122 protein-coding genes and 2 tRNA genes (2 of these 124 only partly in view) are annotated in these 115,343 nt (G+C 31.4%); 65 read left to right on the top strand and 59 right to left on the bottom strand.

The features are described from left to right. Positions 1-694: the 5' portion of an SAM-dependent methyltransferase gene (locus HA149_RS03565; RefSeq protein WP_209113089.1), read on the bottom strand. It extends 497 nt beyond the left edge of the window; 694 of the gene's 1,191 nt are visible here — the first part of the coding sequence; its start codon is at positions 692-694; its stop codon lies beyond the left edge, outside the window. 31 nt (positions 695-725) lie between these two features. Here HA149_RS03565 and HA149_RS03560 point away from each other — a divergent pair, with 31 nt between their 5' ends. Continuing rightward, complete coding sequence (locus HA149_RS03560; RefSeq protein WP_209113087.1) at positions 726-1,523, top strand: TPM domain-containing protein; 798 nt, start codon at positions 726-728, stop codon at positions 1,521-1,523. 21 nt (positions 1,524-1,544) lie between these two features. Here HA149_RS03560 and HA149_RS03555 read toward each other — a convergent pair whose 3' ends face one another. Further along, a complete protein-coding gene (locus tag HA149_RS03555; protein ID WP_245154662.1) occupies positions 1,545-2,321 on the bottom strand; it encodes a TIGR04168 family protein in 777 nt (258 codons plus the stop codon). Between the two features lie 163 nt (positions 2,322-2,484). On the opposite strand from HA149_RS03555, the gene nadA reads away from it, so the two are divergent. After that, positions 2,485-3,399 carry a quinolinate synthase NadA gene (nadA, locus tag HA149_RS03550; protein WP_209113085.1) on the top strand — a complete coding sequence of 305 codons (915 nt, stop codon included), beginning with the start codon at positions 2,485-2,487 and terminating at the stop codon, positions 3,397-3,399. Here the strand turns inward: nadA and HA149_RS03545 are convergent. The 3 genes from HA149_RS03545 to HA149_RS03535 all read right to left on the bottom strand — a co-directional run bounded on the left by HA149_RS03545 (position 3,396) and on the right by HA149_RS03535 (position 6,549). Continuing rightward, positions 3,396-4,730 (bottom strand): S41 family peptidase, encoded by a 1,335-nt coding sequence (locus HA149_RS03545; RefSeq protein WP_209113083.1) that lies wholly within the window; start codon positions 4,728-4,730, stop codon positions 3,396-3,398. The genes nadA and HA149_RS03545 overlap by 4 nt on opposite strands. A 63-nt stretch (positions 4,731-4,793) precedes the next feature. Further along, positions 4,794-6,011 carry a (E)-4-hydroxy-3-methylbut-2-enyl-diphosphate synthase gene (gene ispG / locus HA149_RS03540; RefSeq protein ID WP_209113081.1) on the bottom strand — a complete coding sequence of 406 codons (1,218 nt, stop codon included), beginning with the start codon at positions 6,009-6,011 and terminating at the stop codon, positions 4,794-4,796. Positions 6,012-6,045: 34 nt separating this feature from the next. Further along, on the bottom strand, positions 6,046-6,549 hold the full coding sequence (locus HA149_RS03535) for a uracil-DNA glycosylase (RefSeq protein WP_209113079.1): 504 nt from the start codon (positions 6,547-6,549) through the stop codon (positions 6,046-6,048). A 161-nt stretch (positions 6,550-6,710) separates the two neighbouring features. Here HA149_RS03535 and HA149_RS03530 point away from each other — a divergent pair, with 161 nt between their 5' ends. The 5 genes from HA149_RS03530 to HA149_RS03510 are packed head-to-tail and all read left to right on the top strand — an operon-like array spanning position 6,711 to position 11,751. Continuing rightward, positions 6,711-7,889 carry a pyridoxal phosphate-dependent aminotransferase gene (locus tag HA149_RS03530; RefSeq protein WP_209113077.1) on the top strand — a complete coding sequence of 393 codons (1,179 nt, stop codon included), beginning with the start codon at positions 6,711-6,713 and terminating at the stop codon, positions 7,887-7,889. 27 nt (positions 7,890-7,916) lie between these two features. Further along, positions 7,917-8,810: a putative selenate ABC transporter substrate-binding protein gene (locus tag HA149_RS03525; protein WP_209113075.1), complete on the top strand. Its 894-nt coding sequence runs from the start codon at positions 7,917-7,919 to the stop codon at positions 8,808-8,810. Further along, a complete protein-coding gene (locus tag HA149_RS03520) occupies positions 8,807-9,550 on the top strand; it encodes an ATP-binding cassette domain-containing protein (RefSeq protein WP_209113073.1) in 744 nt (247 codons plus the stop codon). The genes HA149_RS03525 and HA149_RS03520 overlap by 4 nt, the downstream gene beginning before the upstream one ends. Before the next feature lie 4 nt (positions 9,551-9,554). Further along, positions 9,555-11,057, top strand: a complete 1,503-nt coding sequence (locus HA149_RS03515) for a PhnE/PtxC family ABC transporter permease (protein ID WP_245154661.1) — start codon at positions 9,555-9,557, stop codon at positions 11,055-11,057. A 49-nt stretch (positions 11,058-11,106) separates the two neighbouring features. Continuing rightward, on the top strand, positions 11,107-11,751 hold the full coding sequence (locus tag HA149_RS03510; RefSeq protein ID WP_209113071.1) for a GDSL-type esterase/lipase family protein: 645 nt from the start codon (positions 11,107-11,109) through the stop codon (positions 11,749-11,751). Positions 11,752-11,772: 21 nt separating this feature from the next. On the opposite strand, the gene HA149_RS03505 is transcribed toward HA149_RS03510, so the two are convergent. From HA149_RS03505 to HA149_RS03495, 3 genes are read right to left on the bottom strand one after another with little or no spacing between them, the layout of a single operon-like run. Next, positions 11,773-12,510 (bottom strand): TIGR00297 family protein, encoded by a 738-nt coding sequence (locus tag HA149_RS03505; RefSeq protein WP_209113069.1) that lies wholly within the window; start codon positions 12,508-12,510, stop codon positions 11,773-11,775. Positions 12,511-12,516: 6 nt separating this feature from the next. Continuing rightward, positions 12,517-13,290 carry a 16S rRNA (uracil(1498)-N(3))-methyltransferase gene (locus HA149_RS03500; RefSeq protein WP_209113067.1) on the bottom strand — a complete coding sequence of 258 codons (774 nt, stop codon included), beginning with the start codon at positions 13,288-13,290 and terminating at the stop codon, positions 12,517-12,519. 9 nt (positions 13,291-13,299) lie between these two features. Next, entirely contained in the window at positions 13,300-13,743 is a 444-nt protein-coding gene (locus HA149_RS03495) for a DUF3531 family protein (protein WP_209113065.1), read from the bottom strand. Between the two features lie 83 nt (positions 13,744-13,826). Here HA149_RS03495 and HA149_RS03490 point away from each other — a divergent pair, with 83 nt between their 5' ends. Both HA149_RS03490 and hslO read left to right on the top strand, forming a co-directional pair. Next, on the top strand, positions 13,827-14,474 hold the full coding sequence (locus HA149_RS03490; protein ID WP_209113063.1) for an ABC transporter ATP-binding protein: 648 nt from the start codon (positions 13,827-13,829) through the stop codon (positions 14,472-14,474). Continuing rightward, positions 14,464-15,372 carry an Hsp33 family molecular chaperone HslO gene (hslO, locus tag HA149_RS03485; protein ID WP_209113930.1) on the top strand — a complete coding sequence of 303 codons (909 nt, stop codon included), beginning with the start codon at positions 14,464-14,466 and terminating at the stop codon, positions 15,370-15,372. Before HA149_RS03490 ends, hslO begins: the two co-directional genes overlap by 11 nt. Here hslO and HA149_RS03480 read toward each other — a convergent pair. Genes HA149_RS03480 through HA149_RS03470 form a run of 3 tightly spaced genes read right to left on the bottom strand, consistent with a single transcriptional unit; the run spans position 15,367 to position 18,457 of the window. After that, on the bottom strand, positions 15,367-16,041 hold the full coding sequence (locus HA149_RS03480) for a CPP1-like family protein (protein ID WP_209113061.1): 675 nt from the start codon (positions 16,039-16,041) through the stop codon (positions 15,367-15,369). The two genes, hslO and HA149_RS03480, sit on opposite strands and share 6 nt — an antisense overlap. A 51-nt stretch (positions 16,042-16,092) precedes the next feature. Continuing rightward, positions 16,093-17,730: a peptide chain release factor 3 gene (locus HA149_RS03475; protein ID WP_209113059.1), complete on the bottom strand. Its 1,638-nt coding sequence runs from the start codon at positions 17,728-17,730 to the stop codon at positions 16,093-16,095. A 31-nt stretch (positions 17,731-17,761) separates the two neighbouring features. After that, positions 17,762-18,457 carry a class I SAM-dependent methyltransferase gene (locus tag HA149_RS03470; RefSeq protein WP_209113057.1) on the bottom strand — a complete coding sequence of 232 codons (696 nt, stop codon included), beginning with the start codon at positions 18,455-18,457 and terminating at the stop codon, positions 17,762-17,764. A gap of 136 nt (positions 18,458-18,593) precedes the next feature. Between HA149_RS03470 and nrdJ the strand changes: the two genes are divergently transcribed. Both nrdJ and HA149_RS03460 read left to right on the top strand, forming a co-directional pair. Then, complete coding sequence (gene nrdJ, locus HA149_RS03465; RefSeq protein ID WP_209113055.1) at positions 18,594-20,927, top strand: ribonucleoside-triphosphate reductase, adenosylcobalamin-dependent; 2,334 nt, start codon at positions 18,594-18,596, stop codon at positions 20,925-20,927. A gap of 86 nt (positions 20,928-21,013) precedes the next feature. Beyond that, positions 21,014-21,280: an RNA recognition motif-containing protein gene (locus HA149_RS03460; protein ID WP_209113053.1), complete on the top strand. Its 267-nt coding sequence runs from the start codon at positions 21,014-21,016 to the stop codon at positions 21,278-21,280. On the opposite strand, the gene HA149_RS03455 is transcribed toward HA149_RS03460, so the two are convergent. Beyond that, the gene (locus HA149_RS03455) at positions 21,277-21,471 is read right to left on the bottom strand and encodes a hypothetical protein (protein WP_209113051.1); all 195 of its coding nucleotides are present in this window, start codon (positions 21,469-21,471) and stop codon (positions 21,277-21,279) included. The two genes, HA149_RS03460 and HA149_RS03455, sit on opposite strands and share 4 nt — an antisense overlap. A gap of 306 nt (positions 21,472-21,777) precedes the next feature. Between HA149_RS03455 and HA149_RS03450 the strand changes: the two genes are divergently transcribed. From HA149_RS03450 to HA149_RS03405, 10 genes are all read left to right on the top strand, one after another. Further along, entirely contained in the window at positions 21,778-21,879 is a 102-nt protein-coding gene (locus HA149_RS03450; RefSeq protein ID WP_209113049.1) for a DUF4278 domain-containing protein, read from the top strand. Positions 21,880-22,005: 126 nt separating this feature from the next. Then, a complete protein-coding gene (locus HA149_RS03445; RefSeq protein WP_011818161.1) occupies positions 22,006-22,155 on the top strand; it encodes a hypothetical protein in 150 nt (49 codons plus the stop codon). Between the two features lie 377 nt (positions 22,156-22,532). Then, positions 22,533-22,619, top strand: a tRNA-Ser gene (locus HA149_RS03440). Between the two features lie 299 nt (positions 22,620-22,918). After that, positions 22,919-23,173 (top strand): hypothetical protein, encoded by a 255-nt coding sequence (locus HA149_RS03435; RefSeq protein WP_209113047.1) that lies wholly within the window; start codon positions 22,919-22,921, stop codon positions 23,171-23,173. Then, positions 23,170-23,382: a hypothetical protein gene (locus HA149_RS03430; protein WP_209113045.1), complete on the top strand. Its 213-nt coding sequence runs from the start codon at positions 23,170-23,172 to the stop codon at positions 23,380-23,382. Before HA149_RS03435 ends, HA149_RS03430 begins: the two co-directional genes overlap by 4 nt. Positions 23,383-23,782: 400 nt before the next feature. Further along, a complete protein-coding gene (locus HA149_RS03425; protein ID WP_209113043.1) occupies positions 23,783-24,025 on the top strand; it encodes a hypothetical protein in 243 nt (80 codons plus the stop codon). Further along, positions 24,025-24,744, top strand: coding sequence for an SHOCT domain-containing protein (locus HA149_RS03420; RefSeq protein ID WP_209113041.1), 720 nt, complete (start codon positions 24,025-24,027; stop codon positions 24,742-24,744). Before HA149_RS03425 ends, HA149_RS03420 begins: the two co-directional genes overlap by 1 nt. A 283-nt stretch (positions 24,745-25,027) precedes the next feature. Continuing rightward, positions 25,028-25,228, top strand: coding sequence for a hypothetical protein (locus HA149_RS03415; protein ID WP_209113039.1), 201 nt, complete (start codon positions 25,028-25,030; stop codon positions 25,226-25,228). Positions 25,229-25,283: 55 nt separating this feature from the next. Then, on the top strand, positions 25,284-25,868 hold the full coding sequence (locus HA149_RS03410) for a hypothetical protein (protein WP_209113037.1): 585 nt from the start codon (positions 25,284-25,286) through the stop codon (positions 25,866-25,868). 7 nt (positions 25,869-25,875) lie between these two features. After that, positions 25,876-26,205, top strand: a complete 330-nt coding sequence (locus tag HA149_RS03405; protein WP_209113035.1) for a hypothetical protein — start codon at positions 25,876-25,878, stop codon at positions 26,203-26,205. Between the two features lie 27 nt (positions 26,206-26,232). Here the strand turns inward: HA149_RS03405 and HA149_RS03400 are convergent, their stop codons facing one another. After that, the gene (locus HA149_RS03400; RefSeq protein WP_079293639.1) at positions 26,233-26,667 is read right to left on the bottom strand and encodes a Tic20 family protein; all 435 of its coding nucleotides are present in this window, start codon (positions 26,665-26,667) and stop codon (positions 26,233-26,235) included. Positions 26,668-26,800: 133 nt separating this feature from the next. Between HA149_RS03400 and gloA the strand changes: the two genes are divergently transcribed. From gloA to HA149_RS03385, 3 genes are all read left to right on the top strand, one after another. Then, positions 26,801-27,190 carry a lactoylglutathione lyase gene (gene gloA, locus HA149_RS03395; protein ID WP_209113033.1) on the top strand — a complete coding sequence of 130 codons (390 nt, stop codon included), beginning with the start codon at positions 26,801-26,803 and terminating at the stop codon, positions 27,188-27,190. Between the two features lie 266 nt (positions 27,191-27,456). Next, positions 27,457-27,954 (top strand): VHS domain-containing protein, encoded by a 498-nt coding sequence (locus HA149_RS03390; protein WP_209113031.1) that lies wholly within the window; start codon positions 27,457-27,459, stop codon positions 27,952-27,954. A 2-nt stretch (positions 27,955-27,956) separates the two neighbouring features. Beyond that, a complete protein-coding gene (locus HA149_RS03385; RefSeq protein WP_209113029.1) occupies positions 27,957-28,349 on the top strand; it encodes an LEM domain-containing protein in 393 nt (130 codons plus the stop codon). Between the two features lie 2 nt (positions 28,350-28,351). Here the strand turns inward: HA149_RS03385 and HA149_RS03380 are convergent, their stop codons facing one another. Then, entirely contained in the window at positions 28,352-28,825 is a 474-nt protein-coding gene (locus tag HA149_RS03380) for a pentapeptide repeat-containing protein (protein ID WP_209113027.1), read from the bottom strand. A gap of 106 nt (positions 28,826-28,931) precedes the next feature. On the opposite strand from HA149_RS03380, the gene HA149_RS03375 reads away from it, so the two are divergent. Beyond that, positions 28,932-30,572, top strand: coding sequence for a GMC oxidoreductase (locus tag HA149_RS03375; RefSeq protein ID WP_209113025.1), 1,641 nt, complete (start codon positions 28,932-28,934; stop codon positions 30,570-30,572). On the opposite strand, the gene HA149_RS03370 is transcribed toward HA149_RS03375, so the two are convergent. Then, positions 30,559-30,816, bottom strand: a complete 258-nt coding sequence (locus tag HA149_RS03370; protein WP_209113023.1) for a DUF2811 domain-containing protein — start codon at positions 30,814-30,816, stop codon at positions 30,559-30,561. The genes HA149_RS03375 and HA149_RS03370 overlap by 14 nt on opposite strands. A 388-nt stretch (positions 30,817-31,204) precedes the next feature. Further along, positions 31,205-32,329, bottom strand: coding sequence for a sirohydrochlorin chelatase (locus HA149_RS03365; protein WP_245154660.1), 1,125 nt, complete (start codon positions 32,327-32,329; stop codon positions 31,205-31,207). Between the two features lie 41 nt (positions 32,330-32,370). Between HA149_RS03365 and HA149_RS03360 the strand changes: the two genes are divergently transcribed. Then, a complete protein-coding gene (locus tag HA149_RS03360) occupies positions 32,371-33,648 on the top strand; it encodes an FAD-binding protein (protein ID WP_209113019.1) in 1,278 nt (425 codons plus the stop codon). A 30-nt stretch (positions 33,649-33,678) separates the two neighbouring features. Further along, entirely contained in the window at positions 33,679-35,244 is a 1,566-nt protein-coding gene (locus HA149_RS03355) for a SulP family inorganic anion transporter (RefSeq protein ID WP_209113017.1), read from the top strand. Between the two features lie 5 nt (positions 35,245-35,249). Here HA149_RS03355 and HA149_RS03350 read toward each other — a convergent pair whose 3' ends face one another. From HA149_RS03350 to HA149_RS03335, 4 genes are all read right to left on the bottom strand, one after another. After that, on the bottom strand, positions 35,250-36,140 hold the full coding sequence (locus HA149_RS03350) for a homoserine O-succinyltransferase (RefSeq protein WP_209113015.1): 891 nt from the start codon (positions 36,138-36,140) through the stop codon (positions 35,250-35,252). Between the two features lie 13 nt (positions 36,141-36,153). Next, positions 36,154-37,482 carry an O-acetylhomoserine aminocarboxypropyltransferase/cysteine synthase family protein gene (locus tag HA149_RS03345; RefSeq protein WP_209113012.1) on the bottom strand — a complete coding sequence of 443 codons (1,329 nt, stop codon included), beginning with the start codon at positions 37,480-37,482 and terminating at the stop codon, positions 36,154-36,156. Positions 37,483-37,553: 71 nt separating this feature from the next. Next, on the bottom strand, positions 37,554-38,213 hold the full coding sequence (locus HA149_RS03340) for a hypothetical protein (RefSeq protein ID WP_209113010.1): 660 nt from the start codon (positions 38,211-38,213) through the stop codon (positions 37,554-37,556). Between the two features lie 93 nt (positions 38,214-38,306). Next, positions 38,307-39,815 carry a hypothetical protein gene (locus HA149_RS03335; RefSeq protein ID WP_209113008.1) on the bottom strand — a complete coding sequence of 503 codons (1,509 nt, stop codon included), beginning with the start codon at positions 39,813-39,815 and terminating at the stop codon, positions 38,307-38,309. Between the two features lie 166 nt (positions 39,816-39,981). On the opposite strand from HA149_RS03335, the gene stpA reads away from it, so the two are divergent. Both stpA and arsS read left to right on the top strand, forming a co-directional pair. Continuing rightward, positions 39,982-41,202: a glucosylglycerol 3-phosphatase gene (stpA, locus tag HA149_RS03330; protein ID WP_209113005.1), complete on the top strand. Its 1,221-nt coding sequence runs from the start codon at positions 39,982-39,984 to the stop codon at positions 41,200-41,202. Between the two features lie 40 nt (positions 41,203-41,242). Continuing rightward, on the top strand, positions 41,243-42,175 hold the full coding sequence (gene arsS / locus HA149_RS03325) for an arsenosugar biosynthesis radical SAM (seleno)protein ArsS (protein WP_209113003.1): 933 nt from the start codon (positions 41,243-41,245) through the stop codon (positions 42,173-42,175). Between the two features lie 6 nt (positions 42,176-42,181). On the opposite strand, the gene HA149_RS03320 is transcribed toward arsS, so the two are convergent. Next, complete coding sequence (locus HA149_RS03320; protein WP_209113001.1) at positions 42,182-42,634, bottom strand: Fur family transcriptional regulator; 453 nt, start codon at positions 42,632-42,634, stop codon at positions 42,182-42,184. 116 nt (positions 42,635-42,750) lie between these two features. Between HA149_RS03320 and HA149_RS03315 the strand changes: the two genes are divergently transcribed. Both HA149_RS03315 and HA149_RS03310 read left to right on the top strand, forming a co-directional pair. Then, entirely contained in the window at positions 42,751-43,320 is a 570-nt protein-coding gene (locus HA149_RS03315; RefSeq protein WP_209112999.1) for a hydrolase, read from the top strand. A gap of 78 nt (positions 43,321-43,398) precedes the next feature. After that, positions 43,399-44,430 carry a mechanosensitive ion channel family protein gene (locus HA149_RS03310; protein ID WP_209112997.1) on the top strand — a complete coding sequence of 344 codons (1,032 nt, stop codon included), beginning with the start codon at positions 43,399-43,401 and terminating at the stop codon, positions 44,428-44,430. Here the strand turns inward: HA149_RS03310 and HA149_RS03305 are convergent. After that, positions 44,401-45,402 carry an SDR family NAD(P)-dependent oxidoreductase gene (locus tag HA149_RS03305; protein WP_209112995.1) on the bottom strand — a complete coding sequence of 334 codons (1,002 nt, stop codon included), beginning with the start codon at positions 45,400-45,402 and terminating at the stop codon, positions 44,401-44,403. The genes HA149_RS03310 and HA149_RS03305 overlap by 30 nt on opposite strands. A gap of 224 nt (positions 45,403-45,626) precedes the next feature. Between HA149_RS03305 and crtL the strand changes: the two genes are divergently transcribed. Both crtL and HA149_RS03295 read left to right on the top strand, forming a co-directional pair. Further along, the gene (gene crtL / locus HA149_RS03300) at positions 45,627-46,910 is read left to right on the top strand and encodes a lycopene beta cyclase (RefSeq protein ID WP_209112993.1); all 1,284 of its coding nucleotides are present in this window, start codon (positions 45,627-45,629) and stop codon (positions 46,908-46,910) included. Positions 46,911-46,917: 7 nt separating this feature from the next. After that, a complete protein-coding gene (locus tag HA149_RS03295) occupies positions 46,918-47,625 on the top strand; it encodes an SDR family NAD(P)-dependent oxidoreductase (RefSeq protein WP_209112991.1) in 708 nt (235 codons plus the stop codon). On the opposite strand, the gene HA149_RS03290 is transcribed toward HA149_RS03295, so the two are convergent. Further along, a complete protein-coding gene (locus HA149_RS03290; RefSeq protein WP_209112989.1) occupies positions 47,622-48,164 on the bottom strand; it encodes a GIY-YIG nuclease family protein in 543 nt (180 codons plus the stop codon). The genes HA149_RS03295 and HA149_RS03290 overlap by 4 nt on opposite strands. Before the next feature lie 74 nt (positions 48,165-48,238). On the opposite strand from HA149_RS03290, the gene HA149_RS03285 reads away from it, so the two are divergent. After that, positions 48,239-48,898: a glutathione S-transferase gene (locus HA149_RS03285; RefSeq protein WP_209112987.1), complete on the top strand. Its 660-nt coding sequence runs from the start codon at positions 48,239-48,241 to the stop codon at positions 48,896-48,898. On the opposite strand, the gene HA149_RS03280 is transcribed toward HA149_RS03285, so the two are convergent. The 3 genes from HA149_RS03280 to HA149_RS03270 form a co-directional block, all read right to left on the bottom strand. Next, positions 48,895-49,152 (bottom strand): hypothetical protein, encoded by a 258-nt coding sequence (locus HA149_RS03280; RefSeq protein WP_209112985.1) that lies wholly within the window; start codon positions 49,150-49,152, stop codon positions 48,895-48,897. The genes HA149_RS03285 and HA149_RS03280 overlap by 4 nt on opposite strands. Positions 49,153-49,188: 36 nt before the next feature. Then, positions 49,189-50,577, bottom strand: a complete 1,389-nt coding sequence (locus HA149_RS03275) for a sodium:solute symporter (protein ID WP_209112982.1) — start codon at positions 50,575-50,577, stop codon at positions 49,189-49,191. 93 nt (positions 50,578-50,670) lie between these two features. Beyond that, positions 50,671-51,729 carry a chlorophyll a/b binding light-harvesting protein gene (locus HA149_RS03270; protein WP_025943718.1) on the bottom strand — a complete coding sequence of 353 codons (1,059 nt, stop codon included), beginning with the start codon at positions 51,727-51,729 and terminating at the stop codon, positions 50,671-50,673. A 330-nt stretch (positions 51,730-52,059) separates the two neighbouring features. Between HA149_RS03270 and HA149_RS03265 the strand changes: the two genes are divergently transcribed. Next, positions 52,060-52,236, top strand: a complete 177-nt coding sequence (locus HA149_RS03265) for a hypothetical protein (protein WP_167315821.1) — start codon at positions 52,060-52,062, stop codon at positions 52,234-52,236. Positions 52,237-52,278: 42 nt separating this feature from the next. Here the strand turns inward: HA149_RS03265 and HA149_RS03260 are convergent, their stop codons facing one another. The 4 genes from HA149_RS03260 to hisS all read right to left on the bottom strand — a co-directional run bounded on the left by HA149_RS03260 (position 52,279) and on the right by hisS (position 54,521). Continuing rightward, the gene (locus HA149_RS03260) at positions 52,279-52,512 is read right to left on the bottom strand and encodes a hypothetical protein (RefSeq protein WP_209112980.1); all 234 of its coding nucleotides are present in this window, start codon (positions 52,510-52,512) and stop codon (positions 52,279-52,281) included. 136 nt (positions 52,513-52,648) lie between these two features. Next, complete coding sequence (locus HA149_RS03255) at positions 52,649-52,948, bottom strand: TIGR02450 family Trp-rich protein (protein ID WP_209112978.1); 300 nt, start codon at positions 52,946-52,948, stop codon at positions 52,649-52,651. A gap of 2 nt (positions 52,949-52,950) precedes the next feature. Next, positions 52,951-53,151 (bottom strand): glycoprotein, encoded by a 201-nt coding sequence (locus HA149_RS03250; RefSeq protein ID WP_245154659.1) that lies wholly within the window; start codon positions 53,149-53,151, stop codon positions 52,951-52,953. Between the two features lie 89 nt (positions 53,152-53,240). After that, on the bottom strand, positions 53,241-54,521 hold the full coding sequence (hisS, locus tag HA149_RS03245) for a histidine--tRNA ligase (protein WP_209112976.1): 1,281 nt from the start codon (positions 54,519-54,521) through the stop codon (positions 53,241-53,243). 98 nt (positions 54,522-54,619) lie between these two features. Between hisS and HA149_RS03240 the strand changes: the two genes are divergently transcribed. Beyond that, positions 54,620-55,042 carry a hypothetical protein gene (locus tag HA149_RS03240; protein WP_209112974.1) on the top strand — a complete coding sequence of 141 codons (423 nt, stop codon included), beginning with the start codon at positions 54,620-54,622 and terminating at the stop codon, positions 55,040-55,042. 30 nt (positions 55,043-55,072) lie between these two features. On the opposite strand, the gene HA149_RS03235 is transcribed toward HA149_RS03240, so the two are convergent. Continuing rightward, the gene (locus tag HA149_RS03235) at positions 55,073-55,852 is read right to left on the bottom strand and encodes a 3'-5' exonuclease (RefSeq protein ID WP_209112972.1); all 780 of its coding nucleotides are present in this window, start codon (positions 55,850-55,852) and stop codon (positions 55,073-55,075) included. 116 nt (positions 55,853-55,968) lie between these two features. Between HA149_RS03235 and HA149_RS03230 the strand changes: the two genes are divergently transcribed. Further along, positions 55,969-56,691 carry a DUF1350 family protein gene (locus HA149_RS03230; RefSeq protein WP_209112970.1) on the top strand — a complete coding sequence of 241 codons (723 nt, stop codon included), beginning with the start codon at positions 55,969-55,971 and terminating at the stop codon, positions 56,689-56,691. On the opposite strand, the gene acs is transcribed toward HA149_RS03230, so the two are convergent. From acs to HA149_RS03200, 6 genes are all read right to left on the bottom strand, one after another. Next, positions 56,688-58,670: an acetate--CoA ligase gene (gene acs / locus HA149_RS03225; protein ID WP_209112968.1), complete on the bottom strand. Its 1,983-nt coding sequence runs from the start codon at positions 58,668-58,670 to the stop codon at positions 56,688-56,690. The two genes, HA149_RS03230 and acs, sit on opposite strands and share 4 nt — an antisense overlap. 94 nt (positions 58,671-58,764) lie before the next feature. Continuing rightward, complete coding sequence (sds, locus tag HA149_RS03220; RefSeq protein WP_209112965.1) at positions 58,765-59,736, bottom strand: solanesyl diphosphate synthase; 972 nt, start codon at positions 59,734-59,736, stop codon at positions 58,765-58,767. Between the two features lie 27 nt (positions 59,737-59,763). Beyond that, entirely contained in the window at positions 59,764-60,558 is a 795-nt protein-coding gene (gene murI / locus HA149_RS03215) for a glutamate racemase (RefSeq protein ID WP_209112963.1), read from the bottom strand. Beyond that, positions 60,555-61,640: an N-acetylmuramoyl-L-alanine amidase gene (locus HA149_RS03210; protein ID WP_209112960.1), complete on the bottom strand. Its 1,086-nt coding sequence runs from the start codon at positions 61,638-61,640 to the stop codon at positions 60,555-60,557. Before HA149_RS03210 ends, murI begins: the two co-directional genes overlap by 4 nt. Beyond that, the gene (locus HA149_RS03205; protein WP_209112958.1) at positions 61,640-62,467 is read right to left on the bottom strand and encodes a carbon-nitrogen hydrolase family protein; all 828 of its coding nucleotides are present in this window, start codon (positions 62,465-62,467) and stop codon (positions 61,640-61,642) included. The genes HA149_RS03210 and HA149_RS03205 overlap by 1 nt, the downstream gene beginning before the upstream one ends. Before the next feature lie 30 nt (positions 62,468-62,497). Next, positions 62,498-63,226 carry a 2-phosphosulfolactate phosphatase family protein gene (locus HA149_RS03200; RefSeq protein WP_209113926.1) on the bottom strand — a complete coding sequence of 243 codons (729 nt, stop codon included), beginning with the start codon at positions 63,224-63,226 and terminating at the stop codon, positions 62,498-62,500. Between the two features lie 129 nt (positions 63,227-63,355). Here HA149_RS03200 and aroA point away from each other — a divergent pair, with 129 nt between their 5' ends. Genes aroA through glmU form a run of 3 tightly spaced genes read left to right on the top strand, consistent with a single transcriptional unit; the run spans position 63,356 to position 66,965 of the window. Beyond that, positions 63,356-64,672, top strand: a complete 1,317-nt coding sequence (gene aroA / locus HA149_RS03195; protein WP_209113924.1) for a 3-phosphoshikimate 1-carboxyvinyltransferase — start codon at positions 63,356-63,358, stop codon at positions 64,670-64,672. 12 nt (positions 64,673-64,684) lie between these two features. Further along, positions 64,685-65,590, top strand: a complete 906-nt coding sequence (locus HA149_RS03190) for a tRNA (5-methylaminomethyl-2-thiouridine)(34)-methyltransferase MnmD (RefSeq protein WP_209112956.1) — start codon at positions 64,685-64,687, stop codon at positions 65,588-65,590. Between the two features lie 25 nt (positions 65,591-65,615). Next, the gene (gene glmU, locus HA149_RS03185) at positions 65,616-66,965 is read left to right on the top strand and encodes a bifunctional UDP-N-acetylglucosamine diphosphorylase/glucosamine-1-phosphate N-acetyltransferase GlmU (protein WP_209112954.1); all 1,350 of its coding nucleotides are present in this window, start codon (positions 65,616-65,618) and stop codon (positions 66,963-66,965) included. 1 nt (position 66,966) lies between these two features. Here glmU and HA149_RS03180 read toward each other — a convergent pair whose 3' ends face one another. From HA149_RS03180 to menD, 4 genes are read right to left on the bottom strand one after another with little or no spacing between them, the layout of a single operon-like run. Continuing rightward, entirely contained in the window at positions 66,967-68,340 is a 1,374-nt protein-coding gene (locus HA149_RS03180) for a UDP-N-acetylmuramoyl-tripeptide--D-alanyl-D-alanine ligase (protein ID WP_209112952.1), read from the bottom strand. 7 nt (positions 68,341-68,347) lie between these two features. Continuing rightward, a complete protein-coding gene (gene glgA / locus HA149_RS03175) occupies positions 68,348-69,805 on the bottom strand; it encodes a glycogen synthase GlgA (RefSeq protein ID WP_209112950.1) in 1,458 nt (485 codons plus the stop codon). Between the two features lie 35 nt (positions 69,806-69,840). Continuing rightward, the gene (menB, locus tag HA149_RS03170) at positions 69,841-70,698 is read right to left on the bottom strand and encodes a 1,4-dihydroxy-2-naphthoyl-CoA synthase (protein ID WP_209112948.1); all 858 of its coding nucleotides are present in this window, start codon (positions 70,696-70,698) and stop codon (positions 69,841-69,843) included. Positions 70,699-70,733: 35 nt separating this feature from the next. Beyond that, complete coding sequence (gene menD / locus HA149_RS03165) at positions 70,734-72,497, bottom strand: 2-succinyl-5-enolpyruvyl-6-hydroxy-3-cyclohexene-1-carboxylic-acid synthase (RefSeq protein ID WP_209112946.1); 1,764 nt, start codon at positions 72,495-72,497, stop codon at positions 70,734-70,736. A gap of 49 nt (positions 72,498-72,546) precedes the next feature. Between menD and lepB the strand changes: the two genes are divergently transcribed. Together lepB and HA149_RS03155 are read left to right on the top strand one after the other, a co-directional pair. Beyond that, positions 72,547-73,131, top strand: a complete 585-nt coding sequence (lepB, locus tag HA149_RS03160) for a signal peptidase I (protein WP_209112944.1) — start codon at positions 72,547-72,549, stop codon at positions 73,129-73,131. Positions 73,132-73,176: 45 nt separating this feature from the next. Beyond that, positions 73,177-73,512: a DUF760 domain-containing protein gene (locus HA149_RS03155; RefSeq protein WP_012007422.1), complete on the top strand. Its 336-nt coding sequence runs from the start codon at positions 73,177-73,179 to the stop codon at positions 73,510-73,512. 6 nt (positions 73,513-73,518) lie between these two features. Here HA149_RS03155 and HA149_RS03150 read toward each other — a convergent pair whose 3' ends face one another. Genes HA149_RS03150 through HA149_RS03130 form a run of 5 tightly spaced genes read right to left on the bottom strand, consistent with a single transcriptional unit; the run spans position 73,519 to position 78,597 of the window. Then, positions 73,519-74,691, bottom strand: a complete 1,173-nt coding sequence (locus HA149_RS03150; RefSeq protein ID WP_209112941.1) for a DUF4336 domain-containing protein — start codon at positions 74,689-74,691, stop codon at positions 73,519-73,521. Further along, entirely contained in the window at positions 74,688-75,560 is an 873-nt protein-coding gene (locus HA149_RS03145; protein WP_209112939.1) for a metal ABC transporter permease, read from the bottom strand. Before HA149_RS03145 ends, HA149_RS03150 begins: the two co-directional genes overlap by 4 nt. 12 nt (positions 75,561-75,572) lie before the next feature. After that, positions 75,573-76,337, bottom strand: a complete 765-nt coding sequence (locus HA149_RS03140; protein WP_209112937.1) for a metal ABC transporter ATP-binding protein — start codon at positions 76,335-76,337, stop codon at positions 75,573-75,575. A 3-nt stretch (positions 76,338-76,340) separates the two neighbouring features. Next, positions 76,341-77,240 (bottom strand): metal ABC transporter substrate-binding protein, encoded by a 900-nt coding sequence (locus HA149_RS03135; RefSeq protein WP_209112935.1) that lies wholly within the window; start codon positions 77,238-77,240, stop codon positions 76,341-76,343. 22 nt (positions 77,241-77,262) lie between these two features. Beyond that, on the bottom strand, positions 77,263-78,597 hold the full coding sequence (locus HA149_RS03130; RefSeq protein ID WP_209112933.1) for a YcjF family protein: 1,335 nt from the start codon (positions 78,595-78,597) through the stop codon (positions 77,263-77,265). A gap of 165 nt (positions 78,598-78,762) precedes the next feature. On the opposite strand from HA149_RS03130, the gene HA149_RS03125 reads away from it, so the two are divergent. From HA149_RS03125 to HA149_RS03095, 7 genes are all read left to right on the top strand, one after another. Further along, positions 78,763-79,185, top strand: a complete 423-nt coding sequence (locus HA149_RS03125) for a hypothetical protein (protein ID WP_209112931.1) — start codon at positions 78,763-78,765, stop codon at positions 79,183-79,185. Further along, complete coding sequence (gene trpS / locus HA149_RS03120) at positions 79,175-80,191, top strand: tryptophan--tRNA ligase (protein ID WP_209112929.1); 1,017 nt, start codon at positions 79,175-79,177, stop codon at positions 80,189-80,191. The genes HA149_RS03125 and trpS overlap by 11 nt, the downstream gene beginning before the upstream one ends. A 3-nt stretch (positions 80,192-80,194) precedes the next feature. Then, complete coding sequence (gene thrS / locus HA149_RS03115) at positions 80,195-82,111, top strand: threonine--tRNA ligase (protein WP_209112927.1); 1,917 nt, start codon at positions 80,195-80,197, stop codon at positions 82,109-82,111. Between the two features lie 10 nt (positions 82,112-82,121). Continuing rightward, on the top strand, positions 82,122-83,159 hold the full coding sequence (locus tag HA149_RS03110) for a glucokinase (protein ID WP_209112925.1): 1,038 nt from the start codon (positions 82,122-82,124) through the stop codon (positions 83,157-83,159). Positions 83,160-83,162: 3 nt separating this feature from the next. Next, on the top strand, positions 83,163-84,110 hold the full coding sequence (gene thrB, locus HA149_RS03105) for a homoserine kinase (protein ID WP_209112923.1): 948 nt from the start codon (positions 83,163-83,165) through the stop codon (positions 84,108-84,110). 79 nt (positions 84,111-84,189) lie between these two features. Next, positions 84,190-85,731 carry an NAD(P)H-quinone oxidoreductase subunit 4 gene (locus HA149_RS03100; RefSeq protein ID WP_209112921.1) on the top strand — a complete coding sequence of 514 codons (1,542 nt, stop codon included), beginning with the start codon at positions 84,190-84,192 and terminating at the stop codon, positions 85,729-85,731. Positions 85,732-85,744: 13 nt separating this feature from the next. Next, entirely contained in the window at positions 85,745-87,832 is a 2,088-nt protein-coding gene (locus tag HA149_RS03095; RefSeq protein ID WP_209112918.1) for a M3 family metallopeptidase, read from the top strand. Here the strand turns inward: HA149_RS03095 and HA149_RS03090 are convergent. The 4 genes from HA149_RS03090 to HA149_RS03075 all read right to left on the bottom strand — a co-directional run bounded on the left by HA149_RS03090 (position 87,825) and on the right by HA149_RS03075 (position 94,070). Then, complete coding sequence (locus HA149_RS03090; RefSeq protein ID WP_209112916.1) at positions 87,825-88,418, bottom strand: esterase/lipase family protein; 594 nt, start codon at positions 88,416-88,418, stop codon at positions 87,825-87,827. The genes HA149_RS03095 and HA149_RS03090 overlap by 8 nt on opposite strands. 4 nt (positions 88,419-88,422) lie before the next feature. Then, complete coding sequence (locus HA149_RS03085; protein WP_209112914.1) at positions 88,423-88,785, bottom strand: dihydroneopterin aldolase; 363 nt, start codon at positions 88,783-88,785, stop codon at positions 88,423-88,425. A gap of 11 nt (positions 88,786-88,796) precedes the next feature. Continuing rightward, positions 88,797-90,107: a glutamate-5-semialdehyde dehydrogenase gene (locus HA149_RS03080; protein ID WP_209112912.1), complete on the bottom strand. Its 1,311-nt coding sequence runs from the start codon at positions 90,105-90,107 to the stop codon at positions 88,797-88,799. Between the two features lie 66 nt (positions 90,108-90,173). Next, on the bottom strand, positions 90,174-94,070 hold the full coding sequence (locus HA149_RS03075; protein ID WP_209113922.1) for a translocation/assembly module TamB domain-containing protein: 3,897 nt from the start codon (positions 94,068-94,070) through the stop codon (positions 90,174-90,176). 115 nt (positions 94,071-94,185) lie between these two features. On the opposite strand from HA149_RS03075, the gene HA149_RS03070 reads away from it, so the two are divergent. The 9 genes from HA149_RS03070 to HA149_RS03030 all read left to right on the top strand — a co-directional run bounded on the left by HA149_RS03070 (position 94,186) and on the right by HA149_RS03030 (position 104,479). Beyond that, positions 94,186-94,629, top strand: coding sequence for a DUF2518 family protein (locus HA149_RS03070; RefSeq protein WP_209112910.1), 444 nt, complete (start codon positions 94,186-94,188; stop codon positions 94,627-94,629). Positions 94,630-94,640: 11 nt separating this feature from the next. Further along, entirely contained in the window at positions 94,641-95,048 is a 408-nt protein-coding gene (locus tag HA149_RS03065) for a DUF4332 domain-containing protein (protein ID WP_209112908.1), read from the top strand. A gap of 52 nt (positions 95,049-95,100) precedes the next feature. Next, on the top strand, positions 95,101-95,367 hold the full coding sequence (locus HA149_RS03060; RefSeq protein WP_209112906.1) for a hypothetical protein: 267 nt from the start codon (positions 95,101-95,103) through the stop codon (positions 95,365-95,367). A gap of 7 nt (positions 95,368-95,374) precedes the next feature. Then, positions 95,375-96,955, top strand: coding sequence for a CocE/NonD family hydrolase (locus tag HA149_RS03055; protein ID WP_209112903.1), 1,581 nt, complete (start codon positions 95,375-95,377; stop codon positions 96,953-96,955). A gap of 52 nt (positions 96,956-97,007) precedes the next feature. Then, the gene (gene glgB, locus HA149_RS03050) at positions 97,008-99,272 is read left to right on the top strand and encodes a 1,4-alpha-glucan branching protein GlgB (RefSeq protein WP_209112901.1); all 2,265 of its coding nucleotides are present in this window, start codon (positions 97,008-97,010) and stop codon (positions 99,270-99,272) included. A 120-nt stretch (positions 99,273-99,392) separates the two neighbouring features. Then, on the top strand, positions 99,393-100,433 hold the full coding sequence (gene hemE, locus HA149_RS03045; protein ID WP_209112899.1) for a uroporphyrinogen decarboxylase: 1,041 nt from the start codon (positions 99,393-99,395) through the stop codon (positions 100,431-100,433). An 8-nt stretch (positions 100,434-100,441) separates the two neighbouring features. Next, entirely contained in the window at positions 100,442-101,425 is a 984-nt protein-coding gene (locus tag HA149_RS03040; RefSeq protein ID WP_209112897.1) for an NAD-dependent epimerase/dehydratase family protein, read from the top strand. 59 nt (positions 101,426-101,484) lie between these two features. Continuing rightward, a complete protein-coding gene (gene petE / locus HA149_RS03035; RefSeq protein ID WP_209112894.1) occupies positions 101,485-101,835 on the top strand; it encodes a plastocyanin in 351 nt (116 codons plus the stop codon). A 61-nt stretch (positions 101,836-101,896) separates the two neighbouring features. Further along, complete coding sequence (locus HA149_RS03030) at positions 101,897-104,479, top strand: ATP-dependent Clp protease ATP-binding subunit (RefSeq protein ID WP_209112892.1); 2,583 nt, start codon at positions 101,897-101,899, stop codon at positions 104,477-104,479. A gap of 49 nt (positions 104,480-104,528) precedes the next feature. Here HA149_RS03030 and HA149_RS03025 read toward each other — a convergent pair whose 3' ends face one another. Continuing rightward, entirely contained in the window at positions 104,529-104,999 is a 471-nt protein-coding gene (locus tag HA149_RS03025) for a 6-carboxytetrahydropterin synthase (protein WP_209112890.1), read from the bottom strand. Positions 105,000-105,062: 63 nt separating this feature from the next. On the opposite strand from HA149_RS03025, the gene hisIE reads away from it, so the two are divergent. From hisIE to HA149_RS03005, 4 genes are all read left to right on the top strand, one after another. Then, positions 105,063-105,728: a bifunctional phosphoribosyl-AMP cyclohydrolase/phosphoribosyl-ATP diphosphatase HisIE gene (gene hisIE / locus HA149_RS03020; RefSeq protein ID WP_209112888.1), complete on the top strand. Its 666-nt coding sequence runs from the start codon at positions 105,063-105,065 to the stop codon at positions 105,726-105,728. 154 nt (positions 105,729-105,882) lie between these two features. Next, positions 105,883-106,806, top strand: coding sequence for a sigma-70 family RNA polymerase sigma factor (locus HA149_RS03015; RefSeq protein ID WP_209112886.1), 924 nt, complete (start codon positions 105,883-105,885; stop codon positions 106,804-106,806). Positions 106,807-106,841: 35 nt separating this feature from the next. Next, positions 106,842-107,210, top strand: a complete 369-nt coding sequence (locus tag HA149_RS03010) for a YkvA family protein (protein ID WP_209112884.1) — start codon at positions 106,842-106,844, stop codon at positions 107,208-107,210. Beyond that, entirely contained in the window at positions 107,211-107,531 is a 321-nt protein-coding gene (locus HA149_RS03005; protein ID WP_209112882.1) for a hypothetical protein, read from the top strand. It abuts the gene before it with no gap. 231 nt (positions 107,532-107,762) lie between these two features. On the opposite strand, the gene HA149_RS03000 is transcribed toward HA149_RS03005, so the two are convergent. Further along, a complete protein-coding gene (locus HA149_RS03000) occupies positions 107,763-108,032 on the bottom strand; it encodes a YciI family protein (protein WP_209112880.1) in 270 nt (89 codons plus the stop codon). Positions 108,033-108,130: 98 nt separating this feature from the next. Between HA149_RS03000 and HA149_RS02995 the strand changes: the two genes are divergently transcribed. After that, positions 108,131-108,487, top strand: a complete 357-nt coding sequence (locus HA149_RS02995; protein ID WP_209112878.1) for an AbrB family transcriptional regulator — start codon at positions 108,131-108,133, stop codon at positions 108,485-108,487. Between the two features lie 77 nt (positions 108,488-108,564). Here the strand turns inward: HA149_RS02995 and trpA are convergent, their stop codons facing one another. From trpA to pyrC, 5 genes are all read right to left on the bottom strand, one after another. Then, positions 108,565-109,407, bottom strand: coding sequence for a tryptophan synthase subunit alpha (gene trpA, locus HA149_RS02990; protein WP_209112876.1), 843 nt, complete (start codon positions 109,405-109,407; stop codon positions 108,565-108,567). Positions 109,408-109,435: 28 nt separating this feature from the next. Next, positions 109,436-109,756, bottom strand: a complete 321-nt coding sequence (locus HA149_RS02985; protein WP_209112874.1) for a DUF3007 family protein — start codon at positions 109,754-109,756, stop codon at positions 109,436-109,438. A gap of 4 nt (positions 109,757-109,760) precedes the next feature. Next, positions 109,761-109,994 (bottom strand): NAD(P)H-quinone oxidoreductase subunit L, encoded by a 234-nt coding sequence (ndhL, locus tag HA149_RS02980; protein WP_209112872.1) that lies wholly within the window; start codon positions 109,992-109,994, stop codon positions 109,761-109,763. Between the two features lie 70 nt (positions 109,995-110,064). Beyond that, positions 110,065-110,150 (bottom strand) — tRNA-Leu (locus tag HA149_RS02975). Between the two features lie 100 nt (positions 110,151-110,250). Then, a complete protein-coding gene (pyrC, locus tag HA149_RS02970) occupies positions 110,251-111,300 on the bottom strand; it encodes a dihydroorotase (protein WP_209112871.1) in 1,050 nt (349 codons plus the stop codon). Between the two features lie 118 nt (positions 111,301-111,418). On the opposite strand from pyrC, the gene HA149_RS02965 reads away from it, so the two are divergent. Continuing rightward, a complete protein-coding gene (locus HA149_RS02965; RefSeq protein WP_209112869.1) occupies positions 111,419-112,498 on the top strand; it encodes a calcium/sodium antiporter in 1,080 nt (359 codons plus the stop codon). Positions 112,499-112,500: 2 nt separating this feature from the next. Here the strand turns inward: HA149_RS02965 and gorA are convergent, their stop codons facing one another. Beyond that, positions 112,501-113,865, bottom strand: a complete 1,365-nt coding sequence (gene gorA, locus HA149_RS02960; RefSeq protein ID WP_209112867.1) for a glutathione-disulfide reductase — start codon at positions 113,863-113,865, stop codon at positions 112,501-112,503. Positions 113,866-113,916: 51 nt separating this feature from the next. Between gorA and HA149_RS02955 the strand changes: the two genes are divergently transcribed. Next, positions 113,917-115,146: a glutathione S-transferase gene (locus HA149_RS02955; RefSeq protein ID WP_209112865.1), complete on the top strand. Its 1,230-nt coding sequence runs from the start codon at positions 113,917-113,919 to the stop codon at positions 115,144-115,146. Positions 115,147-115,154: 8 nt separating this feature from the next. Here HA149_RS02955 and dnaA read toward each other — a convergent pair whose 3' ends face one another. Continuing rightward, positions 115,155-115,343: the final stretch of a chromosomal replication initiator protein DnaA gene (gene dnaA, locus HA149_RS02950; RefSeq protein ID WP_209112863.1), read on the bottom strand. 1,206 nt of this gene lie beyond the right edge of the window; 189 of the gene's 1,395 nt are visible here — the last part of the coding sequence; the start codon falls outside the window, past its right edge; the stop codon is at positions 115,155-115,157.

Raw genomic sequence — 115,343 nt, 5'->3', positions numbered from 1 at the left:
CATCTTCAGGCGGAATAGTGATTCCCAACTCACGTTTAGCAAGTTCAATACTTTTTTTCAATTCACTTGTAATTGGCATTTCATCAAAAAATAATTTATGAGATTTTTTGTCTACAGAAACTGCTTGTCGATGTAATTTTCCTTTTGAGAAGGTTATTCTCTCTACTGGCAAAGCATCTAAAACCTCATTTGCAAGAACTATTCCATTTATATTATTTTCCTCTACTTCTTCCAAACCTTTCCATGAAATATCAATACCTAAGTTTAAAAATTCCTCCAATTTATTTTTTTGTTTTTTTACCATCCCTTGATTAGGTTCAATAATTACAAAAGAAACTCCTTCCAAAAAATTCTTGTTATTTTCTAAAAAATATTTAATTAATCCGCTCATAAAGGTTCCATCTCCAGCTCCAAATTCAACTACAGCTAATTTTTGATTAGATAAAAAACTACTTTTGAACTGAATTAGCCAATCTTCTATTTGTTTACCAGCCAAAAAAGCAAAATCATCAGATAAAGAAGGTGATGTGACGAAATCCCCTCGAAAGCCTAACTCAGCTTTACCACTTCCGTAATAACCATTAATTGGATCATTTAAAGCAAAATTCATAAAGTTATAAAAACTTATAGTCCCACCCATTTTTATTATTTTTTTTACTATCCAATCTGTATTATTCGCGGGTAAGCTATTCATCGGCGAAAATATAAAGAGACAAAACTTATTTATGCCTTCAAAGATTAACTATTTATTGGGAATATTTCTATCTATATTAGTTTTAATTTCACATAAACCCGTTTTCGCTATAAATAATCCAAATCTCTTACCAGAAGAAAAAACACCTGTAATTGATTTAGCTAAAACATTAAGCCCTAATCAGAAAAAATCTTTAGAGGACAAGCTCAACAATCTAGAAATTGAAAGTGGGTGGAAAATTAAATATTTATCTCAGTTTGAGAGTTCTCCTGGTAGTGCAATAAAGGACTATTGGGATTTAGATGATACAAGTTTGTTGATAGTTGCAGATCCTAGAGGAGGAAATTTACTGAACTTTAATGTCGGAGAGGCTTATTTTAATTTTATGCCAAGGTTATTTTGGGTTGAACTTCAAACAAGATTTGGCAATCAATATTATGTGAAAGATCATGGTGAGGATGGCGCAGTATTAGATGCAATTAATTCCGTAAAGATTTGCCTTGAGAGAGGAGGGTGTCAAGTTGTCCCTGGCCTACCCAAAGAGCAATATATATGGACTTTATGTACATCTATTCTTGGAGGTTTAGTAGCAGGTTTCGCTTCTGCCCCAAGAAAAGAAGGTCAAGTCATATCAATTGGATTTTTAGCTCTTCTCTCTCCTTTATGGGGAATGTTATTTGGAATTTTTGGTTTGGCCCCTATAATATCCAGAACAAATGATTTATTACCACTATTTAAAAATGGTTTAGCATTTACAGCCGCAGGAATTGCGGGTTATATCTTGTCTCAAACATTATTTTCAAGATATGAAAAGCCCAAAAATACTTAAAATATGATCAAAAATATCTAATCATAAAAAAAATTTATCTTCTTCACAAATTTCACCAGACTCTGAATACCATCGATGGGAAACATGACTTAATCCTTTTTTTTCAAACTCAATCCAGGAAAAGTTAATTAGTAATTTCCCATCTTCATCAGTTTTATATCGTGGCACCACAGCAGTGTTGAAATAAATTGTTCCTTTGGTATCCATTTTAAACATCTCTCTTAAACCAAGATTTCTTTTAAGCCGATTGTGCATATGACCAAAAATCACAAGATCAACTTTTCTTCTCTTTTGTATTTGAGAAATAGCCACAGACAAATCTCTATCTCCCCAATCTAATGAGGGTAATTTCCAGTCTTTCCCGCAAATGCTTTTAGGTTCTGAGCCTAAACCCGAGGGGCCAGCATGAGACATAATTATTAAAGGTATATCTTCTACAGTCCTTTCCGAACATTTGATAATTTTATTTATTGAATCTTGTTCGGTGATAGGTCCATAAACACCTTTAACTTCTTTCGAAAGATAATAACCGCCGCCAGAACTACATGGTCTAGCAGACAATAAATTTATTTGATTATTAAAAACTTTCAAATCCCATGCACAATATTTTTCGCCAAGAACACGAATCTGCTTTGAGAGAGTTTCGCCTGTAGAATCTTTCCCTCTATCATGATTTCCTAAAATCACAAAAGTAGGAATTTTGATCTCATTGATTTGTTTAATTATTTTGACACTCCCATCAGAAATATCACCAACAAATAAAACAATATTTGGTTTGATAATCGATAAAACTTTCAAGTCTAATTCAGACCATTGACCATGACAGTCACCAACAATAGCAATTTTTAAATTTGTCAGAATTTTTTCTGTTTAAAGGCATATAATCTATTTAGAGATATTCTAAATCCTGACCAGTATAACTTCTACTGCAAAACAGAAATCAGTTCAAAACGAAAAGGATTTGATTTCTGAAATAAAGGACCGTTGCAAAAAAGCTAATGCAATTATTCTTGCGCACTATTATCAAGCTCCAGAGATTCAGGAAATTGCAGATTTTATTGGCGATTCATTAGATCTATCTAGGAAAGCCGCGAATAATGATGCAGATATAATAATTTTTTGCGGTGTGCACTTTATGGCCGAAACCGCAAAAATACTTAGCCCTAATAAAATAGTCCTATTACCAGATATTGACGCAGGATGCTCATTAGCAGACGATTGTCCCTCAGATAAATTTCAAAAGTTCAGGGAAGAAAATCCAGATCACTATGTTGTAAGTTATATCAACTGTACTGCAGAAGTAAAAGCTCAAAGTGATCTGATATGTACAAGCAGTAATGCAGTCTCATTAATTAAAAAGATACCTGAAGATAAAAAGATCATATTTGCACCAGATCAGAACCTTGGGAGATGGGTAGAGAAAAATTCAGGAAGAGATCTTAAATTATGGCCTGGCAGCTGTATTGTTCATGAATCATTTAGTGAAGAAGCACTACTAAAACTAAAATACCAAAATCCAGGATCAAAAGTAATTGCTCATCCTGAATGTAGTCAAAATTTACTACTTCTCTCGGACTTTATTGGATCAACAAGTAAACTCCTTGATTTCGTAAGTAAAGATCCATCTAAAACTTACATGGTATTAACTGAACCCGGAATAATCCACCAAATGAAGAAGAAAGAGCCTAACAAAATTTTTATTGAAGTCCCCGACATAGAAGGTTGTAAATGTAACGAGTGTCCATATATGAAATTAAATACCTTAGAAAAAATTCTTAATTGTTTGAAAAATAATTCCCCATCTATCGAACTTGACCCAGAAATAATAAGAAGAGCCTATGTACCGATAAAGAGAATGCTGGATATGAGTAATTAATTTAATGCAAATACTTTATTTTCCTTATTAATTTTTAGGAATGCATTAAGGTTTTTAGTGTTTGGATTAAATTCACTTATCTGATTATTTCTTTTAATTGTATTTACTAGCTCTTTTTCACCAGCTCTATATTGTTTATCTTTTCTAGTTCCAATTTCTCTTTGAAGAATAGGATTTATATTCATTTTTACTTCTATGTCTGGAATAATTCCAGATTTGTTTATATCAGTGCCGTTCGGAGTTAAATACTTAGCGACTGTAACAGTTAGACCTGAACCATCAACTAATGTTCTCATAGATTGAACTAAACCTTTACCAAACGTTTTCTTCCCAACTAATTTTCCTCTTTTGTTATCTTTTATTGCACCTGAGACTATTTCACTAGCACTAGCAGAACCCTCATTAACTAAGACAACTAAGGGTTTTTGTGTAAGAGCTTGACCGTTTCCTTTTTTTGTTTCTTTTAAACCATCTTTACTTACTGTACTTACTATTACTCCTTTGTTGATGAAATGCCTTGAGATATCAATGCTTGATTCTAATAAACCTCCTGGATTACTTCTCAAATCAAGAACATATCCTGCGACTTTTTTTGTTTCTAAATCCTTAATAGCATCTCTAGTCTCTTTTGATGCATTTGCATTAAATTGTTTAATCCTTACATAGCCAATTAATAAGCCGTTTTTGGTTTGATTGACTTTACTTGATACAGATTTTATTTCAATTTTTTCTCTTGATAAAATTTTAAAAAAGGATTTAGAACCTCTAAGAATTTCAAGCTTTACTTTAGTACCTCTTTGTCCTCTTATTAATTTCACAGCCTCCTCAATATTCATACCTTCAGTAGAAATATCATCTATAGACAATATTTTATCTCTAGCTTTAATTCCAGCATCAAATGCAGGGGTGCCCTCTATAGGAGAAATGATTATTAAATCATCAGATTCTTTATCTTTAACTATTTGGATACCAACTCCAGTTAATTCACCAGAGGTATCTATTCTCATTTGATTAAATTCCTTAGGTTCTAAAAATCTTGTATAAGAATCATCTAAATTAGAAAGCATATCTCTAATCGCATCATATGCTTCATTGCTATCTGAATATGTTTTTGATAAAACTTCTTTTCTTAGGTTAATCCAATTGGACTTTTGAAATTTACCGCTTGAATCAAGAAAATCTCTATATACAATTTGCCAAACATGATCAATTACCTCTTTATAACTATTATTTAAAACTGTAGCTTCTGCAAAATTATTTAAAAATAGCCCAGAAAAGGATGTCGCAAACAGAATTATAAATTTTTTTTTAAGCAATTTTCTTATCTTCAAAGAATTCTATATTTTTTTATTATAAAAAGAATTTATTTATAATTTCAAAAATTTGACAAATCCTTAAGGATCAATCCACTTGCCATCATCCTTAATAAGTTGGATTAAAGCATTAACCCCCTCATCTTCAGGTACTCTTTTTATCTCTTCTTTCCTTCTATATAAAGCAATAGTTCCTTTGCCTTTACCAACATAACCATAATCAGCGTCTGCCATTTCTCCTGGTCCATTTACTATACATCCCATTATTGCTATATCTAAACCAGTTAAATGTGAAGTGGCGTTCCTAACTTTATCTACAACTTCTTCTAAATTGAAAAGTGTTCTACCACAACTAGGGCAACTGATATATTCAACCATTGTTTTTCTTAGTCCTAAAGATTGCAAAATTGAATAGCAAACTGGTATTTCTTTTTCTGGAGCTTCTGTTAAAGAAACCCTGATGGTATCCCCTAATCCCTCTGCTAAAAGCGTTCCAATCCCAGCAGTACTTTTAATCCTTCCATAATCACCATCTCCAGCTTCAGTCACTCCTAAATGTAAGGGATAGTTATATCCTTCAGAGTCAAGCCTATCTGCAATCATTCTGTAAGCTGCCATCATAACTGGAGCCCTTGAAGCTTTCATAGAAATAATTATGTTATGAAAATCAAGCTCATCACAAATTTTGACGAACTCCATCGCAGATTCCGTCATTCCTAATGGAGTATCTCCATAAGTAAAAAGCATCCTCTCAGATAGAGATCCATGATTAACTCCAATTCTTAGAGCTTTGTTTTCAGCCTTTAAAACTTCAACTAAAGGGGTAAATCTTTTAAGTATTGTTTGTTTAATAGTTTCAAATTCCTCATCTGTATATTCAGTTCTTGTAGGGTCTGATTTTTCAAACACAAACAATCCAGGATTAATTCTTACTTTATCAACATGTTTTGCAACCTCCATTGCAATTTTCATACCATTATGGTGAACATCAGCTACCAAAGGGGTATTGATACTATTTTCTAATAATTTTGCTTTAATATCTCCTACTGCTTTTGCGTGCGCTAAGGAAGGGACAGTTAATCTTACTATTTCACAACCTACATCATGAAGTCTTTTGATAGCTAAGTAAGCATTTTCGACATCCATAGTATCTTCATTTATCATCGATTGAACTCTTACTGGATAATCACTTCCAATAGCTACATCACCAACCATTACTGTTCTAGTTATCCTTCTCTCAATATGAGTTGAATATCTTTTGGAGAGACTATTAACCTCTTTTGATTGAGTTAATGACATTAAAATTCTTGATATTCAAAAAGGGTTCATTAAATTATAAGGCATATAGTTTACTACTTACATTCTCTAAGTCTTTCAGAGTTAAATGGTAAGGTTTATTGATTTCTTTTGAAGGAAATCTCAACAAATAAGATGGATGAAAAATTACCATAATTTCTCTCCCATCTTTTTTAATCCATTGACCTCTTAAATTACTTATAGGATCTTTAATTTCTAAAATAGCTCTCATAGCAGTTGAACCAGTAAGTAATATAAATTTTGGATCAACTAGCTTTATTTGCTGTAATAACCAAGGTTTATGAATATTAATTTCTCTAGCAGTGGGTTTTCTATTATTTGGTGGACGACATTTAATTACATTGCAAAAATAAACATCCTCCTTATAGTCAATCCCAGCTTTAATCAATAATTCGTTTAATAACTTACCGGATTTACCTACATATGGTTTTCCTTCTAAGTCTTCCTGTACTCCAGGTGCCTCACCAATTATTAACAAATCTGCAAATACACTTCCTCGCCCAATAACTAACCTTTTCACCGAAAATAAAACTTTATATATTTTTATCTTAAGAACTCAAAATAGGAAAATAAAATAGATTAAGAAAATGAACGAAATTAAACCATTATGTGATACTTTTACTTATTGTTAATTTATGCATTTGTCATTATTAAAAGTCATATTTGAAAAGTTATAACTCAATGAGTCAAGTTAATTTATCGGAAAGGGCACTTTCAATTGAGCCTTCTCTTACATTGCAGATAAGTGCTAAAGCAAATCAATTATCTGCAGAAGGAGTAGATATTTGCAATTTAAGTGCAGGAGAACCTGACTTTAATGCCCCAAAAGAAGTTATAGAAGCTACAAGTAAAGCTATATTTGATGGATTTACAAAGTACGGGCCCGCAGCAGGCAATTTAGACCTCAGAAAAGCAATTGCAAATAAACTTCAAATTCAAAACAATTTAAATTATGAATTTGAAAATGTAATGGTCACAAATGGTGCTAAGCAAGCAATATATAATCTTTTCCAAGTTTTGTTAAATACTGGTGATGAAGTTATTATTCCTTCTCCATACTGGTTAAGTTATCCCCAAATGGTTAGGTTGGCTGGTGGAAAGCCAATCTTTACAAATTCTTCAGCTGAAGATGGATTTAAAATAAATATAAAAGACTTAAAGTCTAAAATCTCCTCTAAAACTAAATTTATAATTATCAATTCTCCTAATAACCCTACTGGAAGAGTTATGTCAAAGGAAGAATTGTTGCAAATTGCCGATTTAGCCAGAGAAAATCCAAAGATCAATATTCTTTCTGATGAGATTTACGAGCTAATCCTTAAAAAAGAATTTAAACACTACAGTATATCTTCATTAGCAAATGACTTAAAAGATAGGATTTTTATAATAAATGGATTTGCGAAAGGATGGGCTATGACTGGCTGGAGGATAGGTTATTTAGTAGGTCCCAAAGATGTAATCAAAGCATCCTCAGCATTACAAAGTCAAAGCACAAGCAATGTTTGCTCTTTTGTTCAAAAAGGTGCTTTAGAGGCTTTAAAAATTAATAATGAATTTTTCTCAATGATAAATAGCCATTATGATCAAAGAAGAAGTCTTCTCTATGAGGGCCTTAAGAATATAAATGGTATTTATATTGAAGAGCCTAATGGAGCATTTTACGCATTTCCAAAATTACCTAACTCCTCAATTACTTCTGTTGATTTCTGCAACAAAGCTCTTCAAGATTATGGATTAGTTGTTGTTCCTGGAAAAGCTTTTGGGGCTGACGAATGTATAAGAATCTCTTGTGCCGCTTCAGAGGTTAAAATAAAAGATGGCATAGGAAGGCTTGTGAAAGCAATTTCAAAATATTATTGATTAAAAAATTATTGATTAAAAACAATTATGTTCAATTTAAAAAAAATCCTACTAAGTTCATCTTTATTATTTTCTATTTTTTCATCACCTGTATTTTCAAATCCCAAAGTTTTAAAAGTTGGAGCAATACCTGATCAAAACCAAGATGTTTTGGATAAAAGATTTAATTTATTTTCAAAAGAATTATCCAAACAACTTGATGTAGAAGTTAAATACATTCCTGTTATTAATTATGTTGCAGCAGTAACTGGATTTAGAACTAAAGATCTAGATTTAGTTTGGTTTGGCGCGTTATCAGGAGTGCAAGCAAGATTACAAACTCCTAATTCAATTGTCATAGCTCAAAGAGATATTGATAAGGAATTTAAAAGTGTTTTTATAGTAAACAAAAATTTAGAACTTAACTCAATTTCAAACATTAAAGGACTTAAAAATCTAAAGAATTTAAGATTTACTTTTGGCTCTGAAAACTCAACTTCTGGAAGATTAATGCCAGAATATTTTTTAAATCAAGCGGGAGTAGAAATTAAACACTTTAAAGGGAAAAAAGCAGGTTTTAGTGGGAGTCATGATACCACTATAGCTTTAGTTAATAGTGGGGCATTTGATGCTGGAGCTTTAAATAAACAAGTTTGGGAAAACAATCGTAAAAATAATCCCAAAAGAACAAGTAATTTAGAATTATTCTGGATCACCCCAGAATATGTTGACTATCATTGGGTAGCTCAAGGGGATCTTGAAAATAGATTCGGGGAAGGGTTTACAAACGAACTTAAATCAGTAATTCTAAATTTAGATATAAAGCAAAAATCACATAAAAAGATATTAGATATGTTTAATGCAAAAAGATTTATAAATGCAGAAGCAAAACAATATAAAAATATAGAGGATATCGGGAGGAAATTAAATAAAATTAGATGAATAATAATACTCTCTTAGAATTAAAAAATATATCTTATAAAAACAAAAATAATCTGATTCTAAATAAAATAAATTTAAAAATAAATTCTGGGGAAAAAATTGCACTTTTAGGTAAAAGTGGTTCAGGGAAAACTACACTTATATCAGTACTTAATGGCACTATCAAGCCAACTCAAGGTGAGGTTAAATTATTCAATAAAAGTTTCGAGAAATTAGATAGAAAGCAGAAAAGTAAAATAACAACTATTTGGCAGGATTTAAGATTAATAGAAGATCTCTCTGCAGAACAAAATGTTAATTGTGGAATACTAGCGGAACACAATTTTTATTTCGCTTTTAAAAATTTACTAAATATAAGTTCTTTTAAGAAGGCGCATAAATGTATGCAATTATGTAGACTTCATAACTCTATTTACGACAAAAAAATCAGAAAACTATCTGGGGGGCAAAGACAAAGGGTGGCTATAGCTAGATCATTAATTCAAGGATCAAATATATTACTTGCAGATGAGCCTTTTAATAATTTAGATCCAAAATTGATAACAACAATTAAAAACTTGCTGCTAGAAAATGAAGATAAAAATAATACAAAAAAATCCCCAAAGACGGCATTAGTTGCATTACATAGATTAGATTTGCTGAACGATTTCGATAAAGTTATTGGAATAAGGGATGGTAAAATTTTTTTCAATATAAAAAGAAATAATTTAAAGAAGCTTCATTTAGACAAAATATATTAGTTAGTTGAATAAATTAAAATTAAACTATACCTCATTATCTTTTCTTCCAATTTTGGTTTGGATACCTCTAGGGTATCAACTAATAAATAATATTCATTTTGGAGGATTTAAATTATTTCAAGAATTCTTAATTTCTGCATTTAATCCCAAGATCGATAATGAAATTATTATTACCGTAATTAATCGATTAAATGAAACTATCTTAATTGGTTTTTTTAGTTGGATAGTAAGTATTATTTTTGGAGCAATTTTTGGAATATTATCCTCAAATATTTTTTATAAAATCTTTAATATTCCAAATTTTTTTTACCGCATAATAAGGTTTTTTCTAACAATAATTAGATCTATTCATGAAGTAGTTTGGGGAATACTATTAATGCAAATATATGGAATAAATTTTTCAATAGGAATAATAGCTATATGTATACCTTATATTGCTGTAAATTCAAAAGTTTTTGCTGAACAATTAGAAACTATTGACTACAAAAGTTTTGAATCTATAAATCAAATAAATGCACCTAAATTTTCTTCTTTACTAACTATAGTATGGAATCCAATAATAAACACATTTAAAAACTTTGGTTTATATCGATTAGAGTGTGCAATAAGAAGTACGGTGATTTTGGGACTTTTTGGAATTGGAGGAATAGGTACCAGTATTTTTTTATCTTTCCAAACTTTGAATTTTAGAGAGTTATGGACTTATTTATGGTCCTTAGCAATTTTGATAATTCTTTGTGGATTAATATTCAAAAAAATAAAATTTAACACTACAAATAAAATCCTATCTATTTTTTTTATTGCAGTTTTTCTCATAACAATTTTATTTTCTTTTTCATATTTTCTTTATTTTATTTTTAATAATAATTTTGAAAATTTTAATTCCGTTAGTTCTCTGTTTAAATCAAGCTCAGATTTAGGATTATTTGATTTCTTAAAACTTATATTAGAAACAATAATTTTAAGTCTTTTATCAACAGGAATCGCAATTAGTTTACCTCCATTATTAATAGGAATTTTTAACAACAATACTTCTAAAATCTTTATAAAAATTTTTGCATTTTTATTACGTTTAATACCTACACCTGTAATACTTCTAACTCTATTAACTTTTAATAATCCTTCTTTATCTTTAGCAGCTTTAACATTAGGTCTTCACAACTCTGGCATTACAAGCAAATTACTTTTTAAAAATCTAGATAGCCAAGACAGGAGAAATTACATTGCAATGAAATCTCTAGGAATCTCAAAAAAGACCAGTTGGCTTTTAGGTTTATTTTCTCAACAAGCAAAAAGTTACTTAGCATATTGCGCTTATAGATCTGACATCATTATTAGAGAAACTGCAATTGTTGGGGTCATTGGAAGTGTTGGTCTAGGTTGGCAATTGCAAGAATCACTAAGTTCCTTCGCATGGAAAGAAGTTACCTTAGTTTTGATAGCTTATAGCTCCATCGCAATAGTTGGCGAATTAATAAATGGTAAAATCAAAAATAGTTTAACTTGATTTGTAAGAATAATTTTTAAATCAAGTAATTATTTTTTTTCCGGTTATAGTGATTAGTTTACCAAAACAGCTAGTTGTAATTGGAGATAGCTCAGTTTATGGATGGGGAGATAATGAAGGTGGTGGATGGTGTGAGAGGCTTAGAAAAGATTGGTGCAATAACCACAATGGGCCAGTTATTTATCAACTTGGCGTTAGGGGAGATGGGATAGAAAAAGTTTCATCTAGATGGGAAAAAGAATGGTCATCTAGAGGAGAAACGAGAAGAAATAAACCTAAAGCAATCCTGCTAAATGTTGGTCTTAACGACACTGCAGCAATTGGTCAGAAAAACGGAAGACATCAATTAGATATAGATGGATTTGAATATGGATTAGAGAGACTAATTAATGAAATGAACTCTCAAACAAATGTCTTTGTTATTGGTCTGACACCTGTTGAAGAAAGAAAAATGCCCTTCGCAGGATGTCTATGGTACTCAAATGATTTTTGTAATTCTTATGAAAGGAGAATGGAGGAAGTATGCCTCAATCAGAATGTCCCATTTCTTCCTACTTTTAGAGAAATGTACTCTGATAAAAGGAGTAAAAATTGGATTACACATGATGGAATTCATCTAAATTCCAAAGGTCATTTCTGGCTTTATCAAAGACTGAAGAGCTGGGAGATTCTTACAAAATGGAAGGAATCCTAGGTCTTCCCAAATATTTTTAATTTAAAAATATGAATATAAAAAAAGAGCAAAGATAGCATAAACAGAAGCAATACTTGTCTGAATAGCATTTACCAATTCATTACTTAATTTATATTTATTTTGAAATTTAGCACCAATAATACTCTCAGAAAGTGTGGCTAAAAATCCCGAAACTGTAACAACAATGAAATGATATTTAGTAGAAATAATTGATAGACGAAGCATTACAAAAGCCATAAATATTGATCCCAAAACACTAGCTAATGTTCCTTCTAAACTTACTCCTCCTTCAGTTCCTCTCTCAACCTTTTTAAGTGAAGTTATTAAATATGTGTCTTTACCAAATCTTTTTCCAATTTCGCTGCCAAAAGTATCCGCTAACTTCGCAGCAAAGCTTGCAGCAAATCCTAATTTAAACATCACTACGTTGGCAGCATTAAATTTGATCATAATGGCGAAAAATAATCCTGTAGCTGCAGAGCCCCATACATTTTCAGGACCTCTTCTCCCACCTCTTTTTTCAGCTATTCCTTGTTCTTTTTTAAATTTAAAACCTATTTTGGTAACAAGAGATCCAAGTAATAAATAAATTACAACTGACATCCATCCCTGCCAAGACAAGCATCCCCACATAATTGTTCCTAAAATTCCTGCACTTATCCAACCACCTTTTGTCATCAAAGGAATCTTGCAAAATATATAAATCAAAATAAAATTAATGCAAAAACCTATAAAAAATTGATTTCTTATTAAATCCATATTTATCTAATTCCTTAATTTCAAATCAATTCTCCACTGATTTAGAATTGATGATGCGTTAATACTAGCTGTAGAAGTTCTTAAGATAGTTTCAGAGAGTTTAACAAAGGTATATTTGTTTTTATTAAAAAAATCAATTTCATTGGAGGACCACCCTCCTTCAGGGCCAATTACATTCCAGAAAATACCTCCTTTTTTATTTTCAAATTCTTGCTCATTTCTTAACCATTGATTTAAATCAAAATGTGTATTTTCTCTAGTAATTGAAATTGAAACTCTTTCTTGATTATCTCTACTTTTTAGCCATTCAATAATCTCCATACCATTTAAAATATATGGTTTCCATAATCTCTCACTTTGCTCAACTGCTTCTTTGATAATTGAATTCCATCTCAAAAGTTTTCTAGAAAAATTATAATTTTTGTTTACCTGTCTTTCTGAAAATAATGGTTGTATAAAATCAATTCCTATTTCAGTACACATTTTTAAAATATCCTCAAAACCACTTTTTGGTATAACAACAGCTATTCCTAATAAGTAAATTTCTTGTTCTTGAAATAAGTAAGGTTTTTTTAAATGACTTATTTCTAAACAATCATTTTTAACTTTTATAGCTTTCCATAATGAACCCTCTCCATTAGCTATAAATATTTCTTTACCATTTTTTATCCTCATTACTTTGTTTATATAATGCGCCTCGTCGCAAGTCAGTTTTATATTATTGTTCTGGATATTTTCAATTCTTTCATTGGAAATAATTAATCTTGTTAAGTCTTCCATCTAAAACACTTAATCTTTGAAAACTAAATCTTCATGTTCTTCAATAGCCCAATCATTATTTTCACCACCAATAATTAATTCTTCTATTTTTACATAATTATTTGATATCTGATTCAAAGAATTTATTAATATATCTATTGAAATGGAGTCTGAAGTTCCAAAATCAACCCAACATCTTCCCCACAGGTTTTGGTATTCCATAATTCCTAAATTATGCATTAAGGCAGGAAGAGATTCGTTTTTTTGTTCATTATTATAGGTCATCCAACTTAAATCGGAACCCTCTTCATGAGTTTGCAAATTTTCAGAATTAAATCCACCTAACCTTCCTAAAACGTACCAACTATCAAAAACACCATCTAAATAATTTTTTTCATCTTGAGTTGGTGATTCTGAAAACCTTATCCATATCCAACAATTAAAAGGATCAACTTCTCTAAAAATAATATTCATATTGACTAATAGCTTTTGAGATCTATAGCTATTATAAGTAAGTTATTACTAGATTAAAATTCATACCTAAAACTTAATTAATAATGCTTGATTTAAAAGAAATATCTTATCAACCTCAAACTGGAGAAAGAAAAATAATAGACAATCTAAATTTAAAAGTTCATGAAAATGAAATTATTTTAATTTGCGGAAATAGTGGTTCTGGAAAAACGACACTACTCGAAATAATAAGCGGATTAACAACTCCACAAAAAGGAAAAATTACTTGGAAGAATAAAATTTTATCTTCTAGACAAAGAAGATGGTTTTGTGGAGTAGTATTCCAATTTCCTGAAAGATACTTTGTAGGAACAACCATTGGGAAAGAATTAAAAATAGGCCATAAATCTTTAAAAGAAAAAAATATAGAAATAATTTTAAATAAAGTTGGTTTGAAAAGAATTAACCTTACCCAACCACCAGAACAACTAAGTGGCGGACAACAAAGGCGATTAGCTGTAGCAGTTCAACTACTTAGAAACCCCTCAATTCTTTTACTTGATGAACCAACTGCTGGATTAGACTATTCAATGAGAAATGAGGTAAAAAATTTAATTCTTGATCTAAAAAATAAAAATACAATTATTATTGTTACTCATGAACCTGCATTATTTGAGGGAATTCCTTCTAGGATATTATTCTTGGAAAAAGGGAAAATCAAAAATTTTATAAAAGAAAATGATGAAGGATAGGATAGTTCGGGCTACTGCAGCAAATGGAGGAATAAGATTAGTTGCGGTCTTAACAACAGAATCTTCTTTAGAGGCAAAAAAAAGACACGATCTTTCTTATTTAACCACCTGTATCTTAGGAAGAGCATTTAGTGCTTCACTGCTTTTAGCAAGCTCGATGAAGATAATGCATGGGAGAGTTACTCTAAGAGTTAGATCTGACGGACCTTTAAAGGGATTACTAGTTGATGCAGGTAGAGACGGAAAAGTTAGGGGTTATGTAGGGAATCCTAATTTAGAATTGGACCTAGTCAAAATAGACAATAATAAATATTCCTTTGATTTTACAAAAGCATTAGGTACAGGCTATTTAAATGTAATTAGAGATAGTGGATTTGGAGAACCCTTTACAAGCACTGTTGAATTAGTAAATGGAAATATTGCAGAAGACTTAGCTTCATATTTATATCATTCAGAGCAAACTCCCTCTGCTGTATTTATTGGAGAAAAAATTCAAAATAAAAGTGTTATTTGTAGTGGTGGACTATTAGCTCAAGTTTTACCTAAAAAAGACACTGACCCTCTACTCGTCTCACTACTTGAAGAAAGATGTAAAGAAATTAACTCTTTTAGCGAAGACCTATTTAAGTCAAAACATAATCTTCTTTCGTTAATAAGAAATATTTTTCCCGATATTGACGATAAATCAATCTCTGAAAAAGCTCGTTCCCAAGAAGTTAGTTTTAAATGCAAGTGTTCCAAACAAAGAAGTTTAAATGCAATGAAAATGCTTGATAAGAGCGAGTTGGAAGACATTCTTGAGAAAGATGGCAAAGCAGAATTGGTTTGCGAATTTTGTAAGAATAAATATTTTATAGATTATGAAGAAATTAAATCGATGATAGAAAATCAATCATAAAAAAATTACGCCTATCCATAAAATAACCATGGCTGGAATAGATTGAATTTTTTGTATAGATAAAGAATTGTTTGATACTTCCTGAATAAAAGAATTAGTTTCAAGTAATCCCCCGAATATTAATCCTATCGAAAGAAAAGTAACACTCCATCCTAGAGAACCTATAAATCTTTTACCTGATTTAATTTGAGTATAGGTAAGTATTAGTGTTGAGATAGAAAGCAAAAGTCTATTATTTGAGTCTGGACTAATAAATAAAAAAATTAAAAATAATAGGCCAACTGATATTTTTATTGAAAGATTATCAAATGATGGGGGCGTTATTTTCGGCAGACTATACTGACTTGAGTTGTTAGAGTTATTATTTAAATTTTTTATCTTAGATAGCAGTGGAAAATTGTTATTGGTAAATTGATTAATTTGTTTTTCTTTTTTTGAAGCACTCACAGCTTCATAGCTTACATTCCCAGATTGCCTAGCTTTCAAACTACCCATCAGTAATTGATCGAAGGAGGATTCTATTTTCGCTTTCAAAATTAAATCTTCACCAGCCTCTTTAACTTTAAGGTCTCTGGCCCTTTGAATATCCTCAAAAGAAGCACCTTTTTCTACACCTAAAATTTCATAAGGTGATTTTTCATTATTGTTTTTATTACTGTTTGAATCCAAAATTTTTTACCAATAATAACAGATTAACTAATTTTGTAATCCATTAAGGATTTATAAAACAATTGGTTCGACTCCACTAACAACAGGAGCAACTTTGTTTAAAGTTAATTGATTATTATCTTCAACAAATTGATTTAGATTCCACTCATTTTTAAAAAGAATAACTGGCCTATTCCAACAATCTTTAACTATTTTACAATTGAATATTCTCCCTAGTTTTTCAATGGCTGGCCATCCATCAGAAATCCATCTAGCCAATTGATATGGCATTGCTTCAAGGTTTGCATCTACACCATATTCACTTTTTAATCTGTGAGTTACTACCTCCAACTGCAATTGACCAACAGCTGCGAGTATAGGGTCTCTTTTGCTCTCATCAAAGTCGTAAAGAATCTGAACAGCACCTTCTTCGCGCAGTTCATTAACACCCTTTCTAAAGTTTTTAAATGCTGAGGGATTTGGATTTCTTAGCCAGCTGAATATTTCAGGACTAAAGGATGGTATGCCCTCATATTCCAAATGAGCACCAGTATAAAGAGTATCTCCAATAGAAAACATTCCTGGATTATTCAAACCAATAACATCTCCAGGATAGGCATCATCAACTACTTCTCTATCTTGCCCAAATATTTTTTGTGGTCTTGATAATCTGATTGTTTTCCCAGTTCTGGAATGTTTAACTGACATATCTTTTTCAAATTTGCCACTACAGACTCTTATAAAAGCAACCCTATCTCTGTGCTTTGGATCCATATTTGCCTGAAGCTTAAAAACAAACCCACTAAATTCATCGCTTGCAGGTTCAATATCCCCTTTATTACTATTTCTCGAAGTTGGTTTTTGTGCCATTTTCAAAAAACTATCTAAAAATGGTCTTACACCAAAATTAGTCATGGCAGATCCAAAGAAAACTGGGGTTAAAGAGCCATTAAAAACTTTTTCTTTTTCAAATTTTGATCCTGCCTCATCAAGAACCTCCAATTCTTCAAGTGAGTTTTCAAGTAAATCTCTCTCTACATATTTTGATAGCTCTTTATCTTCAAGACTTAATCTTTTCTCATTCGATTGTTTCCCTCTCAAAGCTTTATCAAATAAAATCACCTCTCTCGAAAATCTATCAATAACCCCTCTAAATTCCTCACCACTCCCAATTGGCCAGTTAATAGGTAAAGTATTTAATCCAAGTTCTGATTCAATTTCATCAAGTAAAGAAAATGGCTCTCTTCCTGGTCTATCCATTTTATTTATGAAAGTAAATATTGGTATTTTTCGCATCTTGCAAACTTCAAACAATTTTCTAGTTTGAGGTTCTAGTCCTTTAGCCGCATCTTCCAACATAACTGCATTATCAGCAGCAGCTAATGTTCTATAAGTATCTTCGGAGAAATCTTGGTGTCCCGGTGTATCTAATAGGTTGATTACTGATCTTTCATATTCAAATTGCAATACAGTTGATGTAATAGAAATACCTCTTTGTTTCTCAAGTTCCATCCAGTCTGAGGTAGCTTTTCTCTGATTACCCCTAGCTTTTACTGCTCCTGCCTGTTGAATGGCTCCTCCATACAAAAGAAGTTTCTCGGTAAGAGTCGTTTTCCCCGCATCTGGATGCGAAATAATAGCAAAATTTCTTCTTTTATTTACCGCATCCAGTATTTCTTTATTATTTAGATTTTTAGTACCTAAGCTCATTTATATAATATAAGGGCCTTTCACTTAGTTCTTAAACATTACCATAGACTACTAAATAATTATCACCTTCTTCAAACACATCTAAAGAGGATAGATCATTCTCTAAAATGAAATTTTTTAACTCTTTAAAAGTATAAGAAGCTTTTAAAGATGCATAATAATCATTAGTTAAAGTCTCATTATATTTAGTTGAACATTGTGCTTTGAGTTCTAAAGCAGACTTTTCATCTAATGGCCTTTTTAAGTCCTTATGAAAATTTACAGTTATATTACTAGACAAACTTCTTATGGTGTTGAAGAAATCTTCAAGATTGGTAATGTGATGAATCAAACTGTTGCTTACAAGTAAACTAATTTTTTTTTTAAGTAAAAAATTATTTGATTTAATGTCTTTGATATCAGAACAAATGTAGCGTAAATTTTTAAATTTTTTTTGATTAGTAGAAATACTTTTATTATATTCTGCTCTTAAAATCATCTCTTTAGAACCATCTATTCCAACTACTTCAGTATTAGGCCATTTTATTGCTAACTTCTCAGAAATATTTCCTGGGCCGCATCCTAAATCAACTATTAGATCTTTTTCACCTAAAGAAATATTTTTTCTCAAAAGATAATAATATATTTGATTAATTAGATTAACTTCCCCTTCTGAAAAATCAGCTTCATCATAAGAAATGACCTGCTCTTTTTCTACCATTAATTCAGGTTCAGGGATTCTTTCCATAATCCTTTCTTAAAAAAAAAATTTCATATTAAACATAATTTTACACAAACCGTTAAATAGTGGTAAGAATGGTTGCAGACGCCACAGGTAGAGTTATTCTTCCAGTACGGGTTATTTACATACGTTTTTTTTTATCGTGACTGTTGCACCAAATAAAGCTTCTTCGGAGAGCAATTCCAATAATCTTAAAAAAGATGATTTTCCAAAGACTGCGCCAGCTGCTTATCCTGTTTTTTTCAGATCTTACAGTAGAAAAACTTTATCTGGCAAAAGGGAAAACTGGAGCGAAGTTGGCGAAAGGAATTTATCGGGATTAAAAGAACTAGGCAAACTTTCTGAGGAAGAATTGATCCTAATGAAAGAGATGCAAAGTAATCAAAAAGCCCAACCTTCAGGGAGATGGTTATGGATAGGAGGAACCCCCTGGATTAATAAGAACCAAAATTTCTCGGGAGCATACAACTGTACTTCAACAAACCTAATTGATTGGGAAGCCTTCGCATTAATGATGGACTTAGCAATGATGGGATGTGGAACAGGAGCAATAATTGAACCTCATTTTATAAACAAACTACCTACGGTTTTAAACAAAATAAATATTAAATCAGTCAGTGAAGTTGGTATAACTCCTAAAGATCAAAGAGAAGAAAAATCATCATTAGAAATCAAAGGAAAAGATCTTCACATCAAAGTTGGAGATAGCAGAAGAGGCTGGGTAGATAGCTACAAATATCTTCTTGAGGCATCAAGTAATGAAAATCTTGAAAGAGAAATTGATGTTTTTATAAATTTGGAAGATATTAGACCTGCTGGAGAATCATTAAAAGGTTTTGGTGGGATGGCAAATCCCATCAAATTGAAAGATCTCTACTCCAGAGTCGCATTACTTCTTGGAAAGGCAATAGGTAGGAAATTAAGTACAGTAGAGTGTTGTTTATTAATTGATGAAGCGGCAGTAACTATAGTTGCTGGGAATATAAGAAGAAGTGCAGGAATGAGACAATTTGCCTCAGATGATAAGGAGGCGGCATCTGCAAAAGAAAATCTATGGAGTCAAGATGCAAATGGTAATTGGAGAATAGATCCTGAAAAAGATGCCCTCAGGATGGCTAATCATACCAGGGTTTACCATACAAAACCCACATACCAAACTGTTTTAGATGCCGTAACAAAACAATTCCATTCAGGTGAAGGGGCTATTCAATTTGCTCCAGAAGCAATCGCAAGATCAAATGCTGATATTCTCAAAGACAATGAATTAAAAAAGGAATTTATTGAAATCTATTCAGAACAAGGTAAGGATGAAGCGAGAAATTGGATAAATAGTAGTTATGGACCATTTTCTGAAGAAGAGTTAGATCACAGGATGAGCAGATATGGACTTAACCCCTGTGGGGAGATATTGGGAAATGATTTTCACTGCAATTTAGCTGAAGTTCATTTGAATCAGATTGATCCCGGAAATTTTGAAGATCAGAAAAAGGCTTTCAAAGCTGCAGCTCTTTCTGTGGCATGCTTACTCAATCATGAATTTGAAGTTGAGCGTTACAGGAAAAGTAGAGAATATGACCCTATTGTAGGGGTAAGTTTCACTGGATTGTTTGATTTCTGCGTTCACGCATTTGGAACACCATGGTTGAAGTGGTGGGAATCAGGAAGGCCCAATAGCAAAGAAGGGAAGGCCTTCAAAGAAAAGGAAGCTAAATTCTTAGATTCTTGGAGAAAAATAGTAAAAGAAACTGTATGGGAATATTGTGATAAGCATAATCTAAGGAGACCAAATAGATGCACAACAGTTCAGCCAGCAGGGACTAAAAGTCTTCTTACTGGAGCAGCTCCAGGATGGCATCCTCCAAAGGCTCAAAGATTCATAAGAAGAATAACTTTCAGAAAAAATGATCCAATTGCTTTAGCTTGCATGGATTATGGTTACTCAGTTGTTCCATCTCAATCTGATAAAGATGAAAATGGTTGCTTGCTCGATAATCCATTTGATCCAAGATGTACAGAATGGTTAGTTGAAATCCCTACAGAAGTTAGTTGGGCAAATATAGACGGTGCAGACCAAATAGATATCAATAATTTCTCAGCATTAGCTCAATTTGATTTTTACATGCAAGTGCAGAAATTTTACACAGAGCACAATACCTCTGCAACCGTAGAATTTAGAGAAAATGAAATCGAGGATTTAGCTAAGGCTATTCATAATGCAATTGAAAATAATGAGGGATATATTTCAGCGGCATTGCTAGCTCGATTTAGTGCTAACGCTACTTTCCCGAGATTACCCTTTGAACCAATAAGTAAAGAGGAATATTTAGCATTGCAAAATAAAGTAATAGAAAGGAAAGTTAATAACGATTTCTTTGATGCTCTTAATAAATATGATGTTGGAGAACTATCTGAAGCAGGACCAGCAGGTTGTGATTCAGATAAATGCTTACTTCCTTTGGCTAAACCAAAAGATTAATTTTTGATTTATTTGTAAAAAAAAATATAAATTAGTTTTTAAATATTTAATTTATGCTACCTCTTAAATAGGGACATAAATTATTTATGACATTAAGCCTAAATATTGGGAGCTTATTTAATGATTCCTCTAGTCATGCATTAGTGGATGAGCTAAGAAAAAGAACATCAGAAGAGGATATATTAGATTTTGAGGAAAAATTTAACTCCAAAAACGAAAAAAATCTACACGTTTATATATGTAGATTTCTAAAAAACAGATCAATATCAAGAGGGCTAGCCTCTAGATGGTTAATAACCATAATTAAAAACAAAGAATCAAAAATTGATGCTTTGCAAAAATCAAATAATTAGGTCAGCCCTGATAGTTTCCATAGAGCAATTCCAAAAATTGAGAATCCCATAATAAAAGTAAAAGCCAAAGCATTTACCAATTGAACCTTATCATTCATTTTGTTTGCGAATGGTAATAATTGAGCAAATAATGGAGTCTCTTCAACTATTGCTGATTTTTTTACAGTAGGTTTTTTGCTTTTAGAAAACATAAAACAAATTTTATAATCTTAAGAATTTTACATTTAAAAGTTCATTAAATAAAAAATACTTCTCAAAAACGAACAAAATGTAACCTGCATGAAACCACATAAAGAAAAACATAAATTTCTTTAGTAGAAGCCTATTTCATTTTTTAAAGTATTAAGTTTATTTTTTAAAGACCTAGACAAATAATTTTCTTAAATGTTATGCTTAAATTGTAGCAACAGCTACCAAAACGTTCAACTTGCGTATAGCAAGCCGCAAATCGACTTAAGCCATGGAACGGGGACTTAAGCGAAACCGGAGTTTAAAAAATGACCCTAATTTACAGAGGACAAAAATACGTCCAGAACAAAGAAGCAGCTAAAAAGCAACACCTCGAACTAACTTATAGAGGAAAAACTTACACAAGCTAGTTCATTTTTCCAATAAATAAAAAAGCCACTTTTAGTGGTTTTTTTTTATCCAAACTTAATCTAAAAAAATCACTTAATTATTTTTAATAAGTATTAAAATTATATGATTTAATTTTTTTGATAACTATGGCAGACCAAAAACCTTTATTTAAAGCACCTTATGACATAAAAGATGTAAGTGCTCTTTTCGCCATAGTTGCCTTCGTTTTAATAATCGCTGCCATAGTTGGAAATAACTTATTTGGTTTATTTCAACAGAATGTCAACTTTGGGTGATTTATTTGGTAGCAGACTAGATTTTTTGTGGACTAATTCTTTGGATTAAATATGACGGAAAATAGACTGTTATAACGATTTAACTCATCATTATTAAAAAAAACTCATATCCCAAAATAGTTTCTAGAAATAATTTTTAAATCTTTGAATTTATAAACTGTGACTAATTTCTTATATTATAGTTTTAAGTTCAATAAAACTGAATAACCCTTTGAGGGGTGGTCGAGTGGGTTAAGGCTCTAGTCTTGAAAACTGGATTTTTTTTAGTTATACCAACGTTTTGGGAGATAACTTGACGTGCAGTTCCGGATCAGTTCCGAAAAATTTAACCATGTTTTGATATAATAAAAAAGCTCAAAATTAAATATTTTTTGCCTGGAGGGGTGGTCGAGTGGTTTAAGGCTCTAGTCTTGAAAACTAGCGTGTCTGCAAGGGCACCGTGGGTTCGAATCCCACCCCCTCCGTACTACATAGCTGACTTCTAAAGAGTCAACTCCTTTTAGGAGTTTTTTTATTTTCTTGAAAATAGATTAGTTCCTTAGAATTCCCCTCAGTTGCCGTATATTGGAGAACAAAATCGGTCATATTTCGGTCATAAATTTCAAAACGGGTATAACCGGTCATAGTAAACTAGAGAATTTAAAATAATTGACAGTCAATCTAAAATAAGGAGCAATTAGCTCAGTTTTATAATCGTCCTGTTATTCTTAAATGTCACGATTAGATTTTCTGTATATAATTTTGAAAAATAAATTAATTAGAAATGAAAGGCTTTGAATACAAACACATTCGCTTAGATTACAAAGGAAGAGGTATTACTCAAGAAATAAATATACTAGATATTGATGGTGAAAGAATTAGGGCGTGGGGTGATAATACTGAAGTTCCTACTTTGCCTGAAATGTTTTCAAGGCTTGGTGCTGATGGATGGGAAATGGTTAGCCATGTAGTAAACCAAGATAATCAAGCAAATGGAGTAACTTTTCATTACTACAACTTTAAAAGAGAAATATCATGACGGACGATTTTAAAAATTACCTTAAAAGTTACGAAAAATCAGGAAAGGGGGCTGAAAAGAAACAACGAAAAAATAGTACCAAAGCGACCTTATTATGGATTCTTTTTGGAGGTTTTATAGTTTCATGTATCCTCCCAGTTTTATTTGTTTTGTGGATTCCATATCTAATCTTTTTATTTTTTTATGCCGGTAGAGAATGGATGGGATGAAGTATTAATGCATGATTACAAGTCGATATAAATGAAACGCTGACTACTTGCAAAATCCTGTATGTATTAATAAATTAATCTCTTTTAAAAACGGGTATATTTCGGTCATATTTGTTCCTTAGATGCTAGCTAATCGACTGCTATCACTTAATATCTTATAGTCTTGAAAACTAGCGTGTCTGCAAGGGCACCGTGGGTTCGAATCCCACCCCCTCCGTACTACACAACTGACTTCTAAAGAGACAACTCCTTTTAGGAGTTTTTTATTTTCTTCAATTTTAAGTAAGTTCCTTAGAGTTCCTCTCAGTTACCGTATATTAGGGAACAAAACGGGTACATTTCGGGTATAAATAAATATTGACAGTCGATCTACAATAAGGGTCAATTAGCTCCTTTTTTTGTGAAAAAATTTTTAATTTCTTTATTAGCAGTTATAGCCTTACCTACTACAGCAAATGCCACCAACTATGTTGAATGTGAGGCAATTTATTCTTTGATTTCAAGAACACAAAGGCAAAGAGATGCGGAATGGGATCTTAAATATGATTTGGGGAAATTAGGTGAATTTGATGAGACTCCTTACAATGAAGTTAAAGAAAGAGCATTAAAAGACTATAAAAAAAGAGGTTGCTACGGTCTTTAATGAAACGCTTACTACTCCCACTACTAGCTGCTCTCTCTTTACCTACTGCTGTTAGGGCAGATAATGCTTTTGGTTATGGGATGCAAATGTGTCAGATGATGAGTAGTGGGATGGATCCTTTTGAAGCTCAAAAAATCATAAGTGATTCAGTTATGAATAATGTTCCTCCTTCTTATCAAAGGGGTGATCCTTATGCACCTTGGTCTCCAACAAGAACTACAGAAGGAGCAATAGCTTCTGGAATAGCTTCTGGAATAGTTGATGGTTTTACAGCTGTAATGAGAATGAATTCATTAAGACCAGGTATTCAGCAAACTATGGAAGCTAATTGTCCAGATTTTTATGTGTCTGCATCAAATAAACAAAATGAAAGTAAGGTCGTTAAGAAAAAAGTTTGTACGTGGGAAAAAGATAAATTTAACAAAGGTAAAAAGAAAAGAAAATGCAGAAAGAAAACAGCTGAAGAAATAGCACTTGAGTTACCTTCAGTACCATCAGATAAAAATCAATTAAAAATATTTTGCAAAACAAATTTATATAATTCAAACTGTAAAAAGTATTACGATATGAAACTTAATGCAATTAAAAATCCTAAAAATATTCAAGTAAACAGTTTTTCTGAAGCAGATGAGTTAAAGAAATTTGCAGACTTGAAAGACAAAGGCATAATTACCGAGGAAGAGTTTAATAAAAAGAAAAAAGAAATATTAGGTCTTTAAATCAAACGCTTGCTACTTGCATAACAAAGAGGAGGTTTGAGAAATTTAAAAATATCTTCTAATTTTATAAGTGGTGAACTTTCGGTGAACTCTGTTCCTTAAAGACTATCAAATTAATTGGTATGACAAAAAAACCACTAGACTTGAAAACTAGCGTGTCTGCAAGGGCACCGTGGGTTCGAATCCCACCCCCTCCGTTCTAATAAAAAGCAGCTTAAGTTAAAGAGAAAAATATAAACGCCTTTTTGGTATGTCTTTGTTAAGATAAATTTTTATTTGATTAATGAGTAAAGGTTTCGCCACAGATAATTTAATATCCAAAAAGTCCAAAAAAAAGTTAATTTCAAATGAACCTCAAGGAAGATTAATATCTTGGTCTCCTTGGCCACCTGCTAATTTTCAGACAAGATATCCTGCTTTCCCTTTAGTTCTTACAATATTGATCATAGTAATCGGGCAATGGTATTTATCTCTACTAAGATAAACTGAACATGGTTTTTGTATTTAAATTTCAGATAAATTGAGTTTGAGAATCTATTTTGTTTTTTTCAATTTTATTATTAGCTCATTTTCAGGCGGCAATAATCCCAATATTATTAGGAATTAGATCGATCAAAAAATTTAAACACATTCGCAAGAACGAATTGATACCTTTCGGTTTTATTTTTTTAGGATTGGCATCGATTTCTGAAATGATAGACCATACCCAAACATCTTGGATTTATGTAGATCATTCCTCTCTATTTAATTGGTTATTTTATTCTTTCCTATCTTTAGGCCTAACATGTTTATCAATATCAGTTATAAAAAATAAATTTATTCAAAAAACTAATTTTTGCATTTCTTTATGTTCAATAATCTCATATTTTTTATTTGATAAAACTATTGCTCTTCTTTTTCAAATAATAATAAGTATCCTCCTAATTATAAATTGGCAAAGAGTTTTTAAAGATTGGCTTTTTATCTTTTACCCAATATTTGGTATTTTTTTTACGACTTTCTTTGGAACAAGGCTCTCAATTAGTGGCGATCAATTTTGGCATGTTTTAATAGGCCCATCTGGAACGATTAGCGTTCTTACCTTTTATTTCGTACTTAAGAGATCAGACAAAAAATTTAATTAAGATTCTTATGAAAACATTTATATTTGTAAGTTTTATAGTGTGCTTAGTCAGAATAATCTCTCCAGTTGAGATCTTTGCTGATACGGCACTTGATGTTTACATGAATGATTTTTATTCTAAATCGAATGAAGCTAGCCAGATTCTTAAAGAAATCGAAAATAGCCTAAAAGAGGGATCAAGAAAAAAAGTATGCTCTAGGCAAAGAGAGGCAGCAAGATTAGGTCTATTAGCTAATAAATCATTAATTAAAGCCTTTGAAATAGAGGGAACTAATCCACCAATGCAAGCAATAAAGGCAAGTCAACAAAGATGGGAATCTATTCTGAATGAGTGCTGAAGAAAGTAAGTAAATCTATAAATCTTTTTAAATTTGCATTCTTACAGATTTACTTATTAAAGGAATTTCAGGTTCAACCCCATAAATACATTGAGAAATCGAATAAATAAAAATACATAGTGTAAATATAAAAATTATTGAGCCTAGTTCAACTATGGGAAATATTCTCAAGAAATATGAAATTATTATCAAAGCAATATCAATAAGTAATGCTTGGCATGCGTTATATCTGACGAAATAGGGAACATTTGGATTTCTTGCTAATCCAGCAAACAAAATTATAAATAATAAAAAACTACCAAAAGGCAAAGATTTTTCAATTATTGCTATCGGGAAAGTTAGTAATAATAGTATTTTTAAAAATGAATATTTATAGAACAAATAATATCCAAAAGGTATTGATGCCTTTAATGGCAAAGTATACAAAAATACTGATGAGAGTCTCTGGAATATCTGATTCAATATATTATAAAATTTCGTATTCATATTTTAACCTAATTTTTCTGAACTTAATAAAAGACTCAGCCCTTGAAAAAATTAATTTTGGCAGATGGTTATTAAATATTAGATAATTAATTAAGGTTCATAATTCAAAATGCGTATCCTACATACAATGTTGAGGGTTGGAGATTTAGATAAATCGATTGATTTCTACGTCAATAGATTAGGAATGAATTTATTAAGAAAAAAGGATTACCCTCATGGAAAATTCACTTTGGCATTTGTTGGTTATGGCTCAGAAAAAGAAAACACAGTAATTGAATTAACTTATAACTGGGACAAAAAGTCTGAAGACTATGAGCTTGGAGATAAATATGGTCATATAGCTATTGGAGTAAAAGATATTCATCTAATTTGCCAAAAATTAGAAAATAATGGTTGTAAAATAACAACCAAACCTAAAACAATGAAAAACAGTACTACTGTCTTGGCTTTTATTGAGGATCCTGATGGTTATAAAATTGAACTTATTGAAAGAAATTAAAGGATCAAAAGTCTTTAATTAAATAAAAAAATAACTAAATTTTTTAAAAGATTGAATTATCTAATATATCTTTTTCAATTAACGAAAAAATATCTCAAGATCATATTTAATAGATTCTGCAGTTTAAATTGTTGTAAAACATTATTTCTAAGATGAGGAATTATCAAAAAATAAAATTTCAACTTTTACAATCTATATAAAATCTATTTAGAATTGATAGACAATCTATTTAGATTTATATATTATAGAATTATCACATAAAGCTTATGCCTAGTAATTGGTCAAAAATAAGAGATGAATGGCTTGATAGAACCGCTGTTGCTAAAGATGATGCTAAATGGGCATTAGAAGCTTTAATTAATTCTGAAGAAGAGTTATTTGAAATAGAACAAAAAATAAAGAATAAAGAGGACGCTATAAGCCAAGTAAAATTTTTGAAGAAAAAGGTTAAAGAAACTATTTCCTCTAAAGAAATTAGTCTCGATGATATTGCATTAAATACTTCAAATTCAAACAAAGTACAGATCTCAGTACCATCAAATCTTACTTATCTTTTGAAAGTTTGGGCAGCAGCAGAAGGAAGAGATCTATCAAGTGTTGCTTTTCAATGTTTAGAAACTGGTATAAGGGAAATGAAAAGCAAAGGTTCAATACCTTCAGTAGCAGTAAATAGATATGACTCAGCCTGTCAAAAGAGAATTGCACTAGCAGAAGTAAACAATCTATTGGAGAAATACGAAATAGCTCAGAATGCAATCAAATAATTATGAATAACAGAAAAATCATTAAAGGATACAAAACATTAAAATCATCAAGGTTTAATGTAGATACTTATATAGATAAATTCAAAGATGGAATAATTTATACTCTTTATTCTGATGAATTAAATTCACTTAAAGTTGGTTTTGCTGAAAATGATAAGGTTCTAGAAAAAAAATTATCAAGAGAAGCATTGATATTATTGGATATGAAAAAAGGCAACAAGAAAGATCTTTGTTTATTAATAACCACTCTAAAAGAACTTGGTATCAAATATTCAGACAATTTTTATTTCAAATACTCAAGTTCTTTAATGAGACATTTATCTATTTTAGGTTGGCCTGTTGGAAGATCACTTTATAAACAAAGAATGATAAAAAAAGAACTTGTATTTGCATAAATTTAAATGTAATCGCACTCTAAAGTTTCTCTGGTTTCTCTATTTGTGATTGGATTAGTTCCAGTGGCACTTTCACAAAATTTCCTAATAATATCTTTTGGCAAAAAAACATTTGTGAAGTCAGCACCTTGTATTTTTACATTTTCAAACTGGGTACTATAAGCAAATGAATCCTCCAAGTTAGTATTTGATAAATCTGTTCCATCTAAAACAGCTGAGTCTAAAGTTACTTCTCTCAAGTTAGAGTTACTTAAATTAGTATCTTTTAATTTTGCTCCATAAAGAGTCGCATTTTGGAGCTCACAATCTGATAAATTTGCGTCTTGTAAATCAGTCAAATAGAAAGTTGCTCCTTTTAAATCAGATCCAGAAAAATCAGCCCCTACCAAGGATTGTTTACCATAATCCAACGCAGCGAAGCTTCTAGAAGGGAGGATTAAAACAATTATTAAAAAAGTTAAAATTATAAATCTCATTTTTTGAGTAGTATTTCAATAAATTCTAACTTCTTAAGCTGAAATCTAAAAATTAATTATTTACTGAATGCTATATTTATTGAAATAGCAAATCACGAACTAGGTTTTGGATATAAGTCCTTATGATGCAATTGTAGTTGGTTCTGGAGCTACAGGAGGAATAGCAGCACTAACATTGGCAGAAAAAGGGATCAAAGTTTTAGTAATAGAAGCAGGGCCTCAAGTTAAAAGGCATGAAGCTAGTAATCATGAGCCAAAAAGTACATTAAAAAGATTATCAGGAGTTTTAACAAAAAAACATGCCAAACAATGTCAACATCCTGGTTATTGGAAGAATAATCCTGACTTATATTCAAATGAATTGAAGCATCCTTATGACTTCCCAAAAAAAAAGCCATTTCTTTGGACCCAAGGTAAACAATATGGGGGAAGATCATTAACGTGGGGAGGCATAACATTAAGACTTTCCTCAGAAGATTTTCATCCAGCTAAAAATGACAGATTCGGACCAAACTGGCCTATTTCATACGATGATCTATCACCTCACTATGATTTCATTGAAAATTTCTGTGGAATCTATGGACGAAAAGATGACATTAAAGAAGTTCCAAACGGGAAATTTATTGGAGAAATCCCTCTTACAGAAAACGAAAATATTTTTGGCTGCAAAGTTCAAGCAAAATTAAACTATCCATTTATCCAATCAAGAGGATTTAACTGTAATTCATCAGTAAAAGATAAAAAATGGCCTAAATCCTCTAGTGTAGGAAGCTCTTTAAAAAAAGCTTTAGATACTGGAAATGTGCAAATAATCTCTAATCACTTAGTGGAGTCTTTTGAAATTAACAAGATAACAGAGCTTGCCTCAAAACTAACGATCGTAAACCTAGAAAATGGACACAAAGAAGTATTAGATTGTGATTTAATTCTTCTTTGCGCATCAACAATTTCTACGCTGAGAATACTACTTAACTCAGAAAATAAATCAAATTCCTTAGGGTTTACAGATAATTCTGGGAAATTAGGTAAATACCTCATGGATCACATATCTATCTGTAGATTTTTTTCAGTCTCAAAAACAAAAAACTCAGATAAACAATTATTTGACCCTCCCGATCTTTCTGGAGCAGGCAGCTTCTTTATTCCATTTGGTTCAAATTTACCAAAAATTGAAGGTATAAATTTCCATAGAGGGTATGGAATATGGGGAGCAATTGATAGATTAGGGATACCTAAATTTCTGCAAAAAGATAAACACTCATCCATTGGCTTTCTTATCGCTCATGGTGAGGTCCTTCCCAGAGAGAAAAACTCAGTTTCTCTCTCAAAAAAAACAGATGAATGGGGGATACCAATTCCCTACATTGAATTCGAATGGAGCGAGAATGAGTTAAATATGGCAAAACATATGGAAAAAACAATCCGAAAATCAATAAAAGCTGCAGATGGAGAAATAAAAAATATTGATGAACTAATAAATATCCCATTTGGTAGTTTACTTACAAAAAACTTGATAGCACTTTCAGATAGTACCCCTCCCCCAGGTTATTACATACATGAAGTAGGAGGCGCACCAATGGGATCTAATGAAGAAAATAGCGTAGTTGATAAATTTAATAGATTATGGAGATGCAAGAATGTACTTGTGCTAGATGGAGCTTGCTGGCCAACTTCATCTTGGCAAAGCCCAACACTTACGATGATGGCTTTGTGCAGGAGAGCATGCCTAAATATTAAAAAGATTTAGAAGGAGTAAATAGTTGATTTAAATAAATCTCTGAGACAGAATTATCAGTACATCCGTTTTGAATCAGAAAAGAAGCTAATGCAGAATTTATAAGCTTATATTGATCCCAAGTTGGGTTACTTAATACAAAATCTTTCATAGTGTTGTAGAGAGTTTCTGAAAGCTCTGTTTCTAATGAGACTTTATTTGAAGAGCACTCTAGGAGTTTTTTTTCAGTTAAATTTGATTGGCAGATTTTGTCCATAAACCTATATTTTTCTACATAACCATAATGATATTTTTTTCTAAAAAAATCAAAAAATATCTGCTATGAAACTTTTCAAATTATCAAATGAGACTCATGTTATAAATAGGTTTTTTAAAAACTGCCTTTTTAAATGAGGAAATTGAATACTTCTTAAAGAAAAGTCAACAATAATGTTGAAGTCCTGTTTTTTAAAAAAAATGCTGGCATTTCTAATCCAATGTGGATTTGGACGTGGAAAACAGCCTGTAAATTGTGGAAAATCTAGCTTAAAATACTTTCAAAATTTTATATTAAGAATACTTATATATACTGAGTCTATTAAGACTTAGTCGAGAAAGAGACAGGTGATTCATTGGTTTTCAACGGGTTTTCTTAAGATTTAGTCTTAATTTAACAAGCGAAGCGTGACAGGTCCCAAGGGGTGATTTGAATTTGGATAAATACTATGGTGATGGTGATGGTGGTTATGTTCATCTTGATGAACCTCCACATGTTCATGTTCTAAGTAATTACCTTCACCTGAGTTTGATTTTTCTTGGTTATGAGTTGGGATTTGCTTTTGTATTTCACAAGCACCATTACATTCAGGATCACATAAATCACAGCTGATACCCAAGCCCTCTACATGGTCATGATGACTTTCTTGTACCATTCCAACTTCTTTTTCAAAGCCAAATAAATTTGATCTATATTTACAAGTTGAACAATTCATAAAATTCTTATCTTCGTCATTAAGAATCTCTTCAATCCTTTCTACAAAAGTATCGACCACATAAGACTGTGATGAAAGATATTTTGCATGTATAAATGAAATCTTAGGATTATTAATCGCAACTAAATCACTTTGCCTTTTTATTCTTGTGACAAGGACGCCTGAGAAAAGAAAATAAGGGAAAATAATGATATTTTTATAACCAAGTCTCACAACATTTTTTAAGCCAGGTTCAACAAGAGGGAAAGTTACTCCAGAAAAAACTGTTTCCCCCCACCCTAAACCAATACCCTCTACGATCATTCTCGTAATTTTTGAAACATTGGAATTCGCATCTGGGTCAGAAGAACCTCTACCAACAACAACTAATAATGATTCTTCAGGTTTGAGAGTATTATTTTGTTTAAATACATCTTTAACTCTTTCACAAGCTGCACTAATCATTAAATTATTAATACCTAACTCTCTTCCATAAATTATTTCAATACCTGTTTTACTTGAATAATTCATAAGCAAGCTAGGTATATCGTTTTTTACATGGCCAGCAGCGAAAAGCATTGCGGGTATTGCAATTACTTTTTTTATAGACAGATCTCTTAACTTGTCTAGAGCATCAACAAGTGAAGGTTTAGCGAATTCCAAGAAGCCATATTCAACTAAAAAGTTTGGATATCTTTTTTGGATGAAATTAGTTAATTCTTGAAATTCAGTAATGGCTAGTTTATTTCTACTCCCGTGTCCACAGATAAGTATCGCGACTTGATTATTTAACTTTGAATCCAAATTATCCAAAATCAAGTTGTTACTTATACCATAATAGTAAAGAACAATAACATGTAGTGAAAAATAATAATTTGCTTGAAGTTCCAAATATAAACTCAAAGGATGCAAAATTAAAGAAATTAATTTATGACGTTGATGACTCCTTATTTAATGAGGATAATTATTCTAATGAAAAATTCGAGCACCTTTGCGTATGTAGTGGAGGTACAACCTCTAGCTGTGCAAAAAATGGTTTTACAACTCTTGATCTAAGAAAAAATCACAGCAAAATTCACCTAGATAGAAAAACCAATTTAGTAACAATTGGAGGTGGAGTAATAATGGGGGATCTAGTAAATCATTTACAAAAACATAATCGAAGTTTTCCAATCGGACTGTCTAAACTTCCTGGAGCAGGCTATATACTTACTGGTGGAGTAAGCCCGCTAAGTAGAGCCTACGGATTAGCCATTGATAATATTGAATCAATAAAAGGTTTCTTAGGAAATGGCACATTTATCTCTTTAAAAAAAAATCAAATAAATCCAGAAGAACAATTGATTTGGGAAGCAATTAAAGGTGCAGCACCCTTCTTCTCCATTATTACCGAAATAGAACTTAAGACTATCCAATCTAATCCAATAAAGGTTATTGAAGGATTTGTAAATCCAAATGAACTTTCAGAAATAATAAAACTATCAGAGGAATTTCCAAAAAATATTAGTCTTCAATGGATTTACGCCCAAAAAATTTATATATATATTTTTGCTGAACTCAAAAATAATTTAGAGGATAAAACAACTGAAGAATACTTAATGCTTCTAGATAAATTCCCTGCTCTAGAAAAACAATTTTATGAGAACTTTAACAAAATTAATTTTTTTCCAAAGGAATTGAATTTATATGAGCTGAATGCAAATAACCATTCTGAGGTAATTAGTCTTCTTGGAGAAGATTTAAAAAATGATATCCCAATTTTAATAAAATGTTTGAATGAAATAATGGATAATAAACCTAATAATTCCTGTTATATTGCTTCTCAACAATTAGGTTGCAAAACTAAAAAGTTAAATAATGGCTCAAGCTTTTTTGTTCATAGAAAAAGTACTTGGAAACCATGGATATATGCATCATGGAAAAAGAATGATCTTCAAGAAAAAGAAGTAGCTCTAGAGTGGATATATAAATCATGGAGCAAGCTAAAAAGGTTTTATCCCAATATTCACTTAGCTCAATTGCATAATCATTTGAATTCTCATGAAGAAGAAGTTACTTTAGCCTTTGGAACTAGAATGAATGAATTAAAAACTTTAAAGAATATTTTTGACCCACAAGGTATTTTGCCTCCTTTATGAGGTAACTTCTTAACTATAAAGAAACTTAAAATGTCAAATTTCTCAAGATATTTATCTAAAAATTGGTTAGATGATCCAAAGTCAAATATTCTCTCTGGCTTAGTTGTTGCTTTTGCAATGATCCCAGAAGCAATTGCTTTTTCAGGTATAGCTGGTGTAGATCCTAAAGTTGGCCTTTTTGGTGCATTTTGCTTATCCATAACAATTGCGATTGTTGGAGGAAGAAGGGGGATGATCACTTCAGCCACAGGTTCAACAGCTCTTTTAATGACTGGACTTGTTGCTTACGGAGAATCACAAGCTCCTGGATTAGGAGTCCCATATCTTATTGCAGCTGGAATATTAACTGGAATATTCCAAATTCTTTGGGGATATTTAAGACTTGCCTACCAAATGCGATTCGTGCCAACAGGGGTATTAAGTGGATTTGTAAATGCACTGGCACTTTTAATATTTCAAGCACAACTACCTCAGTTAGGAATAGGTATTAAAGAATCAAAAGGATTAGTTGAACAAACTATAAGTCAATATCCAATTAACTCTCAAATTCCAGTAGTTTGGATTCTTGTAATCCTAGGATTAGTAATTATCTATGGGCTTCCAAAAATCACAAAAGTAGTCCCATCTCAACTTATAGCAATTGTAGTAATTACTCTTATAAGCATATTCTTTAATCTAGATGTCCCAACAGTTAGCGATTTGGGTAAATTACCTGATGGATTACCAAGTATTTCTCTTCCTTTTGGATCAATAGAAAATGGGAAAGTACCTTTTAGTCTTGAAACATTAGGGATAATTTTACCGACTTCACTTGCAATATCTCTCGTGGGTTTAATGGAAACCTTTTTAACTCAAGATATTTTAGACGATGTAACTGATACAAGTTCTAATAAAAATAAAGAGGCAAGAGGACAGGGAATCGCAAATATTGTGGCATCCTTATTTGGAGGAATGGCAGGATGTGCCTTAGTTGGGCAATCTGTTATGAATACTGAAAATGGTGGTAAATCTAGATTATCAACCCTCTCCTCAGGGATATCTCTATTAATTATGATTATCCTCTTGAAGTCTTGGATTGGAGCAATCCCTATGGCTGCTTTAGTAGCAATCATGATAACGATCGCAACAAGTACAGCAGATATAAATGGATTAAAAAATATTAGAAAGATACCTAAAAGCGATACTGCAGTAATGCTTATGACTTTTGCAGTTACAATGCTTACAAAACCTCATAATCTTGCACTTGGAGTTATTGCAGGAGTTGCATTAGCTGCAATTCTTTTCAGCAGAAAAGTCGCAAAAGTTATAACTGTCTCAAGAGCTAAAGAAAATAATTTGACTACCTACAAAGTAAAAGGACAATTATTTTTTGTAAGTAAAATTTATTTTTTACAAGGGTTTGATATTCATGAACATCCTGAAAATATTGTAATTGATATGTCTTTAGCTCATATTTGGGATCAAAGTGGCGTTGTTGCTCTTGAGCAAATTATTAGAAAATTCCAGAATGGTGGTTCTAAAGTTGAAATTGTAGGATTAAATAAAGAAAGTCTTAACTTATTTGAAAGACTAGGTGGTATGGAAAGCGCTCATTAAAAAAGTTAATTAAGACTAACTTGTTGATAACAAAACCAAAGCCATTGCTGAAAAAGCAAATTCCTATGAGATCTCCAAGCGGTTTTTGAACTATTTGGATCAAAATTTTTAGGAGGAGGAACATCTCCCTTTTCTTTGTCTCGTTCAATTTCACTAATAATTCTATGCACCGTATATTCAGGATGACCTAAATGCATAAGTTGTTTTTGATCATTAGATTCAAATATTGTATACCCGACGTTTTCTCCATAAGCCAACAAATTCAATTTACCTTCTTTTTGGGCCTTCTCCATTTCCAAATCTGGTAATCCCGCAAATCTACTTTGAGGACATATAAATTCATCATCTTGTGTACCCATCAAAGGGTGTCCAGGAACAAGACTTTTTAAAGGGAATACCCCAAATAATTTCCTATCAAAAACTTGCTTATCAACCCCTGCCAAATAAGCCAGCGCAAAGCCTGCCCAACATAATCCAAGAGTACTAGCACAAGAATTTCTGGCTTCATTAACAATTTTCACAAATTCATCCCAATACTTAACATCCTCAAAGGCTAAGTGCTCAATAGGTGCTCCAGTAATAATGATTCCATCTATCGGTTCTGGATTATTTGCCTCTTCCCAAGTTATGTATAAATTATTTAGATGATTAAGATCCCATGTTTTATAAGAGTGAGTTTCAAGCTTTATCCAAACTGGCTCAATTTGAAGAGGAGATAAACCAAGTGGATGTAGTAAGTTAAATTCATACTGCTTGCCAAGAGGCATGATATTCAAAATACCAATCCTGAGAGGACGTATATCCTGTCTTTTTGCCAATTCTGGTTCGATCCAAGATATATGATTTTTCTCAACATCACTAATCTTGTGATAATTACTAGGAATTATTAAAGCCAATAAATCTCCTTTCCTATGTGATTTGTGAAAGTGCTTGTTCGAAATCTGCTTTTATATCATCAATATGCTCAATTCCTACAGAAACTCTTACCATCGTGGGAGTAACTCCTGCAGATAATTGTTCTTCTTCAGATAATTGTTGATGAGTTGTTGAAGCCGGATGAATTACTAAAGTTTTTGAATCCCCAACGTTTGCAAGGTGGCTCGCTAATTTTAAGGAATCAATAAATTTTACTGCATTTTCATAACCCCCATTAAGAGAGAACATAAGCATGCAACCCATTCCCCTTCCAGTAGTATATTTTTTGGCACTTGAGTAATATGGATCAGATTCTAGGCCTGGGTAATTAACACTACTTACATTAGAATTAGAATTCAACCATTTTGCTAATTCAAGAGCATTAGAAGTTTGTCTTTCTATTCTTAAACTTAGAGTTTCCAGACCCTGCAATAACAAAAACGAATTAAAAGGACTTTGAGCTGATCCCCAGTCTCTCAGGCATTCAAGTCTTGCTCTTAACGCAAAAGCTATATTTCTATTATCAGGTACTCCCAAAGATTTACAGATATCACTACCGAAACCAAAAGCGTCCCAATGAACGAGCCCATGATAAGCAGCGCTTGGTTCACTCATTAGTGGGAATTTACCATTTCCCCAATCAAAGGTTCCGGCATCAATAATAACCCCTCCGATACTTGTTCCATGTCCACCGATCCATTTCGTTGCACTTTCTACAACAACATTGGCTCCAAAATCAATTGGTCTTATTAATGCACCACCAGCACCAAGGGTATTATCAACTATTAAAGGAATTCCGTTTTCCTTCGCCAAAGCAGAAAGTCCCTCAAAATCTGGAATGTTGAAACGAGGATTTCCCATTGATTCGACATATATTGCTTTGGTTTTATCATCAATTTTATTTCGAAAACTATCGATACTATCACCATCTGCAAATTTAACTTCTATTCCTAATCTTGGAAATTGTACTTTAAATTGATTGTAGGTCCCACCATATAGAAAAGATGTAGAGATAAAATTATCCCCTGCTGTCATGCAGTTTACGATTGCCAAGAATTGAGCAGCTTGTCCTGAGGATGTTGCAAGTGCTGCCATTCCTCCCTCCAAAGCTGCCATTCTTTTTTCGAAGACATCTGTAGTGGGGTTCATAAGTCGAGTATAAATATTTCCAAATTCTTTTAATCCAAAAAGATTCGCTCCATGCTCTGCATTATCAAAGACATAGGAACTAGTTTGATAAATGGGTACTGCTCTAGAATTTGTAGTTGGATCAGGAACTTGGCCTGCATGTAACTGAAGTGTCTCGAACTTTTGGTTGCTCAAAATTTTTAAATAATCCTATTATCTATTTAACTTAGAAAAGTCCAAAAAAAAAACAAAAAGAAGATAAATATTTATAAATCCTTTTTTAATGAGGGGTAATTATCTTTCATATATAAACTCAAATCCTCTTTTATCGCAGATCTGAGTTTTTCAATATCTGCAGATTCAATTATTGGGAAAGTTTTATTAGCCTCAGGATCTTTTTCGGTAATTGATTTCCAATTCTTACCAATATCTTTTTCAGAGTTATTTAAAACCTCATCAAAGTTTAAAACCTTATCGTTGTTTTGAGCATCAAATTCGCTAAACGCTTTATTTATAAGATTTTTTCTATTTTCGAATAGATTTTTGGCTTTTAAAGTATCTGGAAGACCCATAACTGGTTGTAATTCCTTAAGAAGTTTTATTTCCTCTTCAATTAAGATTGTCCAAACACCATGTTTATTTTTAGGGATATTAGATTTACTAAAAATATTGATTTCATCTAGGTAAAAATTTAACCATAAATAATATGATTTTTCTTCAATAGTTTTTTTAACGGATATCTTTTTATTTTGGATCTTTGGGAGTAACTTTTCTGCTTTCTTTAAAAACTGTCTGTCTTCTCTTTCTAAATTTATTAATCCCCATCTTTGACTATAGTCCCATAAATCTTCGTATCTTGTTAAATCTTCTTGATTCCAACCAAGAGCTTTCAGTTCATAAGAACGATGTGATAATTCCTTTTTCAAAAAAAACCTTTAAAACCATAATAATTCTAACCCTGCAATCAAGATTAGTAAATAAATGAAAAACATAGTTTTTTTTGTAAATTCAACAAATAATTAATTATTAAAATAGTTATTAATAATTTTCAATACATTAATATAACTTGGATTTTTTTTAAGAATTTGATTACTAGATTCATTATTTTTAAGATCATTTCCCTCTTTGTAAATAAACAATTTTTTATAAAGGTTTTCAATATCATTAAAAAGATAATCTCCTTTTAACTTTTCATTTAGTTCTAAAGATAATTCAGATTTCACAGATTCTTGGCAAAAATTAGTGATTTCTTCTGAACTAATTAAAACCTTATAAATTTCTTTTTTTTCTTCTGAATTAGCATTAAAGCATAAATAAATCATATTAATCATTGAACAATTATTATTTTTGATTTTGAATTGTTTATAAATATCTGGCCAAAATTTTAAAGATTTTAGACCTTCTAAACCTCCTTGACTAAGAGAGTTTTTATTACACCAATCTAAAAATTCTGAGACATCTTTAGGACATCTTTTGAGTTTTAAAAGCATATCTGATAAAACTTGCCCTGCCTGAAAATTCCTTGTTGGTTTTCCTTCAGTTGGTAGAGTCATGCTACCTAAGACATCAGCCTTAACAGCATTTAACTGAGAGAAAGTATAATCTCCTTTTTCACAAAATTTATCATTAATTAATTCCTTTGCACTAATTACTTCTTCACCATAACCAAGTTCTTTTAATGAAAGATATTTGTTATCTAATTTATTTTCTTTTCTAACTTTTAATGATACTGACGCGGCCTGATCTAAACATTGAGTTAACAAAATCGTATTTATGGTAGGTAGCATTCCTGGCTTATCGGAATGAAAGTTATTTACAAAACCTGCAAATATGGATGAGATGTTTTTTATTGATTTTATATATTGACATTCAATATTATGAACTCCAGGAGAAACTTGAATTTTCGGGGACAATTGATTCAAAATACGAGCTCCTATTAAAGCAGTTAAGGCATCAGGATGGCAGAAATTTGCAGTAAAACTATCATGAGGATTTCTTAAAGCTCCGTGACGATGAAATCCTGTAAAAAAAGCTAAATTTGGATATTTTTTACAGAGAATAAAAGGGTTTTTACTTTTATTATCAATGCAAAAAGAACCGACTAGACAGCCAAGAACTACATTTTCTCTTTTTAAAGTTTTTCTGAGTTCTAAAGCATGTTTAACATCATCTTGTATGTGATTACTATTTGAAGCAAGAATAACTATTTCGCATCCCAAGAGAAGATCTTTTAGATCAAAAGACTTTCTTATTCCTTCTGATGAATAATGTCCCATTCTCTTAATCTTTTCAATAGTCTCATTATCCATATCAGAAAGAACATCATTTGAGAAAGCACCTAACAAATCTCTATCTTCCCTAGGAGCTAAGAGAATATTATTTGAATTTCCATGCATAGCACAGTTATATGCTAATGAAGCAGGATATAAACCAACACTGTAAAATCCAACTTTGCTATTCTCAATATCTTCAATCAATGAATAAAAATATTTTTTATCATTAATGTTTTCTATGAAATTATTCTTCATTTTTGGAAATTCTTGTAAATTTTTTTAATTTCTTACCCATACCAATATTTTTCTACATTAAAGCAATTCTTGACCATAGCAAATTATTTATTTTAAATATTGAATTTTTTAATTTATAATTTTTATTAAAAATGAAAATTAAATTAAAAGATAAATAATTATAAATATGGAATATAAGGCAAGTGATTTAAAGGCACAAAAAAAATTAATTTCTTCTAAAAATATCTTAATTATTCAAGATATTGATGGGGTTTGTATCCCTTTAGTTAAAGATCCAATGACTAGAAAGTTAGAATCAAAATATATCTATGCAGTAAAAGAATTTGCCGATGAATTCTTTGTATTAACTTGCGGGGAACATGAAGGTCCAAGAGGGGTTAACAGAATAATAGAAAGGAGTTTAAAAAGCACTACTGAGCCTAAAAACAAAGAACTATATTTAAGAGGTTTAGCAGCCTGTGGAGTAGAGTATCAAGACAACAAAGGTGAAATAAGTTTTGAAGGAGTCTCAGAAAAAGAACTAAATTTTTTATCTAAAGTACCTAGTTTAATAAGACCAAAATTTAATTTTATTGTTAAGAATATTTTTCCTGAACTTAGCCAAGAAGATATCAATTTTCACGCAGTAAAATCAATATGTGAAACACGATTCTCGCCAACGATTAATTTCAATAGTCTATTTGATTTAGTTCACAAAGATTCTGATAAAAGAGTGCTTATTCAAATTAGTTTTGAAAAAATGATGAATGAAATCATCTTAAAAGCTGAATCCGAAGGACTCAAAAACTCATTCTTCCTTCATATTTCACCAAATTTAGGTAATAAGAATGGTAGAGAAACAATTAAACTTTCTACTCAAGATGATATCGGATCAACAGATATACAATTACTTATTAAAGGAGCAGTTAAAGATTCAGGAGTTTTATTTCTTTTAAATAAATTTATTGCGGATAAAACTGGTAAAGCTCCTTTTGGAAGAAATTTTAATTTTAGAAACTCTCCAAATTCTGTCACGGAAAAAATTGATTTATGCAAAAGAACTATTCAAAAAGAAGATATGCCTTTGATTATAGGAGTTGGTGACACAGTTACATCAAAAAAAAATAATGATGAAAAAAGTTATTTAAGAGGAGGAAGTGACAGGTCTTTCCTAGAATTAATACAAATATTAGGTAATGAATTTGGGATTAATAATAAAATAATTTTTGTAGATAGTAGTTCTGGCGAAGTTGAAAGACCCTCTACAAAAAAAACTGGTTTGATAGGGATCAGTGATGTTTATGACAACTTAAAGTTTGACATGGTTTTTAAAAATGGTCCCAAAGAATACATAAGTTGGTTTATTGAACTTGCTAGTAAAAGATCAAACTTTAAAAAAAATAGTTGACTTTTTATTTTTCGAATGACAATTTATGAATAATAGATTTATGAAAGAAAAATTCCCCTCAATATATAAAGAATCTATAGAAACATTGCAAATTAACATAGGTTATAAATGCAATCAGGCTTGTAAGCATTGTCATGTCAATTCGAGTCCCCTGAGAACTGAAAAGATGTCCACTGAAATGATATCTCTTATTCCAAAGATAATTGAAAAATACAAAATCAAGACTTTAGATATTACAGGTGGTGCGCCAGAACTTCACCCAGAATTTAAAAACCTAATAACTAGTTTGAGCACAAAACAAGTTAGTATTATTGATAGGTGCAATTTGACAATTTTCTTTGAAGAAGGTTATGAAGATCTTCCTCAATTTCTTGCAAAGAATAAAGTGATAGTTACGGCTTCGCTACCTTGTTATGAAAAAAATAATGTTGAATTTCAAAGGGGTTTTGGGGTTTATGAAAAAAGTATTAATGCCTTAAAAATTCTTAATAATTTAGGCTATGGAAAGAAAAAGAATGGATTAGAATTAAATCTTGTTTACAACCCTGTAAGCCCAATTCTTCCTCCTTCTCAGGAAATATTGGAGAAGGATTATAAAAAAATACTATTTGATAAATACAAAATCGTTTTTAATAATTTATACACAATAACTAATATGCCAATAAATAGATATGAAGAATCTCTTAGAAGAGAAGGGAAACTAAATACTTATTACAAATTACTAAAAGAGAATTTTAATGAAAAAAATTTAGAAAATCTTATGTGTAAAAAGACAATTAGCGTTAATTGGCTAGGAGAAATTTATGATTGTGACTTTAACCAGCAGATAAATTTCCGAAAGAATAAAGGACCAAAGTTACTTTTTGATCTATTGGATGAATCATTTACTTTTGACTACGGGGTAGCTGTAAAAGAACATTGTTTTGCTTGCACTGCAGGTGCAGGATCAAGCTGCGGAGGGACTTTAAGTTAAAACCTGCTAAATGCAATTAGGGCAAATAGCTCTAACATTTAAAGATGATTCAATTAGTTTAAAACCATTAACTTTTGCTGCAACTTTGCCTGCCTCTAAAACATCGTCATTTTCAAATTCTTCTGTTCTTCCACACCTAATACAAATCAAATGATGATGGTCCGGTGTGTCGTTACTAAGCAATTCATATCTGTGTCCACCCTCACTGAGTTCTAATTCATGAAGCAAACCCATTTGTACTAAAAGTCTTAAAGTTCTATAAATTGTTGCTAGTGAAACTTTGGAGCTTGTTTTAACTAACTTTTCATGAACCTCTTCAGCACTAAGATGCTTTCCAGAGCCAATATTTTCAAATAAATTAAGAACCTTTAGCCTCTGAGGAGTTAACCTCTTCCCATCTTTATGCAAACCATCACCAAGAGGAGATGTAAAGACATTGTATTGCGAGGATATTGACAAAATTAACCTTTGGCTATTCTCAATAATAACTCTAGATGAGAGTAAAACAACTTTTTGATTTAAAATGTTTACTAAAGTTCTTCTAAATATTATTTTAATTGTATCTTTATATGTAAATGATGAATGATCAAAAAATCTCTTCTGATAAATTATCATCGAAAGTAAATGCCTTGCTGATTATTGATATTCAGGAAAAAATAATAAGACCAATTTTTAAAAAGGATTCAATAATCAAAAACATCAAAAAGCTAATAGATGCTTACCAAATTTTAGACGAGAACATATTTATATCTGAACAGAACCCACTCAAATTGGGGGTAACGATACCTGAATTATCACCCGTAGCAGGATTAAGAAAATTTGAAAAAATGGAATTCAGCCTAGCTAAATTAGAAGAATTTTTAAAAGAACTTAAAGATAAGAAAATTACTAATTTGATAGTTTGTGGGATCGAAACGCATATTTGTATTCAACAAACAGTCTTAGATTGTTTACGCAAAGGATTTGAAGTTGTTCTCATATCAGATGCCATGGGAAGTCGAAATAGGTTAGATCATGAAATAGCATTACAAAGAATGACTCAGAGTGGGGCGATCTTAACAACAACTGAATCAATAATTTTTGAATTATGCAAAACTGCGGATAGAAAAGAATTTAAAGAAATTAGAAATATAATAATGAGTTAAAGAAAAATAAATACTGGTTTGTTGTTTATAGATAATTTAAAATCTTATTAAAGATTAATTTTTAGGGTTTATTTGAATATGAAATTAGTTACTGAAAACTTCCTTCTGGCAATATCAATTTTTTTTATTGGAACTTTATTGTCGATAATAATTTCTAAAATTTCAAAAATATTTTTTAAAAAGATTTCCAAAAGAACAAAAACCAATTTCGATGATTTTATTTTTGAGGTGATCTCTGGAATTATAAAACCTATAGGTTTCCTCCTCTCATTTTATTTTTCAATTGACTATTTTTTTACTGATGAAATAACTTTTATCTCTGTCTTATTGAATATTTTGAAATTATTTATATTAATAATCATCATAAAAGCTCTCAACAAAGTTTTAATAAGATCTTTAACTGAATCCACCTCGAAAATTAATGATTCCTCAATTAGTTCAATGGTATCTTCACTAACTCCATTGATAAAGGCATTAACATGGACTATTGGCTCAATATTTTTCTTACAAAATATAGGTGTTCAAATGACTGCTATTTGGGCTTTACTAAGTGCAGGAGGTATTGGAGCAGGATTAGCTTTGAAAGATCCAGTTCAGGAGTTTTTTGAATATATAACAATTTTGCTTGATAAACCTTTTCAAAAAGGTGAGTTTATAAAATCTGATGGAGTCCTTGGAATGGTTGAGAGAGTGGGAGTACGATCCTCAAGGATAAGAAGTATTAATGGAGAAGTAATAGTAATGAGCAACAGCGCCCTAACAAATGGAATAATTTCAAATTACGCACAAATGGAAAAGAGGAGGTTGGTGCATAAATTGGGAGTTGTTTATGAAACCTCTCCAGAACTTATGAAATTGATTCCAATAATAATTAAAAAAATAGTTGAAGAGACAAAAGATGCGTCTTTTGATAGATGTCATTTCACAGATTTCGGCGACTTCAGTCTTAATTTCGAACTTGTTTATTACATCCCAACAAATAATTATCTCGCTGCAATGGAAGCACAACAATCTATAAATCTAAGAATTATTGAGGAATTTGCGGTTAATAATATAGAGTTTGCTTTCCCAACACAAACCTTAAATATTGAAAGTAACAAAGCCAAATAATCTACAAATCTCTTCACTAAAAATCCAGAGTTTTGAAGCCAACTCAGAATTATTAGCCTCATCACTAACCTTACTTTCAACTAATTTATGTTTTTTAAAAGATATAAGTTTATTACTTAAATGAACGTAACCAATATTATTTAAATTTGAATCAAAAACAATTTCAGAAAGAATCTTACCAGCATTTTCTATACTTTCAGAAATTCCTAAAATATTTTTTGCAGCTTTAGAAAAGATCAAATACCCAAAGAGATTAAAACGTTTACTATATCTAAAAAAACCGGAATCATCATTTGGTATTACTAGACCAGGAGCCCAAGTAATTACAGAAATTTTACTAGAGGAAATTTTTAATTTTTTTTCAAGTTCTTTAGCAAACAAAATATTACATAACTTACTATTTTTATAAGCTTCATCAGCATTAAAATTTAAAAATTGCCCAGTTACTTTTTTTCTGAAATCAACTAGGTTATTAAGTCCCGCTTTCTTTCCTATATTGCCACCTGAACTTTTGGGATCGTGCACATCTGATGATGTAATAATGATTCTAGATTCTTCTTGATCTCTAATTAAATCTTTTAAGATATTCACTAAATAAAAATGTGCAAGATGATTAACTGCAAAAGTTAGTTCTATGCCTTGTTTTGATACTTTAGGGTAAAAAGAACCCGTATATTGCAATCCTGCATTTAAAACAACAACATCTAAGAAAATCTTTTTACTAATAAAGTAATCTTTAATTTTTTTAATATTCTCTAGATTTGAAAGATCACAATTTTCAATAATATTTAAATATTTACTAAAGTAATTTTTATCAAAATATTTCTCAATTGTTTTGAGAAATTCTTTCTTTCTTAATTCAGATTTTATTACAACGTATAAATTATTTTTCATCTTTAGTAAATTAATGATGGCAAAAAGCCCTATGCCTGAATTACCTCCAGTAATTAAAGTATTTTTATTTTTAATCATTTAACTTGCTATATATTTTTTTTATAATAGAAAATTTATAAGTATTTTTTATTTTGTAATCTTATAAATTATTGTTAAAACACTGAAAACTTAGTCACTAGTAATTGAGTAATTTGATTATTATTAATCTACTCTCATTACAAGTATTGGATGAAATATATAATCCTAAGTGCAGAAGTAATAATTTGTCCCATAAATTTCCTTAATCATAAGATTTACATTTAATGTCAAAAGAAAATATGCCAGATGTTCTTGTTTTGGGTGCAGGGCCTGCAGGTATGGCGATTGCCTCAGCTTTAGGAAAGGAAAAATTAAATGTTGAAGTACTTTCTCCAAATGGACCAGATGAACCTTGGCCAAACACATATGGCATTTGGGGAAAAGAAGTTGACCAACTCGGGCTTCAGGATTTACTTGAATATAGATGGAAGAATACTGTAAGTTTTTTTGGGCATGGAGCTTTAGAAGAACAGGACGACGAGAATAAAGCCACGGAACATTCACTAGATTATGGACTATTTGATAAGAAGAAACTCCATAATTATTGGTTTAATGAATGCAATAAGTCTCTTATTAAATGGCATCAAGGCTTTGCAAACAAAATACATTTTGAAAAATACAAAAGTACAGTAACGACAAAAGATGGTAAAACTTACTCTGCAAGATTAGTAGTAGATGCAACAGGATATGATCCTATTTTTCTTAAATTAAAATCTTGTGGTCCTTTAGCAGTCCAAACTTGTTATGGAATAGTAGGTAATTTTAGTAAACCTCCACTTAAGAAAGGGCAGTTTGTATTAATGGACTATAGAAATGACCATCTTAACGATGAGCAAAAAAAAGAACCGCCTACTTTTCTTTATGCCATGGATATGGGGGATGGGAAATATTTTCTTGAAGAGACATCTCTTGGTTTAGTAAATCCTCTAACAATGGAAAATTTAAAAAAGAGACTTGAGAAGAGGCTTTCTTATCGAAATATATCAATCACAAGCATGCAACATGAAGAACTTGGCTTATTTCTTCCTATGAATATGCCAATCCCAGATTTCAAACAACAAATACTTGGATATGGTGGTGCTGCTTCAATGGTACATCCCGCATCAGGATACTTAATTGGTAATCTTTTAAGAAGAGCTCCACTTGTAGCAAAAGCAGTATCAGAAGCTATTAAAAACAAAAATCTTAGCACCTATCACATTGCAAGAAAAGGTTGGGAAACTTTATGGTCAAAAGAATTAATTAGAAAGAAATCACTTTACCAATTTGGGTTAGAAAAACTCATGAGGTTTGACGAAAAACTATTGAGAGAATTTTTTGGCAGTTTTTTCCAATTACCTAAAAATCAATGGTATGGTTTTCTAACTGATACTCTTTCCTTAAGAGAGATTGTGTATGCGATGTGCATTATGTTTATAAAGGCTCCATGGAGTGTTAAGAAAGGTCTGATGATTATGCATGGTAGAGAATTTAAAATGTTACTTAGGATAATATTTCCAAATATATAGTTTAAGAATGAGAACCATATTGATAAGTGGAGCTAATAGAGGTATTGGCCTCAACATTGCACATAGAGAATTAAAAGAAGGAAATAGAATTAGTGTTGGCATAAGAGATTTAGAATCATTAAAAGGAAGCTCTATTGATCCAAATAAATGGCCTGAAGGGAGAATAATAATCAACCACTATGAAGCATTAAAAAAAATTACAGCCGAAAATTGGATAAAAAACACTGTCGATAAATTTGGAGGTTTTGATTCAGTAATAAATTGTTCTGGAGTATTATCGAAGGTTCCTTTCTTATTCAAAGATGGAGATGAAGAAGATATTTTAAATACACTCAATATCAACTTTTTGGCAATTTGGAATTTATGTAGGCTTTCTTGGGAACACTTATCTGCCTCAGGTAGAGGAAGAATTATTGTTTTAGTTTCAATGAGTGGGAAAAGATCCAAAGGGGATTTAGCCGCTTATTCTTCTTCAAAATTTGCTTTGATGGGATTATGCCAAACAATGAAAAATAAAGGTTGGGATGAAAATATAAGGATTTCAGCAATTTGCCCAAGTTGGGTTAATACAGAAATGGCCCAAAATATCTCTTCCCTAGACAAATCAAGCATGACACAGCCTGAAGATATTGCTGAAATATGCTCAACTATTCTAAAGTTACCTACCCAATCAGTTCCATTTGAAATTGCCTTAAATTGTAATTATGAAATTTAACCTAAATTGAAAATTAAGTAAGCCATTGAAAGCATTGCAATTGCTATAAATAAACCTTTTATTCGATTAGTTAACAAAGAAAAAAGAGATAAATCTTCAGAAAAGTATCCACCAAAACTACCTGTAATAAACAATACAACCATTGGTAGAGATGCCATTCCAAAAGAATAAGATATAGCTTTTAGAAATCCAAAATTTAAATAATTAAAAATAAAGGAACTTAATGAAAACAATAAAAAAGATGCAAATAGAGTTATGGAAACTTCTGCATCTAAAGTGTGAGGTAAGCTACCCTTTAATTCAAATTGCTTTTTACATTCTCTAATTTGTCTTTTAGAAAGCTTTAAATAACCAGTTTCAGGAATTCTTTGCGACTTATATTTTCTTAGTAATCTTGCTTCAAGAGTTTCTGGCTCCTTAGTCATTATTGATGTTAACAATTCATCTGGCTTTATTTTCTTAATTTTCTTTTCAAGATTACCCGTTTTCCCAATCCTATAAAGGTCACCTACTCTTATAAGGTAAACATATCCCGACATTTGCGTTGTAAAATTAATACTGTTCCTACTTAGATAATACTAAAAGATTTAGGGAAATTAAAAGTTTTTACAATATGAAAAACGATATTTTATATTCATTTCGAAGATGTCCATATGCAATTCGTGCAAGATGGGCCCTGTTAATTTGTGAAATAAAAGTAGAAATAAGAGAAATTGATTTAAAAAATAAACCTCTAGATTTTCTTAATAAATCTAGGACAAAAACGGTTCCAATACTTATAAAAAAAAATAGTGAAGTTATTGAAGAAAGTCTTGAAATCATCTTATGGGCACTCTCAGAGTCTAAAAAGGAAAACATTAAATTAATTTATTTCCCTGATAATAAAAAGAAAGATATTTTTGAAATAATTAATGAAAACGATAAAGAATTCAAATATCACTTAGATCGATTTAAATATGCCACGAGATATCAGAATAGTAATGAAGAATTTCATTTCAGGAAGGCGAATAAATTTATAAAAAGATGGAACGAACTACTTGCACAAAACAAATACTTTTTTGGAGATAGACCCACAATCGCTGATTGGTCTATTTGGCCTTTTGTAAGACAATTTAGAATCGCTTGTGAAAGTCAAAAAAGAACAAATTATTTCGAGCCCTCAATAAAAAACTGGTTAGATTCGTTTGAGAAAAATAGAGAATTTAAATCTTTAATGTATAAATACGAATTATGGGTACCATCCTCTAGAAAGAATTATTTTCCATCTAATTAACTTTCCAACAACTTCCTTTTCTCAATTATTCTTGCTAACTCCAAAAAATATCCTGCAGTCCTAAATTTTCCTATATTTTTTTCCTTAAACTCAAGATCGCTTCTGATTTCTGCAGTCTCCGCCATAAGCAAATCTAAATCATTTGATCCAAGACTATACAATTCACCAAGTTCGATTTCCCTTCCAAGTAAATGACTCCTAAACCACTTCCCTTTATTTTCTTGAGGTGGAATATCGTAGGGAGTAAATGACATTAAAATAAAATTAAACCTAAAACCATTCTAGGGTTATTATTGAAACTTTTTAATCTCTGCTTTATTAAAAATCAATGCAATAAAAAGAATTGAGAACGTAATTAGGGCACAAATTTCTGTCCAATAATCTAATCCAATTTTAGAAATCATTAATGGTGCAAGAACTGTAAATAGTCCCCCAGAAAGAATTAACTGAGCAAATAGCTGTTTTGAAGTAAAAATTGGTAAAGTCTTAGAAATATTTTTAGGATCCGCAAGCCTTAAAAGAAGTAACCCAGAAGCTACCACACCTGTAGAATTCCCAAACTCTATCAAACTTTTTTCAAACCAATAATCATCAAAAATAAAGTAAGCAAAATAAGCAATGCAGATTAAATTCCAAAATAACCCAAACATAGTAAACACTAAAATAAGTATCCAATTATCAAAAACAACTGCAATATCTAAACTCGCCATAGCTGTAAAAATCAATAAGTCTGTAGATAAAATACCAATTTCCCTCTGGAGAATATTTGAAATAAATTCTGTATTTTTGGTTTTCTCTAAAATATATCTTATAAGGAGGGAGCCTATAAGGATAAAAGGGAATACTGGTAGTGAAAAAATAATTTCCTTTGAAAATTCACCAAAAGAACTTGAAATATACCTTAAAAATTTAAGGAGCAAAATACCAAAAGAAATTGCCAAACCTGCGAATCCAAGATTTATTAAAAAAATTCTTAAATCTGCAAAAATTCCTATCTTATTTTTTTCCTTTGGATTATCTTTTTGTTCAATAATTTCTTCAGTATCTGAAAGACCTAAAGTTCTACCAAGAAAAATAAATATACTGCCCAATATTGAAGAGGATAAAAGACCCATTGTTGCCATAGCCAAACCAAGATCTAAACCATTCGGGAAACCTAGCTTATTAAAACTTTCGCCGATTATCGATGCAGCTCCATGACCGCCTTCAAAACCGACCTCTATTAAACATCCCATTAGAGGATTTGTATCCATAGATGAGGGCAAAAAATATCTAACAACCAAACCGCCAACAAAAAACTGTCCGAAACCTAGGGAAAGAGCTAATAGAAATTGATTAAAAATTGGTTTAACTAAACCATTTATATTCGGAATAGGTCTTCCCATCATTAAAGTTGCGAAGACTAATGACAAAAGAGGAGTAGGAAAATTACTCCAAACATTGATTGTTTCTTTTGGTAAAAAGTGTATCGCTCCAAATGGGCCTATAGATATACCTAAAATTCCTGATATAACTGCTATCGGTAAGCCAAATCTCTCAAGTTGTACAGCTAGTTTAAATTTCCTCCCAAAAATCAACAAAAAAAATATTATTAGCAATCCAAAAAAACTTATTAAAAGAGAATTTGAAAAAATATCTTTATTCTGTAAAGAAAAAATATTCAATGATTTCAAAGACATATAATTCTAAATCTAAATTAATAAACAAAATTTTTCAAATAAAAAAGGCTCCTGTAAGAGGAGCCTTTTGATATAAGTAATTAAATTTAAGAATTAATCTTTAAGAGTAACCGTTGCACTATCAATATTACTGATAGCATTTGTAACTCTCTTGAAGTCAAAGCCTAGTGCTCTTAAAGCGTGCCATAGATGGCCTTGAATAAAGAAGAATCCGAAATAGTAATGAACATTAGCTAACCACGCCCTTGAAGTGTACTCACCATCAGGAAGATCGACAGTATCTACCCAATATGGAGAAATACTAAATTTCAATTCAAGTGGTTCACCAAAGAATTCAGTTGGATAAACTGTTGTGTTAGCTGCACTCCAGAAGGCTGCAATAATAGCCATCCAGCCTATTCCAGCTAATGACCATGAGAGAACAGCTTCTGCGGAGAGAAGACCTTTACCTTTGAATTTGGTATATTCACCAACTTGCTTAGTAGCAATATGCCAAGCACCACCAGTAATCTCAACGAAAGCTAGGAAAGCATGACCTCCCATTACTTCTTCAAGACTATCAATAGTCAAAAAGTCTGTCTGATGATTCCAAATTTTGGCCAAATTTAATTCATACTCAACCTGTCTTACAGAACCAATAGCTGGATCATAAATTCCATGAACTCTTGCCCATTCGACAAAAGCAATAACTGCGAAACCAAGAATAATTAAATGGTGGCCAAGAATAAATGTCAATTTGTCTGGATTATCCCATTCAATATTGAATTTTCTAGCTCTTGCAATATCAGAATCTTCAAGATTTCCAGGAAGAAGTAAAGAATGTAAAAGTCCCCCGGCTGCTAAAACCATAGAAGAGACTAAGTGAACTATTGCTATCGCTAGAACAGGTTTAGTATCTCCCATAGCAACACCATTAGCATCGAACCCTATTCCAAGAGTTGCTAAATGAGGAAGAACGATTAGAGGTTGATGACCCATTGGGACGCTTGGGTCAAATCGTGAAAGTTCAAAAAGGGTGAATGCACCCGCCCAGAAAACAATTAATCCTGCATGAGCTACATGAGCAGCAATGAATTTTCCTGAGCGATTCGCTACACCTGAATTACCAGCCCACCATCCATAGGTAGTATCTGGATTTCCATAGGTTTGCATTTAGGAATTGATTAGCTTAAACGTTTTGAGAATACTTTATATTTCACCAAACAGTTGAATTAATAACAAAATTGTAAAGGTTAGTAATCCTAGTAATTACTAAACAAAAAATCTTCATAAGGCAATCCAAGAGCAAAGAAGGTAGATTTAATGAAGAAAAATTATTCTCAGATATATAAGTTTCATAAAATAAACCATTATTTTCCAATTCAAATAATTTTAATAAATTTCATTTTGCTGACATTAAACGATGTTTTGTTTCATTAAACCATCCTAGTTATTGCCTCATTTTCAAACAATTATTAAATATGAGATAAGATATCTATTATTATGACTACTTCTCAAGAGTCTTCTAGAAAATTTTCACTAGAAATGAAATCTGAAGTTCATTACAAAAAGGCTGCAAAATCTTACAGAAAATCAAAACAATATATAAATATGATTAACTTATATCCAACTTTGCAAAACACTTTAATTGAGTGTAAGGATGAGAACCTAATCGAATAAAGTTTTATTTATTTTTCCAATTCAATAAAAAAATATATTATTTTAAGCTGCAAAATTATAATTTTCTTCAAGATAAAATTTATTAATTATTTTTCTGCACATTTTTATATTATAAAGAGCTTTTGGTTTCCAAGGTTTTTTCTGACCGAGTGGAGAGCTTTTCCAATGAATCCCAGGCTTGAGTATTCCATTTTCACGTAAAAAAGAAAGTTTATTTTCAGTTATTCCTAGTTGTTCAGCGGTCAACTCAGATGAGCTCCATATATCCCCTAACATTGAATTAAGTAAATATTATTAATCCTTGATAACGTTAATTTTATTTTTTTGAAAGGGGTAAAACTTTTAAATAATCATTAAGTAACAAAAAACCTAGTATTTATAAAGAGAAGAGATTTGAAAGATTTATTTAAAATTAAGAAATATTAAATAAAGAATCTTCATTAATAAATATCTCATCGATAATTTCTCCTTTTTTGAGGGATTTATATTCTACATATTCTTCAGTTATCGATTGAAGCTTTGGAAGCTTAATCCAACCCTTATGCCAATTTCCACTATTTATTAATTCTTCGTAAGTAGTTTCTAAATTAATTTCAGAATCAACTGCAGAAACCATTAAAAAAGTAATATTTCCTTTTTCTTTAGTCTCATTTACTAAAACAAAATGTCTCAATCCATTTATGGATTTATTAGAGGTCCAGAAATTTTCCATAATTATTTTTTCTGAATGTTCTCCTTAGAGTTTTCTCTAGATATTTTTTTATATTCATTTCTAATTTCATCTAATAAAAGTTTTCTTCTATCCAAATATTTAACAGAATCTTGTTTTGATAAGTTATATCTTTCTTTTTTAGTTAAATTCATCCAATTATTAAGATTCTTCTTATTAAAAGTTGTTAATTTTTTAGCCTTCAAAACTTTTTGTTTTCTATTTAATTTAAGAAAATGCCTTAAATTAAAAAAAATAAATATAAAAAGAAAAATTATTACTAACTTTAAGAGCATCACTTTTCAAGTAAGTTATTATTTATCCACTTTTCTAATTCAAAATCATTCTCTAAAGAAATAACCTCTTCTTTATTCCCATTACCTGATTGATCAAAGAGTCTTATAATAAATTCTCTTTTAGTCGCCTCATCATCACCAATAACAATAATACTTTTAGATTTTAGTTTATTCGCCTTTTTAAATTGTTTAGAGAATGAAGATCCACTTAAATCCAACTCAACTAACAAATCAAAATTTCTTAATTTTCTTGATAGATCCATAGCTAATGGTTCAGCAATGACGCCCTGATTAATAATATAAATATCAGTATTTCTTGGTACTTCGAGCTCTTTTCCCGCTAGTAAGATTAATCTTTCTAAACCAATAGCGAATCCAATTGCCGGGGTATTTGGCCCTCCCATTTGTTTTATTAAATTGTCGTATCTTCCTCCTCCGCAAACTGTAGCTTGGGAGCCTAAAGCGCCACTAGTAATTTCAAAAGCTGTATGGGTGTAATAATCTAAACCTCTTACTAGATTAAAATTTTCCACGAAAGGTATTTTTAAAACCTCTAATTGTTTTTTAAAGTCTGAATATCTTTTGTGACTTTTTTCAGACAAAAAATCAAATAATCTTGGAGCATTTTCAAGGGTTTTTTTTGTTTGAATATCTTTAGAGTCGAAAATCCTTAAAGGATTTTTAGTAATCCTATTCTGAGAATCTAAATCTAGAGAATTTTTATTTATTTCAAGCCATTTTAAAAAGTATTTCTGAAAATTTAATCTATCACTTACATCGCCTAATGTATTTATTTCAAGATTAAGTTCTTTTATTCCTAATTTACTTAAGACATCCCAAGCTAAAGCAATAATTTCAACATCGCTTCTAACTGAATCGTATCCTATAAACTCAACACCTAACTGATGAAACTGTCTTTGCCTGCCTGCTTGAGGTCTTTCATATCGAAACATAGGGCCCATGTACCAAAGTTTATGAAGTGGATTAGACGACATCCCATTTTGTATTAACGCTCGCGCAACGGAAGCTGTTCCTTCAGGCCTAAGAGTGCAGGATCTCTCCCCCCTATCAAGAAAAGTATACATTTCCTTACTGACAACATCTGTTCCTTCACCAATTCCTCTAATAAATAATTCTGTCATTTCCAATATTGGTGTTCTTATTTCTTTGATGGATGCTCTTGCAAGCTGTTCTAATAAAATTTTCTCAACGTTTTGCCACTTTATTAAGTTATCAGGCAATAGGTCGACTGTTCCTCTAAGATTTTTTAAGTTATTCAAAGTTCTAGAAAATAATTCAAAATTTTTAAATCAAGTAGGAATTAATCTTTAATTGATTGTTTTGTGAGACAATTTTAATTTAACATTTAGAAAAAGTATTGGAAATTAATAAAAATAAAGAGAATCTGCATTGCGGTACAAAACCAAAAAAAATTGCTTTTGGAATAGCACCCCTTGGTATAGTTTCGGTAGGAATAGTGCCAATGGGAGTAATAAGTATTGGAGTAGTTCCAATGGGTGTATTCTCTTTTGGTGCAGTAGCAATGGGAATAGTCAATTTATCATTAGTTGGGATGGGAATTATCTCAGCTGGGGTAACTACTATGGGAATATGGGAGTATTCACCTAATTCTCAAAACAATCATCATAATCATTCCAAACAAATTTCAAATTCAAGCAAAGAAAATATGATGTCAGATCTATTTAACACTAAACAAGAAGCAGAAAAGGCTGCCTCAAAATACGGATGTATTGGAGCACATAAAATGGGTAAAAAATGGATGCCCTGTAAGATGCACTAGATATTTTCTTAGTCAAAAATTTATTGAATATCAATTCAAAATCTCTACTCTAAAATCAAGATTTTTTGCCTCATCAGTAGTTAATTTTCTTGACCAAGCTCCTTGCACAGGACTATTCCATCTGAACCCAGCATTTTTAGCTAAAGATCTATCTTCGTAACTAATAAGCGCCTTGTATAAAAACCTCGGTTCGGTAGCTTTAATTAAAAGTTCCTCTAGATTATTGCATTTTTTGAAAACCTCAGATATGTAAAAGCAATCAGATAAAGCTCTATGTAAATTCCAAACTGGTATTGAAAAAGATAAAGCTAGATCAGTTACTGAGGGTCTATTTTTTAGTGATTTTTGAAAAGACCAATTAATATCCTCCAAACTGCATATCCATTTTTTATTAAGTTTAGGTAATCGTCCTTTCCCAAACCATTTCTTATCAAACTCTACATTATGCGCGACAATGAAATCCGAACAATCAACAAGTTTCAGAAAGAAATTCAATCCATCTTCCCATGGTTGAGAGATATTAGTTACTTCAGCAGATATACCATTAACATGTTCGGCTTCATTATTATTAACTGGGAATAAAAATGAAACTTGTGAAAGTACGCACTTAAAAGATACATCAAACAAAATACAACCTATCTCTATCACTTCATCTTTATTTTCGTCTAAACCTGTTGTTTCAGTATCAAGAATTAAAATTTTTTCAATTTTTTTATTTTGATTAGCAACACTCTCTACAGAGGGATAACTGATAACTTGATCCTGAAGAATATCCAATTGATTTAATTCTTTTTTGTTAGATAGTTCCAATTAACTGAAAACACTTTCATTTATCTTGACGCATTTAATAAAAATTTCTCTTAAATTAATATAAATTAAGAAATATGGTTAAAAATAATTTTTGAAACATTTTTAGTTTATGAAAGATGACTTTTACAAAATATCAATTTAATAATTTTTGTTATTGGCCTTCAAATCCTAAAAAAATTGTTGAATTTATTGGTGGAAGTTATCTAGCTTCTAAACCAGATTTAACTTATAGAAGATTCATAGAGAGTTTAATTAATAAAAACTATGCAGTACATGCTTATAAATACACTCCACAATTCGATCACCAACAACTTGCTATTAAATCATGGAGGGATTTCAAGAATTGCCGAATATCTTTATCAAAGAGAATAGGAGCAACAATCCCTTCAATAAGAATTGGTCATAGCCTAGGCTGCAAAATTCATCTAATTTCTCCTGATGGTGGAAGAAATTGCGAAAAATTCATATCAATAAGTTTTAATAACTTCAGTGCTAACCAATCTATTCCATTATTGAAACAAATTTCTCAAAAATTAGAATTCAACAGTGAATTCAGTCCAAGCCCTGAAAGAACTTTGCGATTAATTAAAAAAACATATCATCAAAAAAATAACTTCCTAATAAAATTCAACTCAGACGAATTAGATCAAACAGATAAATTATTGTCTTGTCTGAAAGCAAGAAAAGAAGATAATTCTAAGGGGGTAATTTTAAAAGGCACACACACTATAATTGCAAGTGCAGGACTAAGAGAAAATTTTTTGGGAGACTGGGCCGATGATGAATTCAAAAGAAATACTATAAAAAAAATTTCCAATTTAATTGATGAATCTGATTAGGATAATTCTTTCAGCTTTTCCAAAACAGAACTATCTTCAAGGGTGCTTATATCACCGTTAACTTTTTCTCCAGCAGCCAAAGATCTTAAAATTCGCCTCATAATTTTTCCACTACGTGTTTTTGGAAGAGAGTCAGAAATTATAATCTTTTCAGGCTTTGCTATGATTCCAATTTCATTAACAACATGTTTCTTTAGATCCTCTACTAATTCTGAAGAACCGTTCACGTCTTTCTCTAGAGATACAAAAGCAACTATAACTTCACCTTTTAAATCATCTTTTTTGCCAACAACTGCAGACTCTGCAACTGATTTATGACTTACCAAAGCAGATTCTATTTCCATTGTTCCTAACCGATGTCCTGAAACACTTATGACATCATCAACTCTTCCCATAATCCATATATATCCATCTTCATCAATGCGTGCTCCATCTCCAGCAAAATAAACATTTTTTTCTCCTTTAAAGGAGATATATTCCCAATAACTCTCCAAATATCTTTCTGAGTTTCCGTGAATTGTTCTCATCATTCCTGGCCAAGGTTTCTTAATAATTAAATAGCCACCATCGTTCTCCTTAACCTTATCTCCATTCTTATCAACAATTTCAACTTCGATTCCTGGCAGAGGGAAAGTAGCTGAACCTGGCTTTGTAGCAACGGCTCCAGGCAAGGGACTTATCATCACACCACCAGTCTCAGTTTGCCACCAAGTATCAACAATAGGGCATTTATCTTTACCAATAACATCCTTGTACCACATCCATGCTTCAGGATTAATTGGTTCGCCAACTGTGCCCAAAAGTCTAAGACTCTCCAAATTATATTTATCAGGTATTTCACGCCCAGACTTCATAAATGCTCTTATTGCAGTTGGTGCAGTATAAAAAATAGAAACCTTATATTTTTGAACAATTTCCCAAAAAGCTCCTAAATTTGAGGGTCTTGGTACTCCCTCATACATTAAGGTTGTAGCACCATTAGATAAAGGCCCATATACTATGTAACTATGACCTGTAATCCAGCCAACATCAGCAGTACACCAGTAAATATCGTCATCTTTTAAGTCAAAAATCCATTTAAATGTCAAATGGGACCAAAGATTGTAACCACCTGTAGTGTGAACTACACCTTTGGGCTTTCCAGTAGAGCCTGAAGTATAAAGAATAAAAAGTCTATCTTCGCTATTCATTATTTCTGGTTCACAATGATCTTTTTGATCTTTTAATAATTCGTGCCACCAAAAATCTCTACCATCAACCATCGAAATATTTTCTTGTGATCGTTGAACAACAACTACTTTTTCAACAACTTTATCTGCCCCACTTTCAATGGCCGCATCAACTGCTTTCTTAAGTTCAATCACCTTATCTTTTCTAAAGCCACCATCAGCAGTAACAACAAACCTGGCGTTTCCATCAATTAACCGATCTTTTAAAGCTTCTGAAGAAAATCCTCCGAAGACAACTGAATGAGGCGCGCCAATTCTTGCACAAGCCAACATAGCAAACATCGCTTCAGGAATCATCGGCATATAAATACAAACCAAATCTCCTTTTTTTACACCAATTGCTTTTAATGCATTAGCTGCTTTACATACCTCTTTTAGAAGTTCTTCGTAAGTATATTTTTTGCTATCTCCAGGTTCGCCTTCCCATATAAGTGCAGTCTTTCCTCCAAGTCCTCTCTTAATATGTCTATCTAAGCAGTTATATGTAATATTAAGTTTCCCTTCTTTGAACCATTTAAAAAAGGGCGCATTTTCATTATCTAATACAGTTTGAAATGGCTCAAACCAATCTAATTCAGATTTTGCAAAAGATTCCCAAAATTGATTAGGATTATCTGATGCTTGTTTTTTTAGACTTAGTAATTCTTCTTGAGAGCTAATATTTGAGTTTTCTGCAAATTTTTTTGATGGAGGGAAAATTCTCTTTTCTTCAAGTATGTTATTGATTGAATTTTTTTTATCTAATGACATTAAATAAATCTATGCTTAATAAATTTAGACGAAAAAATTAAGGTTTTCAAAAATTTTAATATTAATTTAGCTCAAAGATTTATTTCTAATAAATCTAATAAATACGGCTTAAAACAAATTCTGGAAGAGCCATTAAAGCTCTCTTATATTCTGAATCAGGGAGCCAGACTATAGCTTCTTTAGAAAGCATTGCAAAATCCTGAGCTAGTTTCCTGGAACTTTCAATAGCTTTAGAGTTCATGATGATATTAAGAGCATCATCTAAATCATCTTTTTCAGCAAGTTCTCTGTTGATAAGAACTGACAATTGTTTATTTTCTTCTAAGGCATATAAAACTGGGGCTGTAAGATAACCACTAGCAAGATCACTTACAGCAGGTTTTCCTAACTGTTTATCATTTCCAGTAAAGTCAAGAATGTCATCTACAACTTGGAATGCTAAACCAATATTTTTGCCAAAATCGTACAAAGAGGTTAAGTTTTCCTCATTAATACCACTCAAAACTCCAGCTGCTTTGCAACTATTAGCTATTAATGATGCTGTTTTACAATAACTTTTATTGATGTATTTGGAAAAAGATTGAGCCGAATCAAATCTATTTAAATTTTGTTTGATTTCACCCTCTGCTAAATCCATTATTACTCTACTAAGTAATTTAACTACATTTACATTGTCAAGATTTGCTAGGTGCCAACTTGCTTGAGCGAATAAAAAGTCACCCGCCAGAACAGCTACTCTGGTATTAAATCTACTATGAACTGTATCTACTCCTCTTCTTGTAGACGCCTCATCAACAACATCATCGTGGACTAATGAAGCTGTATGAATCATCTCAGTTATTTCAGCAAGCCTTTTATGTTTGGTTGTCAAGCAAAATTCAGGAGATATAGCTTTTGAAATCAATAAAACTATACCAGGCCTCAATCTTTTCCCCCCAGCACTAAAAAGGTGTTCTGCGGCGGCTTGAAGAATTGGGTGACCAGCTCCTATTAGATTTTTCAGTTCTAAAATAAGATCATCAAGATCATTTTCAACTGGTTGTAGTAGCTCTGTAACTGTATTCATGATTGACCTCTTCTATATCTTAAGGAATCAAACATTACTTCGGAGGTTAACTAACCTAATTTCTTTATTAATTCCAAGCCAAGATTTTACTTTATTGGAAAACTCATCTCTTTCTGAAGTAACAAAAAATTTTACATTTTCGAAAGAAATACTCTCATAGCGGTCAGTTTCTGGAATAGCAAAAGATTCATTAAATTTTTTTATTAATGCTACCGATGGATCAGTAATTTTTATATTTGAATCTAATTTTTTTCTTAAAAAGTCATAAATTAATGGATAGTGACTACATCCAAGTATTAATTCTTCAATATTTTTGTTTATTAGTGGTCTTAAGTATAAGTCTGAAAGACTATTTAACTTATCAAGATTTAATTTTTCTTTTTCAATTTCTGATACAAATTCTGGACATTCTTGCTGAAATATTATCGTATTCTCTTTTTTAGCATTTATAGCTTTCTTGTAATACGATGATCGAACAGTTGTTTGTGTGGCTAGGACACCAATTACTTGTTTATCAACTATTTCCGATACTGAGTTTATAAGGTCAAAACAAGGGACCTTTAGATCATCTTCTAGAATATCAAATGCACACGCATTTGTAGTATTACAAGCAACTAAAAGTGCATCCAAATTCTTATCAACAAAAAAAGTACAAATCTCCTTTGCAATTAATCTTATCTCTTTAGAATTTTTGTTCCCAAAAGGTATTCTTTTTGTATCCGCCAAATAAAAAACTTCTACATCTTTACGTGTTTTTAGTAAAGAATTAAGGATAGTAAAACCACCTATTCCGCTATCAAATATACCTATTTTAAGTTTCACCCTACTTTATCTAGATATTCGAGTATCCCTTTTGCAATTGCATAGGCTAATCTTTTTCGATGGGTTATTTTTTCTAATCTTCTTGCATCTAATCTTCCCGTTAAAAATCCAATTTCTACAAGGACTGCAGGCATCCTAGTATTTTTAATTACAAAAAATCGACCTTGTTTAACCCCTCGATCAGGACTCCCAGGGGAAACTCTTAAAATTTGTTTTTGAATTCTTTTCGCGAGTAATCTTCCTCTCCACCCTCTGTAATAAAAGGTTTCCAATCCATTTATGTCTCTTCTTTTACCTCTTGAGGCATTTGCATGAATACTTACAAAGATATCTGCATCCGTATTATTAGCAATGGAAACTCTTGGAGGCAAATCCAAATCAACGTCATTTGTTCTAGTCAACCTTACTTTGACACCTTTCTTAGAAAGTAAATTTTTAACTATTTTTGAAACTTCTAGAACAACATCTGTTTCTCTAATACCACCAATACCTATCGCTCCTGGATCAGGTCCTCCATGCCCTGGATCGATTACAACTTCAAACTTGTTTCGTCTTACCTCTGGTAGTTTCAAGTAACCATAATTGTTTTTCTTCTTATGAATTAAATTTTGCTTTGCTTTAATATTTCCTCTTTTCTTTTCAACTAAACCTTCACCAATCTTCTTAAAAGCATATTTTGGGTTAAATAGTTTAATTCTCCATTTATTTTGATCTAAGCCAACCATTTCCCAAGTCAAAGGTTTCAAATAAGTCTCTTCCTTAAATTCAATTACTAGTCTTGTTTTACCCTTATCTGGTTTACCTAATCTAATTTCTTTTATTGGGCCATTACCTTTTATTTTTCTGGGATTTTTTAATTCTCCTGGAAAATCTACCCAGAATCTATCTCCCGATATTTGGTTAGCCTTCTGAAAGTATGCTTTTAAATTTGTATTTGATTTAGTTCTTAATTCTAAAACCCCATTAGTATTTATAGCCCATGCAGCAAGAGCACTTGAAGATTTAATTGGAAGGGTTGAAGAATTTAAAAATAAAAAAACGGATAAATAACGAAAAAGTTTATTGTCTAAAAACTTTATCATTAGTTTGAAAACAATTTGTTTTTTCTATGTTTAAGGCTTGGCATCTGCTCCCTAATTTTCTTTACTCTTTCTTTATCAGCAGGTGCTATTGCAGCTCCCTGAGTTTTTCCAGCATCAGATAAAACTGTACCCCAAGGGTCAATTACCATTGCATGGCCATGACTTTGCCTTCTTCCATAATGAATCCCAGTTTGAGCTGGAGCGACTACATATGCTGTATTCTCAATTGCTCTTGCTTGTAACAGGATTTGCCAATGATCTTTTCCAGTAAATGCTGTAAATGCTGCGGGAATCATAATTAGCTCTGCACCATTGGCAGACAGATATCTGTAGAGTTCAGGAAATCTAACGTCGTAACAAATCGACAATCCTATTTTGCATAAACCTGGGACATCTACAACAGGTGGATACTCTGCTCCAGATAAAATAGTGGATGATTCCTTGTATAAATTTCCATCTGGCAAATCAACATCAAACAAATGAATCTTGTCGTATTTTGCCAAAATCTGTCCATCTTTCCCAAATAAGGCTGACCTATTAAAAGTATGACTATCATCACCAGCAGGGACAGGATACCCTCCTCCCAAAAGAAATACTTGATATCTTTGTGACATAGTTTTTAGGAAATTTGCACACTTCTCTGACAATTCAGAAGCTAATCTAAGTTTTTCATCATCTCCTCCTAAAAAAGCAAAATTCTCAGGCAATCCTATTAACTCAGCACCTCTTCTAGCAGCTAATTCAATCTGTTCTTCTGCTTCAGTAAAATTTGCTTCAACATTTGAAGTACTTGTAATTTGCAATGCAGCTACCAAAAAATCAGTCAAGACTTTACTCCTAATGAACCAATTCGTGAATCATGAGGCACGAATCACACCTCTTTCAACTTGAGCTGGAACAATATCTAAGCAATCAAGTTCAGAGCAACATTTAAAATCATCCTCATAATCTCCAAGACTTGTCAATCTTTTGCCATGGGTTGCTGTTTTTAAACATTTCAAAATATCATTTTTCCAGACATCCCAAAGTGCCAAAGCAGCCTGTAATTCGTCATTCAGAATATTAATTTCGAAATCACAGTTCTGTTTTAGGTATGTGGCCAAAGCGCCAGCAGCTAAAGAATCCTCAAGTGAATAAGAGCCTTCCCAACCACTACCAAGTATTAAAACATTTTCACTTTTTAATGAAATAATTTTTTCGGCAACTGCTTTCCTATTTGGGAGACCCATAGCAAATAAATGCTTAGCATTTTGAACTTTTTGCAATGATTTAGTCCCATTAGTCGTACTCATAAATAGTCTTTTACCATTAACAACTTTTTTTGTAACTGATAAAGGAGAATTTCCTAAATCAAAGCCCTCAATCTTCTTTCCGCCTCTTTCTCCAAGCATTAGTCTCTTTTCAGCTTGCCACTTAATTGCAGATTCTTTTAATAAATCTAAATCTGCAAAAACTTGTATTGAATCAGCTCCATTTTTTAAAGCCCAAGAAATTGTAGTTGTAGCTCTTAAAACATCAATGACCACTGCAATGTCTGGACAATTTTCAGGAACATCCTTTGCAACGTGATAATAAGTAAGATTAATAATCAAATCCTTTTTTCTGAATTTATTATAGAAAACAGTTACTTAATTTGATTATTTTTTTTTAAAAAACAAACTTATTGATAATATAAAACTAATTTGTTTTTACAGAAATCTTCTCAAGTAATTAATTTGAAAATGAATAATATCCGCACAATAAAAGGTGGAGTTAATTTAAAAGGAAAAGTAAAAGTACCTGGAGATAAATCTATTTCTCATAGAGCTCTAATAATAGGAAGTATTGCTAAGGGTGAGACGACTATTGAGGGGTTCTTACATTCAGAAGACCCACTTTCAACTGCTGATTGTCTAAGAAAGTTAGGTGTAAAAATACCAGAAATAAAAAAAAATGAGCCTTTTACGATTTCAGGATTGGGTCTTGATGGATTTAAAGAGCCCAAAGAAATTCTAAATTGTGGGAATTCGGGAACCACCATGAGATTATTAATGGGGTTACTTGCCGGTCAAGAAGGCAAGAATTTCATCTTAACAGGTGACATTTCTCTTAATGAAAGGCCAATGGGGAGAGTGGGCAAACCGTTATCTTTGATGGGTGGCAAAATTTTTGGTAGAGAAAAAGGAAACAAAGCTCCAATCTCAATTGATGGGAATAAATTAAAAGGGTGTGTTATAGGAACCCCTGTAGCGAGTGCTCAAGTAAAATCTGCAATCTTATTGGCAGGCCTCAAAGCTTCTGGAACCACTTCTGTTATTGAACCAGCATCTTCAAGAGATCATACTGAAAGAATGTTAAAAGCATTTGGAGCAGACATCAGTATCAGAGGAGAATTAGGAAGGAATGTAGTTATCAAGTCAGGGGACAACTTAATTGGCCAGAGAATATTGATCCCTGGAGACATAAGCTCCGCTTCTTTTTGGATGATTGCTGCATCTATTGTTCCAAATTCAGAGGTTTTAATTCAGAATGTTGGACTAAATCCCACTAGAACAGGGATTTTAAATGTAATGGATTCAATGGGGTGTGATTATGAGATTTTAGATAAATCGACTATTGCAGGTGAACCTATTGGATCTATTAAAGTAAAGACTTCAAATAATTTAAGATCATTCACTATTGAAGGAGATATTCTCCCAAAACTTATAGATGAAATTCCTATCCTTACTGTTGCTGCCTGTTTTTGTAATGGAGTTTCTGAAATTAAGGATGCACAAGAATTAAGAGTTAAGGAGACAGATCGATTAAAAGTCATGGCACGACAGTTACAAAAATTCGGTGCTGAAATAACAGAAAAAGAGGATGGGTTAATTATTAATGGGGAATCAAAATTTCACTCTGCGGAGGTAGACAGTGAAACAGATCACCGAGTAGCAATGAGTCTCGCTATTGCTTCACTTCTTGCCAAAGGTACCTCAAAAATAATGAGGGCAGATGCGGCTAGCGTCTCGTATCCCACTTTTTGGGAAGAGCTGGCCAAACTAACTAACTAGCCTAAAAAGCTTTTGTCTGAATTAATAGAAGTTTTAACTAAAGATGGTAGTTACTCTTTAAAAAGTGTGTTTTTTCAAGAGAACTTCCATAGTTTATTGGGCGCATTGGAGGAAACAAAGTTAAAGTTTACAGCTACTTCTAATTTGCAAAGATTTAAGGGTAAATCTCTTAATGTTTTGGATATATGTTTTGGTTTAGGATACAATTCCGCTTCTTTATTAGATGAATTAATTAAACAAAAATCTTATTTGAATTTGTATGCGTTGGAGATTGATAAAAAGCCTCTTGAATATTCGCTTAGAAATGAATCTTTCCTTAAATTATGGGCTCCAAAAGTCAAAAAAATATTTGAATCACTGTATCGAAAAGATTACTTTGAGGATCAATTTTTTAAATGCAATGTTTTGTGGGGTGATGCTAGAGAAAAAATCAACATAATTCCTTCCTCTACTAAATTCGATTTGATTTATTTAGATGGTTTTTCTCCTCAAAAATGCCCACAATTATGGACAATTGAATTTTTATCTAAAGTCACAGAAAATCTTAATTCTCAGGGTTATTTAATAACTTATTCTTCTTCAGCGGCAGTAAGAAAAACTTTAAGAAATCTTGGATTAGAAATTTTTACTATTAAGCCAAGTTTTAAAAACAGAACTTTTTGGAGTCAGGGAACTGTCGCAATATCAAAATTTGATAAGAATAAATTGAAACCTAATTTTAATTTTGAAAAGTTATCTTTAATGGAAGAGGAACATCTCTTAACTAAAGCTAGTATTCCATATAGAGATCAAAATTTGAACTCAAGTAAAGACGATATAATCAAGAGAAGATTAGATGAGCAATTATTCTCAAATCTATTATCTACAAATAAATGGAGAGAGAAGTGGGGAATGACGAAGTTATCCTTTAAGAGTTAGATTTAAATAAAGATTTTAAATAAACATGTTAAGTGTTGCAATATTAGCTGCAGGAAAGGGCACTAGGATGGAAAGCTCATTGCCAAAAGTTTTACATAAAATTTCTGGTAAAAGTCTTCTACAAAGAGTAATTGATTCATGTGTCGAATTAAAACCTGATCAAATTTTCGTAATTACTGGACACAAGTCAAAAGAAGTACAAAAGTCAATCCCAAACGATAAAAAATTCCATTTTGTAGTTCAAGAACCTCAATCAGGAACAGGTCATGCTATCCAGGTACTTTGTAGAGAAGTAAAAAAACATGAAGGAAAACTTTTGGTACTTAACGGCGATGTGCCACTCATAAGGCCTAGTACTCTAAAAAGACTTTTGTATTTACACGATTCAAAAAATGCTGATGTTTCTTTAATTACTACAAAGAAAAAAAATCCCCATGGATACGGCAGAGTTTTTTTGAAAGGGGATTTTATTGAGAGAATTGTTGAAGAAAAAGATTGCAATGATCTAGAAAGAGAAAATCCATTGGTAAATGCAGGTATCTACTGTTTTAACTGGAGTAACTTGTCAGAAATAATTAATGCCTTGAAAAGCAATAATAATCAAAAAGAGATTTACTTAACAGATACAATATCTTTGCTAAAAAATTCCTTGAGCCTCGAGATAGAGGATAATGGAGAACTTCAAGGAATTAATAACAGAATTCAATTATCAGAGTGCGAGGAAAGTATTCAGAATTCAATTAAAGAAAAGCATATGCTTAATGGCGTAACTTTTATAAATAAAGCAAGTTGTTCAATTAGTGAAGAAGCTGAAATTGGTAAGGATGTAATCATAGAGGCTAATACACATATAAGAGGAAATACCAAAATAAATAGTCATTGCATTATCGGACCAAATACTTTTATTGAGAATTCTAATGTGGGATTAAATTGTGAAATTTCAAACTCTACTGTTTATGCTTCTCAGATAATGGATTATATAAAAATTGGCCCTTATAGTCATATAAGACCTAATTCCAAAATATCTTCCTTTAGCAAAATAGGTAATTTTGTTGAAATCAAAAATAGTCAATTAGAGGAAGAATCTAAAGTAAACCATTTAAGTTATATTGGCGATTCTATTATTGGAAGATCTACAAATATTGGAGCAGGTACTATTACTGCAAATTTTGATGGTAAGAAAAAACATCAAACAAAAATTGGTAAAAATTCAAGTATTGGTGCAAATACAGTTTTTGTAGCGCCAATAAATCTTGGGGAATCGGTTACGACAGGAGCTGGTTCTGTGATCACAAAAGACTCAAAAGATAATTCATTAGCAATCTCAAGAACTAAGCAAGTAAATATAGAAAATTGGGAAAGAAAGAAACCTTGATCTAATTAATTAATCCAATAATTTTTTCCAGTTGCCAACATCTGCTCCCTTTTAAAAGTATAGAATCACCTTTTTTTGTTGATTTGTTTATCTCTTTAGGTACATCTTCAATATTATTTAAAACTAAAAATTTTTTCATATCTTTTAAATAATTGGTGTAAATTTTTTCATTTTTTTTATCGCAAATAAATAAACACTTTTCTATGTCTGAATTATTTATTAAGTTGAATATTTCTTTATGATGTTTTTCAGATTCCTCTCCCAATTCTTGCATACTTCCAAATATGAAAAATTTATTTCTCGGTTTTTCAAGCAGGTTTTTAATACATGCTTTTACTGACTCTGGTGATGCATTATATGATTCATCATATATTGTTGTTTTTACTGATTTAAGAATTTTATTCCTTCCACCTAAACTTACAAAATCAAATTTATTAAAACTTGCAAAATCAATGCCTAGCTCTTTAGCAACTGCGTAGGCAAATAAGAAATTCGAAGCATTGTGAAATCCCTCAAATGAAATTTCAAAGGTTTTTTCTCCAATTAAAATTGTTTTATTCGAGGGATTATAAAATCCTCTCAAATTATCATCTTTCTTAAAACTCTCCTTATAATTTTTTATATTTAAAAGTTTTACTTTTATAACTCTACCTTTCCAAAATTCCTTTAAAGTTTTTTCTAGGAATAAATCATTTGCTGGAATTATTACAACTCCTTCTGGATTTAAGAACTTACTAATTTCACACTTTGCATGAGTAATATTTTTTTTTGAGCCTAACAATCCAATATGAGCAGTGCCAATGTTAGTAATAACTGCAATATCGGGTTCACTATATTTAGATAAATTCTCGATCTGCCCAAGACCTCTCATCCCCATCTCAAGAACTAAAACTTTATGTTTTATATCTGTAGCAAGAATAGTAAGACCAACTCCAATCTCATTATTGAAATTTGCATGAGATAATTTAATTTTTCCAAGTTTATTTAAAACTCCACCTATCATTTCTTTTGTTGTTGTTTTACCCACTGAGCCAGTTATTGCAACAATAGGAATATTTAATTTTTTTCTTTTTAGCAATGCTAATTTTTGAAATGCCTCTGTTGTGTCATTCACAACCCAATAAGGAAAATTACTAGGAAGTAATCTCTGCATCCCTTTTTGTATTACTACTGATTTGACTCCTTTATTTAAAACCTCTGAAAGAAAGCTATGTCCGTCAAAATTTTTACCCTTAATAGCGATAAAAAGATCAGTTTTTAATAAAGTTCTACTATCAATACTTATATTCTTAAAATTAAAAAAGTCTCTTTTCCCCTCGCCCAGATTTCTAATATCCCCCAAAACATCGTTTAATTCTGATAAAGAGAATTCCATTAATAAATTAAGTCATACTTTTTTTTAAAGATGGATCAGCAGATTGTCCGTAAGAGAACTTTTGAACTTCAGCAAAATCTGGAGATGGTTCTTTTATTCCACAAACATCTTTATACATAATTTCGTATTCGAGTGCGGATCTTTGCCAACTAAACTCTTGGCTCATTGCTCTTTTTTGCAATAATTCCCAACTATCTTTATGCCTGAAGGCCTCCCAAGACCTTACTAAAGATGTATAAAAATCTATAGGTTCAAAGCGATCGAAGCAAAAGCCTGTGCCACTATTATTTTCCGGATCATGAGGTAAAACTGTGTCAACTAAACCTCCTACTCGCCTTACTATAGGAATAGAACCATACCTCATAGCAAGTAGTTGACTAATACCACAAGGTTCGAATCTACTTGGCATTAAAAATGCATCAGAGCCACCATATATAAGTCTTGATAAAGAATCATCATATGTAAGAAATACAGAAAATCTTCCTGGGTAATCTAATGCAAGTTGCCATAATCCTGACTCTAAATATCTATCTCCAGTACCTAAAACAGCTATTTGCGAATCTGTATATGCTAAAAGTCTTCTTGAAACTTGTAGAAGTAAGTCAACCCCTTTCTGATCAACTAACCTACTGACCATACCTAAAAGATATTTTTTAGGATTAACTTCGAGACCCATTTCTCTCTGCAGAATTTTTTTATTTTCTAGCCTATTTTCTAAATTATTAATACTAAATTTTGAAGGTAAAACTGGATCTTTGGCTGGATTCCATTCATCAAGATCTATGCCATTAAGAATTCCCCTTAATTTACCTGAAATGTAATTAAGTAATCCTTCAAGGCTTTCCCCATATTCATGGGTTTTAATTTCATCTGCATAAGTCGGAGAAACAGCATTAACTCTATCCGCATACAGCATTGCCGCAGCCATTGTGTGGTCTCCATGCATATACCAAGGACACCAAGTCATTTTTTCAAGCTTCCATCTCCAAGGTCCTTGATATTTTAAATTGTGAATTGTGAAGACAGTACTAATTTCGGGGTCCTGATGCATCCACACAGGAATCATTCCAGTGTGCCAATCATGGCAATGGAGAACTTGAGGTTTCCAACAATTCCAAGCAAATTCTGCAGTGGCACTAGCAAAAAATGTAAAGCGCCAGTCCTCATTTTCGCCTCCGTATATTTGGTCAGAGTCAAATGTTGGATGACCCACTAGGTAAATCACATAATTATGAATGGGATGTTTTGCTTCATATACGGCGAAATCAGTGCCCATCGTATTTGCTCTAAAAACTGGTTCATTTGATACCTCTAAAAGACTCCACAATTTTCCATATCCTGGAATTATTACCCTTACATCGTGACCAAGTTTTATCAAAGATGGAGGTAACGAACCAACCACATCTCCCATACCTCCAACTTTGATCATTGGAGCACATTCAGCAGCGGCAAGAAGAATTCTCATTGATAATTATTTAAAAAAGTTCTTTTGAAAATTAACTAGGGTGTCCACTTATAGTCAGAAAAGTCTGGTGGACGCTTTTCAAGAAAGGCATCTCTCCCTTCTTGAGCTTCTTCAGTCGAATAGAATAATTGAGTTGTGTATCCAGATAATTCTTGAATACCCGCAATACCATCATTCTCTGCATTGAATGAAGCTTTAAGAATACGAATAGCAGTTGGACTATTTCGTAAAATCTCTCTTGCCCAGATTACACCCTCAGCTTCTAATTCTTCAATCTTTGTAATTGCATTTATCAAGCCCATCTTAAGAGCTTCCTTGGAATTATATTTTCTACATAAAAACCAAATTTCTTTTGCTTTTCTTTGCCCAACAAGTCTTGCCAAATAACTAGATCCAAAACCCGCATCAAAACTACCAACTCTTGGACCTGTTTGACCAAATATTGCATTTTCAGAGGCGATACTGAGATCACAAATTAAATGAAGTACCTGGCCTCCTCCAATTGCAAAACCAGGAACTAAAGCAATAACCACTTTAGGCAAACTTCTTATTAATCTTTGAAGTTCAAGTACATTCAATCTGTGCTTCCCTTCATCATTTTTATATCCATTTTCACCTCTTACACTCTGATCACCTCCAGAGCAAAAAGAATAAATTCCTTTCTTGTCAGGTCCCGCACCTGTAAAGAGAACTACGCCAATAGTTTCGTCATTTCTTACGATATTAAATGCATTAATGAGTTCATCTACAGTTTGTGGCCTAAATGCATTTCTTTTTTCAGGCCGATTAATTGCAATTCTCGCAATTCCCTCATCTGATTTGTGAAACAATATATCCTCATAAGATTTGCATTCTGACCAATTTAAAGTTGTTTTACCAGGTAATACTTTCATGAAACCTAATTATTTAAAGATAGAAAATGATAAATTTAACCGCCAATTATTTTTTCTAGCAGGGCATTTTTTTCAAAAATTTCATTTTCTGGATCAATATCAACTTTAATTATTACAGATTTTTGGATAGAAATGCTCCAATCGAATGCCTCTCGTAATTTTTTAAAATTTGTCACACTTTTAAAATTTACTTGATAGCCCTCTGCGAGTTTTGGCCAGTTTATATCTTTTGGCATAAGAAAAAGTTTTTTTAATTCATCTTCTTTTAAATTTTCTTTATAAATACGATTAAATATATTTCCGCCATTATTATTTATCAGAAGAATTGTTAAATTCATGTCGATTGAATTTTCAATCAGCCAACCGTTTATATCATGAATAAAAGCCAAATCTCCAGTAACAAGAAGTAGAGGTTTTTTAATTCTAGAAATACCTAATGCAAGAGATAAAGTACCGTCTATTCCAGAAGCTCCCCTAAAGCTGAAACAATTTCTTGTTAAAGTACCATTTTCAGAAAATGTAAGCCAATCTCTAATCGGGCTACTCGCAGAAAGCATTATAGGATTTTCAGCTGGCCAAATTTTCGGAACAAGATTTGCAAGCATATACTCAGTAATTTGATTATCTTGAGTAATTTCCTCTCCTAAAATTTCTTTAATCTGTTCGCCTTCCTCTATTAGATCTAGAGCCATCGGAGTAAGAGACTTTTTGTTTTTTTCGTCAATTGATAATTCTTCTAACAATAGAGCAGTAAAATTTGATAGCCCAAAATCGTATTCAAATGATTTTTTTATAGGGTCCAATTTTCTAAAGTTTTTTTCTTTTATAAGAATTTGAATCCCTTCGAAGTTTATTAAAAACTTCTCCAAATCAATTGAGGATGACATAGGGCCAAGTCTCAAAAGTTGATGACAATTTATTAAATTTTTATTTTTTCTTAAGACTAATTCCCAATTCACAACTAATCCTCTTAAATCAGAATAAACACCTGAAACAGGGTCAGCAAATACTGGCCAACCAGTAATTTCCTGTAATCGTTCTAAAGATTTATTGAAAGAAGATAAATCATTTATGGAACCTTGATAGGGACCTACCAAAATAATGCCGGATTCATCTAAATTTAAACTTTTTGAAATTTCTAAAAATTTGTTTTTATCAGACTTTATTTCAACTTCCTGAAATATATATTTTTTCTTTAAATATATTCTCTGAAAAACCTCTAAAACATTTTTTTTATTCAAAAATGAAATATCTAAAGGCTTATCAATAGGAATATTTAAATGAATAGGACCAGGGAATGTTGATATTTGTTTATCAGTAATTCGAACTAAATTTAAGATTTCATTTTCTTGCGTTTCATGAAGTCCATTTAGATTTGTACTTAAAACCCTTCTGCAGACTGAACTCAAAAAATCTTCTTGATTTACTGTTTGATTAGCACCACAATCCTTTAATCTTAAGGGTCTATCAGCAGTAAGAAATATAATACCCTTACAAGATCGGTCTGCCTCAACTGCTGCTGGCAATAAGTTACTTACGGCAGTCCCAGAAGTAGTAATAACTAGAGAAAGATTACCTGATGCAGCAGAAATCCCAAGAGAGTGAAATCCCGCAGATCTCTCATCTATTGAATTAAAAATATTTACTAGTCCTAATTTATTTAATTCTCCAGCAGCTATTGCTAAAGGTGCTGATCTACTACCAGGACATAGTATTAAATTTTGAACTCCTATTTTTAAAAGAAGATTCAAAAGTTGTAAACTTCTAAGAAAATTTTTGCATTCAATAGATGATGTCATAATTTATATAAATGCTTTGGATTTTCCTTATAAATGAATTAAATAAAACATGTCTACAACTCAAGAAAAAAGAAATACAATACTAAAGGATTTTAAAAATCTTTTAATATGGATATCTATAGCTTTAATTATACGATGGCAGGTTATAGAGCCAAGATGGATTCCATCTGGTTCAATGCTTCCAACTCTTCAAATACAAGATAAAATTCTTGTTGAGAAAGTAACCCCCAAAATCACATCCAAATCAAATCTTTCAAAATTAAAAAACAAAATAGTTGTTTTTAACGTTCCGGAACAATTAATTAATGCTGGTTATGATGCAAATACCGCACTAATAAAAAGAGTCATTGGAGTACCTGGAGACAAGGTAGAAGTAAGAGAAGGTAATCTTTACTTAAATGATATCGCTCAAAAAAATTACGTTTTCGACAAAAATATTAATTATTCCATAGGGCCTTTTATTGTCCCAGAAGAGTCATTATGGGTGATGGGAGATAACAGAAATAACAGTATGGACTCTCATATTTGGGGATTTTTACCCTATGAAAAGGTTATTGGTAAAGCTATTTTTAGATATTGGCCCTTTAATAAAATTGGACCTATTCGGTTCCCTGCCCTTAATAATTTAAATTAATGGGTACGTGATGTTGTAGGGTTTTTATATCTTGAAGTTGTAGAAATGTTTAATCCAGAATTTCTTGCTACTGAAAATAATGATCCAAACGATGAGAATGATTTAATCCAGTATTTACAAAAACAATCTCCAGAAGTTTTGCAAAGAGTAGCAAAATCAGCCAGTGAAGATATTCAAGAAATTATTAGACATAATGTTCAAGGTCTTCTTGGAATGCTTCCTTCAGATCAATTTGATGTAAAAATAACATCTTCAAAAGACAACATTGCTAATTTATTATCTTCTGCAATGATGACAGGATATTTCTTAAGGCAAATGGAGCAAAGAAAAGAGCTAGAACAAACTCTTAAAAATGATGAAAACATGTCCATTGAAGAATAATAGTTTTTAAAAATTTACTTCTTCAGGAATTATTCCTAGTTCAAACAACTTTTTATATAAACCCATCAAAAATTTATTATCCTCAGGAAGTTTGTCCCACTTTTGTGAATTAATTTCATTAATTAATTTTTGACAATCTTCTATTGTAAATTTTATAGGCGCCGTAAAATGAGCTGGAATTAAATATTCCATATCTTCAAAAGATTTGATATTTTCTAACCATTTAAGTAAAACTTCTTTTGAACGCGGAAAAATTAATTTTTGTAGAACTGGTGCAATTTGAATCTTAGGATTATCTTTACCCATTAATTCATCAAGAGAGGATTCCCAATCTTCGTCCCATAAAAAGGGATAAATACCGAAATGAGATCTCCAATTTCTAAGATCTTTTTTGAAAGCATACTTAAATATTTTTTTTAAGGGTGGAATATTTAATCTACCTGGTTTCAAAAAAGATGAAAATAAGACTAACCTTTTCCATCCTTTTTTTCTTTGTTCGATGGAGTCAATCAAAGGTTCATCTCCTCTCTCTCTAGAATGAAAAAGAAGTGGAGTTGGATCAAAATTAAATATCTCAGGTGGTGTGGAGTCTATTCCAACTATTGCATCTGTTACATGAAGAGTTTTTGTAGGATAATGGAAACAACTAATCTCCTGATATCTTCCAAGTCCTAAATTCAGTGGGCCTAATGAAGACCATTTAAAGAAGTTTGTATGTGGAGTACCTTCCTCAAACAGTATTCTTGATCTTTTTGATGGAATTCCTAAAAAATCTAGTGGTAGATTTATGGGGAAACTCCATTGTCCAGGACAAAGCCAAATTTCTGCATCTTTAAAAACTCTTGAAAGAGCTGGCAGTCCGATTTTATGTTCTAGTCCAGAGGCACTCGGTAGAATAATTGTTTTTACGTTGCCGTGAATCGCAATTAATTTTTCTAACTCATTTATTAATTCTTTTGTCGGAGGCAGTGGATTTATTAGCATCAATCCATTATCAACCTTTATTACCGTCATTCTTATTGGAACCGCAACATAATAAAGTCCCTGTATTTGTTCCAAGGACCATATTTGATCAGGAATTAATTCTCTTAAAATTGTTTTCTTTTTTCCATAAGGATATAAGGGGAATAATGGCCACCAATTCCACTTTTTATTTAAAGTTTCTTCCAGCACTATCATTTGTAGCCAGCAAATAATTTCTTTAACTTAAATATTCCATATCTTGGAGCGAATAAAAAAGCAAATAAAAATATAAAAGTTTGTGCCAAGACAATTGATCCTCCTGTTTCAAGATCAAACCAAAAACTTACATAGATTCCTATTAGGCTTGAGATAATTGCACTTAATACTGAAATTACTGTCATATTATCAAACTTATCCGTAAGTAAATATGCTGTAGCCCCTGGTGTAATCAACATTGCAACTACCAAAATAATTCCAACAGACTGCAAGCCCACAACAGCTGCTAAAGATAAGCATGTAAGGAGTAAATAATGAAGAAAAAATACGTTAATCCCAACTGTTTTTGCATGCCTAGGATCAAAACAATAAAGCATTAAATCTTTTCTAAAAATTGATAAGAGGATTACTACCAATAAAGAAATGAGTATGGTTTGTTTTACATCTGAAAGTGATATTCCTAATGGACTACCAAAAAGAATAGAGTGCAGATCAATATTACTTTTAATCTTAGAAACCAATACTATTCCAAGAGCGAAAAATCCAGTAAATACCAACCCAATAACAGTATCTTCCTTAACTCTAGATTTCTGCTTAATAAACCCTATCAATGCTACAGAACCAACTCCGAAAATAAATGCCCCTAATGAGAAAGGAAGACCTAATCCATAAGCAACCACAACCCCAGGCATTACTGAATGAGATACTGCATCTCCCATTAAAGCCCATCCTTTAAGAGTTAAATAACTTGATAGGAAACCACAAACAGCTGCAACCAATGAACTCATAAGAAGTGCTTTTCTCATAAAGTCATGAGTTAAAGGATCTGTTATGAATGAATCTAAAGTTAAAAAAGAACAGAGCTCCATATAATATAAAATTTAGGATTCAGGTCCAAACAAGAAATCAGGTGATATCCCTCCAAAAGTGGTTGTAATATTTTCAGGGGTAAACACTTCAGAGGTCTCACCATAAGCTACAACAGTTTTATTTATTAAAAGAACCAAATCACAAAATTCACGGACATGAATCATATCGTGGGTTGATAATAATATAGTTTTCCCCTCATTTTTAAATTGAATAAATAATTCCGAGATAAGTTTCTCAGTTCTTATATCAACACCTGAAAAAGGCTCATCAAGAAGTAAAATTGACGCTCTTTGCGCAATTGCTCTAGCTAAAAAAGTTCGTTTTCTCTGACCTCCAGATAAGTTTCCAATAGGTGTAGATAAATGATCAGTAAGATCAACTCTCTCAATAGCATCTTTAACCGCATGAACATCAGACTCTCTTGGACACCTAAAAATATTCATCGAACCATATCTTCCCATCATCACTACATCCCAAACACTTATTGGAAATTGACTATCAATTCCCTCATTTTGAGGGACATAAGCAATTGTCTGATCTTTTTGTGCAGATCTTACAGACTCTCCATTTATTCTAATTTTTCCCTTTGAAATATTTACAAAGCCAGTTAAAGCATTAAAAAAAGTTGTTTTACCAGCACCGTTCATCCCTACTAATCCACAAATCTGGCCAGGTTTCAATCTTAAATTGGCATCATACAAAGCCACCTTACCGTTGTAATCTACGCAAATATTCTCTGCATCAATCCTAAAGTTTTGATAATTGATTGATTCCATAATTCAAAAAAGCCCTTTTTTAATTAAATCCAGATTATGCTCAAGCATTTTTATATAGGAACTGGCAGGCCCACTATCATCAGATAATGAATCAACAAAAAGATTTCCTCCAAAATTAGCCCCAGTTTCGTTTGCAACAACCATTTGTGATTCGTTACTTACAGTACTTTCACAAAATACAGATGGGACATTTTTTTCTTTAACTAGTGAAATTGTTCTTGTCATTCTTTTGGGAGTAATTTGACTCTCAGCATTAACTGGCCACAAATAAACTTCATCTAATCCATAATCATTTGTTAAATATGAAAAAGCACCTTCACAACTTACTAGATACCTCCTGTCTTTATTTAAGTTATTAATAAAAAGTGAAAATTCTTTATCTATTTTAGAGAGTTTATCTTTATAAATTTTTGCATTTCTCTCAAACAATGCCCTTTTGGATGGCCTCAATTCTGATAAAGAATCCACGAGAATATCTACGTATAGGATCCCTCTTTTTGGAGAAATCCAGGCATGAGGATTTGGTTTCCCTTTATAAAAATCTTCACTGATAAAAATAGGATCTAAATCATCCGCGACAGTAATTCTTTTAACTTTTAAATTAGAAACAAATTTTTCAGCCCATAATTCAAATCCAAATCCATTATCAATAAAAACAAAAGCACTAGAGGCATTTACCAAATCGCTTGGAGTTGGTTGGTAGCCATGAACTTCAACTCCAGGTTTCGTTATTGATCTAACAATAAAATCATCTTTAGCAACATTGCTAATTATGTCCGCTAAAACAGTGAAACTTGCCAGAATTACTTCTTTACTTTCATTTTTATTTGATATTCTCTTGCATGAGCCTGAAGCAATAGAAAGCAGAAGTAACAAACTTAAAAAAAGAATATTTTTTCTCATACTTTAATATTTATTATTGAGATTAAGAACCAAAAGATAGTTTCATAAGTGGTTTTCTAATATCAGAAATAAATCCTTTCCAATTTATTTTTTCTTTTTCAAAAGCTTTTTCAACAATTTTCTCAGAATTTTTCTTTATAAAATCCAAATCAGGTTCTTCTACTCCTTTTGTTATTGCCATAAAATCAGCCAAAGAACTGGATACTACTCTTGTTAAGTAAGCAGCACTAACAGCCTGAAATGTTCCAGAGACAAGCCAATTTGGGCCATGTAATTTTGTTATGCCAATTAAAGTCTGTCCACTCCATTCAATAACTCCCTGAGCGATTGCAGTCTTTAAAATCTCTTTAGATACCTTATCTAAAATTTCAGGAGACCAATTACATCCCCATATAGACTTAATTTCCTTAATCATTAAAGAATTTAGTACTGTCATTGCCATAACATCAATTGAGGGTATAGGGGATAAGAAAACAGTTGACGCTACAAGAATTTGATTTTTTCTTTGTATCCCTTTTAACTGGATTCTTCTTATACCTTCAATTTCAGTTTGCCAGGCAACATGAAGTTCTTTCAAGAGCCTTTTTTTTGTATTTTCAATATTTTTGGATGAACTTATGAAAAACCTCCTTAAAGAAAAAGGTATATTTGTTATTTCATTCTTATTCACATCAAAAGTAATAATTTTATTTATAAAATCATGTGAAATTTGGGACTTTAGGTCTTCAATCTGATTTTTGGCGTCTATATCGTTGGAAGTTAAAGCCACCAACCAGATTGGCATATTTTTAGGAAACTTTTCCAACCACAAAAAATCATTTGCCGACAAAGGCAAGTTTATAAAATACAAGATTGCATCACTATTCAAAGCTTCTTCTGGAATAATTTCAGAAGAATTATATTTAGGCAGTTTTTCGAATAAATCAAAGTCAAACTTATCTGATTTAAAATAACTTTTTAAAACAGACTGACAACTTTGATAATGTTTTGGTCCAATACAACTTATTTTTTCTTTTTCACACCTATTAAGAATAGATTCAAGTATTTTTTGTCTTTTTGAATTCTGTTTCTCTAATTCATTTGTTGCTTCAAGTTCTTCAAAAAAATTTAAATCTTCATTACATAGATTTATCCAACCATCTAAACTATTTGGCTCATTAAATTTAGGCTTATCAGTCTTCAAGTAAAAATATCCCCCCAAACACAACGCAAAAAATCCTATTGAGCCTCCTGCAAAATGAATTAAGTCACTGACAAACCATTCTCCAAAACCTAGTAATAATAAAATAATAAGAAGATTTTTTTTTGGAAACTTTATGAAATCCTTTAAAAGGTTGTCTTTACTAATATCAAACACAATGCTTTAATTCTCTAATTTTATTTTAATGCAAGTTGTGAATGAGAAAAGCAAAATTACATAAGTCGTTAATCAATAGATAAAAATTTAAGGCATTTAAAAAGACTTATTGCATAACAAGATGCTAAGTTAATAAACTATTTAAATAACCTAAGAAACATCAAGATGTCTAATTCAAATTTCAGCAATAATCCTGGGCAAGAAAATTACAGAGGTCGTTCTAATAATGAAAGATCTAATTTCAGAGATAGACCAGGGGGCAGGAGAGATGGAGGAGGATTTCGCATAAGATTAAGTGATAACGAAATGAAAGCTGTTAAATCAATACAGGAGACCTTTCAATTAAGTTCTACCGTTGCAGTTTTAGGTTTCTCTGTTAGAACTCTTAGCGAAATGATCAAAGACGAGAAATTGATTGAATCAATCAAAGAATATGCAAAAAACAATAAAAACTCCTCTCCGAATAGACAATCACAAAATCCTTATGAAGAAAAGACAAAAACAGCTCCTGACCCCTTTGCAAGACCAGTAAAAAGTACATCAACTGAAGAGATCCAATCTAGCGAAGTAGAAGAGGATGGCAAATAAAAAAAGAATTCTTTCGGGAGTGCAACCAACTGGTGATTTACATATTGGGAATTGGCTTGGGGCCATAAATAATTGGGTTACGCTTCAAGAGCAATATGAAACATTTCTATGTGTAGTTGATTTGCACGCAATCACAGCTTCATATAATCCTAAAGAATTATCTCAGAATACTATCTCTACTGCTGCTTTGTACGTCGCTTGTGGAATAGATCCCAATATATGCTCAATTTTTGTCCAAAGTCAGATTTCTGCACATTCAGAACTTTGTTGGATATTAAATTGCATGACCCCAATGAATTGGATGGAAAGAATGATTCAATTCAAAGAAAAATCCATACAACAGGGAAATAATGTATCCATTGGATTATTTGACTATCCGATCCTAATGGCTGCAGACATTCTTCTATATGACGCTGACTTTGTACCAGTAGGTGAGGATCAAAAACAACATCTTGAACTTGCCAGAGATATTGCACAACAGAGAATTAATGCCAGATTTAGTAAGGATAAAAATATTTTAAAAATCCCTCAACCAATAATCATGAAGAACGGATCAAAAATAATGAGTTTAATTGATGGTTCAAAAAAGATGAGCAAAAGTGATCCTAATGAGGGCAGTCGTATTAACTTATTAGATGCTCCTGAAATAATTACGAAAAAAATAAAAAGAGCAAAAAGTGATAGTTCTATTGGAATTGAATTTAACAACCCTGAGAGACCAGAATCTAAAAATCTTTTGATGATTTATTCAATATTATCAGGAAAAGAAATTTCTCAATGTGAAAATGATTTCTCGGAGACTGGATGGGGGACATTTAAAAAATTAATTACAGAACAACTTATTGAATCACTTGAACCTATTCAAAAAAAATATAAATTATTAATTAATGATCCCTATCAATTAAATAAAATCCTTGATAAAGGGAAGGAAAAAGCTGAAGATCTAGCAAATCAAACTTTAAAAAGAGTTAAATCAAAATTGGGATTTTTTGAAATGGAGAAATAAATTATGCCAGTAATTACCTTACCTGATGGTTCAAAAAAGGTTTTCGAAAAATCTGTAACTATTCTAGAAATTGCCCAGAGTATAGGCGCTGGCTTAGCTAAAGCAACAATTGCTGGGAAAGTAAATGATGTTCTTCTTGATGCAACTATTCCTATAAATGAAGATTCCGAAGTTGTAATCATTACATCAAAAGATAAAGAAGGAATTGAAATAATAAGACATTCCTTTGCTCACCTTATTGGTCATGCAGTTAAACAAATTTATTCTGATATTAAAATGGCGATTGGGCCTGTAATTGAAGATGGATTTTATTACGATATTTTTTCTGAATATAGATTTACTCCTGAAGATTTAATAAAAATCGAAAATAGAATTAATAAATTAATAAAAACAAACTATGACGTTGAAATTTTACAAGTTTCTAAAGAAGAGGCAACTAAAGCTTTTAAAGAAAGAGATGAGACTTTTAAATTACGAATAATTGAAGAAATTCCTGAAAAAGGTCTCATCAATTTATACAAACACGAAGAATATATAGATATGTGCAGAGGGCCTCACGTGCCCAATACTAGACATTTGAGACACTTTAAATTACTTAAATTATCAGGTTCATACTGGAGAGGGAATAGTGAGAATGAATCATTACAGAGAATATATGGAACTGCATGGGCAAAAGAAAAAGAACTCAATGACTACTTAACAAGAATTGAAGAAGCGGAAAAAAGGGATCATAGAAAACTTGGTAAAAAACATTCACTATTTCATATACAAGAAGAATCTCCAGGAATGATTTTTTGGCATCCAAATGGATGGACAATCTACCAAGTACTGGAAAAGTACATAAGAGAAATACTCAAAAAAAATGATTATTTAGAAATTAAAACCCCACAAGCTGTTGATAAATCTCTTTGGGAAAAATCCGGTCATTGGGAAAAGTTTAGAGACGATATGTTCACTACTGCATCAGAAAATCGAACTTATGCAATTAAACCAATGAATTGTCCATGCCATATTCAAGTATTTAATCAAGGTTTAAAAAGTTATAAGGATTTACCTATTCGTCTTGCTGAATTTGGTTCTTGTCACAGAAATGAGCCCTCTGGTGCACTACACGGCTTAATGAGAGTAAGAAACTTTACTCAAGATGATGCGCACATATTCTGCACAGAAGAGCAAATTCAAGAAGAAGTATCAACTTTTATAGATCTTGTTTTCGAGGTTTATAAAACTTTTGGTTTTGATGAAATTATTATCAAATTATCAACCCGTCCTGAAAAAAGGGTAGGTAGTGAAGAGATTTGGGATAAATCAGAGGAGGCTCTTACCAAAGCTCTCGATAATAAGAACCTAAAATGGGAACTGCAACCAGGCGAGGGGGCTTTTTATGGTCCCAAAATAGAATTCTCCTTAAAAGATTGTCTTAATAGAGTTTGGCAATGCGGTACTATTCAGGTTGATTTCTCAATGCCTATTAGATTGGATGCAACTTATGTAGATATTGATAATGAGAAAAGAAATCCAGTTATGCTTCATAGAGCAATTTTAGGATCATTTGAGAGATTTATCGGAATCTTAATTGAACAATATGAGGCAAAATTCCCAATTTGGCTTGCGCCTAATCAAATAATTTTATTGAGCATTACTGATAGAAATATTCAAAAGTGTTTAAAGTTTAATGAATTAATAAATAATAATGGTTACCGATCAAAAGTTGATGTTAGGAATGAAAAAATAGGATATAAAATAAGAGAGGCAACTCTCGGGAGAGTTCCTTTAATTGCAGTTATTGGAGATAAAGAAGAGGAAATTGATTCAGTCGCATTAAGAGCTTTGGATGGAACAAATTTAGGAATTTTTGACCTACCTAATCTATACAAATTAATGGATGAATTAATAGAAAAAAAAGGGAGAACAGAATAATTTTTAATAGATGAATTTTCTGGCTTGTGATTTAGGAGGGACCAAGGTTCTACTGGGAATATTCGAAAGAGTAATAAACGATAATTCGCCTAAATTGTTATTCAAGAAGAAATATATATCTTCTGATTGGGATTCTTTTGAACTGATCCTAGAAGATTTTCTCAAAAATGAATGCAAAAATTTTGCTCATCCTTCTTCTGCATGTTTCGCTGTAGCTGGTCCTTTATCTAATAACAACGCAAAAATCATGAACTTGTCATGGAATATTTCAGGAAATAAATTAAAAAATAAATTTAAATTTGAACAATGCGAGCTAATAAATGATTTTGCAGTACAAATTTATGGAATTCCTTTCTTAAAAAAAAATCAATATTCAACTATTCAGAATGGATCACAATCTGAAGGTACTAACAATGATTTGCATGCCATTGTTGGATCCGGTACTGGTTTGGGCATTGCAAGAGGTCTTATATCAGGAAATAAAGTAAAAGTTTTAGCCAGCGAAGGGGGGCACGTTGAATACTCTCCAAAGTCAGAATTAGAGTGGGACTTAAAGACTTGGCTCAAAAATTCTTTAAAGATTGAGAGGATATCTTGTGAAAGGATTATTAGCGGCAATGGTTTATCAAGAATTGCTGAATGGAGACTTAGCAAATCTGATGCCAAAAACCATCCTCTACAAAAATTTTTTAGAGAAATTAAAATTTCTGATAGTTTGAGAAAAGAGCTGCCCCAAAAAATTTGCAACCTTTCTAAAGAAGGGGATCAGCTAATGATTGAAGTTGAAAGGATTTGGTTAGGCGCTTATGCCTCTTTATTGGGCGATATTGCTATTCAAGAATTGTGTTTTGGTGGGTTATGGATTTCCGGAGGAACTGCACCAAAACATTTCAAAAACTTTAAATCGGATTTATTTATGAAACAATTTTTTGATAAAGGAAGATTAAAAGATATTCTTAGAACTATACCTCTGAAAGTAATTTTAGATGAAGAGTTTGGACTTTTTAGTGCAGCCTGCAGAGCAAAAATGCTTTTAAAAACTAAGTAAAAAATGTATATTCCTGAAGTAGGTAAAAAAATAAAAGTAACAGTCCCTTCCACAACTGCCAATTTAGGTCCTGGTTTTGACTGCCTTGGAGCAGCATTAGATTTATATAATGAGTTTATTTTTACAAGAATAGAAGGTGGTGGAGATAGATTTGATTTAATAATGGAGAGTGCAGATGGTAATCATTTAAGAGGAGGACCTGAAAATTTAGTTTTTAGAGCGGCTCAGAAAGTATGGGAGAACGCCAATATGGACCCTTTTGCACTTGAAGCAAGAGTTAAGTTGGCAGTGCCGCCTGCACGCGGTCTTGGAAGTAGTGCTACAGCAATAGTTGCTGGACTAATCGGAGCAAATGCAATAATGAACTCGCCATTGTCTAAAGAAAAACTCCTTGAACTTGCCATTGATATAGAAGGTCATCCTGATAATGTAGTTCCCTCCCTCCTAGGCGGGCTCTGTTTGACTGCCAGGTCGTCTTCTCAAAGATGGAGAATCATTAGATGTGATTGGCACGATTCCATTAAAGCTGTTGTTGCAATACCTGCTATTCGTCTAAGCACAAGTGAAGCAAGAAAAGTTATGCCCAAAAATGTACTAATATCCGACGCAGTAACAAATATGGGGGCACTTACTTTGTTACTAAATGGCTTAAAAGCAGGAAATGAAGAATTAATAAAAGAGGGAATGTTTGATAAATTACATGAACCCTACAGATGGAAACTTATCAAAGGCGGACTAGAAGTCAAAGATGCCGCACTAGATGCAGGTGCTCTAGGATGCGCAATTAGTGGCGCTGGACCAAGTATCCTAGCTTTGTGTAAAAAAGAAAATGGTAAAATCGTTAGTCAAGCCATGGTAAAAGCATGGGAGAAGGTAGGTGTAGCTAGCAGAGCACCATTCTTAAATGTTCAAACAAAAGGAAGTCAATTTAGCAATATCTCTGGTAAGTAGTTTTACTTAGACATTTTTAATGTTATAGTCTCAAGCTAGTACAACTTCAACTAGAATAAAAAAATTATTCATTCCATAAATGAATCTAGAATCTTTTCCTTGGCTATCATCTATTGTTTTTCTGCCTCTAGTTGGGGCATTAATAATGCCTTTCTTAAGTTCAAAGGAAGGAGAAGATAATACACTCCCTAGAAATATCTCATTAAGTTTTTTATTTATAGATTTCATACTAATAATCGGCGTACTTTTCCAAAAATTTAATACTACAGATAGCTCTTTGCAACTTATAGAAAGAGCGTCATGGTTACCTTCAATAGGCTTAGAGTGGTCTTTAGGAGTTGATGGGTTATCTGCTCCATTAGTGGCTTTGAGCGGGTTAATTACATTTTTATCAGCTGCCGCAAGTTGGAAAATTAAGAAAAAATCTAATTTATATTTTGCTCTTTTATTAGTCCAAGCATCAGCACAGGCACTAGTTTTCCTTTCTCAGGATTTCCTATTATTTTTCTTGGCCTGGGAACTTGAATTAGTTCCGGTATATCTTCTTATTGCAATTTGGGGAGGAAAAAAGAAATTATATGCAGCTACTAAATTTATTCTTTATACAGCTTTAGCTTCTTTATTAATCCTCATAAGTGGGTTAGCACTTGCCTTGAGTGGCGATACCTTTACTTTAAATATCACCGATTTAACTAATAAACACGTGTCAGGTAGCCTAGCATTGTTATCTTACCTGGGATTTCTAATTGGTTTTGGAGTAAAACTTCCAATCTTTCCATTACATACTTGGTTACCTGATGCACATGGAGAGGCTAATGCGCCAGTTTCAATGTTACTCGCTGGAATACTTTTAAAAATGGGAGGCTACGCTCTCCTAAGATTCAATGTTCAAATACTACCTGAAGTACATCTACAAATTGCACCTGCACTAATTATTCTTGGAATTATTAATATAATTTACGGAGCACTTAATGCATTTGCTCAAGATAATGTCAAAAGGAGAATTGCATGCAGCTCAGTGAGTCATATGGGTTTTGTCCTATTAGGAATTGGAGCAGTGGATGCTCTAGGGATTAGTGGAGCAATGCTCCAAATGATAAGCCACGGGCTTATCGCAGCAGCTATGTTTTTTGTTACTGGTTCATTCTATGAAAGAACAAATACTTTATCCATCCCAAATATGGGGGGTTTAGCAAAGGTCTTGCCAATAACTTTTGCTTTTTTCTTGGCGAGCTCTTTAGCCTCTCTAGCATTACCTGGGATGAGCGGTTTTATTAGTGAAATAACTGTGTTTTTAGGTATCACTAGTCAAGAAGGATTCAGCTCTCTTTTTAGATCAATCACGATTCTTATTGCAGCTATTGGTCTGGTCCTTACTCCAATATATTTACTTTCAATGTGTAGAAGAGTATTCTTTGGCCCTAGAATTCCTGCACTTGCTACTGTTAAAGAGATGAGTGGTAGAGAATTGACAATTGGTTTCAGTTTGTTGTTGCCTACTTTAGTGATAGGTTTTTGGCCAAAAATCGCCATAAATTTATACGAATCTTCAACCAATGCTCTCAGTCAGCAACTTACTTTAGCTAAATTAGTAGGATTAATTCCAACTTTTGTTAATTAAATTGCTTTGATAAATGGATACATCAATTTTTAGATATGGAGAATTACCAGAATTTAAAAAATTTACTCCCGAAAACATCAGTAACCAATTTCCAGTAGTACTAGAAAAATTAGCCGGAGATTTTAAAAACATTGAGAAAAATTTATCTAATTATTTGATTCAAAATAATTTAAATTGGGATAAGGTAATAAATCCGTTAAATGAATTCAATGAAATTCTTAGATGGAGTTGGGGAGTAATAAGTCATCTAAATGCTGTAAATAATTCTGAAAGTCTTAGAGATATTTATTCAAAATTTCTTCCCGAGATTATTAGCTTGAGTAATAAATTCGGACAAAGTAAAATAATTTACAATTCTTTAGTCAAGCTTAAAGAAACAAACAATTTTGATCAAATCAGAAACAGAATTTTAGATAAAGAAATTCTTGAGATGCAACATAGAGGAATCTCACTACAAAAAAATGATCAAGAAAATTTCAACAAAATTTCAGAAAAACTTGGAAAGCTATCAACAGATTTCAGCAACAATGTTCTAGATGCCACTAATAAATGGTTTTTGATACTAAATAAAAAATCTGAAGTTGAAGGTCTTCCTGAACGAGTACTTGAATTGATGGCAATTTCTGCACACAATCACTTAAAAAAAGACGAAGAAGTTGATATTAAAAATGGTCCTTGGAAATTAAGTCTAGATATACCAACCTACACTTCATTTATGACATATGCCAACGACCGTAACCTTAGAGAGAAACTTTATAAGGCTTTCGTTAGTAGAGCGTCTCAAGGAGAAAAAAATAATTCTCAAATCATCGAAGAGATATTATCTCTTAGAACTAAACAGGCTGATCTTCTCGGTTATAAAAGTTGGGCTGAATTAAGTTTGTCAACGAAAATGGCGAAAGAAATTAAAAATGTTGAAAACCTTTTAGAGGAATTGAGAGAACCAGCATTCAAAACCGCAAAAATTGAATTAGAAACGCTTGATAAGTTTTCTAAAGCCAATGGATTTCCAAAATCACAGAATATTGAGCCATGGGATATTAGTTATTGGTCAGAACTTCTTAGAAAGGAAAAGTTTAATTTGGATCAAGAGTCTTTGAGACCTTGGTTCCCACTAAATGATGTTTTGAAAGGTTTATTTAAATTAAGCGAAAAGCTTTTTGAAATTAAAGTGGTAGAGGCAACTGATGAGGCTCCTTTGTGGAATGATGATGTTTTGTTTTTTAATATCCTCAATAAAGAAAATAACAAAATAGCATCTTTTTACCTCGACCCATATTCTCGACCTGAATCAAAGAGAGGAGGAGCTTGGATGGATGAATGTTTGAATAAAAATAATATCGGTAAAAAGACTCTCCCTGTAGCCTATCTTGTTTGTAACCAGACTCCCCCATCAAAAGACAAACCAAGTTTGATGAGTTTTGAAGAAGTTCAGACACTGTTCCATGAATTTGGTCATGGTCTCCAACACATGCTTACTACTGTAAACCTTCCTCAAGCAGCTGGTATCAATAATGTTGAATGGGATGCAGTCGAACTTCCAAGTCAATTCATGGAAAACTGGTGTTTCCATAAAAACACACTTTTGAATATTGCTAAGCACTATAAAACAGGGGAAAAATTATCCGACGAAAATTTTGAAAAGCTCCTAAAGAATAGAACTTTTAATTGTGGTATGGCTACTCTTAGGCAACTACATTTCGCGCTAACAGACCTCAGATTACATAGTACTATTGATAACAACGAAGGTAAAACACCAGATGAAATAAGAAGAGAAATTGCAAAACAAACTACTGTTATTGAACCAATTCAAGAAGATCAATTTCTTTGTTGTTTTAGTCATATATTTGCAGGCGGATATTCTGCAGGATATTACTCATATAAATGGGCTGAAGTTCTAAGTGCTGATGCGTTTTCAATGTTCGAAGAAGCTGATCTAGAAAACTCTGAAGATTTAAAGTTAATAGGTAAGAAATTTAAAGATACAATACTTAGTCTGGGTGGAAGCTTACCTCCATTAGAAATATTTAAACTTTTCAGGGGGAGAGAGCCACAAACAGATTCATTAATAAGGCACTTGGGTCTATCTGGCGCTACATAATAATTTCATCGATTATTTTGTCAACCACAGATTTATTTCTTACAAGATTTCTATGTTTATATACTTTTACTGATATTTTTTTTCCAAAATTTAAATTTGTCCACCAGCCAGGGAAAACCATTAGATCCCAATAAGTAAAGAAATTTATACACTCGATGTCATCAAGAAAATAATCATTATTTGCGAGTCCTCTTAAAAACTTACTATTTATTTTCATTTCTGATATTCCTCTAAAAGGGTATTTAGGTATTAATTGAGCCATAAAAGTTCCTTTATGAGGCGAACCTATAGATATTAATCTTCTTGTTCTTTTATATCCACTAAATTTTTGAAGCCAGTACCTGCCAATTATTCCTCCCATAGAAAATCCCAAAATATCTATTTCTTTTTCTAAACCATATTTCTCTAAAATTAATCCGTTTAATTTATAAGTCAAATCCAGAATTGAAGTCATTCCATATGAATGCTTAAGAGTTGGGGCAAAATATTCAATACCAATATCATCAAGTTTTGAGGTAATAGAAGAAAAAATACTTGAAGTATTCCAAAGACCATGAATCAATATAATGGGATTTCTTTTTGCCAATACTTTAATTATTTTCAAGAATTCTTACTATTGAAACCTTTCCGTCGAAACCTGTGATTGGAGGATTACATTTTGTCAAAATAATTTTAATTTTAGAAAGCTTAAATTCCTGATCTATGATTTCTAAAATAGCGTTTGAATATTTTTCGATTGTGAAGCAATATATTTTCTTTGATTGAACTTTTAAAATTTGAACTAACTTTGAATAGTCAACTGTTTTTTTAATATCATCATTTAATGTACAATTTTCAAAATCAGTCCACAAAAATATATCTAAAATAAATAGTTGTCCTAATTCCCTTTCTTCATCAAGAACGCCAACCCTAGCCCAAAGTTTAATATTCTCAATTTTTAAAAAAGTTTCCATCTTTAAAAGTTTTAAAGATCTTTATGTGTATAGATAGCCTTTCCTGATGAAAAATCATCAACTATATTCCCATCGCCTTTAAGAAAATATTTATAAGTTACCAAACCTTCTAGACCTACAGGTCCCCTTGGTGGAAGAGTTTGAGTAGATATACCAACTTCAGCTCCGAATCCATATCTAAACCCATCTGCAAACCTAGTAGAGCAATTATGAAAAACACCTGCACTATCAACTACATTCATAAATTTATTGGCAGTATTTGAATTTTCAGTAATTATGCCATCTGTATGTTTTGAACTATATTTTTGAATATGTGCGATTGCATCCTCAAGATCATCAACAATTTTTATCGATAAAATTAAATCCAAATATTCAGTTTTCCAATCTTCTAGACTAGCCTCATACTTTAATCCTAATTCAACTGATCTCTCATCTCCAATTAATTTAACATCATTAGAATTAAACAAAGGGATGGCCCTTTCTAAAAAATCTGGTGCGATATCTTTATGGACTAATAAAGTTTCAATAGCATTACATGCTGCGGGATATTGAATTTTGCTGTCCAATGCGACTGATAAAGCCATCTCTATATTTGCCTCAATATCTATAAATAAATGACAAATTCCATCAGCATGGCCTAGCACAGGAATTCTTGTATTCTCCTGAATAAATTTAACTAATTCATTACTTCCTCTTGGAATTATTAAATTGATATATTTCTCAAGATTTAACATTGCCATGCTATCTTTTCTGCTTGTTAGTAAACATATTGCATTTTTATCAAAACCTGATTCATTTAAACCTTCTTGCAATGCTTTCACTATTGAAGTATTTGTTAAATTTGCTTCACTACCACCTTTTAGCATTACGCCATTACCTGATCTTATCGCTAATGAACTAATCTGCATCACGGCATCTGGCCTTGATTCAAAAATAACCCCTAAGACTCCAATTGGCACAGTTTTTCTTTCTAAGATCAATCCCTTTGAAAGCTCTCTTTTTATTTGAACTTGATTTACAGGATCGGCCAAGTCTCCAACTTTTCTTACTCCTTCAATTCCTATATTTAATTTTGCTTTTGATAACTTTAATCTAGAAAGTAAAGCCCTAGAAATACCTTTTTTTTCTGCACTCGAATAATCCGCATTATTAGCCTCTAATATTTCTTTAGAATTTTTTTCTAGATAATCAGCCATAATATTTAAGGCTTTGATTCGATTTTGATTTTCAGTCTGACTTATCTTTATTGATGCCAAACGAACTTTATCAGCTTTTTCTAGAAGATCATTACCTGGTTGAGGAACTTCAAAGATATTAGCCATAATATTTTTTAGTTAATTTAATAATAATTCAAATTAACGATTCTTTAAAGTAAATTTCTTTCTGAATTAATATCTAAAAAATAATTGAACTTGACTTTTCCAATCACCATTGGAATCATAAGAACCTAATAATTCTAAGTTTGGATTTGCCTGAAAAGTCAAAATTCCTAAAGGTGAAATATCATCTCTACCTGGAACGGTCTGAAAGGCAAAATTTATGGTATCAGTAATATCAAGACCTATTTCGGCTACCCAAGCTTGAGAAGAAAATTCCTCATTAGAAGAGGATTGACCATCATTTTCTATATCTAAATTTTCATTGGAAAAAATATTATTTAATGAGTCATTTTTTTCTATTAACGCTGGATATAAAGATAACTGAAATCTTTCACTAAATGCATCAGCATTATTAAGTTGAGAAATAAATGCTCTATTTATTAAATTTGCAGAGTTACCTCCAATCAAACCAATTATTTGTGATCTGTTATAACTTGGCGTGCTCCTTAATTGAATTCTTCTATTTTCATCAGCAAAAGATAATTGATCTAAAAATCCTTCATAAGATGCTTCAATTTTGATAAGCCTCGAATTGCCAATTCCAAATGATCCCAAACCACTAGAAGTGGCATTTACATTAAGATCTCCTGAGATGTTTGAATCCTGATTATTTTCACTTATAGGAATTATAGAATCTGGAACTTTACTAACCAGAGAAAAATTAATAAATGGAACAACCCCACTTCTTGATGCAAATAAAATATAATTGTCTTTATTTTTATCAAGTTTAAATGGAGTAGTATATAGATTGGCTCTACCTTTTTTAAGATAAATTAGACCTCTAGCGTTTAGATCTTTGCCTACCTTTCCGTTTATATTAAGGTCTAATTTGGTATCTAAATAAGCTTGAACTAATTCTGAATATTGAAGTTTAAAGTCCGGACCAAGTTTTAATTTAAGATTATTAAAACTCAAATTATCCAAATAATTAGGCAAAGTTTCTCCTAAAAGAACTGAATTCAAAATTGTTTCATTTGAAATTATTTCAATATTTTGATTATTATTCCAATATAGTTCTGGCCAATCTTTTTTATCCTCTTTTTTTATAGTATTATTTTCTTTTTTATTATTTTGATTAGTACTATTAAAGTTTATAAATCCATTATTAAAGGATAAAGAACCTCCTAGAACAGGCCTTTCAAAAGACCCACTTAAATCGACATCTGAATCTATTAAAAAATTAAAATTATCTTTCTTTAAAGTAAAACTATTCGTTATCAAATTAATTTCTGACTTCTCAGAATCATTCTTACTATAAAAAGGCAAAGATCCTTTTATGAAAATTTTTCCAGAATCTTCAGTCTTTGCTTGTAGATTATTGACCTCTAAAGAATCAAAATCAAAAATTATTGTGCTATTAATATCTTTTATTATATTATTTAAAAAATTAATTTCAGAATCTTTAACTACGACAAATCCATTTAATAGAGGTTTATTTAAGGTTCCTTTTAGAATTACTCTAAGATTCACATCACCTTCTTTAAAGGTAAAATACTCATCAGCAAAAATATCTATTAACTCAATAAATTTTCCATTACCAATCAATCTTAGATCTAAGTTATCAGATTTATTTATAGGTATTGAGCCTTCAATATTAATTGGGATTTCAGAATCATTTATTATAAGGGAAAAATCAATATCAAAAATAGAATTATTAAACTCAACTAGTCCTTTATCAAATATTATTATATTGTTTTTAATAAATGAATTATTGGAAAAAATTTCGCTAGAGAAAGATTTTGTATCAAGATCATAAAATAAATTCATATCCAACCCTCCAAGAAAATCTCTTTGTTTATTTAAAAAGATATTTGCTGCACTTAATGGTAATTTTTTAATTCTTAAAGAACCTTTCCCTGTTAATAATCCTCCTTCCAAATCAATAGAAAATTCCTCTTTATTATTTTTATAGTAATCTCTAGATACATCAAGAAAGGCATTTAATTTTGCATTCAATTTGTAATTGGCTGGGCTATCGCCCTGAATAGTAATTTTCCCATTGTATCTACTTCTAAATTTATTTAAATATTTTTGCAAATTAAATTTATCCTCTAGCAAATTACTATTTTCAATAAAGTTATTTATAAAATCGATCCTCTCTTTAAATGATTTATTATCTTTATTTATTTCCAAATCATCCAAAATATTCGATTTACTTACAGGGATCACTTTTTTATTATCAAAATTAAAAATATCAACAGCAGTAAGGATAGTCCAACTAGTACTTATATCCTTGAATTCTGAATTAATTAAATTATTTTTACTTGAATCATATTCGACTTCAATTATTCCTCCATCAATTGGATACAATGAAGAGTTTATATAAAAAGAATTATTTTTGACGCTGAAATCAAATAATGAATTAGCTAGATTAATATTCCCATATTTACCTAAACTCCAAGCAATTCGCCCATCAAGGTATGACTGGTCTGATGAAATCGATCCCTCACCATTAATAACTCCATCAATTCTATCGAATTGATTTTTGTTTATAGATAATTCAAGTTCATCAAGAGGAAAATTATCAGCCCGCCAATTATAACTATCATCCTGTTTGACTATTCCTATAGTTCCTTTATTTGAGTTAAAAACTCTTATAAAATTTGCATTATCTAGTTTAAGATCAGAATCAAACTTGATTGAAAGAAATGAAGGGATTGGAGTATATATATTTTTCATATTTAGCAGAAATTCATTATTTTCATTTTTAATATTTCCCTCCCATATTTCTCTAATACGGATACCTTTAAAGTGAGGATAATCAAGATTAAAGTTTATCGAAATATCAGGATCAGTAATTTTTCCTTTTAACTCTCCTTTAGCAGTAACGAAACCCCTTATATCATTTTTTCGGAAAATATTTAAATTAGATAATTGAGTTCTATTTATTTTAAAACTAGTATCTATATCACCAAAATTAATACCTCTTCTATCAAACCAATAGGGCATATTACCCGATAATTGGATGTCTGGATTGAGGCTATTAATGTATCCAATACTTCCTTTAAAATCAATATTATTGGAACTTCTATCAAATGGCACATTTAGTTTAAAATTCGAAGTCAAAGTTCCATAATTTAATTTTTCTGAATTACCAATTAAATTATTATCTTTACAAAAAAAACTAGTTGAATCTGAATTTATATTTTCTGAGAAAGCCTCCGATTTTATTTTTAAATTAGTAAAAGAAAATCTTCCTTTGCAAAATGTTTCATTTGGTAATTTATTAAATTTAAAGTTAGATTTAAAATTTCCTTTTTTAAAACTAATTTTTCTATTCCCAATAATATATTCAGAATTCTCAAGATCTAAACCTCTAGAAAACAAATCCAGTTTTAGAAAGTCTTGATTTAATTTTGTATTAAATTTAAATTTTAAAAAACCTTTTTCATCAAAATTTGATTTTACATTTGCAATGATTTGTCTATTACTTGACTTGTAGATAAAATTACCTTTTACTTTTGTTTTTAATCCTGCTTTTTTAAATTTAAGGATTGAATATTTATTTAAGTTAAAGTTCAATTCATATTTTAATTTTGATTTTTTTGTACTTCTATCTTTTTCATAAGGATTATCCCTTTTAAAAAAATCTCTATCAATATGAATTGCAGCTTGCTCTGGACTTATTTTAACTATCCATTTTTGTTTTAAAAAAGATCTCAAAGGCATAATGCCCACATATACATTTTTAGCTTTAATTTCAGAATCTATATCTTTTTTATCATTAATTTTTGAATTACCTAAAGAAAAACCTAGAAATCTAATTCCGACATAATCACCCAAATCAACATTTTTATCTAAAAGATTCTCAATACTTTCTTCTAATTCTAATTTCCTAGAACTATAAGTTTCTTTTAAAAAATTATTTAATAAAAAAGTGCCTAATAAACCTAAGGGGAAAAGCATCCCTACTATAAAAATCTTAGTATTTAAATTTAGAGATCTAATTTTTTTCAAGTTAGAGCCCAAAAATAGAGTAGGCTTACAAAATATAAGAAATTAATCAACTCAAAGCCACTAAATGTCTTTTTTTGAACTATTAGAGAACACACCTAAAATTTTTGGATTATTTGGGATATTTCTTTTCATGTGCACCATCGTAGCTTTTATATTTAATTTTGGTTTTAAATTTCGAATAATTGGAGCAACTATTTTTTCATTATTGCTTTCTTTGAGTAGTTGGGCATTTATACAAAGTTACACCGAACAGGTTGTAATAGAAGGTGCAAAATATGTTCCAATTGTTTATGACAATGGGTTCGATTTGATTATTGCTAAAGCAGATAATGACTTTCCAGAAGAATCTATTGAACCAACTTTAAAACAATTTTCAGAAAACTTGAAGAAAGGTAGCAGATCCGGGGCGAATGTAAAAATAAAGATAAGAAAACTTGAAAAAATTTCTGATGGTGTAAGTAAACCAGTGGTTATAGGAGAAGTTCAGAAAAATGTCAAAATGAATTAGTCTTTTAAACAATGGAAAGTAAAACCTTTTTAGATTTTTTGCCAACTAATTTTAGACATGAGAAATCTTTTTTTATTCAGAATAATCTAGATGACTTTAAAAAATTAAGTAATCTTTCGGACCTAGATATAAATAAGATTCAAAGAAAGTCTTCACTATGTACATTGAACAATCTAAAGAAAATTAGAGTTATAGCTATTTTTAAAAAAGAAATTGGAATTTCTCCACCGCAAGCATATCTACTTTTACATTGCGGTATATCATCTATTAAATCATTATCACTATCTACTCCTTACGAATTAGAACGCAAAATTGGTAGATTAGAGAGAACTCTTAGAGTTAAAAATGAGACAGATACAACTTTTATTATTTTAAAAGAATGGATTCAAAAAGCTAGTCAAATAGAAAAATCTATTTGAAATCTTGGTTAAAAATTTTTTTTAATGTAGAATTTAGAAAAAGTTTGTGATGATGAAACCTTTATTATTCTTATTATTTTTGTTTTCCAACTTTTTATACCCAGTTTTTAGTCAATCTAACTTATTGGAAAGTGTAAAAAAGAATCCAAAAGAAGCAAGGAATCTATGTAATAAGTTTAGAGAGTTTAATTCAGAAGGTATTTCAGCTAGTTCAGATAAAGCTATAAAGTATGTATCAAACCAAAAAAAATTAACTCCCGTTAACGCAGAGATCTTTTCTATTTACGTTATTGGGCTGCACTGTCCAGACATTATCTAAAGTCTAAATGTCTGGTACAAGATGGTTTGACAAGTCTCTAGTACTTAGAGATGGAGTAACACTTATATCAAGGATTTGGTTACCTAATACTAATGGCCCATGGCCTGCTTTATTAATGAGACAACCTTATGGCCGGGAAATAGCTTCAACTATTACCTATTCTCATCCTGAATGGTGGGCCTCCAAGGGGTATATGGTAATAATTCAAGATGTTAGAGGAATGGGTTCTTCTGAAGGTGTTTTTAATGGTTTTTCGCAAGAAGCTAGCGATACTTCGGAAACACATGAATGGGTAAGGTCTCTAAAAGAATGTGATGGGAAACTTGGCTTATATGGTTTTTCATATCAAGGATTTACTCAACTAAGTGGTGAATTAAATTCAAAGCCGCCCGATTGTTTATCTCCAGCAATGACTGGGATGAATATTAAGGAGCATTGGTGTTCAGATGGAGGAGCTTATTGGTGGCATAACAATATTGCATGGGGACTTCAAATAGCTGCTCTAAAAATGAAAAGAGAAAATAATTTGTTTGTGTGGGGAAAGATAAGATTAGCCTTAGAAAATAAAAGTTATTTAAGGGAAGGAATTGATATTTTAAAAAAATATGATCCTAATAGCTTTGTTTTGGAATGGCTTAAAAATTTAAATAATGCTACCCCATTTGAAGAATTTAAACCAATTTCAACATGGATTAAACAACCTATGTTAATTATTGGAGGACTTTGGGATCCACATTTAAAAGGTGCCTTTGATCTTTATAAAAAGTCTAAAGAAGCTGGTGGAAGCCCAGAGATTATTATTGGGAATGCAACACATCTAAATTGGTGGGAGGAATCACAAGAATCTTTATTAATATTTTTTGACAAACATTTAAAATCAGATGAGAAATTTAATTCTAAGAATTTAAAAGAGGAGAAAAAGATATGGAATATTTCATTAAATAAATGGGAGGAATTAGATAATAAATTTCACCCCGAATTTATTTTTGGGCTCAAAAGCGATGGCACAGCAAATGTAGAGGTTGAAGATGGAAGTCTGACCATAAATTCAAAAGGATCAGGATGGTTCACAATTGTTAATGACCCATGGAGACCTACTCCATCTGACGGTGGCCACTTAGGTCCAAATCCAGGCAAGTTAGATAGAAGTATTATTGATAAACGCCTAGATGTAGGTGTTTTTCAAACCAATTCTTTTGAAGAAGATAAACATTTAACAGGAGTCCCCAAATTAGAAATCATAGTAAAAAGTGATCAGCCCAATTTCGATATCTGCCTTGCTTTATCTCTACTTGAGGAAGGTAATGAGAATGTTAATCAATTTTCAACTGGATTCTTAAGGGTTAAAAACTCGAAAATAAATGAAGAATGCACTTATCAAATAACAATGCAACCAACAAATATTTGTTTGATTAAAAATAGCAAGCTTCGCTTATCTATTTCTGCAGCAGCTTATCCCGCTATTGGAGTTAATCCTGGATTTGGGGAGGGAAATGTTGGTGCGCCTTCAGCAAATCATAGAATTATCACTCTAAGTTTTAGCCTTACTAAAACATTTATGAAAATGACCCCTTTTTTTAATAAATAATTATTTTTTTGGTTAATAATTTGATATTATTAATCCTTAACATCTACCAGTCATGATCGAGACAATTCAAGCAGACTGGATTAAATCAGAAGCTATCAACCTAGAAAATTGTTGCAATGATAATCCATTAAAAATATTAGGTCCTCACTTTTATAAAGAGCAATGGATAATAAGGCTATGGATGCCTGAAGCCGAAGAAGTTAAAATAAATTTTAAAAATAATACCTACAAGGCCGAAAGCATAAACCATAGATGGCTTTTTGAAGCAATCTTGCCTGAAAATCCAAATTCCAATTACGAAATAAATATTTCACGAGGAGGGATCACACATACACAACGTGACCCTTGGTCATATAGAGAAGAGTGGATGGGAGAAGTTGATCGGCATCTTTTCGCAGAAGGTAATCATCATCATATTTGGGAAAAAATGGGAGCACATCTCATTGAAGAAAAGAATCAAAAAGGAGTCATGTTTTGCATTTGGGCTCCAAATGCAAAATCAATCTCGATCATTGGAGATATAAATTCTTGGGATGGAAGACATCATCCAATGCAAAAAAGATTAGGGGGAATTTGGGAACTATTCATGCCAACAATGCAAGAGGGAGACACATATAAATATGAAATAAGAACACAACAAGGTCATATTTATGAGAAAGCTGATCCATATGGTTTCCTTCATGAAATCAGACCTCAAAATGGTTCAATAGTTTCAAAATTGAAAAACTTTAATTGGAATGATAATTCTTGGATTTCAAATAGAGATTCATCTAGTCAAATTAATAAGCCAATTTCAGTTTATGAAATGCATTTAGGAAGTTGGCTCCATGAATCAACTGATAATAAATATCTTGAAGACAATGGAGAGCCAAGAGACCCAGTGCCCGCAGCAGATTTAAAACCTAGAACAAGATTATTAACTTATCCAGAATTAACCGAAAAACTCATCCCTTACGTAAAAGAGAGAGGATTTACTCATATTGAATTAATGCCAATAACTGAACATCCTTTTGATGGTTCATGGGGATACCAGGTTACAGGCTGGTATGCGCCAACAAGTAGATTTGGCACCCCAAATGAATTTAGGGAATTTGTCAATAAATGTCATGAAGAGGGCATAGGTGTAATTCTTGATTGGGTACCTGGTCATTTCCCAAAAGATAAGCATGGTTTAGCATTTTTTGATGGTTGTCATCTTTATGAACATGGAGATTCACGCATAGGTGAACACAAAGAATGGGGAACCCTAATATTTAATTACAGCAGAAACGAAGTACGAAATTTCTTAGTAGCCAACCTCGTTTATTGGTTTGAAGAGTTTCATATTGATGGCATAAGAGTAGATGCTGTAGCTTCAATGCTTTACAGAGATTATCTACGCCCAGATGGCGAATGGATACCCAACGAAAATGGTGGGAATGAAAATATAGAAGCCGTTCAATTTCTTCAACAGGCTAATCATGTACTCTTCCAACATTTCCCAGGTGCACTTTCTATCGCTGAAGAATCAACAACTTGGCCAATGGTAACCAAACCAACTGACATGGGAGGGTTAGGGTTTAATTTAAAATGGAATATGGGATGGATGCACGATATGCTCGATTATTTTGAGATAGATCCTTGGTTTAGGCAATTCCATCAAAATAGTGTAACTTTCTCAATAACATATAACTATACAGAGAACTTTATGCTTGCTCTTAGTCATGATGAGGTTGTCCATGGGAAAAGTCATCTTTTGCATAAAATGCCTGGAGATGACTGGAAGAAATATGCAAATACTCGAGCTTTACTCACTTATATGTGGACCCACCCTGGTAAAAAAACAATATTTATGGGAATGGAATTTGGACAAAGGCAAGAATGGAATGTTTGGGATGATCTACAATGGGAGTTACTGGAATTTGAACCTCATAAAGGTATCAGAAACTTGATTGATGACCTAAACGCACTTTACAAAAATGAAGCTGCGTTATGGAAAAATGACTTTGATCCTTATGGATTCCAATGGATTGATTGTAATGACAAATCTAATTCGGTTATAAGTTTCATGAGAAGAGAAAACGACACCAATGAGTGGCTTGTTGTTGTTGCTAACTTTACACCTAATACTCATGGATCATACAAAATAGGTGTTCCTGTGGAAGGATTTTATAAAGAAATATTTAATTCAGATGGCTCTAGATACGGGGGGAGTAACAAAGGAAATATGGGGGGTAAAGAAACTATAAATTACAATATTCATGATTATCAAAATGCTCTAGAACTTGCTTTGCCCCCATTAAGCGTAAGTATATTCAAACATCAATCAAAAAAATAATAAGGCTCATTTAACTTAGTGCTTCATATAAATGTTCATATACCACTTTTGCTCTGCTTTGCATTGTAAGATTTTTAAGTTGGAATTTTAATTTTTTCTTAAAACATATCGAATTGAAAAATGGGTCAAGATCTACCACTACTACTTTCTGCCGCATTAGGTAAAAAAGTAAATAGGCCTCCAGTATGGATGATGAGGCAAGCAGGAAGATATATGAAAATCTATAGAGATTTAAGGGAGCGTTACCCAAGTTTTAGAGAAAGATCTGAAAATCCAGAGCTCTCATATGAGATTTCAATGCAGCCTTTTCATGCTTTCAAACCGGATGGTGTGATCCTTTTTTCAGATATTCTCACACCTCTCCCAGGGATGGGTATAAATTTTGAAATAATAGAAAGTAAAGGTCCAATAATTGAGGACCCAATAAGAACTCTTAACCAGATAGGAAATTTAAAAGAATTAAATCCAAGTGAGAGTTTAAGTTTTGTTGGGCAAGTTCTTTCTTCACTAAAAAAAGATGTGAATAATGAGGCAACAGTTTTAGGTTTTGTTGGCGCACCTTGGACTCTTGCTGCATATGTAGTTGAAGGTAAAAGCAGTAAAAATTATTCTTTAATAAAATCAATGGCTTTTAGAGAGCCAGATTTACTTCATAAACTCCTTGATCATTTTGCAAAATCTATTGGTGAATATCTTAAATATCAAATAAAATCTGGAGCGCAAGTAGTACAAATTTTTGATTCATGGGCAGGTCAACTAAGCCCACAAGATTTCGATACCTTTGCTGGACCGTATCAAAAAAAAGTTGTTGACATTGTAAAAGCGGAATACCCTGAAACACCAGTAATTCTTTATATTTCAGGAAGTGCTGGTGTCATCGAAAGAATGGCAAAAACTGGAGTAGATATAATCTCATTAGACTGGACAGTAGACATTGAAGAAGCTTGTAAAAGAATCCCTAGTGGGATAGGAATTCAAGGTAATGTTGACCCTGGCATTTTATTTGGAAACAAAGAATCAATAAAAGAAAGGATAGATAATACTTTCAATAAAATTAAAGACAGGAAATATATTCTTAATTTGGGTCATGGGATTTTACCTGGGACTCCAGAAGAAAATGCTCAAACATTTTTTGAACATGGAAAAAAACTTACTTACTAGTCAAAGTCTTGGCATATAAAAACTTATTAATCACAGGTGCGAATGGATGTGTTGGCCAATATTTAGTTGATTGGTTTTTAAAAAACACAAAATTCAGGCTTTATCTCATGGTAAGAGACAAAAGTAAGTTACCAATTTCTGTTCAAGAAAATAAAAAAGTCAAGTTAATGGTGTGTGATATCAGGGAATCAAATAGGTATAAAAAGGAAATTAGTCAAATTAATTACCTAATACATACTGCTACAGCTTGGGGAGATCCAAGAAGAGCCTATGAAGTAAACATTAAAGCTTTTGAAGATTTACTTGAGATGCTTGATATTGACAAGTTAGAAAAGATTATTTATTTTTCAACAGCTAGCATTCTAGATACCCAAACAGAATTAATGAGGGAATCATTGATTTATGGAACAGAGTACATTCAAACAAAATATGAATGTTTCCAGAGACTTAGAGAAAGCTCATTTGCAGAAAAAACTTTCGCTGTTTTCCCTACCTTGGTTTTTGGAGGAAATCTTGAAAAAAAAAGTAAATATCCTGTGAGTTATTTAACTAGTGGATTGAGAGAAATTGGAAAATGGCTTTGGTTAGCAAGATTTTTTAAACTCGATTCTAAATTTCACTTTATACATGCAAATGATATCGCTCAAATTTGTGGATTTCTAATTAAAAATTATAAACAAGAGCAATACAAAGGCTTTAGAAAATTTGTCCTAGGTCAGAAATTTATTTCAATTGATCATGCCATCATTACACTTTTAAAAAGAAATAATATGAGGAGATATTTTGCGATACCCCTTACAAAAAAAATTCTAAAAATATTATTAAGAATTCTCCCCATCCAAACCACCCCTTGGGACTATTTCAGTATCAAGAAATATGACTTTAATCATGCACCCATCACTAATCCTGAGACTTTCAAACTTAAAAGTTATGCGAAGTCACTGAATGAAATTTTAAGGTTTTCAAAGTTACCAAGCTGTAATAACAATTAAAATTCTCACGGATAGTCTCCCAAAACCTTGTAATATATATAAATAAGTAAATTTCAATTATGTTACGTTCAATCTTTGCAGGGTTATTCGCAATAGTTTTAACTCTAAGTCTAGGAATTTCAACAGTTTCAGCGAAGACTGTTGAAGTAAAACTTGGAACGGATGCTGGAATGCTTGCATTTGAACCAAGTACAGTAACCATAAGTACTGGTGATACAGTTAAATTTGTTAACAATAAATTAGCTCCTCACAATGCTGTTTTTGATGGCCATGAGGAATTAAGTCATGCAGACCTTGCTTTTGCACCAGGAGAGTCTTGGGAAGAAACATTTGATGCTGCAGGAACTTATGATTACTATTGCGAGCCTCACAGAGGCGCTGGAATGGTAGGTAAAGTTGTTGTTGAATAATTCTTCATATTTAAGGCTCTTTTTCTTAAACCTTATTTCAGTCATACCTAGATCTTGATTGATGAAAATAGTTCCAAGCGAATTTTCAAAATCAGCTTGGAGCTATTTTATTTTGGCCAAAGAAATTGCTCATAAAAATTATCAACAAAACGTAGACTCTGACAACTTATTTTTAGCACTTATAAAACAAGACAACCTTACAAAAAAAATCTTAAAAAAAAATAATGTAAATATTAAAGAGATTGAGAAAGAAATAATGTCTTCTTTAAATTTGAAGGCAAAAATGAAAAATAAACAAGATAATTTATATATTGGAGATACTCTTCACAAAATATTTTTGAAAGCTAATGATATTAAAAATACTTTAAATGATGTAGTGATATCAACAGAACACATAGTTTACGGTTTCACTTATGATGATAAATATGGATTTCAAATTTTAAATCAAAAAGGTATTCCAGAATTTCTTGAAACTATAAAAAAAATGAAGTCAGATCCAGCATTAAAAAACGCATTTGATACTTCTAATGAGTCTTTGGGAAAATATGGTATAGATCTAACTCAATCTGCACGAGATAGAATTTTAGACCCAGTTATTGGTAGGGATGAAGAAATAAGAAGAACAATTCAAATATTGAGTAGAAGAACAAAAAATAATCCAGTTCTTATTGGAGAACCTGGGGTTGGTAAAACGGCCATTGTTGAAGGGTTGGCTCAAAGAATTATTAATGGCGATGTACCTTCTGCGCTACAAGATAGGCAACTAATTTCATTAGATATGGGTTCACTTATAGCTGGGGCAAAATATCGTGGAGAATTTGAAGAAAGAATAAAAAATGTCTTAAAGAAAGTCAAGGAATCAGACGGTAAGATAATTCTTTTTATTGATGAAATTCATACAGTTGTAGGGGCTGGTGCTAGCGGAGGTTCTTTAGATGCAAGCAACCTATTAAAACCAATGCTTGCAAGAGGAGAACTTAGATGTATTGGTGCTACAACTATTAATGAACATAAACAAAATATAGAAAAAGATCCTGCTCTAGAAAGAAGATTTCAGAAAATAAAAATTGATGCTCCTTCAATAGATGATACTGTATCAATATTAAGAGGATTGAGAGAAAGATACGAAGTTCATCATAGCGTGAGAATTTCTGATAATGCTTTAGTTGCAGCTGCAACCCTTAGCGAGAGATATATTAACGATAGATTTCTTCCTGACAAAGCAATAGATCTCATCGATGAAGCAGCCTCAAGATTAAATATGATCATAACTTCCAAACCAGAAGAAATTGATGAAATTGATCGAAAAGTTCTGCAGTTTGAGATGGAAAAATTATCTTTAAAAAGAGAAACAGATGATTTTTCTCTAGAAAGATTAAAAAAAATCAATAATGAACTTATATCCCTTAAAGATAAACAGGCAGAATTAGGCGCTAAATGGAAAAAAGAAAAAGATGAAATTGATGAGGTTAGTACTATAAAAGAAGAAATTGAATCTGTTCAATTACAAATAGATCAAGCCAAAAGGAGTTTTGACCTCAACAAAGCAGCAGAATTAGAATTTGGAACTTTAAATTCTTTACAAAAAAAATTGAAAGAAAAAAGTGAGTGTCTAGTTAATTCTTACAAAAACGGAGAGACGAGTCTTTTAAGGCAAGAGGTTACTTTTGATGATATTGCAGAAGTTGTCTCAAAGTGGACCTCTATTCCAGTACAGAACTTAAACCAGTCAGAAAAAGATAAACTTTTGAGCCTAGAGTCAAACCTTAAAGAAAAAATTATTGGTCAAGATAGTGCAATTAGCGCTGTTGCAGATTCCATTAAGAGATCAAGGACTGGTCTAAATGATCCAAGTAAGCCATTAGCCAGTTTTCTCTTCTTAGGTCCAACTGGTGTTGGGAAAACAGAGCTGAGCAAAGTAACTGCCAAAATTATATTCGATTCAAATTCTTCAATTACAAGACTGGATATGTCTGAATATATGGAAAAGCATTCAGTAAGCAAAATCATAGGTGCGCCTCCTGGATATTTAGGTTTCGAATCAGGCGGTCAATTAACTGAAGCTGTGCGCAAAAATCCTTATTCATTGATTCTTCTAGATGAAATAGAGAAAGCTCACAAAGATATCTTAGATATTCTCTTACAGGTTCTTGATGATGGAATTATTACTGATGGTCAAGGTCGTACAATCAATTTCAAAAATGCCATCATTGTTCTCACAAGTAATTTGGGAAGTCAATCAATAAGTGATTTATCAGTTAGAAAAGAAGATACAAATGAAATTCAAAAAATTGTAGATAGTGAACTAAAAAAATTTTTCAAACCTGAGTTTTTAAATCGACTTGATGAAATAGTTATTTTTAATAATTTAGAACTAAACGATATAAAAGAAATTGCAAAAATCCAGCTTCAAAATTTAGAAAACAGACTTAACAAAAAAAACTTAAATTTAAGAATTACAAATGAGGCAATTAACCAACTGGTCCAAAATAGTTTCGATAATGCTTATGGTGCAAGGCCTTTAAAAAGAATTATTCAAAAACAAATTGAGACAAAAATTTCAAACAACATATTAAATAATAATTACCTTAATAAAGACGATGTTAATATTTATCTGGTTAATGGAGAGATAATTGTTGACTGAAGATCCCAATTAAAGAATTTTATATGACTCGAAATTTAACAACTTTCATCTAAGTTTCGAACCATTCAGGAATTTTCTCATAACTTGCTTTATTAGATTTATTTTCTTTTGATTCTGTTTTCCAACAACATGTTCTGCCCTTATCCTTATCCTGTAAGTATTCATTAGCCCATGTCCAAATTAATTCAGAAGTGAATTCCATTCCTACATTTTTCATAATTCTTAGATCCAAAGCATCTAAGTCATTTAATTTTTTCCAGTAATTCAATAAAGGATCATCTTTATTTATCAAAAAAGTATGATCAAATTGCTGCTTTAGTTTTTTTTCAAGGGGCTTAAGACTTGAAAAATCCACAACAAAACCATTTAAGTCTAATTTTTTTGCAGTAAACCAAAAGGTGAATGATCTTGAATATCCATGCACAAATCTGCAGTGGCCTTTATGGCGCCATTGTCTATGTGAACAGGGAAAATCCACGTAACTCTTACTGCATGAAAATTTTAGAGAATGAAGATACATCAATTAACTGTTAGGATGATTTTTGATAAGACATAATGAATAGGATTTAACATAGCAAACATAATGACTTATTCAACTAATTTTTCGATAGAAGATCTACGCTTTGATAATTATGGTTTAATCCCTGCAATAGCACAAGATTGGCTAGACGGGTCGATTCTTATGCTTGCTTGGATGAATAAAGAATCATTGTCAATGACTCTTGAAACAAAAAACGTACATTACTGGAGTAGATCTAGATCCGAAATCTGGAGAAAAGGAGCTACGAGTGGAAGTACCCAAATACTTAAGGAGATAAGATTCGACTGCGATAATGATGCCCTAATCCTTTTGATTAAACAAAATGGTTCAGGTGCATGTCACACTGGGGAGAAAAGTTGTTTTTTTAACGCAATCCAAATCAATCAAAATGATAAAAAAGAGAAAAAAACAACTCCCTTCTCAAATATTTGTTCTGAATTATTTAATACAATTAACGAAAGATCAATAAATCCTTCAGAGAAAAGTTACACAAATCATTTATTAACAAAAGGCAGTAACACTATTTTGAAAAAAATAGGAGAGGAATCTGCAGAATTTATAATGGCTTGTAAAGATAATGATAAAAATTCAATCTCAAATGAAGCTGCTGATTTAATTTATCATCTGCAGGTAGCCCTTATGCACAAAGGAGTTGAGTGGAGAGATGTACTTGCTGTTCTAGAATCAAGAAGAAAAAAAAATAATTAAAATTTAGAGTTTTTAATTTTTTTAATCTAAAAATATGAGAAAAAAATGTTAATTAATTAATTAATAATTATTAATTAATTATTAATTAATTATTACATGTATGGCTTATTAATAAATTAACTATAAGTTGAATATATCAACAAAGAGGTAAATCGTGAGTTCATTAAGCGATTTTCTTGGTGAAATAGGACGTCATCAACTTTTGACTCCCGAGAGAGAACTCACTATGGGCAGAAAAGTCCAAGAAATGGTTGTTCTTATAAATAGATGTCAAGAAGCAGGTGGGAAAGGTTCCGCTTGTGAATATTCCGATGATGAAAGGAAAAAGATCAGAATTGGTGAAAAGGCCAAAAATGAAATGATAACCGCCAACCTAAGACTAGTTGTTAACCTTGCAAAGAGATACCAAGGTAAAGGACTAGAATTGCTGGACTTAATTCAGGAGGGGACATTAGGCCTTACAAGGGCTGTAGAAAAATATGATCCCTCTAGGGGGCACAGATTCTCTACCTACGCTTATTGGTGGATCAGGCAGGGATTAAATAGAGCATTATCAACTCAAAGTAGAACCATAAGAATACCTGTAAATATTAATGAAAAACTTACAAAATTAAGATCAGCAAAATCAAAGCTTATGCAACTTAAGGGCATTCCACCCACCTCTGTTGAGCTAGCTGAAGAAATGAAAATAACTAAGGAGGAAATTGATGAACTCCTTTCTTGTGAATTAAGAAGCATTACTGTAAGTCTCCAGGGTACTGTTAAATCAAAGTCGGATCCCTCTGAGCTAGTTGATATTCTTCCAAGTGATCAGACTCCCCCAATGGAATTAGCCGAATTAGCCGAAAGGACAGCCTCAGCCTGGAAGTTATTAGATAAAGCAAACTTAACAGAAAAAGAAAGAAAGATAGTAAGCCTGAGATTTGGTTTAGACGGTTCTAATGAATGGAGAACTTTAGCTGAAGTGGCAAGACATATGAGTTGTAGTAGGGAATATTGCCGACAAGTCGTTCAACGTGCCTTAAGAAAACTTAGAAAAGCAGGAATACAGAATGGACTAGTTGATAGCATTAGCTAAAAATACCTTAAGAAATCTAAATTATATAAATAAGGATGATAGAGAATTACAAAAACAAAGAAAAAATTTATGATGCTGAAGTTTTAGAAAGCTCTACATTTGATGAGAATATCATAATCAAGATTCTTATTAAAGCAGGAAGAACAATTGCCAAGCCCGCCTTAGAGGTTTTGGAAATGGCTATAGATCCTTTTACTCCAGCACAAGTAAGAGTTTCCTTGATGGCTGCTCTTGCTTATTTAATAATGCCATTTGACCTTTTCCCTGACTTTATGCCATTAGTTGGCTTTAGTGATGATTTTGTCGCCCTCACGGCAGTACTTAGTATATGGAGCAAATATATGACTCCTTCAATAAGAGCAAGAGCAGAGAAAAAGCTTAATAAGTTATTCCCTTTTTATTAAATGAGTAAATTATCTCAACAAGAAGAAAAAAAACTCATCTCCTTCATTAAAGATTGGTTGAAATCTCATGGATTAAACCAAAAAGATTTAGCAAATGAATTAGATATTAAATCTAGCAGAACCTCTGAGATTATTCTCAAAATCAAAGAATTACATAAAAAAGGTGGTATGTTCAACATTGCAAAAAATCTTATAAAGATTGAACAAAATTGGTTAAACAATATCAAAAATGATTATCCAGAGACAAAGCAAGCACCACCATATAATCAATTAGATATAGACTCTTTAGTAAATCAGATAAATCAGGACACTAATAAATAAAAATTTACTAAAACATTCTCTTTTTATAAAAAATAATCTTCTAAGTTAACAAAGAGATTCCAAAGAAATATATCACTCCTATAAACTAACCTTTTAACTAATAAATATCGTTTTAATATCTATACATAATCAAAAATTAACTTACAAATAAAAAATATTTTTATAAACTTTCTTTTAAATAAATTTACTTTTATAAATAATATAAAATACTAAAAATATTATTAATTATATTTAAAAAGCCTGAATCCAGGGGTAAATATCATAATTAGTCCATATACCTTTTTCCCAATATATATCTTCCTCAATCAAATCAATTAATTCATTTTTATCATTAGCTTGAAAAATTCCAAACAAATATTTAGTACATTTTGTTGGTCCTAAAGTAACTAAAATATCGCGATCTTTTAATTTTTTAAGTCTACTAAGATGTTGTTCACGAAATGGAGTCCTTTTTATGATTGCATCTTCACAATACTTTCCAAAAACTACAAACTTTTCCATTCTTAAAGATAAATAATAGAGTAAATACATTCTCAATAATTGCATATATTACACACAAATTGCTATCTTAATTAAGAAGAACTTTCTTTTAATTAATTATGCTCACTGGTAGTGATCTTCTTTCAAAAGTTAAAGAGCTTGGTGATGTTAGCAAGTCTGACCTTGTTCGAGCTTGTGGATATGTTTCTACTAAGAAAAATGGGGGTGAACGCCTAAATTTTACCGCATTTTATGAAGCACTTCTAGAAGCAAAAGGAGTTAATCTTGGTGACTCTGGAGCTGTAGGTATTGGCAAAGGCGGAAGAAAACTAAGTTATATCGCAACAGTTCAAGGAAACGGAAATCTTTTGATTGGGAAAGCATATACAGCACTTTTAGATTTAAAAGCTGGCGATGAATTTGAAATTAAACTTGGGAAAAAACAAATAAGATTATTACCTACAGAGGAATCTTAGTGAGAATAAAAATAAGTCTTATACTCAATTTTTTAAATTCCTAATTAGTTTTTTTTATCAATATATTCTCTTTATATTTATTTTTTTTGATCAGCAGCTAAACGCATATCTTTACAAAATTCACCCACATGATCAACAACATCTTTTTTACTTGAACTAGAAATTCGTTTTACAAATGCACTACCAATAATTACTCCATCTGCTCCCCACTCACGAACTCTATTAACATGTTCAGGGGTGGATATCCCAAAACCAACAGCAATTGGATTAGAGTTTATTCTTTTTAATTTAGCAATAAGATTTTCTAATCTACTTTCCATTTTGTTTCTCTCACCAGTGACACCTGTAACACTTACTAAATAAGTAAAGCCCTTTGTATTATTGGATATTTTCTTCATTCTTTCAAAGGGAGTAGTTGGAGCCACCAATAAAATCAAATCCATAGAATGGTCACTAACTTTTTTAGAAAATTCATTAGCCTCCTCTAAAGGTAGATCAGGAATTATTAGTCCAGAAACTCCAGCATTAGATGCCATCTCACAAAACTGTTCAAAGCCAAAACATAGTAAAGGATTTAGGTATGAAAAAAGTATGATAGGTATTTTTAATTTACCTTTTAAAGACTCTAAAAGTGTAATTACTCTCCTTAAGTTAGTACCTGCTTTCAAGGCGCGAGAGGCAGCCACCTGAATAACAGGTCCGTCTGCAAGTGGATCACTATATGGGATGCCTAATTCAATAAGGTCAGCTCCATTTTCTTGTAACTTTAATAAGATCTCAGATGTTATTTCAATATTAGGATCCCCAGCCATTATGAAAGGCATCAAAGCTAATTTTTTATTTTTTTTTAACTCACAAAACTTCTCATCTACCTTAGATAAAGATTCATTTTTAATAATTTGCATTTTGTTATCTTTCATGATTTTTGGATTTTTTTCTATGAAAAATTTATGGATTTTTTTCTAAATCTTCCATTAGTTTTTGCTGCTCTTCCTTTGACAATGCATTGAATTTGGTTTCTAGTTTATCATTTACAACTTTTTCATACTCTTTTCTATAACGCTTCCTTTGTTCCATAAAAGTCATTTTTCCATTTACAACTCTATAAACATAAGATGCTACCCAAGTAATAACAATCAGAATCAAGATACAACTTGAGAGAGTAGTTGATGTAAAATTATCGATATCAATTTGCGTTGCAAATTTATAACTAATTAATCCTATTAATGAAATAAATAAACCTATTTGTATAACTTTACCTTTAGTCAATTATTTACCCTTTACCACTTCCTTTTAGTCTGAGATTTAAAAATGGAGAAAATAAAATTAAACCTGGGAAGAAAAGAAATACAAGGCCATAAATTCCTAATCTTTCAAATTTGCCCATAAAATTCCATCTATTATTCATCCAGTAAAATAGTAATAATGGAATAACCAATAAATAGATAGAAAAAATTCCAATATAAGCAATTAAAGTGGCGAATGAATTATTGAAAAAACTTTCCATTGTGATTTATGGTTGCTTAGTTAAAACATAACAACTATTGGAAGTTATCGTCAGAACTAAAAATAAATAATGGGAGTGGGGGGACTTGAACCCCCACGAGCTAAATCGCTCGACGGATTTTAAGTCCGGCGCGTCTACCAATTCCGCCACACTCCCGAAGTAATTTGCGCTATTCAATCGTAGCCGAAAGAAACACATTTAACCAAGAAAAATTGGAATATTTACACTTTTAATTGTCAGATTAAATTGAATTTTTTTAATTTAATATCCCTTCTACTTGCCATTGTAAAGTTTCACCTGCATGAAATGGTTTTATTTGTCCGACAATATTTTTTTCCTCAACAACATCAATAATTTCCTTAATTTTATTAGGTTTAGAAACTAATTTTAATTTTTCTTTATTTGGGGGGAGATTATAAAAATTAGGGCCATTCAAACTTGCAAACTTTTCAAAATTATCCAGAGCATCTTCCTCTTCGAATACTGTTAAATAGCTTTCTATTGCTACTGGCGAATTGAAAATACCTGCACATCCGCAAAAAGCCTTCCACTTTCTAAGATGTGGAGCAGAGTCAGTTCCCAAGAAAAAACATTCTTTTCCACTTGTTGCAGCTCTCCTTAAAGCGAGTCTATTATTTTCCCTCTTAGCAACTGGTAAGCAGTAAAAATCACTATTTAAGCCTCCAAAAAACATTGCATTTCTATTTATATGCAAATGATGCGGAGTGATAGTAGCTCCAATATTATTTTCTTGAACAAAATCCACTGCATAAGAGGTGGTTATATGTTCTAGAACGATTTTTAATTTTGGGAATCTTTTAGTTATTTGAGAGAGTTCTTTATCTATAAAAACTTCTTCTCTATCAAATACATCTACTTCAGAATCAGTAACTTCCCCATGAATTAAAAGAGGCATTCCAGAATCTTGCATTGATTCAAAGATCTTATATAGATTTTCTATTTTCCTAACTCCATGGCTGGAATTTGTTGTAGCATTAGCAGGATATAATTTTGCTGCGAAAAAGACATTATTTTTAAAACCATTTATTAGTTCGCCTTTATCAGTCTCATCTGTAAGATACATTGTCATTAATGGTTCAAATTTAGAACTTTCTGGTAAAGCTTCAACAATAGATTTTTTGTAAGAAATAGCGCTTTCACATGATGTAATGGGGGTTTTAGTATTTGGCATAACGATCGCTCTTCCAAAAATTTCTGAAGTAAAATGAATAATATTTTTTAATACAAGACCTTCTCTTAAATGTAAATGCCAATCATCAGGTTTTATTATGGTTAAAGTCTTCAAAATTTTTTCTATTTAATCAATTTTAACAGCAAATTAAAATTGACAATAAATTATAGATATTCGAGGATAGTAATAAACCAATTATGAAAATTTTTATTATCCAAATAAAAGCCTAAATATGAGTGATTTTTTATTTCCAATAATAGAAATTATTTTAGGAGTAGTTCTACTTTTTGCTGGAGGAGAGTTTTTTATTCAAGGGGCCATATTTTTATCTTTAATTTTAGGAATACCTCAAATAGTAATTGGATTAACAGTAGTTTCTCTTGGAACAAGCTCTCCTGAGTTGTTGGTAAGTTTAAGTTCAATTTTAAAAGGCAGTGATTCGCTTGCGGCAAGCAATGTAATTGGGAGCAATATTTTCAATATTCTCGTTGTTTTAGGTATAAGCTCATTGATAACACCTCTTAAGGTAAAAAGCAGAATAGTTAGAAGAGATGTGCCTCTATTGATGGCTATCTCTTGTGCTGTTTGGGCTATGTCATCAACAGGCTTATTAACATTGCAAGCAGGGGTCTTTCTAATATTTTGTTTAATTTTAAATACAATCTGGGAAATTAATACCATCAATGAGCAAGTAGAGGAGACAAAAGATGCTGAACCAGAGATAGAAGAATTTAAAGGTAACTATAAAGGGAAGTTTAATATTTTACTAAAGATAATATTGGGAATAATTCTTTTAAGCCTTGGATCAAACATTTTAGTAAATGGTTCGCAAACTCTCGCTACTCTTTTGGGTGTAAATGAAATTGTTATTGGTTTAACTATCGTCGCCACCGGAACATCTTTACCAGAATTAGTTACTTCAATAATTGCAGCATTTAAAGGCAAAACAGATCTTGCGATTGGGAATGTAATAGGAAGTAATTTGCTCAATCAACTACTAATCCTTGGAAGTTGTAGTATTTTTTCAGGATTTAAAGGTTTAGTAATTGAACAAAGTCTAATAAAAGTTGACTTACCTTTTATGGTTTTAACTACCTTTGCATGCTTGCCGATTTTCTGGAGCAAAGGGAAAATCACCAGAATTGAAGGATTTATTTTGATTAATTTTTATATTTTTTACATTCTCGATAAGATACTTTTCTTGAATGGATTTAATTATCTTTCTGAATTAAGGATAGGTTTATTTATTTACTTTTCACTAATTATAGTAATTATATTTGCTCAAGAAAAATTAAAATTTTCTAATTCATAATTTTAGCCATACATAGTCACAAACTCTTCTGAGATAGTCGGATGCAAAGCCATAGTAATATCAAAGTCTTTTTTTGTTATCCCTGCATTTAATGAAATTGATACCATTTGAATAATCTCAGATGATGTTTCTCCAAACATATGACATCCTAGAACTTTGTCAGTTAACTTATGAACTACAATTTTCAACATACATTTTGATTTATTCTCTTTAAAAGTATTAGACATAGGGGTAAATTTGCATTTGAAGATTTTTATATTTTTTTCAGAGTAAATCTCCATAGCTTTTTTCTCACTTAAGCCAACTGATGAAATTTCTGGAATAGTAAAAACGGCCTTAGGGATGTTCTCATAATTTACTTTTCTTTTTTGGTCATTAAAAAAATTATCTGAAAAAACTCTCCCTTGTTCTATTGCTACTGGAGTTAAGTTTGGTTTATTTATAATATCGCCAACAGCAAAAATATTTGAGTTGCTTGTCTGATTAAGTTCATCAACATCTAAATATTGGCCATCCATCTTTAAATTTAAAAAATCTAAATTTAAAGGTAAAAGATTTGGTTCTCTACCTGTAGCAAGAAGGATATTATTAGTTAGTAGTTTCTCACCTGAGTCTAAGGAAGATTCCAGATTTCCATTTACTCTCTTGATAGACTTTAATTGAGAATTGGAGATTATGTTTATGTCAGCAAAAGTAGGTGATTCCTCTAGGCATAAAGAAAGATCCTCATCAAAACCATTAAGTAAATGTTGACCTCTAATTAATTGTGTTACTTCAATACCTAAATTCTTAAAAATAGAAGCAAATTCACAAGCAATATATCCTCCTCCAACTATTAATAATGATTTAGGAAACTTCTCTAATTCAAAAATATCATCACTAGTCCATGCTAAATCTATCCCAGGAATATTCAATTTCTTTGGTTTACCTCCAACTGAAATAAGAATTTTCTTTGAACTTATTCTATTTTTAATTTTCTCAGTTTTTGGACAAATAATTTCTAATTCATTTTGAGTCTTAAATCTTCCTAATCCCTCAAAAACAGTTACATTAATTTTTTCTAAAGAATTTCTATGTAAATTACTTAATCTAGAAACCTCCTCTCTAACATTCTTCAATAAAATATTTGATTCAAAATTAATACCTTCATTTTTTAATCCATATCCTTCAGAAGAATCCATATTTTTTTTACTTTTAGCCGCATAAACCATCAATTTTTTAGGTACACATCCCCTTATCACACAAGTTCCTCCTATTTGGTTTACTTCTATGATTGCCACTTTTGCTCCATAACTAGCCGCACGTTTAGCTGCCGCGAGTCCTCCAGATCCAGCGCCAACAACAATTAAATCAAATTCAAATTCCAAGACTTTTTTAATCAATTATTATAACGTTAGTTTATAGCTTTAATTCAAAAAATGAATGGGATTTTGACATGGGATGATTTAAATAAATTTGAAGTTGAAGATCTTGATAGAGTCAATGGTATAAATAATTCTTACGCAAATTTAAGATTATTTGGGCATAGTGAAAATGATGTATTAGTTACCCTATATAGGGATAGGCATTCTTGGTGTCCTTACTGTCAGAAGATATGGTTATGGCTTGAATTTAAGAGAATTCCATACAGAGTCAAAAAAATAAATATGTTTTGCTACGGTCAAAAAGAAAGTTGGTTTCTTGAAAAAGTCAGATCGGGGAAATTACCTGCAATTGAATTTAAAGGCCAAGTTATAACTGAAAGCGACGATATCATAGCTTTTTTAGAAAATGAATTTGGAGCACTTGGATCTTTTATAACATCTAGTCACCTTATTAAAATTCGAGAATTAGAAAGAGAAATTTTCAGATCCTGGTGTAATTGGCTTTGCCGAGAAAGCTTTAATTTTATAGATAACTCTTTTAGAAAAAAAAGATTTAAAGAATCAATTTCTAAACTCGATGAAATCTTAAGCAGATCAAAATCAGGGTTTGTTGATCCATCAGTATCTAATACTGGTGATATAGAACCTGGTGTTGGAGATATAATTTTTATTCCCTATATGGAGAGAATGAATGCATCATTGATTTATTATAAAGGGTTTAATTTAAGATCTAATTACCGTCATATAGATAACTGGCTTACCCTTTTTGAAGGGAAAAGTGCTTATAGAGGCACTCAAGGAGATTTTCATACTCATTCTCATGATTTACCACCACAAATGGGAGGATGTTATAAAGAAAGCAATGAACAACAGATTACTTTCTCTAAGCTAATAGATACTGGGAAGGGTCTAGGTAATTATGAATTAAATAAAAATTATGATTCAAAATATTTCGCAAAATTTGCTCTTAAAAGAGTTATGAAGCATAAAGACAATTTACTAAAAGTAAACCCATACGATAAAGAATCCTTTGAGGAATCATTGAGATCAGCTTTGACCCATATGATCACAGGTGAAGTATTAATCCCTAAGAAACTTTCAGGAATCTCTCTAAAATACTTAAAAAATAGAATCTCAGTTCCAAGAGATATGCCAATTATTTCAGCAAGGTTATTAAGGCAATCATTAAATAAAATTGAATCGCTTAGTGATATCAATGAAATAGATAAGATACCTTTCAAGCATAGATATGATCAAGATCCAAGAAATTTTATTTCTATTTAACAGTAAAGCTATAGATTTTTTCTTGAATCTATTTGAAGTAAATCCCTTATTTTTTGAACTTGACTTGCAATATTAGGATCTATAGACAATTTTTTTTCAACTTGTTCAATAGCATACATAACCGTTGTATGGTCTTTGCCTCCAAATTCATCTCCAATTCTTGGTAGGCTTAGATCTGTTCCATGTCGCATAAGATA

The sequence above is a fragment of the Prochlorococcus marinus XMU1406 genome (assembly GCF_017696055.1).
GTDB lineage: Bacteria > Cyanobacteriota > Cyanobacteriia > PCC-6307 > Cyanobiaceae > Prochlorococcus_A > Prochlorococcus_A marinus_W.
Note: the sequence above shows the minus strand (reverse complement) of the source record. Positions and strands in the feature narration are given on the sequence as shown.

Coding starts and splice junctions, on each gene's coding strand:
- HA149_RS03560 (WP_209113087.1), top strand. CDS start 726: ATGCCTTCAAAGATTAACTATTTATTGGGAATATTTCTATCTATATTA.
- hisIE (WP_209112888.1), top strand. CDS start 105,063: ATGACTTATTCAACTAATTTTTCGATAGAAGATCTACGCTTTGATAAT.
- thrB (WP_209112923.1), top strand. CDS start 83,163: ATGTATATTCCTGAAGTAGGTAAAAAAATAAAAGTAACAGTCCCTTCC.
- HA149_RS03145 (WP_209112939.1), bottom strand. CDS start 75,560: ATGGAGCTCTGTTCTTTTTTAACTTTAGATTCATTCATAACAGATCCT.
- HA149_RS03470 (WP_209113057.1), bottom strand. CDS start 18,457: ATGGAAAGAATCCCTGAACCTGAATTAATGGTAGAAAAAGAGCAGGTC.
- HA149_RS03075 (WP_209113922.1), bottom strand. CDS start 94,070: ATGCTTTTCCCCTTAGGTTTATTAGGCACTTTTTTATTAAATAATTTT.
- sds (WP_209112965.1), bottom strand. CDS start 59,736: ATGAATACAGTTACAGAGCTACTACAACCAGTTGAAAATGATCTTGAT.
- petE (WP_209112894.1), top strand. CDS start 101,485: ATGTTACGTTCAATCTTTGCAGGGTTATTCGCAATAGTTTTAACTCTA.
- HA149_RS03285 (WP_209112987.1), top strand. CDS start 48,239: ATGAAAAACGATATTTTATATTCATTTCGAAGATGTCCATATGCAATT.
- HA149_RS03495 (WP_209113065.1), bottom strand. CDS start 13,743: ATGAATATTATTTTTAGAGAAGTTGATCCTTTTAATTGTTGGATATGG.
- HA149_RS03010 (WP_209112884.1), top strand. CDS start 106,842: ATGATAGAGAATTACAAAAACAAAGAAAAAATTTATGATGCTGAAGTT.
- HA149_RS03490 (WP_209113063.1), top strand. CDS start 13,827: ATGCTTGATTTAAAAGAAATATCTTATCAACCTCAAACTGGAGAAAGA.
- HA149_RS03100 (WP_209112921.1), top strand. CDS start 84,190: ATGAATCTAGAATCTTTTCCTTGGCTATCATCTATTGTTTTTCTGCCT.
- trpS (WP_209112929.1), top strand. CDS start 79,175: ATGGCAAATAAAAAAAGAATTCTTTCGGGAGTGCAACCAACTGGTGAT.
- HA149_RS03140 (WP_209112937.1), bottom strand. CDS start 76,337: ATGGAATCAATCAATTATCAAAACTTTAGGATTGATGCAGAGAATATT.
- HA149_RS03500 (WP_209113067.1), bottom strand. CDS start 13,290: ATGGAAGACTTAACAAGATTAATTATTTCCAATGAAAGAATTGAAAAT.
- thrS (WP_209112927.1), top strand. CDS start 80,195: ATGCCAGTAATTACCTTACCTGATGGTTCAAAAAAGGTTTTCGAAAAA.
- HA149_RS02965 (WP_209112869.1), top strand. CDS start 111,419: ATGAGTGATTTTTTATTTCCAATAATAGAAATTATTTTAGGAGTAGTT.
- ispG (WP_209113081.1), bottom strand. CDS start 6,011: ATGTCATTAACTCAATCAAAAGAGGTTAATAGTCTCTCCAAAAGATAT.
- HA149_RS03230 (WP_209112970.1), top strand. CDS start 55,969: ATGACTTTTACAAAATATCAATTTAATAATTTTTGTTATTGGCCTTCA.
- HA149_RS03420 (WP_209113041.1), top strand. CDS start 24,025: ATGAAACGCTTACTACTCCCACTACTAGCTGCTCTCTCTTTACCTACT.
- hemE (WP_209112899.1), top strand. CDS start 99,393: ATGGGTCAAGATCTACCACTACTACTTTCTGCCGCATTAGGTAAAAAA.
- HA149_RS03415 (WP_209113039.1), top strand. CDS start 25,028: ATGAGTAAAGGTTTCGCCACAGATAATTTAATATCCAAAAAGTCCAAA.
- HA149_RS03280 (WP_209112985.1), bottom strand. CDS start 49,152: ATGTCATTTACTCCCTACGATATTCCACCTCAAGAAAATAAAGGGAAG.
- HA149_RS03095 (WP_209112918.1), top strand. CDS start 85,745: ATGGATACATCAATTTTTAGATATGGAGAATTACCAGAATTTAAAAAA.
- HA149_RS03315 (WP_209112999.1), top strand. CDS start 42,751: ATGATGAATGATCAAAAAATCTCTTCTGATAAATTATCATCGAAAGTA.
- glmU (WP_209112954.1), top strand. CDS start 65,616: ATGTTAAGTGTTGCAATATTAGCTGCAGGAAAGGGCACTAGGATGGAA.
- acs (WP_209112968.1), bottom strand. CDS start 58,670: ATGTCATTAGATAAAAAAAATTCAATCAATAACATACTTGAAGAAAAG.
- HA149_RS03275 (WP_209112982.1), bottom strand. CDS start 50,577: ATGTCTTTGAAATCATTGAATATTTTTTCTTTACAGAATAAAGATATT.
- HA149_RS03060 (WP_209112906.1), top strand. CDS start 95,101: ATGAAACCTTTATTATTCTTATTATTTTTGTTTTCCAACTTTTTATAC.
- HA149_RS03080 (WP_209112912.1), bottom strand. CDS start 90,107: ATGGCTAATATCTTTGAAGTTCCTCAACCAGGTAATGATCTTCTAGAA.
- HA149_RS03310 (WP_209112997.1), top strand. CDS start 43,399: ATGAAATTAGTTACTGAAAACTTCCTTCTGGCAATATCAATTTTTTTT.
- HA149_RS03380 (WP_209113027.1), bottom strand. CDS start 28,825: ATGAGATTTATAATTTTAACTTTTTTAATAATTGTTTTAATCCTCCCT.
- HA149_RS03290 (WP_209112989.1), bottom strand. CDS start 48,164: ATGTCGGGATATGTTTACCTTATAAGAGTAGGTGACCTTTATAGGATT.
- HA149_RS03405 (WP_209113035.1), top strand. CDS start 25,876: ATGAAAACATTTATATTTGTAAGTTTTATAGTGTGCTTAGTCAGAATA.
- HA149_RS03260 (WP_209112980.1), bottom strand. CDS start 52,512: ATGTTAGGGGATATATGGAGCTCATCTGAGTTGACCGCTGAACAACTA.
- HA149_RS02995 (WP_209112878.1), top strand. CDS start 108,131: ATGCTCACTGGTAGTGATCTTCTTTCAAAAGTTAAAGAGCTTGGTGAT.
- hslO (WP_209113930.1), top strand. CDS start 14,464: ATGAAGGATAGGATAGTTCGGGCTACTGCAGCAAATGGAGGAATAAGA.
- HA149_RS03270 (WP_025943718.1), bottom strand. CDS start 51,729: ATGCAAACCTATGGAAATCCAGATACTACCTATGGATGGTGGGCTGGT.
- HA149_RS03355 (WP_209113017.1), top strand. CDS start 33,679: ATGTCAAATTTCTCAAGATATTTATCTAAAAATTGGTTAGATGATCCA.
- stpA (WP_209113005.1), top strand. CDS start 39,982: ATGGAATATAAGGCAAGTGATTTAAAGGCACAAAAAAAATTAATTTCT.
- HA149_RS03005 (WP_209112882.1), top strand. CDS start 107,211: ATGAGTAAATTATCTCAACAAGAAGAAAAAAAACTCATCTCCTTCATT.
- HA149_RS03155 (WP_012007422.1), top strand. CDS start 73,177: ATGTTTAATCCAGAATTTCTTGCTACTGAAAATAATGATCCAAACGAT.
- HA149_RS03460 (WP_209113053.1), top strand. CDS start 21,014: ATGACATTAAGCCTAAATATTGGGAGCTTATTTAATGATTCCTCTAGT.
- HA149_RS03065 (WP_209112908.1), top strand. CDS start 94,641: ATGGAAAGTAAAACCTTTTTAGATTTTTTGCCAACTAATTTTAGACAT.
- HA149_RS03385 (WP_209113029.1), top strand. CDS start 27,957: ATGAATAACAGAAAAATCATTAAAGGATACAAAACATTAAAATCATCA.
- HA149_RS03070 (WP_209112910.1), top strand. CDS start 94,186: ATGTCTTTTTTTGAACTATTAGAGAACACACCTAAAATTTTTGGATTA.
- gloA (WP_209113033.1), top strand. CDS start 26,801: ATGCGTATCCTACATACAATGTTGAGGGTTGGAGATTTAGATAAATCG.
- HA149_RS03150 (WP_209112941.1), bottom strand. CDS start 74,691: ATGATAGTGCTGGAAGAAACTTTAAATAAAAAGTGGAATTGGTGGCCA.
- ndhL (WP_209112872.1), bottom strand. CDS start 109,994: ATGGAAAGTTTTTTCAATAATTCATTCGCCACTTTAATTGCTTATATT.
- HA149_RS03335 (WP_209113008.1), bottom strand. CDS start 39,815: ATGAAGAATAATTTCATAGAAAACATTAATGATAAAAAATATTTTTAT.
- HA149_RS03265 (WP_167315821.1), top strand. CDS start 52,060: ATGACTACTTCTCAAGAGTCTTCTAGAAAATTTTCACTAGAAATGAAA.
- HA149_RS03030 (WP_209112892.1), top strand. CDS start 101,897: ATGAAAATAGTTCCAAGCGAATTTTCAAAATCAGCTTGGAGCTATTTT.
- HA149_RS03450 (WP_209113049.1), top strand. CDS start 21,778: ATGACCCTAATTTACAGAGGACAAAAATACGTCCAGAACAAAGAAGCA.
- HA149_RS03180 (WP_209112952.1), bottom strand. CDS start 68,340: ATGGAATTCTCTTTATCAGAATTAAACGATGTTTTGGGGGATATTAGA.
- arsS (WP_209113003.1), top strand. CDS start 41,243: ATGAAAGAAAAATTCCCCTCAATATATAAAGAATCTATAGAAACATTG.
- HA149_RS03055 (WP_209112903.1), top strand. CDS start 95,375: ATGTCTGGTACAAGATGGTTTGACAAGTCTCTAGTACTTAGAGATGGA.
- HA149_RS03025 (WP_209112890.1), bottom strand. CDS start 104,999: ATGTATCTTCATTCTCTAAAATTTTCATGCAGTAAGAGTTACGTGGAT.
- crtL (WP_209112993.1), top strand. CDS start 45,627: ATGTCAAAAGAAAATATGCCAGATGTTCTTGTTTTGGGTGCAGGGCCT.
- HA149_RS03435 (WP_209113047.1), top strand. CDS start 22,919: ATGAAAGGCTTTGAATACAAACACATTCGCTTAGATTACAAAGGAAGA.
- HA149_RS03530 (WP_209113077.1), top strand. CDS start 6,711: ATGAGTCAAGTTAATTTATCGGAAAGGGCACTTTCAATTGAGCCTTCT.
- HA149_RS03000 (WP_209112880.1), bottom strand. CDS start 108,032: ATGGAAAAGTTTGTAGTTTTTGGAAAGTATTGTGAAGATGCAATCATA.
- HA149_RS03520 (WP_209113073.1), top strand. CDS start 8,807: ATGAATAATAATACTCTCTTAGAATTAAAAAATATATCTTATAAAAAC.
- glgB (WP_209112901.1), top strand. CDS start 97,008: ATGATCGAGACAATTCAAGCAGACTGGATTAAATCAGAAGCTATCAAC.
- menB (WP_209112948.1), bottom strand. CDS start 70,698: ATGAAAGTATTACCTGGTAAAACAACTTTAAATTGGTCAGAATGCAAA.
- trpA (WP_209112876.1), bottom strand. CDS start 109,407: ATGAAAGATAACAAAATGCAAATTATTAAAAATGAATCTTTATCTAAG.
- HA149_RS03125 (WP_209112931.1), top strand. CDS start 78,763: ATGTCTAATTCAAATTTCAGCAATAATCCTGGGCAAGAAAATTACAGA.
- HA149_RS02955 (WP_209112865.1), top strand. CDS start 113,917: ATGAATGGGATTTTGACATGGGATGATTTAAATAAATTTGAAGTTGAA.
- HA149_RS03370 (WP_209113023.1), bottom strand. CDS start 30,816: ATGGACAAAATCTGCCAATCAAATTTAACTGAAAAAAAACTCCTAGAG.
- HA149_RS03210 (WP_209112960.1), bottom strand. CDS start 61,640: ATGATAAAGTTTTTAGACAATAAACTTTTTCGTTATTTATCCGTTTTT.
- HA149_RS03085 (WP_209112914.1), bottom strand. CDS start 88,785: ATGGAAACTTTTTTAAAAATTGAGAATATTAAACTTTGGGCTAGGGTT.
- menD (WP_209112946.1), bottom strand. CDS start 72,497: ATGACATCATCTATTGAATGCAAAAATTTTCTTAGAAGTTTACAACTT.
- HA149_RS03305 (WP_209112995.1), bottom strand. CDS start 45,402: ATGATTAAAAATAAAAATACTTTAATTACTGGAGGTAATTCAGGCATA.
- HA149_RS03255 (WP_209112978.1), bottom strand. CDS start 52,948: ATGGAAAATTTCTGGACCTCTAATAAATCCATAAATGGATTGAGACAT.
- HA149_RS03475 (WP_209113059.1), bottom strand. CDS start 17,730: ATGAGCTTAGGTACTAAAAATCTAAATAATAAAGAAATACTGGATGCG.
- HA149_RS03390 (WP_209113031.1), top strand. CDS start 27,457: ATGCCTAGTAATTGGTCAAAAATAAGAGATGAATGGCTTGATAGAACC.
- HA149_RS03110 (WP_209112925.1), top strand. CDS start 82,122: ATGAATTTTCTGGCTTGTGATTTAGGAGGGACCAAGGTTCTACTGGGA.
- HA149_RS03445 (WP_011818161.1), top strand. CDS start 22,006: ATGGCAGACCAAAAACCTTTATTTAAAGCACCTTATGACATAAAAGAT.
- glgA (WP_209112950.1), bottom strand. CDS start 69,805: ATGAGAATTCTTCTTGCCGCTGCTGAATGTGCTCCAATGATCAAAGTT.
- HA149_RS03455 (WP_209113051.1), bottom strand. CDS start 21,471: ATGTTTTCTAAAAGCAAAAAACCTACTGTAAAAAAATCAGCAATAGTT.
- HA149_RS03295 (WP_209112991.1), top strand. CDS start 46,918: ATGAGAACCATATTGATAAGTGGAGCTAATAGAGGTATTGGCCTCAAC.
- HA149_RS03525 (WP_209113075.1), top strand. CDS start 7,917: ATGTTCAATTTAAAAAAAATCCTACTAAGTTCATCTTTATTATTTTCT.
- HA149_RS03505 (WP_209113069.1), bottom strand. CDS start 12,510: ATGGATTTAATAAGAAATCAATTTTTTATAGGTTTTTGCATTAATTTT.
- HA149_RS03430 (WP_209113045.1), top strand. CDS start 23,170: ATGACGGACGATTTTAAAAATTACCTTAAAAGTTACGAAAAATCAGGA.
- HA149_RS03135 (WP_209112935.1), bottom strand. CDS start 77,240: ATGAGAAAAAATATTCTTTTTTTAAGTTTGTTACTTCTGCTTTCTATT.
- lepB (WP_209112944.1), top strand. CDS start 72,547: ATGTCTACAACTCAAGAAAAAAGAAATACAATACTAAAGGATTTTAAA.